This window comes from Streptomyces sp. SKN60, from assembly GCF_026236535.1.
Classification (GTDB): domain Bacteria; phylum Actinomycetota; class Actinomycetes; order Streptomycetales; family Streptomycetaceae; genus Streptomyces.
In genome coordinates, this window is sequence record NZ_JAHTMW010000018.1 from 56,185 (window position 1) to 155,110 (window position 98,926).

The following is a 98,926-nucleotide window of genomic DNA, read 5'->3' on the forward strand; positions in this document are numbered from 1 at the left end:
GTCGGTGCCGATGTTGCCCGAGCCGATGACGGCGACCTTGGTCCTGCTGGTGCTGCTCATCGTCGTTCCTTACGCGGAGAAGGTGACCGACACCGTGCCGAGGCCGGTGACGGTGGCGCGGACGGCGGCGCCCGGCGGGACGGGACGCATCGGGCCGAGGGCGCCGGAGAGGACGACCTGCCCGGCGCACAGGGGTTCGCCCAGGTCGCGGGCCTGGCGGGCGAGCCAGACGACGGCGTCGACCGGGTCCCCGAGGCAGGCGGCGCCGTTGCCGGTGGAGACGGTCTCACCGTCGATCGTCAGGGTCATCTCGGCGGCGACCGGGTCGAAGGCGGTCAGCGGGACGCGCCGCGTGCCGAGGACGTAGGCGCCGGCTGACGCGTTGTCGGCGACCGTGTCGCCGAAGCTGATGTCCCAGTCGGCCACCCGGCTGCCGCAGATCTCGAGGGCGGCGACGGCGTGGTCGACGGCCGCGCGCACCTGGGCGGCGTCGAGCGGTCCCTCGGCGAGGTCGGCGCCGAGGACGAAGGCGATCTCGGCCTCGACCCGGGGCTGGAGGACGGCGTCGGACGGCACGACCGCGCCGTCGGCGTGCGCCATGTCGTCGAAGAGGAAGCCGAAGTCGGGCTGGTCGACGCCGAGCTGCTGCTGCACGGCGGCGGAGGTCAGGCCGATCTTGCGGCCGGTGACGGTGGCGCCGGACGCGATCCGTTCGGCGGTGAGCAGCCGCTGCACGGCGTAGGCGGCGCGGACGTCGTCGCGGCCGATGAGGTCGCGTACGGGGGCGGCGGGGGTGCCGGTGGCGGCGGCCGCGCGGAGCCGGGCAGCGGCGGCGGCGATGCTGTCGGTGCCGACAGTGGGGTGGTTCTGGGGCATGGCGTCCAATCTGCGGTACGGGGAGGGGCGAGCTCCATGAAGGCGTTCCACTCAGCGGTACGCTCTTCTCATGGAGGACAGCGACACCGTCCTGGGCAAGGCACTGGCGATCCTGCGGGCGTTCGGCCCGGCCGACTCCGTGCTGCCGCTCGCCGAGCTGGTGCGGCGTACGGGTCTGGCCAAGGGCAGCGTCCATCGCGTCGCCGGGGATCTGGTCCACCACCGGCTGCTCGACAAGACCGAGCACGGCTACCGGCTCTCCGGCGGTCTCTTCGAGCTCGGCATGCGCGCCGCCGCCGAACGGACCCTGCTCGAAATGGCGATGCCGTTCCTCCAGGACCTCTACGAGCGGACCCACGAGACGGTGCACCTCGGCGTGCGCGAGGGGCACGAGGTCGTCTACGTCGCCAAGATCGGCGGCCACCGGCAGGCCAGGACGCCGTCCCGCACCGGCGGGCGGATGCCGCTGCACTGCACGGCCATCGGCAAGGTGCTGCTCGCCCATGCCGGGGAGGAGGAGCGGACCGCCGTCCTGACCGGCCCGCTCGAACGGCGTACGCCGCACACCGTGGTCGCCCCGGGGCTGCTGCGCCGGCAGCTCGACAAGGCGGTCGAGACCGGGGTCGCCTACGAGCGTGAGGAGTCGACGCCCGGTCTGCTCTGCGTCGCCGCGCCGGTCCTGGCCCCCGACGGGCAGGCGGCGGTCGCCGCCGTCAGCGTGACCGGCCCGGTCGGGCGCTTCCGCCCCGAGTCGCACGCCAACGCCGTCCGCGCCGCGGCCACGGCACTGGGGTCCACGCTCGCTCGCCGGCGGCCCTGAGACGCCCGGTGGCCGGGTGCGGCGCACAGCGCGTCGCACCCGGCCACCGTCCGGGCGTGGGGTGGTCAGGCCACCGGCTCCTCGACGGCCGCCGAGGAGAGCGGGATCGGCGTGAACATCTGCGGCTCCTCGTCCGGCGTCAGCGCGGTCGGACCGTACACCCAGTCGGTGAAGGAGTAGTCGTACGCGTCCCGCGCCCGCATGATCGCGTTGCGCTGCTCCCGGGCCACCCCGTCGACGTGCCACAGCTCGCCCCAGGCGCGGGCCGTGGTCTGCACCCGGCGGCAGTGCTCCACCCGGACCGCCTCGTACGCGGCGAGGGCGCCGTCCCAGTCCGGCGCGGCGCCCGCCGGGGCGGCCCCGGCCAGCCGCGCGTAGTGCTGTGCGAGCACCCAGCCGTCCTCGATCGCCATGATCGCGCCCTGCGCCATGTACTGCAGCGGCGGGTGCGCGGCGTCGCCGAGGAGGGCGATCCGGCCGTGCACCCAGGTCTCGATCGGGTCGCGGTCGAACATGCGCCACCAGCGGTCCCGCCACATCAGCGGGATGCCCTTGAGGACGGTGTCGCAGCTGCCTTCGAAGGCCGCGTCCAGCTCGTCGGGGGTGCCCCAGTCGTCCTGGCCGGCCATCGCCCTGGGCGACTCGAACACGGCGACCTGGTTGAACATCTCGCCGCCGCGCAGCGCGTACTGCACGAAGTGGCGCCGCGGGCCGACGTACACGGTGACGTCGTTCTCCGCGACGCCGTTGTCCTTGACCTGCTCGAACGGGACGGCGGCGCGGTAGGCCACGTACGAGGAGCTGACCGGCTCGTCGCCGATCAGGTCGCGGCGGGCCACCGAGTGCAGGCCGTCGGCGGCGACGACCAGCGGCGCGGACTCGACGCGGCCGTCCTTGAGGCGGACCAGGGCACCGCCCTCGGTGTTCTCGTAGGCGACGACGGTCTGGTTGTTGAGCAGCTCGACGCCGGCCCGCTCGCAGGCGCGCAGGAAGATGCCGTGCAGGTCGCTGCGGTGGATGACCATGTACGGGAAGCCGTAGCGGCGTTCGAGGTCGCGCAGGTCGAGCCGGGTCAGTTCCCGGGAGTCGAGCGCGTCCCGCATGACCATGTTCTCCGGGACGACGCCCAGCGACTTGGCCTCGTCGAGCAGGCCGTACTCGGCGAGGATGCGGGTGCAGTTGGGGGCGATCTGCAGGCCGGCGCCGACCTCGCCGTATTCCGGGGCCTGTTCGAGGACGCGGACCCGCAGTCCCCGGCGGGACAGGGCGTAGGCGGTGCTGAGGCCGCCGATGCCGCCGCCGACCACCAGGACGTCGGGCCGGCTGGCGGAGGTGGTTTCCGTGGTCATGTTCCGTTCCTTGCGTGTGCGGGGCGCTCCGCGGGTGGTGCGGCGCGGGCCCCTGGAGGTCAGAGCCAGGCGCCGAGCGCGGGGGCGGGTGAGCCGTCGGCGGCGCGCAGGCCGGCGGCCCGTCCGGTGAGGTAGGCGGTGATGTCGTGGAGTTCGCCGGTGACCAGGACGGGTTCGCCCTCGCCGGGCAGCTCCCAGCCGGCGCCGATGGCCCCGGCCCGCAGGGTCACGGCCGGCCCGGGGGCGGCGGCGCGCTTGGCGGCGACGTCGTCGCACAGGGCGACGAGGAAGTCGCCCGGCAGATCGGCGAAGGTGACGCCGGTCGCCAGGTCGACGGCGTGGACGCAGACCTCGCGGGAGCGCATCCAGGGCAGTTCGGTGGCGGGGACGGTACGGCCCTGGGCGGTGACGACCTCGTGCCGCCACTGTCCGTCGGTGAGCTCGTCCATCGACGCCTCCAGGGCGTCCGCCGAGTGGCGCAGCCAGGCGGTCAGCCGGGCGGCCGGCAGGGCGCGGCCGCGTTCGATGCCGGCGGCGCGTTCCTCGGGCGAGGCGTACATCGGGGTGGGTTCGCCGGTGGCGGCCCAGTGGACCAGGTGGGACAGGGCCTCGGCGTTGGCGGCGACGTGCGCGGCGACGTGGGCGCGGCTCCAGCCGGGCAGGGCGCTGGGCGCCGCGTAGCCGGCGTCGTCGAGTCCGGCGACGGCCTCGAAGGTCAGCTCGGCGCCGATGACGGCCCAGCGGCGCGCGTCGGCGAAGGTGCGGACGCCGGCGCCGGTGCTCGTACGGCTGCTGCTCGTCATCCCGCGACCACCTGGTTGGTGCAGGCGCCGAGGCCGTCGATCTCGGTGACCACGGTCTGCCCGGGGAGCAGGAAGACCTTGGGGTCGCGGGCGTTGCCGACGCCGGCCGGGGTGCCGGTGGCGATGATGTCGCCGGGGCGCAGGGTGATGACGGTGGAGATGTACTTCACGAGGAAGACCGGGTCGAAGAGCAGGGTGCCGGTGTCGTCCTGCTGCATGACCTGACCGTCGACGGCCGTGCGGACCTTGAGGGCGGGGCGGACGCCGCCGACCTCGTCGGGGGTGACGACGTACGGGCCGACCGGGGTGGACGCCTCCCAGATCTTGCCCTGGGTCCACTCGATGGTGCGGAACTGCCAGTCGCGGACCGAGATGTCGTTCATGACGGTGAAGCCGGCGATGGCCGCGGCGGCCTGCCGGTCGTCGGCGCGGCGCACCTGCTCGCCGATGACGACGGCCAGTTCGACCTCCCAGTCGAGGGCGTCGGTCTCGGCCGGCTTGACGATGACGTCGCCCGCGCCGATCAGGGTCTCGGCGAACTTCGGGAAGAGGGTCGGGTAGCCGGGGAGCTCCCGGCCCATCTCCTTGATGTGGTTGGTGTAGTTGTGGCCGACGCAGACGACCTTGGAGGGGTGGGGGACGACCGGGGCGAAGTCGGCGCCGGCGACGGGGTACGCGGGGCCGGTCGCGGTGGCGGCCTTCGCCCGCCAGTCGGGCTGGGCGAACAGCTCGCCCAGGTCGGCGTGGCCGAGGTCGACGTGGACGTCGCCGTCGAGGCGGACCGCCCGGGTGCCGTCGGGGGTGCGGAGGGTGGCGAGCTTCATGGTCAGGCGTCCTTCTGGGTGCGGTGGAGCTTGAGCGCCTCGAAGACGGGCGCGTCGGAGAAGCGGAAGAGGTCGAGGGCGCCGGAGTCGGAGTCGCTCCGGGCGGCCTCGGACCGGGCGGAGAACGGCGCCCAGGACGGGACGACGAACAGGTCGCCGCGGCCGACCGTCCAGGACTTCTCGGCGACGGTGACCGTGCCGGAGCCGTCGAAGACCTGGTAGACGGAGGAGCCGGTCTCGCGCACGGGAGCGGTCTCGGCGCCGCGGGCGATGCGGTGGAACTCGGCGCGGAGGGTGGGCAGCACGTCGGAGCCGTCGTGCGGGTTGGCGTAGCGCACCGCGGCGTGGCCCGGCTCGACGGTGCCGCCGTACCCCTCCTTCTCCAGGAGGAGCTGGTCGCGCAGGGCGGCGTCGGTGTACTCCCACTTGTAGGAGAGCAGTGGGCTGCCCGGAGCGGTCGGGGTGGCCGACAGCGGGCGCAGGCCCGGGTGGCCCCACAGGCGCTCGGAGCGGGACCGCTCGGGGGTGATCCGCTCGGCGTCCGTGATCTCGTCGCGGCCGAACTCGAAGAACTGGGTCTCGGTGACGTACTGGAAGGGGATGTCCAGGCCGTCGATCCAGGCCATCGGCTCGGCGGTGGCGTTGTGGTGGGCGTGCCAGTTCCAGCCGGCCTGCGGGAGGAAGTCGCCGCGGTTCATCGGCACCGGGTCGCCGCCGACGACCGTCCAGACGCCCGAGCCCTCGACGACGAAGCGGAAGGCGTGCTGGGTGTGGCGGTGCTCGGGGGCGTCCTCGCCGGGCATGAGGTACTGGATGGCCGCCCACAGCGTCGGGGTGGCGAACGGCCGGCCGCCGAGGGCGGGGTTGGCCAGGGCGATGGCCCGGCGCTCGCCGCCGCGGCCGACCGGTACGAGCTGTCCGGCCTGGTCGGCCAGCTCCCGCAGCCGCTGCCACCGCCAGAGGTGCGGTACGGCGCGGGAGCGCGGGTGGGCCGGCATCAGGTCGCCGATCTCGGTCCACAGCGGGACCAGCAGCTCGTTCTCGAAGCCGCGGTACAGCTCTTCGAGGGCCGGGGTGACCTCGGGCTGCCCCTCCGCGGCGACGGTCTGCAGCCGTACCGGGGAGCCCGAGGCGATGTCATGGGCTAGGGAGGAGTGCGTCACAAGGCTCAGCGTGCGCCGTTCTTCTCTGAAGAACGGAAAGATTCTGCACAACAGAACGGTCCTATGATGGCGGGCAGATCCTGATCCGTGCCGGGAGAACACCGGAGCAAGCCCATGGACGACAAGCCGCTCAAGACCCCGCCGCCCTACCCCATCGCCAGCGTGGACCACGCGCTGCGGGCGGCGACCATCCTGCAGCTGGAGGGCGGCGCGAGCGTGTCGCAGATCGCCGAACGCCTGGGCGTGGCACGGTCGACCGCCCACCGGATCCTGGCGATGCTGGTCTACCGGGACTTCGCCGTGCAGGGCGACGACCGCGAGTACCGCGCGGGCCCGGTCCTGGAGCTGGCCTCGCATTCCCAGTCCCTGGTCTCCCGGCTGCGGACCGCGGCCCTGCCCCATCTGCACCGGGTCGTCGACCTCCTAGACGAGACCGCGAACCTGATCGTGCGGACCGGGGACACGGTGCGGTTCATCGCCAGCGTCGAGTGCGGGCAGGCCCTGCGGGTCGGCTCCCGCGAGGGCATGGTGTTCCCGGCCCACCGCACCACGGCGGGCCTGCTGCTGCTCGCCGACCTCTCCGACGAGGAGCTCGACGAGGTGTACGCCGCCGAGCGGTACCGGGAGCGCCCGGCCGACCGGCCGGACCCCGACCGGCTGCGGGCGGAGCTGCGGCGGCTGCGGCGCAACGGCTTCGCCGTCAACCGGGGGCGTTCCGAGCGCGGCCTGGTCGCCGTCGGCGTACCGGTGCGCGACCGGGAGGGCACCGCGCTGGCGGGTCTGTCGGTGTCACTGCCCAGCGTGCGCTACGACCCGCACCGGCTGCGGTCCCTGGTCGCCACCATGGAGGCGGCGGCGCACGCCCTGGAGCGGGATCTCGGCGACGAGGGGCCCTGACAGACGAGAGGGCCTGTACGGCACCGCCGCCCTCACGTCGGCGGTGTCGTACAGGCCCTGCTCGGGCTCGGGCGAGTCAGTTGTTGATGACGAAGTCCGTGACCAGCCGGTTGAACTCGTCGGCGTGCTCCAACTGGGCCCAGTGGCCGCAGCGGTTGATGATGTGGGCGCGGGAGTCGGGTATCGCGGCGTTGAGCATCATCGAGCCCTCCATGGTGGCGACGCGGTCGTCGCGCCCGTGGATGAGCAGGGTCGGTGCGGTGATGTCGCCGAGCCGGGACTGGTCGACCCAGATCGGGATGGGCGCGAAGGGGATCTTCTTCGCGACGTTCTCGAGGTGCTCGGGATGCTTCAGGGCGTTGGCGGAGCGCTCACGCATCAGCTCGGGGCTGGCGAACCTCTCCTTGTCGAAGACCATGATCTCGACGAGCCGCTCGAACATCTCCGGGCTGGGGTCCTGGTAGGTCCCGTACATGATCTTGATGCCCTCGCTGGGGCCGCCCGCGCCGAACAGGAACGGCTTGGGCTGGATCGGCGGGCCCATGGTGATCAGGTGCGAGATCCGCTCGGGGTGTTCGAGGGTGAAGCGGATGGAGTTGTGGCCGCCCATCGAGTTGCCGACGATGGCCGCCTTGTCGATGCCGAGCGCGTCGAAGAGCTCGACGAGGACCTCGACGTGGTCGATGGTGCCGAAGTCGACCGCGTCGGAGTCGCCCCAGCCGGGCATGTCGGGCGCGATGACGCGGAAGTGCCGGGCGAGCGCCTCGATGTTGGGCTGGTAGTTGCTCCAGCCGGTCGCGCCCGGGCCGCCGCCGTGCAGCAGCACGACGGGGTGGCCCTCGCCGGCCTCGTAGTAGTGGATCTTCCAGCGCGGCGTCTGGACGTCCTTGCCGATGACGTTCGGGTCGAGTGCCACGTCAGTGTCCGATCTTCGAGTTGGCGGCGCCGGCGGCGAGCATCTCCGCCACCGGACCCGCGGGCATGTGACCCCAGCTGTTCAGCTTGTCGAGGGTCTTGACCTCCCAGGTCGCGTCGTCGATGAGGATGCCTCCCCATCCGTACTCGACGTTGAAGCCCGAGGGCGTCTCGACGTAGAAGCTGAACATCTGGTCGTTGGGGTGCATGCCCAGGGTCATGTGGAAGGGCTGGTGGGCGGCCAGGCAGCGGTCCCAGGCCAGGCCGACGTCGCGGATGTCGTCGACCTCGACCATGAAGTGGTGGGTGCTCTTGGGGAAGGGCATGTCGCCGAGCGCGACGCTGTGGTGGCGGGGGTTGCAGTGCAGGAAGATCAGGTCGGCGAAGACGCCCGGAGCGAGTTCCTCGACGATGATGTCGCTGACCTTGAACCCGAGCAGGTCGACGTAGAAGCCCAGGTACGTCTCACGGGAGACGCCGGGCGTCAGCAGGACCTGGTGGCCCGCGCCGCCGGCGCCGGTCACGAAGCCGCCGAGCAGCGACGCGGACTCGAAGGGGGTGGCGGCGTCGGCGAGGCCGTCGACCAGCTCGATGCGGTTGCCCATCGGGTCGGCGGTGAGGAAGATCCGGTCGACCCTGCGGGCCGCGGCGAGTGCCGCGTCGCCCTCGGTGACCTCGACGCCGACCGCGCGCAGCCGCTCGACCAGGGCGTCGAGAGCGTCGGCGCCCTCGACCTCGTAACCGGTGGCGACCAGGTCGTCGGCCGGTCCTTCGGTGATGATCCAGCGGTGGGCCTTCTCGTCGGTACGGAGGGTGAAGCCGTCGCCGGTCCTCTCGCCGAGCTGCATGCCGAGCAGGTCGACGCCGAAGCGCTCCCAGTCGGCGAGGCCGCTCACCTCGTAGACGACGTATCCGAGTTCCTTGACACCGGACAAGACTTTTCTCCTTGCTCTCAGAGGGCGGGTACGGCGAGGCCGTGGGTGTCGGCGGCGGCGACGAACCGGTCGGGGCGGACGGCGACGACCCGCGCCCCGTAGCGGCGCATCCAGGGCAGGACGACCTCGTCCAGGTCGACCAGCTCGTCCGGGCCCTCGGTGTGCGAGGTCTTCGGGCGCACCGCGCGGTAGTGGGCGCCGAGGGCGTCCCAGCCGGCCTTCTCCTCGGCCGTCAGCAGGGCCGCCGGGTCGAGGTCGTCGCCGAGCAGGACGAAGTGGTGGCCGAGGTGCTCGTCCAGGCGGGCCATCCGGCCGGCGGTGTCGCCGGTGATCGGCTGCGGGATCATGCGGCCGATGACGCTGGCGTCGCCGGTCTCGCCGCGGATCCAGCCGCCTTCGAGTACGGGCGGGCGGGTGAGCGGCGGCTCGAACGGGGTGACCGTGTTCTCGGGCACCGCGTTCATGGCGGCCTGTTCCTCCGCGGAGACCTCCTGCTTGATCACCCGGCCGAGGCCGACGGCGAGGCCGGTGTAGAAGGCGGCGCTGGGGCGCCGTTCCGCCTCGTAGGTGTCGAGCCAGGCCTCGGGAAGTTCGCCCTTGAGGACGCGGGCGAGTTTCCAGCCCAGGTTGTGGGCGTCGCGCATGCCGGTCTGCATGCCGGCGCCGGCCCACGGCGGCATCAGGTGCGCCGCGTCGCCGGCCAGGAACACGCGGCCCTGACGGAAGGTGTCGGCCATGCGGACGTGGTGCTGGTAGAAAGCGTGCTGGTGGATCTCGACGTCGTCCTCGGAGACGCCGAGGGCCCTGAGCAGCGGCCAGATCTCGGCGCTGGTCGGGTAGTCGGCCGGGGTCTCGTCGGGCTTGAGCGGGATCTCCCAGCGGTGGTTGCCCGCGGACAGGGCGATGTCGACGACCGGGCGCTCCTTGTCGGACCAGAAGGTGAGGAAGTCCCGGTCGGGCCACCAGCGTTTGACGTGGCAGTCGACGACCACCCAGGTGACGTCGTCGGTGTCGCCGAGCAGCGTGCAGCCGATCCGGGACCGGGTGGCGCTGCTGCCGCCGTCGGAGCCGATGGCGTACCGGGCGCGGGTCGTGCGGGTCGTCCCGTCGGCGGTCGAGGTGACGGTGACGCCGTCGGCGTCCTGCTCGATGCCGGTGACCTCGTCGCCGTAGTGCACGGTGACCAGGTCGTCGTACCGCTCCCGGACGGCCGCGCGCAGTTCGGCCTCCATGGTGGGCTGGTAGATGTTGTAGAAGCGCGGGGTGCGGCCGAGGGTGGACGGCGGGTGCTCGATCCGCATGATCTCGGTCCGGTCGTACGTCATCCAGCGCAGGGCCCGCTGCGGGTCGATCACCTTGTCGATCCGCTCGTCGATGCCGAGGTCCTGGAAGATCCGCATCGTCCAGTCGTTGACCGTCACGGCCCGGGCCCGGGGGTAGATGGCCCGGTCCCGTTCGAGGGCGACGGCGGAGATGCCGTATCGGGCGAGGGTGAGTGCGGCGATCACGCCGGTCGGGCCGTAGCCGACGATGGCGACGTCCGCGTCGTACTGCTGGGTCATGCGCTGGCTCCGTGGGTCAGGCTCGAACGCGTAAGGCGAGGGAGAAAGAAGCGCGTGGGGGAAGCGTGGGGAGAGGCGTGGGAGAAGCATGAGCTAAGTTTTGGACCGATCGGTCGGTACATTTCGAAAGGTAGCAGCGCCCCTCCGAGAGCCGTCAAGAGTTTCCGGACGCGGATTTTCCGCATCCGGTACCGCCGAGGGGCCGCTTCCCGGCGTCGCCTAGACTCCGGAGCGTGGAGATGATCGAGCCGCCCGCGCCGGAGACACGAACCAACCGCCGCGGCCGCCGGTCACGGCAGGAGATCCTGGACGCGGCCGCCCGCGTGATGTCCGTACGCGGTTACGCCGGGACGTCGATGTCGGCGCTCAGCAAGGAGACCGGGCTGCCGAAGAGCGCGTTCTACCACCACTTCGAGTCCAAGGCCGGACTGCTCTCGGCCGTCATGGAGCAGGGTGCGCACGCCTTCTTCGCCGCCATGCGCGAGGCCCACCGCAACCCTCCCGAGGACGGCACGCCGCACGAGCGGCTCCGCTGGTACCTGCGGCGGACCGGCGACGTCATGGAGAACGGCGAGGAGTTCCTGCGCCTGCTGCTCGTGCTCGTGATGAGCCGGGAGGCGGCGGAGGCGCCCGAGGCGCTGCAGACCGTGATCTCGGTCCGTGAGGAAGGCCGCGCCTACATGGCGCACATGATCCGCTCGTCCTTCGCGGGCGCGGGTGAGGAGACCGCCGACCGGGTCGCGAACGCGCTCGCGGCCTTCGGGATGGCCGGTTACGACGGCGCGTTCGTGGCCCTGCAGTCCGAGGGCGGCGGCAGGCCCGTCTCGGAGTGGATGGACCAGCTGGCCGACGCGCTCGCGGCGCTCGGGGAGGCGATCGTGGCCGGCGGCGCGCCGGGGGCCACGGGGCAGCGGGACTAGCTCGGCGGGGCCTGTGGAGTCCGCCCGGGCCGCCCGGGCCGCCGGGCGCGGCCGAGGGCGTTTCGGAGGGTGAGCCTGCGGCGGCGTTCGCGGCTCTCGCGGGTGTGCCGGTCGAGCTCCTCCATCAGCCGCCGTCCCCGGTGTTCCGGGTCGAGTTCGTCGAGTACGCGGTCGAGTTCGGCGAGCATCGCCCCGTACAGCTGCCAGCGGCCCGGCTCGCGCAGCGCGAGGGCGAGGAGCAGGCCGGCGGCGCGGCCCCGGCAGGCGCGGGCGGCCCGCAGTTCGCCCGCGAGCCGGGACTCCGCCGCCTCGGCCTCGTCGCTGCCGGAGGCCGTGACGAGGACGGCGAAGCTGACGAAGGCGTCGGCGGTGTGCTGCGCCGCCTCCCGGAGGGCGAGGGCGGTCGGGGCGGGCAGCAGTTCCCGTCCCTCCCGTTCCTTGGCCAGGTCGGTGAGGGTACGGGCGAGGACCCGCAGGACCACGGCGCAGATCTCCAGGGTGTCGAGGCCCGTGCGCAGCACGATGCGGTGGAGCAGCCCCTCCTTGACCCGCGGGTTGAAGCGCAGGCTGTCCTCGGCCGTGCGCAGCGCGCCGTCCACGTCGGCCACGTCGTTGTCGAGCCGCCGCGCCTCGTGGAGGCGGGCCGCGGCCCGCTCGACCGGGGGCGCGCCGCCGAACTCCTCCGCCACGTCGATCAGCAGGCGGCGCATCCGGCGGGCCAGGTCCTCGATGGAGTCGCCGGCCGTGTCCACCCAGACGGGCGGGGCGAGGACGAGGTTGAACAGCAGTCCGACGGCCGCGCCGATCAGGGTCTCCAGGACCCGGTCCCAGGCGGTGGCGGCGACCTGGGTGACGCCGAGCACGAGCATCGCGCTGATCGCGACCTCGGGCACGAACTCCTCGACCCGCACGAGACGGCCCACGACGAGGGAGGCCAGGATGATCAGGGCGAGGCTCCACCAGGAGAGCCCGACGAGCGCGCTGAAGGCGATGGCGATGAGCACGCCGACGACCACGGAGTTCACCCGGCGCAGGCTCGTGGTGAGCGTGGAGTAGACGGTGACCTGCACGACGAGCAGCGCCGTCAGGGGTGCGGTGAGCGGCGCGGGCTCGCTGCTGAGCCAGAGCGCGACGACGTACGAGAGGGTCGCCGCCGCCGTGGACCGCACGCTCTGCACGGTGAACGGGTCCCGGCGCAGTTGCGCCAGCCGTGCCGCGGCCTCGCGGCGCCAGGTGCCCCACCTGCCGTGTCGCGTCACGTCTTCCCTCGTCACGCGCTGCCTCGCCTCGCTCATGCTCCCGCTCCGCGGCCCGGTCCCCCGGCCTTCCCGCCCGACCGTGCCATCCCCCGCGCGCTCGGGCGGGCGCGGCACGCCGGGCGCGCGCGGGGGATGGCACGGCACGTAGCGTGGAGGGGTCGGATGTGCCAGGCGGCCGGCCGGCCGCCGGAGACGTTCGGGTGGTCGATGCCCATGTCCCGGTCAACTCGCTCCCGCAAGGTCGTCGCGGTTCTCGCGGCGGTCGTCGCGGCCGTCGTCGCGGCGGTCCTTGCCCTGCTGACGGGCGGGTCCCCGACAGAAGCCGGCGACTCCTCGAAGGCGCCCGCGACCCGTTCGCCCGCCCCCGCTCCCCCACCGGCGCCGCCCGCGCCGACGCCGACACCTACGCCCACGCCCACTCCGACGCCGCCCACGCCGGTGCCCGCCGCCCGGCCGCGGGTCGCCGAGCTGCACATCCCGTCGATCGGGGTCGCCGGCCTGCGGGTCGTGCCGTACGAGGGGACGACCGACGACCGGGCCGGCACCCGGATCCAGGACCGCGGCATGGCGGCGAGCCCATACGGGAAGCGGGGCGGCGCGGGGCCGGGCGACATCGGCAACTATCTGGTGACGGCACACCGCCTCTCGGCCGGCGGGCCGCTGCGCGAGCTCCCGTCCGTCAAGCAGGGCGACCGGGTGCTCGTGGAGGCCGACGGCCGTATCTACGAGTACCGGATCACCGGGACCCGGTCGACCTCCTTCCGCTCCGCCCGCTCCCTCGCGGAGCAGCGTGCCGCCGTACCGGGCTCGCCCGGCGAGCGCCCCACCGAGGCGATGATCACGCTCTCCACGTGCGCGACGCCGGAGGACAACGCGGCGGGCAACTTCTGGCGGGACGCCCAGGGCAACCCGGAGCACCGCATCGACAAGGTCGGCGTCCTCGTCTCGGTCCGCCCGGCGACGGCCCGTGACGCGTAGCCTGCCGTCGCCCGGTGTCCTCGTCCGGCGTCACTCCGTGCGCAGCGCCCGCGCCGTGTTCGTACGGGCCGCCCAGCCGGCCGGGAGCAGGGCGCCGGCCGTCGCGATCAGCACCCCGGCGAGGGCGAGGCCGGTGAGCAGCGGCGCGTCGTAGACGTCGAGGTCGACGGGCGGGATCGTGCTGCCGACCGCGCGGCCCATCGCGGGCATGACGGCACGGTGCAGGGCGACGCCGAGCGGTACGCCCACGGCGCCCGCGAGCAGGCCGACGGCGCCGACCGAGGTGAGCACCCGGGCGACGGTCTGCGCCGGTGTCATCCCGAGGGACTTGAGAATGCCCAGGTCACGCACCCGGTCACGAGTGTCGAGGACCACGGTGTCGAGCACGCCGAGGGCGGCGACGGTGGTCAGCATGATCGTGAGCAGGGCGATCAGGGCCTGCATGGCCAGGATCACGCTGGAGTGGGCCTGCTCTGCCGGTGCCGCCTGCGCGCCGAGCGGCCGGAGCCGGGCGTCGAGCCGCTCGGCGTAGCTCCGGGCGTCGCTGCCCGGGGGCAGCAGCACATGGAACTCGGAGGGCAGGAAGCGGACCCGGAGGTCGGCGACGGAGGCGGCCTGCGCGCGGATGGTCAGGCCCTTGCCGCCCAGGTCGAAGACCTCGCCGACGAGTGTCAGGCGCACTCTGCGGCCCTGTTCGGAGAGGGTGACGGTCTCCCCGAGGGACAGCCCGGTGGCCTGCAGGAAGCGGGTGGGGACGACCGCCTCGCCCGGTGCGGAGAACCAGCGGCCGGCGACCATGGTGTGCCCCCCGTCGGAGGAGTCCCCCTCGTAGCCCATGAGCAGCGCCCCGCCCTTGAGACCGGCGACGCCGACGTGGGCGGGGGCCGTCCGGTAGAAGGCGTCGCTGCCCGGCAGGGAGCGGATCGCCTCGGCGACCGCGGCCGGGTCCGCGGGTTCGGCGTCGGTCGGCGTGGGTCCCGTCTCGCTGCTGATGAGGCTGAGCACGGTCACATCGGCCGCCGCGTCCGGGTCGCCGTCCGTCGTGACCGCGACCAGCGTCGAGCCGAGTCCCACGGCGAAGGTCACGGCGAGCGCGCCGAGGGCGACCGCCGCACCCGTCGCCACGGAGCGGCCGGGGCGGGCGGCGATCCCCGCCAGGCCGAGGGACACGGCGCGCGGCAGCGGCAGGCCGCCGAGCCATCGGCCGAGCGGCCTGTCGAGCCGCCGCCCCGCCCGGCGGGCGAGTCCGTCGCTGCCGCCGGGCCGGCCGGGCCCGCCCGCACGGAGGGCGTCGGCCGTCCGCAGCCGCGCGGCCCGGAGGGCGGGCCCGTACGCGGTGGCGGCGACGACCAGCAGGACACCGGCCGGCACCGCGAGGTCGACCCACACCGGGATCAGGACCTGCGCCGTCCCGTACGTCGTCGCCAGCTCGGCCATCACCGGTACGGCCGCCGCGTTGGCCACCGCCACGCCGAGCACGGCACCGGCGGTCGCCGGGAGCAGGGCCTGGGCGACGTATGCCCGGCCGATCTGGAGCGGGGTGAAGCCGACCGCCTTGAGGATGCCGCTCCGCCGGGTCGCGGCGCCGACCACGCCGCTGACGACGATCCCGATGACCAGGACGGACAGGGCGAGGCCGAGCACGGCGAAGGCGGTGACGAAGGGGATGAACGCGGCCGTGTTCTCCTGTGCCGCCTGGCGCACGTCGAGATACGACTGGGCGCCGGCCACGCCCGCCGGACCGGCCGTGCCACGCCGGCCGAGGGCGGCGACGACGGCGGTCCGGCCGGCCTCGATGTCCGCGGCGGTCACCGACCGGTCGAGCCGGTAGAGCATCTGGAGGTCCGGCCGTGCGGCGCGGTCCTCGACGAGGGCGGTGACCTGGGCGGGCACCACCCAGGCGTCGGCGCTCTCGCCGACGGACTCGGCGATGCCGACCACGGTGAGGGGGATTCCGGCCGAGTCGGTGGCATCAAGGCCGGAGTTCGTGGCACGGCCCGCCGTCAGGATCGTTCCCGGGCGCATGTACGGAAGAAGGGAGCCCTGCTCCAGGACGATCTCGCCCGGCACCATGGCCCAGCGGCCCTCGATGAGACTCAACCGGTCCACCGGGGCATCGGCCGTGGAGCGTCCGGCCACGGTGAGCGGCGGCGGCTCGAAGCCGGGCGGCGTGCCTTCCCCGTACAGCCGTGCTGAGGCGACGGCGAAGGGGCCGGCGGCCCGTGTGACGCCCTTCGCGCGCGCGGTCGCCGCGGCCTGCTCGGCCGTCACGGCCGTGCCGTCGAACTGCACGGTGAGGTGGGCGCCGTTCTGGTGGGTGAAGGCACGGTCGAAGGGCTGGCGCGAGACGACCAGGAGGCCGACCGCGAGGACCGCGGCGGCCACCGACAGCAGGGTGGTGAGCACCGTCACCGCGGTCTGCACCCTTCGTCGCGCGACCCCGGCGCGCACCACCCGCCCCAGCGCCGTCGCGTCGCGCCCACCGGTGTGACGGTTCATCGGGCCACCGCCGGGTCGTCGCGGACGATCCGCCCGTCCACCAGCTCGACGGTGCGGGTGGCGCAGGCCTCGGCGAGGGCCAGGTCGTGGGTGACCAGGACGATGGTCTGCCCGTCGGCGTTCAGCTCGCGCAGCAGGGCGCGGACGTCCGCGCCGGAGGCGGAGTCCAGGGCGCCGGTCGGTTCGTCGGCGAGGAGCAGCGGCGGCCGGTTCATCAGGGCCCGGGCGACGGCGACGCGCTGCCGCTCGCCGCCGGACAGGGTGCCCGGGTGGTCCGAGGCGCGCCGGGCGACGCCCAGGTACCGGAGGAGCTCGGCGGCGCGGGCGGCGGCCTCGGCGCGCGGCGCGCCGGCCAGTCGGGCGGGCAGCAGCACGTTGTCGCGGACAGTGAGGTCGTCGAGGAGGTGGAAGAACTGGTGCACCATGCCGATGCGGGAGCGGCGGTAACGGGCGGAGGCGGTCTCGCTCATCGCGTCCACACGCAGGCCGTCGACGGCCACCGTGCCGGTGTTGGGCCGGTCGAGCCCGGCGATCAGGTTGAGCAAGCTCGACTTGCCGCTGCCCGAGGGGCCGAGCACGGCGACCGCGTCGCCCTTCCCGACCTGGAGCGTGAGCTCGCTCAGAACGGCTCGGTCGGCGTCGTACGTCCTGCTCACGTCGTGCACGTCGACCAGGGCTGGTGCGGGCGGCTCGGGCCGTACAGGGGGCTCGGGCATCGCCGCGTTGTCGGTCACGCCGGTCATGCGTCGTCCTCCGGGATGTCGGGATGTCTGGATGTCGGGATGTCGGGATGTCGGGATGTCGGGATGTCGGGATGTCGGGGTGGGGGTCGTACCTGGTCCCGGAGGCGCGTCGGGTTCCCCTCGCGGCCGTCTCCGGACGCTCCGGAACGCTAGGCGCGGGCCCCGCGGGAGCGCGTCGGCCGTGGTGACGAAGATCCGTACCGTGCAGGGCGGATGCGAGCGGACGTCATCCCCGGGATGTACGCGCGGGGATGACGCCCCTGCGCCTCGGGGCCGATCCGAAGGCGCCGAGGCGCTTGGCAGACTGGGCGGATGCGCTGGAGAGAGGCAGTCGCGGGTCTGTCCCGCTGGTCGTGGGCGGCGGACGCGCTGCTCACCGTGGGTCTGTCCGTCGCCACGGTGGCCGGGGACCTGAACCGCTCGTACGTGGAGCTCCGCCCCGACGGGGGCGACGGCGGCGCGGCCCTGGTGCCGGTGCCGGTCCCTCCCCCGCTGCCGGAGCCGCCCGCGCCGCCGGGGGCGGGGACCATGCCCCTGCCGCGGCCGGTGCCCGCCGTCGAGCACGTACTGCCGGCCGCCGAGCCCTGGGAGCTGGCGGTGGCGGTGCTGACCGCGCTGCCGCTGGTGCTGCGGCGGCGTTTCCCCCTCACGGTGTACTGGGCGGTGACGGCGGCCACCGTGGTGCTGCACCGGTGGGGGGACGCGGCGCCGGACGCGACCCAGTTCGCCTTCGCGTCGGGTCTCGTCGCGGCGTACAGCGCGGTCGTACACAGTCCGCACCGGAAGGCAGCGGCCCTGTCCGTGCTCGCCGGCACGGTGCTCTATCCGATGCTGCACATGGTCCCCGAGGTGTCCCCGGGCTTCGTCCCGCTCCTCGTGCTGCTGCCGGTCGGGCTCGCCTCGCAGGCCGTACACAGCTGGCGGCGGCGGGCCCGGACGCTGCACGAGCGGCAGGAGGAGGCGCTGCGGCGGGCGGTGGCCGAGGAGCGGGCGCGGATCGCGCGGGAGCTGCACGACGTGGTGACCCACAACGTCAGCATGATGACGATCCAGGCCGGAGCGGCGCGGAAGGTCCTCGACCGGGCTCCCGACCAGGCGCGGGAGGCGATGCTCGCGGTGGAGACGGCGGGGCGGACGGCGATGTCCGAACTGCGGCACGTGATGGGGCTGCTGACCATGGCCGAGGCCGACGGGTCGTCAGCCACCGTGCCCGGCGAGGGACTCGGCGATCTGGACCTGGCGCCGCAGCCGGGCCTCGACCGGGTCGGCGAGCTGGTCGAGGGGGTGCGGGCCACCGGGGTCCCGGTGGAGCTGACGGTGCGGGGCGCCGCCGTGGAGCTGCCGGGCGGGGTGGGGCTCGCGGCGTACCGGGTGGTGCAGGAGGCGCTGACGAACGCGGTGCGGCACGCGGAGGGCGTGCGGGTCGCGGTCCTCGTGGCGTACGCGCCGGACGAACTGCGGGTCGAGGTCACCGACTCCGGCGGCCCGGCGCGTACGGGGTCGGGCGCGGGTGCGAGCGAGGGCGGCGGCCGGGGGCTGATCGGTCTGCGGGAACGGCTCGCGGTGTACGGGGGTACGCTGCGGGCGGGCCGGCGCCCCGGTGGCGGCTACCGGGTCCGGGCGGTGATCCCGCTCTCGCCGGTTCGCGGGGCGGACGGCGGCCGGGAGTTCGTGAGGGAGGACGTGTGAGCGAGGCACCCCGGGTGGTGATCGTCGACGATCAGGCGCTGGTGCGCACGGGGTTCCGGATGATCCTGACGGCCGACGGCATCGACGTGGTCGCGGAGGCGTCCGACGGCGACGAGGCCGTGGCCGCGGTCCGCCGCACCCGCCCGGACGTGGTCCTGATGGACATCCGGATGCCGGGCACGGACGGTCTGGAGGCCACCCGCCGCATCCTGGCGGACTCGGGCTCGGGCTCGGACGGCGGCTCGGCGCCCCGGATCCTCGTCCTCACCACGTACGACCTCGACCGCTATGTGTACGCGGCGCTGCGCGCGGGCGCGAGCGGCTTCCTCCTGAAGGACGTCACGCCGGAGCACCTGGCGGCGGCCGTGCGGCTGGTCCGCGAGGGCGACGCGATGCTCGCCCCGGCCATCACGCGCCGTCTCGTGGAGCGCTTCGCCGCACCGGCCGGGGACCCGGCGACGGCCCCGGGCTACCGGGACCTGGCCGTGCTGACCCCGCGCGAGCTGGAGGTCCTGGAGGCACTGGCTCGCGGCCGCAGCAACGCCGAACTCGCGGCCCGTTTCCAGCTGAGCGAGGCGACGGTGAAGACGCATGTCGCCCGCATCCTCTCCAAACTGCGACTCCGGGACCGCGCCCAGGCGGTGATCGTCGCGTACGAGACGGGGTTGATCGCGCCGGGCTCGGCGCGCTAGGCCGCGGACCCGGCCAAGATCCGAAAGACACGGCCTAGGGCACGGTGCGCCGGGGTGCGGCTCGGCGTGAGCGCCGCTGTTGTTCGAGGGTCGTCCTCGCGGTGGCGCGGATCCGTTGGGTGCGCCCGCGATCGGCGAGGACTTCCAGGGCGCCGGTGTTCGACCCGGTGGCCGCTCGGTGCTGGAGCCAGTCGGACGAGTCGAGCAGGGCGTCCTGGTGCCATCGCTGTCCCAGCGTGAGGGCGCGCAGCAGGGACCATTCCCGGAGCCGGCGGGTCAGGAACGGGTGGTGGAGGGTGGCCCGGGTCATCGACGCGGCCCACGGTTCGTAGGCGGGTTCGTGGTGGAGGTCGGCGGCCCGGCGGTCCAGGTGGCGCAGGACGGCGGACTGCGCCATCGTCCGGTCCGGATCGGCGAGGACCTCGCCGACCAGGTCGGCCTCGTCGGCGTCGCTCACCCGCTCCAGCGCGCGCAGATGGGCCGCGAAGCGAAGGTGTTCGGCCGGCTCCTCCCGCGGAGTGTCGTGGTGCTGCACGCGGCCCGGCCCTACTTCCCCGCCGGGGCGGCCGGGCGGTGGCCGCCGAGGGAGGCGGCCAGCGCGTCCGCCACGAGCGCCGCGTCCGCGTCCGCGACGTCGGCCGGGTACTCCGGCAGCAGGTCGTCCCAGACGGGCAGCCATGAGCCGTACAGCTGGGCCTGGCCCTCGGGGCGGGCGAAGAACCAGACATGGAGGTGGGCGCCGCCGTCGCCGATGCGGTAGACGTGGGCGCGCGAGATGTGCGGCAGGGCCTGGACGTGGCGGACGATGTGGGTGGACAGGACGCCGAGTTCGGCCGCCAGGTCGTCGGGCAGGTCGGCCATGTCGTAGTGTTCGCGCGGGTGCAGCATGAGCACCAGCGGCACGCCGACGCCCTTGATCCGGGTCAGCCGCCACCGGTCGTTCCGCCAGATCCCCTCGTCCCGGGCGCGGCACGACCCGCAGTCCGACGGGTCCTCTCCGTGCCGCGCCGGCTCGGGCAGGACCGGAGGGCGCAGCGGCGCGACGCGCAGCCCGTCCTGCTCGAACGGGCTGATGTCCCATCCCGTCATGCGCGCGAGCGGGAGCCGGCGTTCGTCGTCCGTGGCGGCGAGGGCGTGGTCGTAGAACTCGTCAGGTCGCAGGGCCATGCCCCGAAGACTAGTTCGACACCGGCCTCCGGTGAGACCAGGTCCCGGCGAAGGCGGAGAGACCCACCGTGTGGATCTTGTGCGGATGAGCGGCGGGTCTTGCGCCGAGCGGCCGCCCCGCCCCCCGTGCGCACACCCTCCCCCAGCGGCGCGAATCACCCATATCGCCATCAACTCCCCTGTCCATAGGTGGTTTTGATGGCACATCACCCCTCCTTGCGTTTCGCTCGGGCGTTCTGGAACCCTCCGTTCGACTTGTCTGACACAGCATCGACGGAGGCAACCTCCCATGCCCTCACGGCGAATACGCCGCGCCTGGCTCACAGCAGCCGCCGCGGCCTCGCTCCTGTTCACCGGCCTCGTGGCGCCGGCCGCCCACGCCGAGAACGCACCGCTGGACGTCTCGGACCCCACGGTCCAGGAGCCCCTCGCGAACGAGGGCGCTCCCTCGGCGTTCGGGGCCACCGCCTGGACCTCGCCCGGCGGCGCGGCCTCGCCCGGCGACTTCACCCTGTCGCCCGGCGCGCTGAACGCCGAGACCACCTCGCGGGTCAGCCGGCTCGACTCGGTGCTCCCCAAGTCGGGTGTGCAGAACCTGCTGGCCGGGGCGAACCGCACCGTGACGCCGTGGTGTTCGCGCGACCCGTTCGGGACCGCCGCCGACCCGGACATCAAGTACTGCCTGCAGAACGACGATTCCGTCTCGCAGGAGTGGGTGCCCCAGGGATTCACCGGCGTGTCCGACGCCCAGGACGACGAACTGTGGGGCACGGCCGGGAACATCCAGCTGTTCGCCTCGTACGACGGCTGGGACCCGGGCCGGGAGACCGACCCGGACCCGACGACCGGTGACTGCACCACCGCCGAGCTGGAGGCGAACGACGCCTGCAACCAGAAGGGCGTCCGGATCACCTTCGTCCAGAGCCGGATCAACCCGGCCACCGGCAGCCCGGAGGTCAAGTACCGGCACGTCCTCCTGGGCTGGACGTACATCAACTCGGCCGACCACGTCTCCTTCGACGGGCTGCACGCCTCCGAGTACCCGATCCAGAAGGGCGTCCACGCCGGCGGGATCGTCTGGTACGGCAACTACCTCTACGTCGCCGACACCCGCAACGGCCTGCGCGTCTTCGACATGCGCTACATCATGGACCTCGACCCGGACGGCGACGCGAGCACGCACGACGCGATGGGTGCCGACACCGACGGCGTGCAGACCACCGCCAACGTCGAGGACAAGACGAAGGTCGGCCGGCACGACAACGTCTGGTACAGCTTCGGCTACCGCTATGTGATGCCGCAGGTCGCCGCGTGGAAGTTCAAGGCGACGCAGAGCAATCCGGCGGGTTCCTACGCCTGTGTCTCGACCGGCGCGCCGAAGGCCTCGTACATCTCACTGGACCGCAGCACCACCCCGGACCGCCTGCTCATGGGCGAGTACTGCCGCCCGGAGAGCGGCTACCCGTCCACCGGCCGCATCGCCTCGTATCCCGTCGCCGAGCTCGAGGGCCGTTCCGCCGACGTGGCCGCGGAGGGCTGGGCCAACTACCTGCCGTTGACGAACGGCGGCGCGCAGGGCGCGGCGGCGCAGGGCGGCACGCTGTACGTGAACGAGTCGAAGGGCACGGACGAGCCGGGCAACCTCTGGCGCTACGTCTGGAGCAACGGCCAGTTGGTCCAGAACGGGCAGGCCGTCAAGACCGCCCGCGGCGCCGAGGACCTCTACGTCGAGCGCGGCACGGGCCGACTGTGGTCCCTCTCCGAGCACCGTCCGGGGTCGGCGGCCGACTGCACCGCGAACCGGGACGCCGCCGATCCGGTGGGCACGGACTACTGCCAGCGGGTGCTGTACGGGCACAAGCTGAGCTGGCTCGACGGCCAGCCGTAGCGCGCCGGACGTCGCGCCGCTGCTCGGCGGAGGGCCCGGTCAGACGGCCGGGCCTCCGCCGAGCACGCGAACCGCGTCCACGATCAGGTCCCAGAACCCGTCGGCGTCGACGTCCATCGCGACCTCGACGTCGGCGGGCCGGCCCGTCACCCCGTGCAGGTCCACCACCGTCGCGCCCCGGGTGTGCGTGCCGGTCAGCTCCACGGCCACCGCCGCCCGGGCCAGGCCGACCAGCGTCGGGTCGATCAGATGGGCGACGGTGAGCGGGTCGTGCAGCGGGGGCGCGTCGAAGCCGAACACCTCGCGGTAGGTGGACGCGAAGTAGGTGAGCAGGTCGACGCAGAGGCCGCTCAGCGGGGTGCCGAGCGCGGCGATCCGGGCGACCACCTCCGGGGTGGCCTGCGCCTGGTGGGTCGCGTTGAGTCCGAACATCGTCACCGGCAGCCCGCTGCGGAAGACGATGTCCGCCGCCTCCGGGTCGCACAGGATGTTGAACTCGGCGGCGGGCGTGGTGTTTCCGCGCTCCGTCGAACCGCCCATCAGCACGATCCGCTCGATCCGCCCGGCAAGCTCCGGGTGGGCGAGGAGCAGGACCGCGATGTTGGTGAGCGGCCCGGTCGGTACGAGCGTCACCGGCGCCGGGTGGGCGAGCAGGGTGTCCCGCACGAGGGTGAGGGCGTCGCGCGGATCCAGCGGCACGTCCGGCTCCCCCGCCGCGAAGCCGGGCCCGTCCAGGCCGGACGCACCGTGGATGTCCTCGGCGATCCGGCGCGGCCCGTGCAGCGGGCGGTCCCGCCCGGCGGCGATCGGCACGCCCCGGATCCCGGCCACCGAACAGACCCGGCGGGCGTTGAGCGTGGTCTTCTCCAGCGTCTGGTTGCCCGCGACGGTGGTGATCGCGAGCAGCTCGATCGCGGGATTCGCGGCGGCGAGGAGGATGTTGAAGGCGTCGTCGTGACCGGGATCGCAGTCGAGAATCACGGGAACCGGCATGGCTTCACCGTGCCACATCCGGGGCGGCGGGCGAAGGACGCCGGGCCCGGGAGCCCAGAGCCCAGCGCGGGCGGGGTGCTGCGCGCCCGGCGGTGTGGGCGGCGGCGGACTTCGCGGCGCGGGAGCGCTACAGGGTCCGGCTCGGCGCCGAACGGGTGCTCCCGCTCCGGTAGTCGGCGAGCGTGCGCTCCGCCCGCCAGCCCTGGGCCTGTGCCCGGGACACGTCAAGGACGACGGAGTGCGCCAGCTGGTCGACGGCGTAGCGGGTGAGCGCCGGCTCGGCGTGCGGGCGCAGCCGGGCGAGGGTCTGGGCGGCGGTCGCCGCGGTCTGGGCGAGGGGCAGCGGCAGGTGGCCGATGCGGCCGCGGATGTCGTGGGCGCGCAGCACCGTGCGGATCGCGTCGTCGCGCTCGTACGGGACGGGGTCGGCGATGTTGTACGCGCCGGGCGGCCAGCCGGCGGCCGTCAGACAGGCGTCGGCGAGGTTCTCGACGGCCGTCAGGCTGAGCCGGACGCTGGGTCCCGGCAGCATCAGCAGCCCGCGGCGGACGCGGGACAGCAACCGGGGCACCAGGTGCGGGTCGCCGGGCCCGTACACCGCCCGCGGCCGCAGCACCACGGCGCCCGCGGCGAGCGCCAGCGCCTCGCCGGCCGCTTTGGTGCGGCCGTACGCGTTCAGGTGCCCGCGCACCGGATGGTCCTCGGTGATCCGGGTGCGTCCCGGGCCGGGGGCGTAGACGCTGGCGCTGCTCACCCACACCACCGGCCGGCCGCCGGCGGCCCGGAGCAGCCGCGCCGTGCCGTCGACGTTGACGGCGTGCAGCGTGGCCTCGGCCGGGGAGCCGGGCACCGGGTCGCCGACGGCCGCCGCGCAGTGCACGACGAGGTCGGCCCCGGACAGGTCGGGGTCCTCGCGCGTGGCGTCCCAGGGGAGGTGCCGGCCGACGGGGCCGGGGCGCCGGCCGACGCACAGGACGTCAGCGCCGCGAGCGGCGGCGGTGGCGGCGACGTGGGAACCGCAGAAGCCGCTGGCGCCGGTGACGGCGATCGTGGTCATCGGGGCTCCGGGGATCGGTGACGGTCGTCGGTCGCCCGCACCGTGAGGGAGCGCCAGCCCGGCAGGGCCGCGGTCCGGTCGACGCGGGCGCCGGTGACGACGGGGCGGTAGGGGGCCAGTGCGGCGAGGGTGTCGTCGAGTTGGGCGCGGGCCAGGCGGGCGCCGGGGCAGGCGTGGCTGCCGGCGCCGAAGACGAGGTGGGCCACGGCGGGCGGTGCCGGGTGGTGGGCGTCGGGTGGTGCGGCGTGGGCCCGGGCGGCGTGGCGGGCCACCAGGATGAGGCGGTCTCCGGCTCGTACGGGACAGCCGTCGAGGTCGGCGTCGGCCGCCGCCACGCGCGGCAGCAGCGGGGAGGGGGCGACCACGCGCAGGAGTTCGTCCACCAGGTCCGGGCGCAGCCGGTCGTCCGCCGCCTGGTCCCACAGGCCTGCGTCGGCGCACCAGGCGGCGGCGCGGGGCAGGGCGGCGACGGTGGTGTTGACGGCGGCGACGGTGAGCATGGCCCGCAGGGCCGTGTCGCCCGCCTCGTCCGGCCCGCCGGGCGGTTCGAGCAGGGCCTGCAGCCGTGCCGTCGCCGCGGCGGCCGCCCGTGCGGTGCCGGGCCGTCGGGGCCCGGGGAGGTGGTCGCGTACGGCGGCGGACGCGGCCCGGGCGGCCGCCTCGGCGAGCGCTTCCGGGTCGGCGGTCGTGCCCAGGAGCGCGCGGACGGTGGCCCCGGCCAGTTCGCGCGCCAGCGGTACGAGGTCGGTTTCGCGGCCCTCGGCGAGCGGGGCGAGCCGGCGGGCCAGGACGTCCTGCCACACCGGGCGCAGCCGTTCCACCCCGGCGGCGCCGAGGCCGTCGGCGACCGCCCGCCGGGTGGCGCGGTGCCCGGTGCCCTCCTGGTCGAACAGCGTGCCGCCGGTGGAGAGTTCGCGGGCCGCGCCGCCGGTGGTGCCGGCGGCGGTGCGGTCCAGCGGGATACGGGTGAGGGCCTGGCGGTACGCGTCGGGGCCGTGCACCAGGACCGCGCCGCCGATCCGGGTGACCGCGCGGCGGCGGGTGGCGGCGAGCAGGGCGAAGAGCACGGGGTGGGAGCGGGTGTAGACGCGGCGGTCGCGGCGGCGGGCGGTCCGGAGGGCGGCGGTCACGGCGGCCGGTGGCGGCGGCGTACCGACGGGCACGGTCATCCTCGGCTCCGTTCAAGCAGGCGCCTCGCGGCGAGGCGCGCCGTCGCGGCGCGGTCCGGCTTCAGGGAGCGGCCGGAGAGCGGGATGTCGGCGAGGAGCACCGCGTCCGGCCGGGCGGTGCCCATGCGCTCCAGCGGCCCGGCCAGGGCCGCCCGCAGCGCCTCGCGTTCCGCGCCGGCGCTCGGCTGGACGACGGCGACCAGGCGTTCGTCGCCGTCGCCGGCGGGTACGCCCACGAGGAGGGCCAGTTCGACGCCGGGGACGTGGAGCCCGGGCTCGTACAGACCGGGATAGATGTTCTCGGCGTGGCGCAGGATCATGTCCTTGCGGCGGCCTTCGAGGACGATCCGGCCGTGGTCGAGGCGTGCGCGGTCGCCGGTGGGGACCCAGGGGTCGGGGTCCTCGCCGAGGTAGCGGTCGCGGGCGGCGGGGCCGGACAGGAGCAGTTCGCCGGAGGCGTCGGTCTTGGCCGTCACGCCCGGCAGGGGCGTGCCGACGAGGTCTCCGTCGCCGGTGAAGGCGGCCTTGTCGGCCTGTTCGACGGCCGCGGCCGGGAACAGTTCGGTCAGCGCGTAGACGCCCCAGGCCTCGTCCGCGCCGGCGCGCTTGACGCGGGTGAGGAGGTCGGTGCTCGCCGGGGCCGATCCGGTCCACACGCGGCCGGTGAACCGGCCGCCGCCGGCGAGGAGCCGCCGGATCTGCGGCGGCGTCAGATAGGTGGCCTGCGGGGCGAGCCGATGCAGCTGGCGGCGCAGGACGGGTACGGAGCGGGCGGGCAGCGCGACCGGTGCGCCGCTCGCGAGGGACGGCAGCAGGACGAAGAAGGTGCCGCCGAGGACGGGCCGCCCGGCTCGGGGCCGTACCAGCTCGGCCACCGTCGTCATGCCGGCGGCCAGCGAGGAGCGGGTGTGGACGACGGCGCGGGGCCGTGCGGTGGTGCCCGAGGTGAAGACGATGACGGCGTCGCCGTCCTCGTCGACCGGGGGCGGCAGCGGCCCGGTCCGCGGGCCGGTCTCCAGGGCGGGGGCGCAGCCGGGCAGTCGGGGCCCGAGCGTGGCCACCGGCCCGAGCTCCGCGAGGTCCGGCAGGGCCAGGCGGGCGCGGCGGGCGAGCGGGCGGGCCCAGCCGGCGACGGCCTGGGCGGTGGCGTCGGCGAGGACGAGGTCGGGGCGGGCCAGGGCGAGCCGGGCGCGCAGCAGGTCGGGTCCGGCGCCGGGGTCGAGCACCGCGGCCCGGGCGCCGAGCCGGTGCAGGGCGAGCATCACGGCGAGGGCGCGGGGCCCGGGGCGCACGGCGACGCCGACGGTGCTGCCGCGTCCGATGCCCCGCCCGTGCAGGGCGGTGGTGCAGTGGTCGGCGAGGTCGGCCAGATCGCCGAAGGTGGCCTTGGTGCGTACGGCGCCGGTGCGGGTGGTGCCGAGGACGGCGGGCCGCTCGGGGTGGCGGCGCAGGGTGCGCGCGAGGGTGTCGAGCATCAGCGCGGGTCCTCTCCGTGGTGGCCGGGGCCCCGGTCGAGGTACCAGCGGGCGGTGCCGACGAGGCCGTAGGCGCGCAGTCGGCGGGTGGAGTTCTCCACGACCATGTCGCGGGCGTGGACGATGGCGGTGGTGTGGCGGCGGACCCGGTTGAGGAAGAGCCGGTCGGTGGGGGAGGGGCGGCGCGGCATGCCGCCGACGGCTTCGTACAGGGCGGCGGTGACCGCCATGTTGTTGCCGGCGTGCATCCGGTACGGGGCGAGGTAGCCGTGGCGGCGGTGGTGGGCGGGGCGTATGCGGCCGAAGAACGCGGCGACGCGGACCAGTGCGCGGAAGGCGGCCCGGCCGAGCGGCCCGTGCTCGTCGCGGCGGGCGTCGATGCGGCCGCAGACGAGTCCGGCGCCGTGCCGCAGGGCGGCGCGGGCGCCGGCGGTCCAGCCGGGGTGCGGCAGGCAGTCGGCGTCGGTGCGGGCGAGGTGGGTCGCGCCGTGCTCGATCGCGTAGCGGAAGCCGGTGTCGACGGCGCAGCCGACGCCCTTCTCCGGTTCGCGCAGCACGTGGACGGGGAAGGGCGCCCAGCGCGCGAACTCGTGGGCGACGTCGGCGGTGTTGTCGCTGGAGGCGTTGTCCACGACGACGAGGGTGAAGTCACGGTCGTGCTGGTCCGCGAGGGCCTCCAGGGTGCCGCCGATGCGCGCGGCTTCCTGGTGCGCGGGCACCACCACCCACAGGGCGTTCATGCCTTCTCCCAGACCATCGTCATGATGCTCACGCCGCCGCCGAGTCCGACGAACAGGACCCGGTCGCCTGGGCGCAACCGCTCGTGGACGCGGTCGAGTTGGACGCCGAGTGTGGCGCTGGCCATGGCCGAGCTCGGGGACCGTGACGACGAGCCGGTCCCGGGGGACGCCGGTGAGCTCCACGAACCGGTCCAGGTACGGCACGGTGACCTGGTGCACGAGCACGTACCGGAAGTCGTCCCAGGCGAGGCCGGTGCGCTGGCGCATCCGGTCGAGCACCGAGGTGCCGACCTTCTCGAACACCTCGCGCAGTTCGCCGCCGTCGCCGTGGAAGTACGTGTGCTCGTCGCCGCGGGGGTGACGGGAGCCGCCGCCGAAGATGCCGCCGACCGACCAGTGCTCGGAGTGCGTCTCGGTGTCCACGTCGAGGATGCCGCCGTGGTCCACCACCTCCAGGACCACCGCGGCCCCGGCGTCGCCGAAGGTGTAGCCGGCGAACCCGTCGCGGAGCTGGCCGGCGCCGGACGGGGCGTACCGCACGGCACGGCTCGGGGTCTCCCCCGTGACGACCAGGGCGCGTCGGGCGCGGCCTGCGAGGATCAACGCGCGGGCAGTGTCGATGCCGTTGACGAAGCTGTTGCACGCGTTCGTGACGTCCAACGCGTGAGCCCGGGAGCCGAGTTCGGCCTGGACGATGTGCGCGGTCGCCGGCTCGACGACGTCCCGCGTGGCCGAGGCGAACACCAGCAGATCCACGTCGTACGGCACGAGCCCGGCCCGCTCAAGCGCCGCACGCCCGGCCCGCACCGCGAGCGTCGAGGCGTACTCCCCCTCCCCGACCGCCCGGCGGGTCTCGATCCCGGTGACCCTTTCGAGCATCCGCGCGGGCAGCGAAAGGCCGGAGGCGGCGGTGATCCGGTCCTGAAGCCGACACGACGTCACTTCCCGCTCGGGAAGGGCGGATGCCACCGCGGTGATACCCACCCGGCGCGTTGTCGGGGCGGGAGCAGCATGGTCTGTGTCCATGCGCAGGACGCTACGAGCGGGGCGGGACGGGCCGCCTGAGCGCTGCTACTCAACCGTGCGTAGGTAGGCGCGCAGGTGTTCGGGGCGAGTCGTGCCGGGCGCGCACGGTGGGCAGCACGGCGCAGTCCTCGGTCGCGGCCAGGCCTGCGCCGAGCGCCAGGAGCGACAGCAGCCGCACCGGGCGTCCGGTGACGGCAGCGGCCTCCGTCTTGTGATGGCCGTCGAGGAGGAAGTGGGTGAGGCCCCAGTGCCGGTAGTGGTCGGCCGCCGAGCCGGAGGCGGGTTCGCACACGTCGAGCGTGGACACCGCGACTGCCGTCGGGACCGCTCCCCCGCCCATGAGCTCCGCGTACTCCGCTACGCGCTGCCGCTCGTTCCACGTCGGCGGCACCAGGGGGACGACGAACTCGTAGAGGTGGGCGAACGCGTCGACCGCGGTCTCGAAGGTCCGGTAGTACGGCGTGTGCGGATATTCCGGCAGCCCCCAGAACTGGTCGAGCCCCCAGGTGTCCACCTGCTCGCCGCTGAAGTAGTCGCCGTCCCGCCCGGGGACGGTGAGCCGGGGTTCGACCTGGAGCAGCATCGGAAGGTAGTCACCCTCCGGCAGCAGGGCGGCGAACGCGTCGATCACACCGTCGGCGACCAATGCGTCCAGACCGGGCGGTGTGCCGGTGAGCCGATCCCGCGCGGTCTCCAGTGAGAGCGTCTGGCAGGCGGTCTCCAGCCTCCGGAACAGGAACGGGCATGTCCCGCACCAGTTGCTCAGCTCGAAGGCCGGGTCCCCGTCGACCACGAGCAACCTGCGCCCCGGCCCGCCGCCGGCCCCCCGCTGCTCCTCCTCGAACCGCAGTCGCGCCTGCGGGGCGGGAACACCGAGCCGGCGGGGAGCACTGCTGTGGATCATCACGCGCCGACGGTACGGGAGCGCACGGACGGACACCAGCCTGATCGCTCCGGTCGAGCGGAATCCTCGGCCCTCGACTGAGCTGCGGGAACGCCACGGGGGTACGGGGGTACGGGTCCATGGGCATGCGGGCCTGCGCGGGTGGTGCGGGGGACGGCGAGTGCGGACCCGACACGTTGGTGCCGCTCGGTGAGGCGGTCGACTTCGGTTCGCCCGGGCTGGTCGAGGCGCTTCTGGACCACCGGCTCCTGGGCCGGTACTCCACGGCCCGGCTCCGCGAGGCGCGGGAGTTCGCGCGCGGCCGGCACGAGGCGGGGGTCGAGGCCGAACTCCGGCGGCGTGCGGGCTCGGGGGAAGCCCCTGTCCGCGCCCGGGTCCGGGACGACGAGTACTGCACCGTCGGGGAACTCGCGCCCGCAGGCATGACCGTACGGGACGGGCACGGGGCGATCCTCACGCGCCTGGAGGAGCTGCTCGGGATCCGTGCCTCGTTCGACGAGCTCATGGCACGGGCGTTGGAGCAGGACCAGGACCACAGCGCCTGGTGGGCGTCCACCATCCTCCTGGGGAACCGGCGCGACGAGGAGACCTGGGCCGCCGCTCTGGCCCTGCGCACGCCTCCCGACCCGGCACACCGGCTGTTCGGGGGCGGGGGTGTTGAGGCTGGTCCATCTCTTCGACGACAGCGAGGCGGACGCGTTCGCCGTCCCCGCCCTGGAGCTCTTCGTCCCGTGGGCGGCGGAGGAAGCGGACCTCGCCGTCCCCATCGAGGTGCTGCTCGCGCTGGGAGAGCACGCCGACGCGCGGGCGGCCACGGCGCTCCTCCCCCATGCCGGCCATCCAGACCCCCGTGTACGGCATGCGGTGGCCAACGGACTCGGCACCTCGCCGGAGCCGACCGCCCTCGCCGAGGAGGTCCGCGAGGCGTTGCTGGTGCTGATGAAGGAGACCTGCCTCGGCGCGGCGTGGCGCTACGAGTGGCGCCGCGACGGCCGCTGAGCCCCGCGCGGGCGACCGCGTCTCGCCGAACGGGACCCGGCGCCGTCGGCCTACCGTGAACGCGTGTCGAGCCGTGTCACACCGCCCTCGACGGGCCTTGCCGCGTGAGCAGCGCGTCGCGTGATCACGCAGGCGTGGCGGTACTACGCCTCCGCCCGCCAGGCCTGGGGCGCGCAGCGGTCTGGCTGCCGCCGCTGGTCTCGGTGCTGCTCCTCGACGGCATCCTGCTGGTGCCGGTCAGCTCCGGATGATGGACGCGGAGGGCGGGCCCCGGCCGGAGCCGCTCGCTCCGTGACCCGAACGGCCCCGGCACGGCGCGTTCCGCCCGCACGGCCCGGAGCATGGAAGGAAGCGGCGGCACCGCTTCCGTACCACCGCCCTCACCGCCGCCCGCCCCCGTCCCGCCCCCGCCTCCCACGGAAGGGTCCGGCCATGACGTCGCGGAATCCGTTCGACGACCCCGACTTCCCGCCCCGCGCGCCGGACGGGGGCCGATACGGCGAGGACGCGTTCCGGCCCGAGCAGCCCGGCGAGGCCGAGCGGATCGACCTCGGTGCGCTCGCGTACGACGACCTCAGCCTGAGCCGGCTGCGCGCCCTCGGCGCCGGGCCGGGGTGGCGCTGTCTGGACATCGGCGCCGGTACGGGCACGGTCTCGCGACGCCTGTTGCGCGAGGCGGGGGTGGCGGGCGTGCTGGCCGTCGACCGTGACGTGCGGTTCCTCGCCGAGCGGCCCTTCCCCGGGCTCGACGTGCTCCAGGCCGACATCACCGCCCCCGACTTCGCGCCGGGCCGGTTCGATCTGGTCCACGCGCGGTTCGTGCTCATGCATCTGCCAGAGCCCGAGCGGATGGTGTCGACGCTGGCCGGGCTGGTCGCGCCGGGCGGGGTCCTCGTCCTCAGCGACGCGGTCGACCTGACCAGCGACCGTACGAGCGCGGCGGCCGACACGCCGTTCGCCGCGGCGATGCGCGCGATGTGGCAGGGGCTGCGCGCCTCCATCGGCACGGACGTCTCCTGGGTGCCGTCGTATCCGCAGCTGCTGCGCGGCGCCGGGCTCCGCGCGGTCGGCGCGGAACTGTACGTACCGCCACTGCTGCGGGGAAGTCCGATCAGCCGCTTCTGGGCGGACACCTGGGAGCGGAGCCGGGCGTCGATGGTGGCCACCGGGCTGATCGACGGCGCCGGCATCGACGCGGCGATCCGCTACCTGGACTCGGACGCGTGCGCGGCGCTGTCCGCCGGGATGCTCACGGTCTGGGGCCGCAAGCCGGGGGCCGCGGGGGCGGCGCCCGCGAGGCCGTGACCGGCCACACCCCACACATGCTTGCAGTCGCGCGCTATGCGCTCTCGCCGATTTTTGCCCTGGTGGCGTATCCTGGGTTCCACGAGCCATCTCACGAACCACCGGAAGGAGACCGGACCCCATGACCGCCACGGACCCCGCACTCACCGCACTCGCCAGCGGCTGGGGTGCGCTCTCCCTGCTGCACGGCCGGATCGAGTCGCACATCGAGCGCGCCCTGCAGTCGGGGCACGACCTGAGCGTGCGGGAGTACTCGCTGCTCGACGTGCTCAGCCGGCAGCACGACGGCGAGGGCGGGCATCTGCAGATGAAGCAGGTCGCCGACGCGGTCGTGCTGAGCCAGAGCGCAACGACGCGCCTGGTCACCCGCCTGGAGGACCGCGGGCTCCTTTCGCGGTACCTGTGCCCGACCGACCGGCGCGGCATCTACACCGACGTCACCCCGGCCGGCCGGAAGCTGCTCGACGAGGCCCGGCCGACCAATGACGCCGCCCTGCGGCAGGCGCTGGACGAGGCCGCCGGGAACCCGGAGCTGGCCTCGCTGGTCGCGGCGGTCGAGGCCGTCGACGTACCGGCACAGCGCGCGTAACCGACCCCCGCACCACATCCGCCCGCGCATCCACCCCCGTTCGAGCCCCCGGACGGGGGTTCGTCATGGTGTGACTCATGCCGCTCGCGCCGGTAACGGCAGCCCCGCCTTCCCGATCACGACCGACGTACTGCTTCCCGCACGGCGAGATCAGCCGCGCGCGCCGCGGTGTCATGCAGGCCCAGGCGCAGGTGCTCTACATGGTAGAGGGCTTGGTCGAGGAGTTCGGCGACATGGTTGTCGTAGAGCGAGTAGACGATGGAGCGGCCCTGCCGCTCGCCGGTGACCAGGCCGAGGTTGCGCAGGAGGCGGAGCTGGTGGGAGCAGGCGGAGGCTTCCATGCCGACGGCCTCGGCGAGCTCACCCACCGAACAGGGCCCTTCCTGGAGGTGGGCCAGGATGTAGAGCCGGGAGGGTGTGGCCAGGGCCTGGAGGGTGGCGGCGACGTCGGCGCTGCCGACCGTGTCGAGACGTTCGCGGGCGCTGGCGCTGCTGGTGGTGGTGTCGCGTCCGTGGCCCATGACCCCATCATAGCGATGACACCTGAAGAGCTGTTCATATGTTCCTGTACGGTGGAGGTGTGGCCCCGTCCCGCCCGTGAAGGGTTGTTTTGTCATGTCTTCAGTCCTGGACCAGCAGCGGTCCGCGCCGCCCGCCGGCGCCCCGCGTCCGGCCCCGCAGCGGCGCCGCACCCGTCTGCTCGCAGTGCCGCAAGCCCGCTGGGCGCTCGCGGCGCTTGTGCTGTTCCTGCTCGCCCTGCCGGTCCACCTGCTGGACGGCCCGGCGTGGCTGTGGGGCACCCTGTTCGCCGCCACGTATGTCACCGGCGGCTGGGAGCCGGGCTGGGAGGGCCTCAAAGCCCTGAAGGACAAGACGCTGGACGTGGACCTGCTGATGGTCGTCGCCGCCCTGGGGGCCGCCGCGATCGGGCAGGTCCTCGACGGCGCGCTGTTGATCGTCATCTTCGCCACCTCCGGCGCCCTGGAAGCCGTCGCCACCGCCCGCACGGCCGACTCCGTGCGCGGGCTGCTGGACCTCGCCCCCACCACCGCCACCCGACTCCTGCCCGACGGCACCGAGGAGACGGTCGACACCGGGCAACTGGCGGTCGGGGACACCATCCTGGTCCGGCCCGGCGAGCGGGTCGGCGCGGACGGTCAGGTTCTGGACGGGGCCGGCGACGTCGACCAGTCCACCATCACCGGCGAGCCGCTCCCCGTCGCCAAGCAGGCCGGGGACGAGGTGTTCGCGGGCGCCGTCAACGGTACCGGCGCTCTGCGGGTGCGGGTCGAGCGCGACCCGTCGGACTCGGTGCTCGCCCGGATCGTGAAGATGGTCGAGGAAGCCTCCGAGACCAAGGCCCCCACCCAGCTGTTCGTCGAGAAGATCGAGCAGCGGTACTCGATCGGCATGGTGATCGCGACCCTCGCGGTCCTCGCGGTCCCGCTCGCCTTCGGTGGGACCTTCTCCTCGGCGCTGCTCCGGGCGATGACGTTCATGATCGTCGCCTCGCCGTGCGCGGTGGTGCTGTCCACCATGCCGCCGCTGCTGTCGGCCATCGCGAACGCCGGCCGGCGCGGTGTGCTCGCCAAGTCGGCCGTCGTCATGGAATGCCTCGGCCAGATCGACACCGTCGCCCTGGACAAGACCGGCACCCTCACCGAAGGCACTCCCCGCGTCACCGACCTGCGTCCGCTGCCCGGCAGCGGCCTGGACGAGGACACGCTTCTCACCCTGGCGGCGTCGGCCGAGCACCCCAGCGAGCACCCGCTCGCCCGCGCCGTCGTCGCCGCGGCCGGCGAACGCGGCCTGCCCCTGAGCGACACCGAAGACTTCACCTCCGCCCCCGGCCGGGGCGTCACCGCCACTGTCGACGGCCACACCCTCACGGTCGGCGCCCCCGCCCGACTCCTGGACACCGCCGGCCACCAGCCGCACCGGGCGGTGGCGGCCGAACTGGAAGAGGCCGGACGCACCGCGGTCGTCGTCCTGCGCGGCCAGGAGCCGGTGGGCGTGCTCGGGCTCGCGGACCGGTTGCGGCCGGACGCGGCGGCCACGGTCGCCGCGCTCACCCGCTTGACCGGCCGCACCCCCGTCCTGCTGACCGGCGACAACGAACGCGCCGCCCGGCGCCTGGCCGCCGAGGTCGGCATCACCGAAGTCCGCGCCCACCTGTTGCCCCAGGACAAGGTGACGGCCGTCAAGGAGTGGGAAGCCCAGGGACGCAAGGTCCTGGTCGTCGGCGACGGCGTCAACGACGCCCCCGCCCTGGCCGCCGCGCACGCCGGCATCGCGATGGGCAAGGCCGGCTCCGCGCTCGCCGTGGAGACCGCCGACGCCGTCGTCGTCCGCGACGAACTCGCCACCATCCCCTCGATCGTGCAGCTCTCCCGCACCGCACGCCGCCTCGTCATCCAGAACCTGGCCATCGCCGGCACGTTCATCACCGTCCTGGTCGCCTGGGATCTGATCGGCACCCTGCCCCTGCCCCTCGGCGTCGCCGGCCACGAAGGCTCCACCGTCATCGTGGGCCTCAACGGCCTGCGCCTGCTGCGCGAAGCCGCCTGGCCCCGCCTCACCGAGGACACCGCGTGAGCAGACGCACCCGCCGGCTTCACCCTGACCAGCGTCGACCGCTCCCCCGGGAGCCGGACCGTCTCCGGCGCGCTCGCGGGCCGGGCCTGTGCGTACGGGGCCGCAGAACCGGCCGCGCTGCCTCGTAGGCGGCCTTCACCTGGGTGCCTTCACCCGGGTGCGTCGGCGTCGTTCTTCTCCGACACCGGGTCGGCGAGAGCGCGGAGCGTCTTCTCTGCCTCGGTGATCAGCCGGTGGACGAGTTCGGCGGCCGGGGCGATGTCGCGGACGAGGCCGGCGGTCTGGCCCGTCAGCGGGATGAGTTCGTGCGCGGTGCCCTCGCGCATCGACGTCATCACCCGGGTGCGCAGCGCCTCGGCCCGGGCGGCGGCCGCTTCGGGGCGGGCGTTCCCCTCCTCGACGAACCGGGTGCGCAGTGACCGCGGGACGGTCGTGAAACCGTGCTCGGTCGGCGGGGGCAGAATCTGGTCGGCGAACACCACTTTGACGGCGTCCTGGCTTGCGGCGGAGACGATGGCCGCCTTCCAGTCGTCGCTGACCTCGCATTCGGTCGAGGCCAGGAACCGGGTGCCGATGTTCACGCCCTGTGCGCCCAGGGCCAGTGCCGCGGCGATGCCCCGGCCGTCGGCGATGCCGCCGGAGGCGAGTACCGGCAGCGGCCGGACCGCGTCGACGACCTGCGGCACGAGCGCCATCGTGCTGACGTCGCCGCAGAACCCGCCGGATTCGGTGCCCTGCGCGCTGATCACGTCGACGCCGGCCGCGGCCGCGCGCTCCGCCTGCTCGACCGTCGTCACCTGCTGCAGGAAGATCGCGCCGGCGTCGTGGACGCGGGCCACAAGGTCGTCCGGTTCGCCGAGCGCGAAGGAGAACACCGGTGGGGCCTCGGCGATCACCGCGTCGAAGACCTCGGGGTCGTACGGGCGCCTGGTCATGTTCAGCGCGAACGGCCGGTCGGTGAGGTCGCGCAGCCGGCGCACGTCCTCACGGACCTGTGCCGGAGTGCGCAGGGTGGTGGGGACGCTGCCCAGCGCACCGGCGTCACTGACGGCCGCGGCGAGCCGCATGCCCTGCTGCCAGGGCCCGCCGAGCGGCCCCTGCACGATCGGCACCTCGATGCCCAGTACTCCGCACACCGGTGTCCGTAGCATCGCGCCCTCCATCCCGAGGGAGCCCCGAGACAGGGATGTTCCTGCTGTCCAGCCTAGGTGCGGGGGTTCCTGGCTGCCTGCCGAACCGTTCGGGCAGACACCGGCGCGCGTGCTTCCGTGTGCGGGTGCGCGTCCTGGGCCGTCCTCTTACGCTGCGGACATGCCTGACATGGCACTGACATCGCGGCGGCTCGGCAGCGGGCCACCCCTGCTGGTCGTCCTCCAGCTCGACCGGGACGGCTGGGGGCCTGTCCTGGAACGCCTCGCCCGCGAGCACGAGGTGGTGGCCGTCGACCTCCCGGGCTTCGGCGACAGCCCCGCGCTGCCGGAAGGGACCACGCCGACCGTCGAGGCGCTGGCCGCCGCCGTCGCGGAGTGGCTCCCCGGCGCCGGCCTCACCCGCCCGCCCGTCGTGGGGAACTCCCTGGGTGGGGCCGTCGCGCTCGAACTGGCCCGCGGCGGCATGGTCGGCAGCGCCGTCGCGCTGTCCCCGATCGGCCTGTGGACGCGCCCCGAGGCCGCCTACGCGCTGGGTTCGCTCCGCGTCGCCCACGCCATGGCCCGAGCCTGCGCCGAACGCCCCCATCGGATCGCCGGCCACCCGATCGGGCGCACCGTGGCCTTCTGGCAGCTCGTCGCCCGGCCGTGGCGCATCCCCGAGGCGGCAGCCGCAGGCGCGCTGCGCAACCTGGCCCACTCGCCCGGCTTCGAGCCGACGCGGCGCGCGGCGCACGCCTACCGGCTCCGGGCCTTCACCCCGGAGGTCCCGGTCCCGGTCACGGTCGGCTGGGGCACACGGGACCTGATGACCCCACCCCACCAGGCCCTCAGGGCGGCACGACTGCTGCCGGGCGCCAGTCACGTCTCGCTCCGGGGCTGCGGGCATTCACCGATGTCCGACGACCCCGAGCAGGTCACCCAGATGGTGCTCGATGCCATCGACGGCTGAGTTCCGCGTGAGGCGGTGGAACGGCCCTACTGCGGCCGTCCGTGCGTCATCGCGCCGTGGCTCCCCTGTCTCCCGCCGAGCCTGCGCTCAGCTGCCGAGCACGGCGCTCGCTGAGGGCTGATCGAACCGGGACGCCGGGCGGTCAGGGGCTGTTGGGCCGGGTCAGGCCGAGGTCGTAGGCGAGGATCACGGCCTGGATCCGGTCCCTGGCGCCGGCCTTGGCGAGGACCCGTCCGACGTGCTTCTTGACCGTGGACTCGGACAGCACGAGACGTTCGGCGATCTCGGCGTTGGTCCAGCCCTTGCCGATGGCGATGAGGATCTCGCGCTCGCGGTCGGTGAGGGAGCGGAGCCGGGGGTCGTCGTCGGCTGTCCGGTCGTGCGGGCGTACCGGCAGCTGTCGGGCGTAGGTGTCGAGGAGGCGGCGGGTGAGGCTGGGGGCGATGACGGCGTCCCCGGCGGCGACCGCGCGGATACCGGCGAGGAGTTCCTCGGGGAGGGCGTCCTTGAGCAGGAAGCCGCTGGCGCCTGCACGCAGGGCGGCGTGGGCGTACTCGTCCAGGTCGAAGGTGGTGAGGACCAGGACGCGGGAGCGGCCGCCGCCGGCGACGATGCGGCGGGTGGCCTCGATGCCGTCCATGCCGGGCATGCGTACGTCCATGAGCACCACGTCCGGGCGGAGTTCGGCGGCCTGGCGGACCGCTTCGGCGCCGTGGGCGGCCTCGCCGACGACTTCGGTGTCGGGGTTGCTGGCCAGGAGCATGCGGAAGCCGAACCGTTGCAGCGGCTGGTCGTCGACGATGAGGACGGTCGTCATGACGCCTCCGCCGTTCGCGACAGGCGGGAGGCGGGGACCGTGGCGGTGTGGAGAACGGCGTCCACGCTCCAGCCGCCGCCGGGGCGGGGGCCGGCGGTGACGGTTCCGCCGTACAGGGCGGCCCGTTCCCTCATGCCCGCGATGCCGTGTCCTTCCCCACCGGGCTGTGGGAGGCCGCCCGCGGGTCCGGTGTCCTCCAGGCGGATGTGGAGCTCCGCGTCGTCGGCCGCCGTGATCGTGAGCTGGGCCCGGGTGTCGGTGCCGGCGTGTTTGAGGGTGTTGGTGAGTGCTTCCTGCGCGATCCGGTAGACGGTCAGCTGCACACCCGGGTCCAGGGCGTCCGGCCGGCCGGCGGTGCGGTATGTGACCTGCGGGCCGGCCGCGCGGACGCGTTCGCAGAGCGCGTCGAGGTCGGCGATACCGGGCTGGGGGCTGAGGTCGGCGGCCTCCTCCTCGTCGGCGGCGCCGTCGGCGTACTCGGTCTCCTCGCGCAGTACGGCGAGGGTGCGGCGCAGCTCGCCGAGGGCCTGGCGGCTGGTTCCGGCGATCAGCTGCAGGGCCTGCCTGCTCCACTCGGGGGCGGTGGTGGCCGCGTGGGCACCGCCGTCGGCGAGGGTGATGACGACGGAGAGGTTGTGGCCGACGATGTCGTGCATCTCCCGGGCGATGCGGGTGCGCTCGGCGGCGGTGGCGAGCCTGCTGCGCTGGTCGCGTTCGACCTCCAGGCGGGCCGCGCGGTCCTTGAGTCCCAGGAGGTAGGCCCAGCAGAGCCGGATGCCCAGACCGGAGGCGACGGCGGCGGTCGCGGCGCTGCAGAGGAAGAACAGCGCGACGAGCGGGGACAGCGGGATGGTCACGCGTACGGCCGCCAGCACGATGGCGGCGAGCACGGCCGCGCAGGCGAAGCCCAGGTGCTTCAGCCTGCCGTGCCGGGCCAGGCTGTAGAGGGCGATGAGCAGGGCGACGTTGCTGTGCAGCGAGACGTCCAGGGCCGTCTCCACCAGGTAGACGCCGAAGACGGCGGCGAAGACCGCGGAGGGGGCGCTGCGGCGCCACAGCAGGGGCAGCAGCAGCCCCAGCTGCAGGGCGACGATCCCGTACAGGGGGATGGCGGCGGTCCGGATCACCGACCCGTGGCTCGCGCCGACGAGCAGGTCGGGCAGGCCGAAGGTCAGCAGGGCGGCCAGCACCAGCGCGGTGTCGAGGAGCCATGGGCGCTGCCGGTCGGCGCGCCGCAGGCGGCGCCCGGCGTCGACGAGCCGGGCGATCGGCGGGTGGCCCCACAGCGGGTCCTCGGGCGTCAGGGGTCTCACGGGTGTCACCTGTCCAGTGTCGACGACGGTCGGGCGGGTGACGTCCCCGGTCTGCCCGGTCGCGTCACCCGCTTTCGCACGGGGTTCGTCAGGCGTCGCCGCGCTTCAGCCGCCAGGCCGCGCCGGCCAGGGCGAGGAGGGTCCAGCTGGTGAGGACGGCGAGGCCGGCTCCGGGGGTGAGCGTGTCCGCGGCCTGCTTCAGGGCGAACATCGACTCGCCCGCGTTGCTCGGCAGGTACCGGCTGACGTCGCTCTCCCAGGAGCTGGGCAGCAGCGAGACGAGCCCGGGCACCAGCAGCAGGGCCGCGACCAGCACGGCGACGGCGCCGGCCGTCGACCGCAGCAGCGCGCCGAGCGCCACGCCGATGACGCCGATCATGCCCAGGTAGAGCCCGGCGGCGAGCAGGCTGCGCAGCACCCCGGTGTCGGACAGCGCGAGCTCTGCGGGGGTGCCGACGATCATGTGGCCGCCGGCCTTGAAGGCCGCGAACACACCCGCCGTGCCGACGAGCAGGGCGACCACGCCGTGGACCGCGGCCTTGGACCACAGCACCGGCAGGCGGCGCGGGACGGCCGCGAGCGTCGAGCGGATCGTGCCGGTGCTGTACTCCCCCGCGGTGACCAGGACGCCCAGAATTCCCAGGGCCAGCTGGGCGAAGCCGACTCCGAACAGTGCGAGGTCGACCGCGTTCGCCCTGCTGAGGTCCATGTGCCCGCCGGGCGGCCCCATGGTGCCGGCCGTGGCGGGCTCGTAACGGGCTGCGGCGATCAGGCCGAAGCCCAGCAGGAACAGCAGCGCCACCCCGAAGGTGATCCAGGTGGAGCGCAGCGACCAGAGCTTGGCCCACTCGGCGCGCAGCACCCGCGCCCCGGTCACCTTGCAGGTGGGACGCACCGCGTCCGATCGCCCGGGGGTCCGGGTCTCGCTGATGACGCTCATGCCGCCCTCCCGGGGGTGTCGTCGAAGGTGGTGGAGCCGTGGAAGTCGACGGCGTCACGGGTCAGGTCCATGAACGCGTCCTCCAGGGAGACCTCCCGGGGAGTGAGTTCGAACAGGGCGATGCCGGCCTCGGCGGCCTTCGTCCCGATCGCCCGCGCCGGCACGCCCGTCACCTGCAACTCCTCGGATCCGGCACGTCCGGTGATCTCGACTCCCGGCGCGGCCAGTACCTCCCGCAGCCGCGCCGGATCCGCGCTGACCACCTTCACCCGGTCGCCGCCGGCCCGTCGGACCAGGTCCGCGACGGTGGTGTCGGCAAGGAGCCGGCCCCGCCCGATGACGATCAGGTGGTCGGCGACCAGCGCCATCTCGCTCATCAGGTGCGAGGAGACGAAGACGGTACGGCCCTCGGCGGCCAGAGAGGTGAGGAGATTGCGGATCCACAGCACGCCCTCGGGGTCGAGGCCGTTGACCGGCTCGTCGAGCATCACCGTCGCCGGGTCGCCGAGGAGCGCCGCGGCGATCCCCAGACGCTGGCCCATGCCGAGGGAGAAGGCGCCCGCGCGTTTCCTGGCCACGGCCTGGAGGCCGGTCAGCTCGATGACCTCGTCCACCCGGCGGCGCGGAATGCCGTGGGTGTGCGCCAGCGCCATCAGGTGATCGACGGCGGTACGGCCCGGGTGGACCGACTTCGCCTCAAGAAGCGCACCGATCTCCCGCAACGGCGCGGTGTGCTGCGCGTAACGGCGGCCGTTGACCCGCACTGTGCCGCCGGTGGGCGCGTCCAGGCCGATGATCAGGCGCATGGTCGTGGACTTGCCCGCGCCGTTGGGGCCCAGGAAGCCGGTCACGGTGCCGGGCCTGACGGTGAAGTCGAGCCGGTCGACCGCCGTCTTCTCCCCGTACCGTTTCGTCAGCTGATGCGCTTCGATCATCGAGTCCTCCCTCGCGTCCGCCGGCCCGACCCTCGCCGGCCCGCGTCACCGCTCACGCTAGGAGGACGCGCCGCGCCGCCCGTGGTACCCGGGTGCCATCCTGAGCGGGCGCTGGTACCGCGGTACACCTCTCCGCCCAGCCGCCCACCGCGTCGGCCGCACGTTCGCCCGGCGCGGCTCTCCTCACCCGGACAACCGACCCGTACGGTGCCGGTCGCGGCGGACGTCGAGGGTGGCGCAGTGGAAGGAACCGCCGAGGGCCTGGACATGGCGGAAGGGACACGGCAGCGGGGTGAACCCCAGGGAGGCCAGCAGCTCTTGGACCTTCACGTCCTCGGCCTCGACGACCACGTGCCGGTCGTCGACCACGAGCAGGTTCATGTTCAGCCAGGCGCTGGTCATGTACAGCGGCGGACCGGGCGCGGGATCGGGCCAGGGAGCGGGCACGAGTTCCCAGTCGGCCAGCGGGGTCCGCGCAAGATCGCCCGGATCGATCCGCTCCGGGTTGTACAGGGCGAGGCGCTCACGCAACGGGCACAGCGTCGCGTCGATGTGCATCGCGTGCCGGTCTCGCGGGCGCAGGAGGTGGACCGCGACGTCGGGCCCGAGGCGCTGGCGCAGGTGCTCGACGCCGGAGCGGTTGGTGACGTGGCTGAGCTGCCCGACGACGGTCCGCGGCCCCAGGCGTAGGAAATCGGCGGCATCCCAGGCCGGTCGTGCCTCCCCGATCACCCAGCTGTCCTCGATCACCGGGCCCTCCCGTACGGGATTCACGTCGAGGTCCACCCCGGACGGCATCCAGCGCGCACCGGTGCGACGCCACTCCTGAACGAGAGGCCAGTAGGCGAGCAGCTCGTGGCGGCGACTGCGCCACGCCATCGGCGCCTCGATCACCCGGTCACCCATCACCAGCAGCGCGTCCCTCGGCATCGCCGCGCAGTATCCGGCCAGCCCCGCCCACGGCACGCGCCGCGGCCGGCGCACGAGACACCCCATCCGCTCCAGCAGCTCGGCGAGCCCCTGAAGCTCCCGATCCGCCTCCAGGACCACATCGGGTGGAAACGCGTGCCCCGGTCGGAACGCGTCCCAGTGCTCGGCGGGCATCGTCGCCTCCACCATGCGCCGGTCCTCCGCCGGGAACACCGCCCCGTATGCCGTACCGACCACGACCTCACGGAGGGGGCTCCACTCGTCGCACGCATCCACCACGGACCATCGCCTCCTCGACCGAGCGGCGGGCCCCCTGCGGCACCCGTCCGCCCAAGGATGCGGGCCGCTCCGGCCTGCCGCTCATGCGACGCGACCGGGCCACCCGTGTGGGGTACGTGACCGGTGCGTTCGATCCGGCCGACTGCACGGACGCCGATGTGTGCCGCGGCCGGCTGCGCCCGACGGCAGTCCACACCGCCCGCGGAAGCAATCAACCCGCGCTTGCAATCATGGCGCGTCTGCAATTATTGTTTTGGCACGTAAGGAGCTCCATCAAGCAAGTACGGAAGGACGGAGCCATGCCGCTCGCGCTCCTCGCCCTGGCACTCGGGGCATTCGCGGTGGGAACGACCGAGTTCGTCGTCATGGGCCTGTTGCCCGAGATCGCCGGCGACTACGGCGTCTCCATCCCCACCGCGGGACTGCTGGTCACCGGTTACGCGCTCGGCGTCGTCCTCGGTGCGCCACTGCTCACCGTGCTCGGCAACAAGGTGAGCCGGAAGCGGATGCTCATGGTGCTGATGGGCCTGTTCGTCCTCGGCAATGTGCTCTCCGCCGTCGCACCGACCTTCGGTCTGATGCTGACCGGCCGCGTGGTCGCCTCGCTCGCCCACGGCTCGTTCTTCGGCATCGGCTCCGTCGTCGCGGCCGGCCTCGTCGCCCCCGAGAAGAAGGCCGGCGCCATCGCCACCATGTTCACCGGACTGACCGTCGCCAACATCGTCGGCGTTCCCCTTGGCACGTTCATCGGGCAGGCGGTCGGCTGGCGCACCACCTTCGCGATCGTCGCCGCGCTCGGCGTGCTCGGACTGCTCGGCATCGCCCGGCTGGTGCCCGCCATGCCGCGGCCCGAAGGCGCGCGCCTCGGCCGGGAGCTGACCGCCTTCCGCAATCCGCAGGTGCTGCTCGCGATGGCGATGACCGTGCTCGGCTTCGGCGGCGTCTTCGCCGCGATCACCTACATCGCGCCGATGATGACGCACGCTGCCGGCTACTCGGACGGCGCCGTGACCTGGCTGCTCGTGCTGTTCGGCATCGGCATGTTCCTGGGCAACCTGCTCGGCGGGCGCTTCGCCGACCGGGCGCTGATGCCGCTGCTGTACGTCACGCTCGGCGGCCTCGCGGTCGTGCTGGCCCTGTTCACGGTGACCGCGCACCACAAGGTCCTGGCCGCGCTCACCATCCTGCTCGTCGGGGCACTCGGCTTCGCGACCGTGCCGCCGCTGCAGAAGCGGGTCCTGGACCAGGCGCACGGCGCGCCGACGCTGGCCTCGGCCGTGAACATCGGCGCCTTCAACCTCGGCAACGCGCTCGCCGCGTGGCTCGGCGGGCTCGTCATCTCCGCCGGTCTCGGCTACACGGCCCCGAACTGGGTCGGCGCCGTCCTGGCCGCCGCCGCGCTGCTCCTCGCCTTCTGGTCGGCGGCCCTTGAGCGCCGGGCCCCGGCGAAGGACACCGGTGCGGACCGGGCCGGCGCCCTCGCGGCACCCGCGCCCGCCCCCGTACCCGTACACCACTGATCCCCCCCGATACCCACGGCAGGAGCCGCGCCATGAGCACCCTCCCCACCCGCACCCCGCAAGAGGTCTTCGCCGACCACGGCCGGCGCCTCGGCACCGGCGACCTGGACCTCGTCAGCGAGAACTACACGGAGGACGCCGTCTTCCTCACCCCCGAGGGCGTCCTCACCGGACGCGCGGGAGTCCGCGAGGGCATCGGCCGGCTGCTCGCCGATCTGCCCGACGCCGAGTGGCGGCTGACCCCGCAGTTCGCCGGGGACGTGCTGTTCCTGCAGTGGACCGCCGCCGGCGGCGCCCACGAGGTCTCCGACGGCGTCGACACCTTCGTCTTCCGCGACGGGCTCATCAGCGCCCAGACCGTCCGCTACACCCTGACCGACCGCACCGCGTAAGGAAACACACCACCATGAGCATCCCCACCGTGAAGCTGAACAACGGCGTCGAGATCCCGCAGCTCGGCTTCGGCGTCTTCCAGGTCGCCGACGAGGCGACCACCGCCGCCGTCACCTCCGCCCTCGAGGCCGGTTACCGCAGCATCGACACCGCCGCCATCTACGGCAACGAGGCCGGCGTCGGCCGCGCCCTCGGCGCCTCCGGGCTGGCCCGCGAGGAGCTGTTCGTCACCACCAAGCTGTGGAACGCCGACCAGGGCTACGACGCCACCCTGCGCGCCTTCGACGCCAGCCTGGCCAAGCTCGGCCTGGACTACGTCGACCTGTACCTGATCCACTGGCCGGCCCCGGCCCGTGACCTGTACCGCGACTCCTGGCGCGCCCTGGAGCGGCTCGCCGAGGAGGGCCGGATCCGGGCCGCCGGTGTCTCCAACTTCCAGCCCGCGCACCTGCGCCGGCTGACGGAGGGCTCCGCGCTGACCCCGGCCGTCAACCAGATCGAGCTGCACCCCGCGCTGCAGCAGTCCGAGCTGCGCGCCTTCCACGGCGAGCACGGAATCGCCACCGAGGCGTGGAGCCCGCTCGCGCAGGGCGCGGTCCTCGACGACCCGGCGATCACCGCGATCGCCGCCGCCCACGGCAAGTCGCCGGCGCAGGTCGTCATCCGCTGGCACCTGCAGCTCGGCAACGTGGTCATCCCCAAGTCGGTGACCCCGGCCCGGATCCGCGCCAACTTCGACGTGTTCGACTTCGTCCTGTCGGACGAGGAGATGGCGTCGATCGCCGGTCTCGACCGCGGCCTGCGCACCGGCCCGCACCCCGACGAGCTGAACTGACCCGTGCGCCCCACCGGGCGCATCCCTCGTCCCCGCCCCTCCCCCGTTCCCTCCCCTGCTGGCTCGCGCTCGCGTGCCGCGGCCCCGTTCCGGGCCGACCGTCCGGAACGGGGCCGGGGCCCGGGCGCGGGCGCGGGCGTCCGGAAGGCCCCCTCGTGTCCACCCCGCACTCCTCCCTCGCCCGGCTGGCTCCCGCCGCCGGGCGCCTCACTCTCGGTCTCGAACTGCCCCTCGACAACGACTGGGGCGTCGAGCGCGGCCGCGCCGACCGTGCGGCCGGCCGGCCCTTCGGCGTTCCCGACCTGACCGCGCAGACCCGGCTCGCCCGGCTCGCCGACCGGCTCGGCTTCGCCGCGCTGTGGCTGCGCGACGTCCCCCTCTACGACCCCGTCGCCTTCGGCGACGCGGGCAGCGTCTTCGAGACCTTCACCCACCTCGGGCACCTCGCCGCCGTGACCGAGAACGTGGTCCTCGCGACCGGGGCGATCGTGCTGCCGCTGCGCGAGCCCCTCCTCGTCGCCAAGGCGGCCGCCACCGTCGACGTGCTGTCCGGCGGGCGGATGCTGCTCGGTCTCGCGAGCGGCGACCGGCCGGTGGAGTACCCGCTGTTCGGACGGGACTTCGACGGGCGCGGCACCGCGTTCCGCGAGGGCGTCGAGACGCTGCGGGCGGCCTGGCGACCCGGCCCGCTGCAGCTGCCCGGCCGCGGCCTCGACGCGGACCGGCGGCTGGAGGTGCTGCCCCGGCCCGTCGCCCCGGCGGGGATCCCGATCGCCGTCGCCGGCGGTGCGCAGCAGACTCCCGCCTGGATCGCGGAGCACGCCGACGCCTCGCTCAACTATCCGCGCGACCTGGGCGCGCTGCGGCTGCGCCTGCGCGAGTGGCGCGAGCTGACCGGCGGAGCGGCCGGCGGGACCGATGGCGGTACCGGTGGCGAAAAGCCGTATCTGACGCCGATGGTGCTCGGTCTCCAGGAGGACCCGGCCGCGCCGGCGCGGCCGATCCGGCTCGGTCTGAGCACCGGCCGCGAGGCCCTGATCGGGCACCTGGGGCGGATGGCCGAGCTCGGCGTCTCGCACGTCTCCTTCAATCTGCGGCCCAATGACCGGCCGGTGGAAGAGCTGCTGCACGAGCTCGCCGAGTACGTGCTGCCGCATTTCCCCACCCCGACGGCGGCCGCGGCCACCTCCTTGCATTAACCGGCGTGTGCAAATATTCTGTATGCATGTAAGACGCGCCTACATCTAGATGCCTGCCATCCTTTCCCCCACCCCTCACCCCTCACCCCCAGAGAACTGAGAAGGCAATCGCCATGTCGCTCTCCGAAATCCTCCCCGGCCGCCTCGGCTTCGGCACCGCCCCGCTCGGCAACATGTTCCGCGCCATCCCCGACGCCGAGGCCCTCGCCACCGTCGAGGCGGCCTGGGACCGGGGAATCCGCTTCTACGACACCGCCCCGTTCTACGGCGCGGGCCTGGCCGAGGAGCGGCTCGGCCAGGTGCTCGCCGGCAAGCCGCGCGACGCGTTCGTCCTGTCCACCAAGGTCGGCCGGGTCATCCTCGACGAGCACGAGACCGCCGCCCGCGAGCTCGGCGAGAAGGGCGGCCTGTTCGAGCACGGCAACCCGAACAGGATCGTCCACGAGTGGACCGCCGAGGCCACCGAGCGCTCCATCGAGGACAGCCTCAAGCGCCTCGGCACCGACCGCCTGGACATCGTCTGGGTCCACGACATCGCCCAGGACTTCCACGGCGATCTGTGGCTGAGCAAGTTCGAGGAGGCCCGCACCGGTGCCTTCCGCGTGCTGTCCCGGCTGCGCGACGAGGGCGTCATCAAGGCCTGGGGCCTCGGCGTCAACAAGACCGAGCCCATCGAGCTGACCCTCGCCCTCGACGAGCCGCAGCCCGACGGCTTCCTGCTCGCCGGCCGCTACACCCTGCTCGACCACGAGCACGCCCTGGAGCGCCTGCTGCCCATGGCCCAGGAGCAGGGCGTCGACATGGTCGTCGGCGGCCCGTACAGCTCCGGCATCCTCGCCGGCGGCACCCACTTCGAGTACCAGCAGGCCCCGGCCGAGATCGTCGAGCGGGTCGGGAAGCTGAAGGCGCTCACCGAGCGCCACGGCGTCTCCATCAAGGCCGCCGCCCTGCAGTTCTCCCTCGCCCACCCGGTCGCGGCCGCCGTCATCCCCGGCGCCACCCGCCCCAGCCGGATCGCCGAGGACACCGCCGCCCTGAACGAGACCGTCCCGGCCGCGTTCTGGACCGACCTCCGCGCCGCCGGCCTGGTCAGCCCCGCCGCGCCGCTCCCCCACGGCGCCTGACCGTCACCCTCTACCGCGACGGGCTCGACGCCCTGCACCGGTCTCTCGCCGGCTGACCCGCCCTCCCCTGGGCCGCGCCCCGGTCCGCCCCTTTCGCAGGGCGGACCGGGGCGCCGGTGTGTCAGGAGACCAGCGGGGCGTCCACCTCGGTGAGCTTCACCGTGCACAGTCCGCCGCGCTCGGTGGTCACGTCCGTGACCTCCAGCTGGGTGCCCGGGGCGAGGATGTACTCCTCCTCCCCGGTGAACGCGGAGAAGCTGCGGATGCCGACCGCACGCGCGGGGGTCACCTCGAACAGGGTGCGCTTGCCGCGGCTGCCCAGGAAGGCCCGCGCGACGCTCAGCTCGGAGGTGCACGAGGAGACGCCCCACCAGGTGACCGTGGACCCCAGCGGGTACTGGCGGCGCAGGTCGAGACCGACACCGCGCCACAGCGGCTCGGTGCGGGCCGGGAGTCCGGAGACCGCGGAGAACAGCAGCCGCAGATAGGGCAGATACGGCTGGAGGCGGCTGCGGTCCGGGGAGCGCAGCACGGCGTTGATGGTGCGGTAGAAGCCCGACTCGCAGGTGTAGAGGAAGAGCGCGGCGATGGCGTCGGCGGACAGTCCGCCGCCGGCCGGTTCGTCGGCCCGCCGCTTGCCGAACTCGCGCGAGCGGTCGATGTGCCGGGCGAGCCCGGCGAGCACGCCGGTGACCGGGGCGACGGCGTCCTCGAAGGACATCAGCGGAGTGTCGAACACTCCGGTGACCGGCGGCAGGACCTGGCCCTCGTCCCGAACGCTGGTGAGCCGCTCCAGATACAGCTGGTGCAGTTCCATCGTGGAGGTGATGAAGGCGCCCATGCGCGCGGCGACGTCGGCGTCCGGGGCCGCCGAGCCCGTACCCGTACCCGTACCGGCGCTGTCGCCGTCGCCGTCGCCGACGGTCGGCTTGTTCCAGCCCTTGCTGGGCAGCCAGTCGACGGGGTCGGCGCCCAGCGACAGCAGGGCGTCGTTGACGGTGGCGAGGTGGTCGCCCTCGCAGAAGATGTCGCCCTGCGCCGCCGGGTTGGCGTGGTCGATGTGCCGCACCTCCACGCCCGGGTACTTCTTCTCCAGGCGCAGCACGGTGCGCTTCAGGCTGCGGGCGTGGGCGCCCCACCAGGCGAAGACGACGCCGCGGTCCTCCGGGTCCTCGGCCTCCTGCTTGGCCCGGAGGATCTCCTCGACGATCCGCTCGGCGACCGGCCGCCAGAAGGTGGTGTGCTGGTCGGTGCCCATGGCGCCGTCGGCGCTGGCGGTCAGCGAGGCGTTGAGCAGCAGCACGCCCTGGGTGAGCATGGCCTGGAACCACTCGGGCGGCTGGACCGTGTCGCGTTCCTTGAGGAGGGCGCGGACGTCGGCGATGGGGGTCTTCTTGACGATGCCGTACTTCCACATCGCGGCCGCCTTGATGAGGCAGCGGATGCTGACGACCCGCCCGAACTGGCTGTCCTTCCAGTCGTTGAAGGTGTTGTCGAACATCGCGATGCCGGTGGCGCTCTCCGGCCGCGGGTAGGGGTTCTGGCCGAAGACGACGACCTTCCACTTGTGCGGCGGGTGGGGCTTGAGCGCCTGGAAGGTCAGTTCGCGGACGGGTACGACCTGGGGGCTGCGGCCGGGGCCGATGAAGTGGGCGGCGTCGTGGCGGGCCTCGATGACAGGCTTCAGGACGGGCAGCCAGGCCTCGCCGCCGCCGGTGAAGAGCTCGGCGAGGGCCAGCGGGTCGTTCGGGTCGGGCTGGGGCGCGGGCGTGGCGGTCGCGTCGCTCAAGGAGGAACTCCCGGTCGTGGTGCCTGAGGAATGGGGGTGGCCGCCGGCCGTCATGGCGGCGCCGGAGGCGGCCGACGTGGTGTTCGAAGTGGTGGTCGGAGTGGCCTCAGCGGCGAAAGGAATGCCCTTTCGGCGGCGTGATCCGCACCCTCGTGGTCTCCGGGGCCTGGTCGATGCCGGCGAGCTGGGTGGTGATGGTGGCGCGCAGCTCGTCGTCGTCCTCGAACCAGTGGTCGTGGAAGAGGGTGTAGCCGGTCCACATCAGGTTGGCGCAGATCCGGGCCGGCACACGGCCGGTCGCGGCGCCCATCCCGACCAGGGCGACCGAGCGGATGCTGCCGGGCGCCTTCCGGTTGTGCCGGTGCACGGCCTGGAACGCGGCCGCGCAGGCCATGGCGACGTTGAGGGTCTCGCTCACGTTCTGCGAGGAACCCACCATGGTCGGCGTGGAGATCACGAAACGCGGGACGGTCGCCCCGGACGGCACGCACACGGCGCTGCCGACCGGCATGCGGCCGGCGAACCGGTCGCGGATCGCCCGCTGCACCCGCAGCTGGATACCGGCCCCGAGGTGCCGCTTGATCACGGCGTCGACGCCGCCGTCCATCCGCCCCGCCGCGTTCGTCGGCGTGACCCACGCGTCCACGTCCTCGTCGAGGATCGAGCCCCGCCGGATCTCGATCCCGGGAGTGTCGGCGAACGCCGCCCGCCAGGCCTCCACCACACCCGCGTTGACGTCTGTCAGAACCACCCGCAGCGTGGTGTCCGCACAGCCCATGGTCATCGATGCCCCCTGTCAGGAACGCTCTCTTCCAACACCCCCGACGCTATCGGCCGCCACTGACAACGCCCCCGGGCCGCAGGGACGCTGACCTGCCGTCACCCGGTCTGCACGGCGGGGCAGCGGACAAAGGGGTGGTTGAGGTGCGGCGTGGCCAGGAGGGTGCCCGGGCGGGCGGTGTCGGCGAGGAGGTCCTCACGGGTGCGGCGCGCGCGGGCCGGGTCCGCTTCGTACGCGTAGCAGACGGTGGGGTCGGCGAGCTGGACGGCGTGGACGAGGACGTCGCCGGTGACCAGGAGCCGCTGCCCGGCGTCCTCGACCAACAGGGACTGGTGGCCCGGGGTGTGGCCGGGGGTGGCGAGGAGCGTGAGGCCGCCGGCGGGGGCGTACGGCAGCGGGGTGCGTCCTTCGACCTCGTGCAGCTGTCCGGCACGCCGCAGGGGTTCGACGACATGGCGCCGGGCGATGTGATCGGGGGCGAGCGCGGCGGTCTCGGCGCGCTGGACGACGTAGTGGGCGTCGGGGAAGACGGGGACGCCGTCGAGGGTCACGGACCAGCCGTAGTGGTCGTCGTGGAGGTGCGTGAGGACGACGGTGTCCACGTCGCCCGGGCGGATGCCGGCGGCGGCCAGCACGCGCGGGAGGCTGCCCGGGACGGGAGTCCAGTCGGAGGCCGGGCTGCCGGCCGGGCCGATGCCGGTGTCGACGAGGGTGATCCGGTCGCCGGGGCCCTGGATCAGGTAGCAGCGGAAGTCCAGCTCCCAGCCGTCGTCGGCTCCGAACGCGGCCGGGTCGAGCCGCCGGGCCCGCTCCCAGGCCTCCGGCGTGGCGTCCGGGAAGGCGGTGGAGGCCTTGTCGGGGAAGGTGCCGTGGGCGTCGAGGAGGGCGAGCACGCGGTAGCGGCCGAGTCGGCGCTCCGCTGCCCGACCGCCTTGGGCGGCGGAGGCGTCGGAGTGCGCGGGCGTGGGGCCGGACGTCATCGGTGGTCCTTCCTGAGGAATGGCCGGGCGGCGGCACAGCGTACGGCAGGGCTGCCGGGGGCCTACGGGACTCGGTCGTCCGTCCGCCGCACATGATCTTCAGTAGGGTGTGGGGCCGGAGACACGGGGGCATCAGTGAGCGACATGTCGGAGGCAGGGACCGAGTTCCGTACGTCGAAGGGCCGGGTGCGCGGCCGGCGGGCGGACGACGGGGGCGTGGCCGTGCTCGGGATCCCGTACGGCGCCCCGCCCTTCGGCCCGGACCGGTTCCGGCCGCCGCGTCCGGCGGCCGGGTGGAGCGGGACGCGGGACTGCGCGGCCTTCGGGCCGATCGCCCCGCAGTCGGCGCGGCTGCCGGGTGCGCCGGTGTGGGAGCCGGGGGACGAGGACGTCCTCACGGTCAACGTATGGACGCCGCCGCGCCCCAGGGCCGGGGCGCCGCTGCCGGTGCTCGTGTGGATCCACGGCGGCGCGTACACCTTCGGTTCGCCCGCCCAGCCCGACTTCGACGGTGCCGCGCTGGCCCGTGCCGGGGCGGTCGTGGTGAGCGTGGGTCACCGGATCGGTTTCGAGGGCTTCGGCCATGTGCCCGGTTTTCCGGACAACCGGGGGCTGCTCGACGTGGTGGCGGCGCTGCGCTGGATTCGGGACGAGATCGCCGCGTTCGGCGGCGACCCGGGGCGGGTCACGGTCGCCGGGCAGTCCTCGGGCGCCGGGTCGGCGGTGTGCCTGATGGCGATGGAGGAGGCGCGCGGGCTGTTCCACCGGGTGATCGCCCACAGCGTGCCCAGCGCCTTCTTCACGCCCGGGGTGGCCGCCGCCGTGACCGCCGCCGTCGCGGCGGAGGCCGGGGTCGCCGCGACGGCCGACGGGCTGCGGTCCGCGGTGCCGGAGCGGCTCGTGGCGGCCGCCGACCGGGTCGCCGCGCGCTGCCGGGAGGGCGACCCGGTGGCGGCGGTGCAGGCGTACAACCCGGTGGTGTTCCAGCCCGTGATCGACGGCACGGTGCTGGCGGCGGCTCCGCTGGACGCATTGGCGGCCGGGGCGGCGCGGGACGTGGACCTGCTGGTGTGCCACACCGTGGAGGAGTGCTGGTTCCTGCACCGGGTCGGGGCGATCAGGGACGTCACGACCGAGGACGAACTCGACGCCTTCGTACGGGCCTTCCCGCTGCCCGCCGCGCCCGCCGCCGGGTACCGGGAGCTGATGCCGCAGGCTCCGGTACGGGACCGCTATCTGGCGCTGTTCGGCGACGCGCAGTTCGGCGAGTACAGTAGCCGGCTCGCCGAGCGGCACGCCCGTGCCGGCGGCCGGGCCCACCTCTCCCGCTTCGCCCGTACGCGCCCCGTCCCGGGCGGCCGGGCCCGGCCCTGGCACACCGCCGACGTGCCCTTCGCCTTCGGCAACCTCGACGCGGAGGGCGCCGACTTCCTCCTCGGCGACGCCCCGGACGCGGACGACCGCGCCCTGTCCGCGCGCATGGTGCGCGCCTGGGTGGACTTCGCCGGCACCGGCGACCCCGGCTGGCCCGCGCTCACTCCGGACGCCACGCCGGTCCGTCACTGGGCCGTGCCCGGAGATCACCTGACGGACGACGTCACGGCGCCGGGCCGCCGGGCGCTCTGGAGGGAGGTCGGCTTCGGCCCGATCCGGCTCCCGGAGGGGAGTGACGGGTGACGGAGGAGAACCCTCACCCTTGACCCGAGGGTGAGGGTTCACTCGATGAGAGGTGACGAGCTGTCATCGACGCCTGTCCGCCGTGAGGGGCGGGTCCGGTCGTACCTCGCCGTGTTCCGGCCGTATTCCTGCTGTCCGGCACCTCCCGCCGGGGGCCGGGCCGGCAGTACCGTGGGAGGCGTACGAGACGAGGAGGCACGCTCATGAGTCCTCTGCCCCGCCACACCCTTTACGCCAGCCCGTACCGGCTCGAGGACCACGAGGGTCCGCAGACGCTCGCCGAGTTGCGCGCCGCGCTCGCCGACATCGATCCCGCCGAACTGACCGCCTTCGACGCGCGCCTCGAGGCGGCCCGGTTCGGGGACGGGTATCGCTCGGTCATCACGCAGGCCCGGCAGCTGGTGGCGATCCGGACGCGCCCGGAGGTGCGGGAGGCGATACGCGCGTCGCTCGCCGGTGAGACGGAACTGATGACGGTGGAGGATCTGTTCGCCGAGCTCGACAAGGGCGGCGCCGCCTCGTGACCCACTGGATGGTCGAGATCCCCCGCCGGCTCTACAACGAGATCGCCCACCTCTCCCCCGGCGGCCGCCGCGCCCTCCACGACGCCCTGGCCGCGCTGGCCGAGGACCCCCGCCCGGCCGAGTCCCGGCCCCAGCCGGTGCGGGGCGCGGAGCTGCGCCGGGTCGCCACCCTGCCGGCCGGCGACAACGGTCTCACCATCACGCTCCTGTACCGCGTCCACGACCCCGTCGGCGACGAGCCGGGCCGCGTCGAGATCATCTTCCTCGTCGCCGGGCCATAGCGTCCGGGCCGATCAGAACTTGCCCATGTGCTGGGCCGTGCGGTGGCCGAGGCGGGCGGTGAGGTCGGCGACGAAGGCGTCCGAGAGCGGGGGCCAGCCCCAGAACTCGAAGCAGACCGTGCCCAGGGCGTAGGGGTCGCCCCACCGCCAGTCGGTGACCGGGGAGGGGGTGGCGCAGGCGGGGCAGGTGGCCTCGCCCGTACCGCCGGCCTCCCAGGCTTCGACGGCGGACCGGAAGGGGGCCCAGGTCCGCTCGTCCGCCTCGAAGGAGTTCGGGTAGTCGATGAAGGTGGTACGGGCGGCGCAGCGCGGGCAGACGGCGTATTCGGCGTCGTCCTCGCCCTGGCCGCCGACGAAGTGGTGGCGGCCGGTGATAACGGCGACCGGGCCCGGGCCCCAGCCGGGTTCGGTCTGGAGGGCGCGGGCCCACTCGGGGCCGGCGGCGAAGCCCTCGTCCGCGTACCGGCTGTACATCCCTTCGCGGTCCGGTTCGCGGGTCAGGATGCCCTCGGCGACGAGCCAGTCCAGGACGCGGGCCGCGAGCGGGCCGGCCTCCTCCGCCGTGGCTTCGATGTCGACGACCCGCTCGAAGTAGTCCCCCACAGCCGCTGTTCCCTCCCGTGTCCGGCCGCGGTCCGGCCTCGTGCGTCCACTCTCGCACCCGGCACCGACAGTGCCGCCGCCCGCCGGTCGGTCAGTCCACCGGCCAGGTGTGCGCGGGGGCGTTGAGGTGCATGTAGTCGATGTACTGACGGGTCATCCGGCGCAGCGCCTCGGGGCGGGGCAGATGGGTGACGTCGTGGAGGTGGTGGAAGGTCTCGGACTGCCACACGGCGCCGTTGCGGGCGCTGACGCAGCGCTGTTCGACGATGCCGAGGAGGGGTTCGCGCCACGCGGTGTCGAGGCCGAGGCGTTCCAGGCCGCGGTGGGCGAGCGGGAGCAGGCGGCGCAGGACGAGTTCGGTGACGGGGATCTGGCCCATGCCCGGCCAGAAGAGTTCGGCGTCGATGCCGCGGCGGGCGGCGGTGTGCAGGTTGTCCTCGGCGGCGGAGAAGGACATCCGGGTCCAGACGGGGCGGTCCTCGTCGACGAGGGCGCGCAGGAGCCCGTAGTAGAAGGCGCCGTTGGCCATGACGTCGGCGACGGTGGGTCCGGCGGGCAGGACGCGGTTCTCGACGCGGAGGTGCGGGACGCCGTCGACGACGGCGTAGACGGGCCGGTTCCAGCGGTAGACGGTGCCGTTGTGGAGGGTGAGTTCGGCGAGGTGCGGGATCTCGCCGCGGTCGAGGGTGGCTTCGGGGTCCTCGTCGTCGACCAGCGGGAGCAGGGCGGGGAAGTAGCGGGTGTTCTCCTCGAAGAGGTCGAAGACGCTGGTGATCCAGCGTTCGCCGAACCAGACGCGGGGGCGCACGCCCTGGATCCTGATCTCGTCGGGGCGGGTGTCGGTGGCCTGTTCGAAGAGGGGGATGCGGGTCTCGCTCCACAGTTCGCGGCCGAAGAGGAAGGGCGAGTTGGCGGCGAGGGCGATCTGGACGCCGGCGATGGCCTGGGCGGCGTTCCAGTGGTCGGCGAACTCCTCCGGGGCGACCTGGAGATGGAACTGGGTGCTGGTGCAGGCGGCCTCGGGGGTGATGGTGTCGGCGTAGGTGACGAGCCGTTCGACGCCGTCGATCTCGATGAGGAGGTCTTCGCCCCGCGCGGCGAAGATCTGCTCGTTGAGGAGGTGGTAGCGGGGGTTCTCGGAGAGGGCGTGGTGGTCGACGTCGGCGCGTTCCAGCGTGGGCAGGACGCCGATCATGACGAGGTGGGCGCCGACCGCGGAGGCGCGTTCCTCGGCGTGGTCGAGGGCCGCGCGGATCTCGCTCTCCCAGGCCTCGGGGCCGCCGCCGGCGGCGAAGCGGCGGGGCGCGAGGTTGATCTCCAGGTTGAAGCGGCCGAGCTCGCTGGACCAGGCGGGGTCCGCGATGGCTTCGAGGGCCTCTGAGCTCCGCATGGCGGGGCGGGCGGTCTCGTCGACGAGGTTGAGTTCGATCTCCAGGCCGACCTGTGGCCGCTCGACGTCGAAGCGTGACTCGCGCAGCAGACGGGCGAGCACGTCGAGGCAGATGTGCGTCCGGTCGCGGAACCGGCGGCGGTCGTCACGGGTGAACGTCTGCGCCGGGACGTCTCGTCCCATCGGGTCCTCCCGCGTGTCGTCCGGTGCGGAGCCCTTCTGTCCTCCTCTCAGCGTGCCACCGGGAGGCGTACGGCTGCCAGCGCGGGCCCGCAGGCTGGAAGAATGGCACCGACCACGCAAGATCCCGGAGCGCCGGGAGAACCGGGAGAACCGGGAAACAATGGGGGGAACGCGCATGATCCTGCTCGTCCTGAGCGGTGTCCTCGTGCTGGCCGTCGCGGGCTGCGGCTGTGTCGTCTGGGCGGCGCGCGGCGGACCGCGCTGGGTGCGGGGTGTGGCGGCGGTGACGCTCGCCGCCGGTGAGCTGGTCCGTGGCGCGCAGCGGTCGAGCCGCCGGCGGCAGTCGCAGGAGCAGCGGTTCCTCGGGAACGGCGGGGGCGACGGTGGCGGCAGCGACTGAGGCGGCCGAGGGCGCGCCGGCGACGGACCGCGGCCGCCGCCACCGCTTCCTCGGCATCCCCGAGTTGGCCGGCCGGCCGCCCCGTACCGCCGTCGTCGTCGACGTCATGCGCGCCTTCACCGTCGCCGCGTGGGCCTTCGCGCGCGGGGCGGACCGGATCGTCCTGGCCGCCGCGGAGGACGAGGCCCTCGCGCTCAAGGCCGCCCACCCGGGGTGGCTGGCGCTGAAGGACGGGGCGCCGGCGGAAGGGTTCGACGCCGTGAACTCGCCCGGTCTGGTCCGGGCCGCCGAGCTGACGGGCCGTACGGTCGTGCAGAAGACCACGGCGGGGACGGTGGGCGCGCTGGCCGTCGGCGGCGCCGATCTCGTGCTCTGCGCCGGCTTCGTGGTGGCGGGGGCGACGGCCGCGTACCTGCGGGACCGGAACGCCGACGGCCGGGTGACCTTCGTCGTCACCGGCGAGGACGGGCGGGCGGCGGAGGACCTGGCCTGCGCCGAGTACATCGCGCGGCTGCTCGACGACAGCGACGCCGGCGCCGGCGCCAGGGGCGGGGCCGATGTGGCTCCGTACGTACGGCGGGCGCGGGACTCGCGCGCGGCGGCCGACCTCGCGGAGGGGCTGCGCCGGGGCTATCGCGGGGTGCACGCGGAGGATGTCGCGCTCTGTCTGGAGGCGGACCGGTTCGGGTTCGCGATGGTGGCGCGCCGCGAGGGGGCTCTGACGGTGCTCCGTCCGGTCGAGGTGCCCGGGCGGCCCTGACGGGCGCGCCCCGGCCTCCCGTCACTCCGGCGGTGTCGGCGGCCAGGGGTAGCCCAACCGCTCCGCGTCCCACGAGCCGCCCCACACCTCGGCGACGACGCGCGGGTCACCGGCGGTCAGCCGGGCCTCCAGGCGCGCGGCCTGCCGGGCGGGGTCGTGGTCGTCGACGGGGAGGGTCAGGCCGAACTGGAGCCAGGGGCGGCCGGGTTCGGGGGCGATGCCGGGGTGCATCAGGACGACGTGGATGCGGTCGGGTTCGTGGCGGGCGGCCTGAACCGCCTCCAGTTCACACTCCCAGCGGGCGAGCCAGTCCGCGCGCCGCCGCAGCGCGGCCTCCAGGAGCCGTGCGACCGCGCAGGCCGGCCACTCCCAGGCGCGGTCCGCGGTCGCGCGCCGCACCTCCGTCGCGTACTGCTCGGCGTCGAAGCGCAGGTCGGGCAGCCGCAGTCCGGGGTCGGCCGGGTCGCGCCAACCCGCCCAGACCACGTCGTAGCCGTCCTGCTGCACGGTTACGTAGAGGGCGCCGCAGCAGCTCTCCTCGCCGCATCCGCCGCCTGCGAGCCGTACCTCGTGCGGCACGGCACCGGCGTGCAGCGGCATCTCGTCCGGGTCCAGCAGGTGGCGGGGGCTCACACCGCGAAAGCGGGAGGTGGTGTCCGCCAGCAGGTCCCGGCCGTCGACGACGGGGCGGACCTCGACGACTCCGGGCCTGGACTCGCGGGGCTCGGAGTCGCCGGGCGGGCGGACGATCCGCAGGTGGAGAAGCCGGCGAAGGGTGCGTTCCGTGGGCATCGGTCGATGATCACGGAGGCCGGGGCCGCCTGTCACGCGGAATTCCCGCGCCAGGGCTTCGAGCGCCGGCCGCCCTCCGTCACCGCCTCGCCTCCGCCCGCACCGGCCTGCGCAGCAGGTAGCCGGCCGCGAGGACGATCAGCACCAGCATGCAGGCGATGAAGACGAGGCCCGCGCCTTCGAGGCCGAGGGGGTCGGCGAGCAGGCCCACGCCGATGACGGGGACGGAGATGCCGGCGTAGGCGACGACGAAGAGGGTGGAGATGACGGCCGCGCGGCGGTCGGCGGGGGCTGCCTGGGCGACGGCGGCGATCGCGGCGCGGAAGGCGAGGCCCTGGCCGGTGCCCCCGACCACGGCGGACAGGACGATGAGGGCGAGGGTGTCGGTGTAGAGGGCGCCGGCGAGGAGGAGCAGGCCGGCGAGGAGGACGGCGCAGCCGAGCGGCAGGGAGCGGGCGACGCCGACGCGGCTGACGGCGAGCTGTCCCGCGGTGGAGGCGAAGAAGGCGAGGGCGACGACGAGGCCGCTGACGGCGTGGTTGTCGACGTGGAGGTAGCGGGCGAGGAAGGCGGGGCTGACCGAGGTGAAGACGCCGAAGAGCGCGAATCCGACGAAGGCGGCGACGGCGGACGGCACGAACACCGCCCGGACCTGTGGCGGCAGCGCGGGCCGCTGGGGGCGTACGGCGGACAGCGGGCGCCGGTCGGTGACGGTCTCGGGCAGGCGGAGCAGGACGAGCAGGGAGGCGGCCACCAGGGCGAGGTGGACGACGAAGGGGAGAGTCAGCGGGTCGGGGGCGTACTCGGCGAGGAGGCCCGCGAGCAGGGGGCCGCAGCCGAGGCCGCCCATGTTGGCGGCGGTGGCCACGAAGGTGGCACGGGAGGCGCCGCCGGGCGGGGCGAGCTCCAGGACGTAGGCGGTGGCCGCGCCGGTGAAGAGGCCGGCCGACAGGCCGGAGAACAGCCGGCCCGCGTACAGCCAGGGCAGTCCGTCGGCGGCGAGGAAGCAGCCGGCGCTGGCCGCCGCGAAGCCGAGGCCCCACAGCAGGGCGGGGCGCCGGCCGACGGTGTCGGAGGCGTTGCCGGCGAGCAGCAGTACGCCGATGACGCCGAACGCGTACACCGCGTAGACGACGGTCACGGTCAGCTCGGAGAAGCCGAACTCCTGCTGGTAGAGCGGGTAGAGCGGGGTCGGCAGGGTGGTGCCGGCCATGCAGACGACGAACACCGCCCCGGCGAGCAGGCACCGCAGCCAGCCACGCTGTGCCGCCGGATCCGCACCTCCGTCTTCGCGCATGGCGCCGACCGTAACCCGGGGATCCCGCCGGGCCCGGCGGGACGCACCGGGGCGGCCCCGTCTCCCCCAATTCCGCCCGCTCCGGGCGACAGTCCCGGCGCGCTGCCGTACGCGGCGACGGTCACCGCGCCGTAGTGGGGCACCCGGGCGGAGCTCATCGAGGGGCTCGACCCGGCCCGGGCCGGTGCCGTGGACGTCAAGGGGCGACCCGCACCGGACCGGCCGGGCGGTCGTCGTAGGAGGCGTCGTCGCCGCGGGTGACCGTGCCGTTGGTGATCTGGCCCGCGAGGCCGAGGATCAGGAACACCCAGACCAGGACCTTGGCGGGGGTGCCGAGGACCAGGGGGCGGGTGGCCGACACGGGCTGCTGGGCTGCGGGCGCGGGCTCGTCGCCGAAGACGCCCTTGGGGTACACGGGGGTGAGCATCATCGCGTACGCGCTGAACCGCATGCGGTAGCGGACGACAGCCGCCGTCGCGGCGAACACGGGCTCGGGCAGCCGGCCCAGGATGACGGTGATGATCCAGAACACCCAGCCGATGGCGAACCAGCCGGACTGGGCCAGGCCGCTGACGATGGCCGCCGGGATCATCAGGATGATGCGGAAGAGCACGGCGAGCCGGTTGAGCGGGGTGCTGCGCAGTTCGATGCGTACGGGGTGGTCGCGCGCGTCGAAGGCGAACGGCGGGTAGCGGTCGACGAGCAGCGTCGAACTGGCCGTCACCCGGGTCTGATAGGCGAGGACGTCGCCGAGGAAGGAGGCGATCGGGTCGGGCAGCCGGCCGAGTACGAGCGCGGCGAACCAGCCGACGATCGTCACGAAGAACGCGGCGATCGACAGCACCATCACCACGATGAACTGCGGGATGAGCAGCAGCCAGCGCAGGAACACCGTCCAGCGGCGCTGCTGCCCGGGCGCGGGCACGTCGAGCGGCGGGCGGAACTCGCCCGCGTCGGTGTCCTGCGGGGGCCGGGGATCCCAACCTGCGCTCATCGCCGCCTCCGTGTCCCTGGGTGCCGGGTGTGGTGCCGGATCCTCTCGATCCTGGCGCGGCGGCGCGGGCCGCGCACGGCCGCATGGGCCACGCGGGGCAAGGCGGGGGGCCTAGACGGGCGACGGGACCAGGCCGGGGGCAGGGGCAGGGGCGCGGTGGGCGGCGCGGTAGGCCAGCGGGGAGAGGCCGAGGTGGCTGTGGAAGTGCTTGCGCAGGGTGACCGGGTCGCCGAAGCCGCAGGCGGTGGCGATGCCGGCGACGGTGAGGTCGGTGGTCTCCAGGAGGTGCCGGGCGTGGCCCAGACGGCACTGGATCAGCCATTTCAGCGGGCTGGTGCCGACCTCGGCGCGGAAGCGGCGGGTGAAGGTCCGTTCGCTCATGTGCGCGTGGCGGGCCAGGTCCTTGAGGGTGAGCGGTTCGGCGAGGCGGTCGAGGACCCATTGGCGGGTGGCCGAGGTGGAGCGGTCGGCGTCGGCGGGGACGGGGTGCTCGATGAACTGGGCCTGTCCGCCCTCGCGCCACGGGGCGACGACGCAGCGGCGGGCGGCGGCGCCCGCCACGGCGGCCCCGTGGTCGCGGCGGACGAGGTGGAGGCACAGGTCGATGCCGGCCGCGCCGCCGGCCGAGGTGAGCACGCGCCCGCTGTCGACGAAGAGCACGTCGGGATCGACGTCGACCTCGGGGAAGAGGCGGGCGAAGGCGTCGCAGAGGGCCCAGTGCGTGGTGGCGCGGTGGCCGTCCAGAAGGCCGGCGGCGGCGAGCAGGAAGGCGGAGGTGCACAGGCTGACGACCCGGGTCTCGGGGCGGATCAGGGCGAGGGCCGCGGCGAGTTCGTCGGGCAGCCGGCCGGTGGCGAGCAGTTCCTCGCTGGGTTCCTGGGTGGCGATGACCACGGTGTCGGCGGTGGCGAGGGCCGACTCGTCGTGGTCGAGGACGAGCCGGAAGTCCTCGGCGGTGCGGACCGGGCGGCCGCCGAGGGAGCAGGTGACCAGGGTGTAGAGGCGCTCGCCCCGTTCGTCGCGGGCCTCGTTGAAGACGCGGGCCGGGACGCCGAGGTCGAGGGGCACGACGCCGTCGAGGGCGAGGACGGCGACGCGGTGCGGTTCCGGGATGGCCATGGCTGGAATGGTACGACAGCTGTCCTTCCGGCCACTCACGCGCGCGGGCCGGGCCGGGAAACCCTGGGGTCTGCCGGGGCCTCCGCCCCGGTCCGACCACGTGAGACGAAGGACGAAGGATGACCATGAGCGTGAGCGAGACGACCATGCGGGCCGTGACCCTGGCGGAGTTCGGCGGCCCCGAGCGGCTGGCCGTGACGGAGGTCCGGCGGCCCGAGCCGCTACCCACCGAGATCCTGGTGCGCGTGCACGCGGCCGGGATCAATCCGGTGGACTGGAAGGTGCGCGACGGGAAGGTCGGCCTCGCCGGGCTCTACACGCTGCCGCTGGTGCTCGGCTGGGACGTGTCGGGGGTGGTGGAGGCGGTCGGGCCCGGCGTCACCACGTTCCGGCCGGGCGACGAGGTGTACGGGATGCCGTGGTTCCCGCGGGCGGCCGGGGGTTACGCGGAGTACGTGACGGCGCCGTCCCGGCAGTTCGCCCGCAAGCCCGCCTCGGTCGGGCACGTGGAGGCGGCGGCGCTGCCGCTCGCGGCGCTCACCGCCTGGCAGGGTCTGGTGGACACGGCGCGGGTGACGGCCGGGCAGCGGGTGCTCGTGCACGCGGCGGCCGGCGGTGTCGGGCATCTGGCCGTGCAGTTCGCCCGGCACCTGGGCGCCGAGGTGGTCGCCACCGCCCGGGAGCCGCGGCACGCGTGGCTGAAGGAGCTGGGCGCGGCGCAGACGATCGACTACACGCGCGAGCGTTTCGAGGAGGTCGTGGAGCCGGTGGACGTGGTGCTCGATCTGATGGGCCGGGTGGACGACACCGATGTGCGCTCGGTCGCGGTGACCCGGCCGGGCGGCCTGGTCATCTCGTTCCCCGAGGGCGTGTCGGAGGCCCTTGCCGCGGCCGGTGCGGCGGCGGGGGTGCGGACCGCCTCGATGATCGTCGAGCCGGACGCCCCGGCCCTGGCGGCGATCGCCGAGCTCGTCGACGCGGGCGCCGTACGGGTCGAGGTGGAGCGGACCTTCCCGCTCGGCGAGGCGGCGGAGGCGCACCGGCTCGGCGCGGCCAACCGGACGCGCGGCAAGCTGGTGCTCGACGCCACGCGCTAGGCGCCGCCGAAGGGCCGTCGGGGGGGGGCGGGGCGGGGCTCCGGGGGCCGGGCGGGGGCCCGTGAGCCGGGCACCATATCAGCACAGAGGCCGCGCCAGACGTTCTTTCGACTACTCTCCACACCTGCGCGCATGCGTACGGTAGTCATGGGGCCAGGGAGGGAACACCTTGGTCTTCAGTCTGAGTCGCCGCCGCAAGTCCGCCCCCGTCGCCCCCGTCGCCCCCGTCGGCCCCGTCGCCCCCGCGTGTCCGTACCCGCACGGCGCCGCCGTACCCGGGGCCGTACGTCAGCCGCCGCCGACGGCCTCGCCGCTCCGGCAGGAGGCCGAGCGGTTCGTCCGCCAGTTCCACGAGGAGCAGCCGCACGCCGGTGACGCGGAGGCGCGCGTACGGGAGGTGCTCGCCGACATCGACCGGACCGGGACCTATGTCCACTCCCCCGCCGAGCTGGCCTTCGGCGCGAAGGTCGCCTGGCGGAACGCGGCGCGCTGCATCGGGCGTCTGTACTGGCGCAGCCTGGTGGTGCGCGACCTGCGGCGGGTGACGGCCCCCGACGAGATCGCCGAGGAGTGCTTCGAGCATCTGCGGGTGGCCGCGAACGGCGGCCGGATCCGTCCGGTGATCTCCGTCTTCGCGCCGGACCGGCCGGGGCGGCCGGCGCCGCGGATCGTCAACGACCAGCTGGTCCGCTACGCGGGGCACCGCACGGCGGGCGGGTCCTGGGTCGGCGACCCGCGCGGCGCCGGGCTCACGGCGGAGGCGCGGGCCCTGGGCTGGAAGCGGGACCAGGAGGAGTTCCAGGTGCTGCCGTTGATGGTGCGGGAGCGGCCCGGCTCGCGGCCGGAGTGGTTCGAGCTGCCGGACGGCACGGTGACGGAGGTGCCGCTGCGGCATCCGGACCATCCGTTCTTCGCCGACCTGGGGCTGCGCTGGTACACGGTGCCGGCGATCAGCGACATGGTCCTGGAGATCGGCGGGATCCGGTATCCGGCGGCACCGTTCAACGGCTGGTACATGGGCACGGAGATAGGCGCCCGGAACCTCGCGGACGGCGAGCGGTACGACCTGCTGCCGCGGGTGGCGGACGGGCTCGGCCTCGACCGGTCGAGCGAGCGCACGCTGTGGCGGGACCGGGCGCTGGTCGAGCTGAACGTGGCGGTGCTGCACTCCTTCGAGGAGGCGGGTGTGACGATGGCGGACCACCACACCGAGTCCGAGCGGTTCCTGCGGCACATCGCGCAGGAGACCCGGCACGGCCGGCCGACCCCGGCCGACTGGAGCTGGATCGTTCCTCCTGTCTCCGGCTCGGCCACCCCGGTCTTCCACCGCTACTACGACCCGGTGGACCCGTCACTGCGCCCCGCCTTCCTCCCCCGGGCTGATCACCCGCCCACCACCTAGGCTCGGAAACATGACTGTGGCTCTCTTCGCCGGAATCGCCGTCAGCGACTACGCGGCGGCGCTCGCCTGGTACGAGCGGCTGCTCGGCGCGCCGCCCACGTTCCTGCCGAACGACATCGAGGCGGTGTGGGAGCTGGCGGAGCACCGTTCGCTCTACATCGAGCACCGTCCGGGGCACGCCGGTCACGCGATGCACACCCTGTTCGTCGACGACTTCGACACGGTGGTCGGCGACATCGCCGAGCGCGGGCTGCTGCCGGTCCAGCGCGAGACGTACGGGAACGGGGTGCGCAAGGCCACGTTCCGTGACCCGGACGGGAACGAGATCGGGTTCGGCGGCGCTCCGGTGGCGGGGCACGAGGGCTGACGGCGGGCCAGTGAGCCGGGCCGGGGGCCCGGCGCAGGTGCGCGCCGGGCCCCGGCCTTCGTCCGCTCAGGCCGCTCGGTCCGCTCAGCCCGCCGGGGCGTAACCCGCCGGGCGGGTGGTGAAGCCGGCCCGCCCCTGGGTGCGGCTGCGCAGATGGGTCGCGTAGCCGAAGAGCGCGGCGAGCGGGACGGTCGCGGTGAGGACCGCCGTGTCCGCGTGGGTCGTGGAGTCGGTGATCCGGCCGCGCCGGGCGGTCAGATCGCCGAGCACCGTGCCGACGGCGCTGTCGGGTGCGGTGACGGTGACCTCGACGACCGGTTCGAGCAGGGTCGTGCCGCCCGTGCGCAGGGCCTCGCGCAGCGCGAGCCGTCCGGCGGTGCGGAAGGCGAGCTCGGAGGAGTCCTTCACATGGGTGGCCCCGTCGGTGAGGGTGACCCGGACGCCGGTGACCGGATGGCCGCCGAGCGGGCCGTCGGCCAGCGCGTCCCGGCAGCCGGCCTCGACCGCGCGGACGAACTCCTGCGGGACGCGCCCGCCCGTCACCGCGGACCGGAACACCAGCTCCTGCCCGGAGGGGTCCTCGCCCTCGCCCAGCGGGGCGACGTCGAGGACCACGACGGCGAACTGGCCCGCCCCGCCGTCCTGTTTGACGTGCCGGTAGGTGAGACCGGTGACGGCGCCGGCCGGGGTCTCGCGGTACGCCACCTTGGGGCGGCCCACCGTGACGTCGAGACCGTGGGCGCGGCGCAGCTTCTCCACGGCGACCTCCAGATGGAGTTCGCCCAGGCCGGAAAGGACCGTCTGGCCGGACTCGGGGTCGGTCCGCACGGCGAGCGAGGGGTCCTCCTCGGCGAGCCGGGCGAGGGCGACCGCGAGCCGTTCGGTGTCGCGGCTCTGCCGGGCCTCGACGGCGACGGACACCACCGGGTCGGCGGAGACCGGCGGTTCGAGCCGGACGGCGGGCGCGTCGGTGGCGCACAGGGTGGCACCGGTGCGGGCCGCCTTGGGTCCGACGACGGCGACGATGTCGCCGGCCGTGGCCCGGTCGGTCTCGGTGGTGCGGTCGGCCTGGACGCGCAGGATGCGGGCGATGCGTTCGGTGCGGCCGGTGGTGCTGTCGAGCACGGTGTCCCCCTTTCGCAGGGTGCCCGCGTAGACGCGGAGGTAGGTCATGCGGCCGATGGGTGTGGTGGTGACCTTGAAGACGAGGCCGGTGAGCGGCGCCGTGGGGTCGGCGGGCTGCTCGCCCCGTACCGGCGGGAGATCGGCGGGGGCGGGCAGATAGGCGACGACGGCGTCGAGCAGCGGTTCGACTCCCCGGTTGCGGTAGGCGGAGCCGCACAGCACCACCACAGCCTCCCCGGCGAGGGTGAGGTCGCGCAGCGCGGCGGTCAGGGTGTCGGGGCTCAGGGTGCCGTGGGCGCAGTACTCCTCCAGGGCGCCGGGGTGCAGTTCGGCGACGGTCTCGGCGAGCCGGTGCCGGCGCCGTACCGCTTCGTCCGCGAGTGCTTCGGGCACGGGTCCGGTCTCGTACGTGTCGGTGCCCGCCCGCCACAGGTGGGCGCGCAGGTGCACGAGGTCGACGACGCCGGTGAAGGCGTCCTCGCGGCCGATGGGCAGCTGGACCGTGAGCGGTACGGTGCCGAGCCGGTCGCGGATGGAGGCGACGGCCGTGTCGAGGTCGGCGCCCGCGCGGTCGAGCTTGTTGACGAAGGCGAGGCGCGGGACGCCGTGCCGGTCGGCCTGGCGCCACACGGACTCGCTCTGCGGCTCGACGCCCGCGACGGCGTCGAAGACGGCGACGGCGCCGTCCAGGACGCGCAGCGCGCGTTCGACCTCGTCGGCGAAGTCGACGTGCCCGGGGGTGTCGATCAGGTTGAGGCGGTGGCCGGCCCAGTCGCAGCTGACGGCCGCGGCGAAGATGGTGATGCCGCGGTCGCGTTCCTGCGGGTCGAAGTCGGTGACGGTGGTGCCGTCGTGGACCTCGCCGCGCTTGTGGGTGGCGCCGGTGAGGTAGAGGAACCGCTCGGTGAGGGTGGTCTTGCCGGCGTCGACGTGGGCCAGGATGCCGAGGTTGCGGATGCGGGTACGCATGGTGATGTGGTCCTTCGCGTGCGATGCGGTGGAGATGCAGGGCAGCGCGATTCCCGGGACGGGGTGTGCGGAAGCACGGGGGCAGGAGGCGGCCGGGTGCTGAGAAGCTGAAGGGGCCTGTGGTCCTGCCGTGTTGCGTCGCGGGTCAGCGGTGGCGGCCGCGCAGCCGGCACCGGGGCGACGAAGAGGCCAGGATCACGTCGTACCGGGTACGGGAGACACCACGGACGCGGGCGGCGGCATGGGTGGTGGCCGTGGCGCGCATGGGTGTCTCCCTTCGTTCCGTGACAGATGTGGTGTGTCGGTACGCGGTGGAGTCTAGGCAGCCGAAGTCCGGTCGCGACAGCGGTTTTTCGCGGCGACGGGGAAGGGGAAGGCGCGGGGACGGCGACGGGACCGGGGCCGGGGCGGGCGGGGCTCAGTTCCTGGGGGCGCGGCGCTGCAGGCGGGCCCTGCTCACCCAGTACGTGATGATCGCGCCCCAGAACAGCGGGAAGGCCAGCGAGCCGAACGCGGAGACCCGCCACAGCACCAGGCTGAGAGCCGAGTGAAGGGCCATCAGGCCCACCGCCACGGCCATGGCGATCACGGGCTTGCAGCCGCGCGAGACCAGCAGCAGCGGGCGGCGCAGCCGGGGCGGCACCCGGCGGGTCAGCCACAGGAACCAGCCGCCCCAGCCGCCGGCCATCACGGCGGCGGCGAGCAGCACACCGGTGAGGGCCGAGCCGCCCTCGGCGCCGGAGCGCAGGTGGACGGAGGCCATGGAGGCGGCGACGAAGCCGGCGAGGGCCACCCAGCGGGCGCCGGCGACGGTGCCCCAGGCCATGGTCTCCAGGTTGTAGCGGGCCTGCCGGTCGTTGAGGTCGAGGGCGGCGGACTGTACGAAGCCCTCGGCGGCCTTCGTCCAGGAGCCGGGGCGCCACCAGCGGCGGCGCAGATGGAGCAGCGAGAGGTTGTTGTGGGCCTCGCTGCTCTCCGGGTCGAGCCGCAGCGCCGTCTCGTACGCCCGCTCGGCGACCTCGTGGTTGCCGAGGCGCTGCGCGGTGAGGCCGACGAGGAAGTGGGCGTCGCTCTCCTCGGGGGCGAGGGAGACGGCGGTGCGGGCGCACTCGTAGGCGGCCCGCTTGCGTTCGAGCCGCACCGAGCGGTCGAGGACGGTGCCGAGGGTGTAGTGGGTGGCCCAGTAGTGCGGGGCGAGGGCCACGGCGCGGCGGGCGGACTCCTCGGCCCGCTCGTACTGCTCGGTGGTGAGCAGGACATGGGTGCGCATCAGCCAGCCGCCGATGGAGTCGGGTTCGGCGCGCAGGGCCCGCTCGACGAGGTCGAGCGCCTGCGCCTCGTCGCCGAGGCGGTGCCGGCAGCGGGCCAGCAGGACGAGCGCGGTCGCGTCGTCGGGGTGCGCGGCGAGGTGCCGGGCGGCGGCCTCGGCGGCCTGCTCGTAGCGCCCGAGGTCGTAGAGCGCGTCGGCCTGGAGCAGGTCCCGGCCGGTCGGGTCAGTGGCCGTCACAGCTTGCGCTTCTTCTTCAGGTGGGTGAGCAGGTCGTCGTACATGCCGCCGTCGTTGGCGAACATGGCCACGTTGCGGGCGGAGGCGAACCAGGACTCGCTGGACGGCTTGATCTGCCGGGCCGCCTGCAGCAGGTCCCTGGTGGTGATCATGCGGATGGTGCCGGTACGGGCGGAGTCGAGGAGCGCGGCCTCGGCGGCGGACTCGCAGACATGGGCGAGGTCGGCGCCGGAGAAGTCCTCGGTCGCCTTGGCGATCTTTCCGAGGTCGACGGACTCGATGGGCCGCTCGCGCAGGTGGTAGCGGAGGATCGCCTCGCGGGCCGGGGCGTCCGGGGGCAGGACGAGCAGGGTGCGGTCGAGGCGGCCGGGCCGGCGGAGGGCGAGGTCCACGTCCCAGGGGACGTTGGTGGCGGCGAGCACGAACACGCCCTCGTTGCGGTCGCCGTCGACGCCGTCGAGCTCGGTGAGCAGCTGGTTGACGACATTGCGCAGTCCGCTGTGGTGCATGCGGGAGCGCTTGGCGCCCAGCGCGTCCAGCTCGTCGAGGAAGACGACGCAGGGGGCCTGGCGGCGGGCGGTCTCGAAGATGTCGTGGACGTTGCGCTCGGAGGTCCCGATGTACATGTCGAGGATGTCCGCGAGCGACACCGACAGGAAGGACGCGCCGAGTTCGCCCGCGACGGCCCGCGCGATGAACGTCTTGCCGCAGCCGGGCGGGCCGTACAGGAGCAGTCCGCCGCGCAGCGACTTGCCGTAGAGGCGGCGCAGTTCGGGGTTGCGCATGGGCGCGAGGAAGGCCGCCTCCAGGCGCTCCTTGACCTCCCGCATGCCGCCGACGTCAGCGAGTCGTACGGCTCCGGGCGCGTCGACCTCCCAGGCGGTGGCGTCGCCGGGGTCGCCGAAGCCCTCGGAGGTCAGCGGCACCTCCAGGCCGGTGCCGGCGCCTGCGCCGGTGCCCGTGTCGTCGCCGTGGCCGCCGTCGGTGAACCGGGGGCCGACGAGGTCCGCGACCTCCTGCTCGGCGGCGGCCCAGTCGAAGGCGGGCGGATCGGCGGGGGTGCTCAACGCCGGCGCGTCGGCGGGCGCGGCCGGGGTGGCGGGCACCGGCGGGGTGGCGGGCGGCGGGGGCTGGGCCGGTAGGCCCATCGCACGGGCCATCAGGTCGCGGGCGGCCGGGTCGCCGGGGGCGTGCTGGAGGGCGGCCGCCGCCTGGCCGACGGCCTCGTCGTGGTGTCCCTCCGCGAGGAGCAGCTCGGCGAAGTGCAGCCGCAGCGGGACGTCTTCGGGGGCGGCGGCCACGGCGGCGCGCAGGCTGCGGAGCAGCGGGGACTCGTCGGACATGGGCCCCAGCCTAGAAAGCGGCGGTGGCCGCCCGTGCACCGGGTGTCGGCACCCGGTGTCAGGAGGAGGTGCGGTCCGCGCGGCCGGCGAGCACGGTCCGCAGCAGACCGGCGACGGCCGTCGCGCCGCCGAGGACCATCAGCACCACGCCGACCTTGGTGAGGGTGAACACGGGTATCTCGACATCGGCCGTGAACAGCTTGAGGCCCAGGCCGACCAGGAAGGTGATGCCTCCTTCGAGGAGGTTCTTGGTTCCGCGGTGCATCGTGATCGTGACAGCCTCTCGTGGGACGGGGACGGCGGTGTCCTCAGCGTAGGCAGCCGACAGCCCCGGCCTCCTCGCCCTCGTGGACGAGACCGGCCTCCGTCGTTCGACGGAGGCCGGGTGGTGCGAGAGGCGGTACGAGAGGCGGTACGAGGGCGTCAGGAGCGGCCTCGGGTGCGGCGGTTCCCGCCCGAGCCGCCCTGGCCGCCGCGTCCTCCCTGGCCACCGCCACCGCCACCACGTCCGCCGCCACCACCGCCGCCGCGGGAGCGCCTGCGGTGCGGGGAGGGCACGGGGGCGCCGGCACCGCCGGCGGCCTCCGGGGAGGAGAACATCATCGGCACGGCGGGCGGGACCGGGGCGCCGGGCGCGGCCGGAGCGGGCGAGACCGCCGGTGCCGGGCCCGCGGAGGCCGCCGCCGCGGACGCCGACGCGGCGGCGGCGCGGGCGGCGAGCGAGTCACGGCCGGTGGAGGCGCCGCCGGCGCCGGCCAGGACGGACGCGTGGGAGATCAGCGGCGCGCAGGCCTGGCAGATCTCGGCGAGGGTCCAGACCTCGGCGATCACCGGGTTGTGGATGAGGACGAGCAGCGTCCGGCCCGTGCAGGTGGTGCGGGCACTGTGGTGCCGGCAGTCGCTCGCCCCGCAGGCGCAGGCGGCGTTCGGGCGGACGGTTGCCAGGCGGGCGTGGGCGCGGACGTGCTCGGCGGCGAAGGTCCGCAGGGACGCGAGGTCCTTCGATCGGGCCGGCATGCGGCAGCCCGGCGTGGTGCAGGTGACCGTCGCCGAGTGGTCGGGGTGACCCGTGAGGCGGATCGTCCAGGTCCGGCCTGGCACACGTGATCCAGGGAGCATGCTCAACGCGCACGTTTCCGTTCAGGTGAGAGGGGTGTTGGCCATGGTTTTACCCCGTGCGCGCCACAGGTTCACATCCGGACCCCCTCGGACCGCGCGTGGCGGCCGGATCCGGCCCCCGGACGGGCGCATTTCCGCCGCCCGGGCGGTGTGCGGTGGCGGGCCGGGGACGGGACACGGAGCATGGAAATCAACTCGTGGAGATCGACGAGTGGCGGGAGTGTCCGCATGAGCGAGAACGCGGCCGAGAACGAGGCCGGGAACGAGGCCTGGGGCGATCAGGTGTATCAGCCCGACGGCAGCGAGGTGCAGGACGACGCGGGGCTGCTCGATGCCTCCGACACGCTGGACGGCCCCCTCGACAGCCCCCTCGACGAGGGGTACGCGCCGCCGGACCGCCCGTGGGCCGTGGAGCACACGGGAGTCACGGCGGCCGAGCGGCTGCGCGGCGAGTCCCTGGACCAGCGGCTCGCCGAGGAGCAGCCGGACGACGCGCCGGACCTCGACTGGGACGGCGTCGGGGACACCATGGACACCGACGGCGAGCCGCTGGACGGCGAGGTCGGCAACCGCCGCTCGGGCCGGCTGGTCGCCCTGGACGACGGGCGCGCCCTCTCGCCCCTCGAGGGCTACGCCCGTGACGTCGGCATCGACGGCGGCGCGGCCTCCGCCGAGGAGGCGGCGATGCACCTGGTCGACGAGGAGTGACGGCGAGGACGCGGAGGGTGGCGGGCGGCCCGGCGCGGCCGGGGACCGACCTCCGATACGGGTGGATGCGCAGGCCGCGGCGCGGGCGGCGGCACCCGGTGCCGCGGGCCCGGTGAACCCGTACTTCTGACCCCGTCGCGCCGCTTCAAACGCGAAGCGGGGTAGGTTCTCACGGAAGTCTGAGGTCCGCGTCAAGACCCCGCCAGCCGTTACCCAGTCGTGACAATCGGGCATTTCGCCCCGGGATCGCCCGGTTCGCCTGGCACGAAGTGACAGACTTCCCCGGCGGTATCCGCCCGCGCACCTATCGCACTTCCCGCCGCCCCGCAAGGCTGCCGCGCCAGGAAGTTCGCCCTGCCGCTCGGTAGCTTCGGCGCACATGACCGCAGCACACATGACGTCCCCGAAGACCGCCGTCGACATCGGACCCGCCCGCCCGGCGGACGGTGCGGACCTCTGGCGGATCGCCCGGGGGGCCGAGGGCCTGGACCTCAACTCGCCCTACAGCTATCTGCTGTGGTGCCGCGACTTCGCGGCCACGTCGGCGGTCGCCCGGGACGCCTCGGGACGGCCCGTGGGCTTCGTGACCGGATATCTGCGGCCCGAGGCGCCGGAGACGCTCTTCGTCTGGCAGGTCGCCGTCGACGATTCGCATCGCGGAACCGGGGTAGCCGGAGCACTGCTCGACGCCCTGGCCGAGCGGCTGACGGCCGAGGGGCGCGGGCCGAGCCGGCTGGAGGCCACGGTCACTCCGGGGAACGTGGCCTCGGACCGGCTGTTCCGATCGTTCGCACGCCGCCGCGGGGCGGCCCTGACCCGGGAGGTCCTGTTCCCCGCCGACGCCTTCCCGGACGCCGGCGACCCGACCGACCCCGGCACCCCGACCGACCCCGGCACCCCGCACGACCAGGCCGACCAGGCCACCACGGCCGCACCGGCTCACGAGCCGGAGCTGCTGTACCGCATCGGGCCGCTGGCGCGCTGACCCCGCGCCACCGGCCCGACCACCCCCGAAACACCGAGAACCGAGATACGGGAGAACCGTGACCCTCACCGACATCGCCCCGTCCGTCTTCGAGACCGTCGAATCCGAGGTGCGCAGCTACTGCCGCGCCTGGCCGGTGGTCTTCGAGCAGGCCCGCGGGAGCCGGCTGTACGACGAGCACGGGCGGCCCTACCTCGACTTCTTCGCCGGCGCCGGCTCCCTCAACTACGGGCACAACAACCCGGTGCTCAAGCGGGCGCTACTCGACTACCTGGCCGGCGACGGCGTCACCCACGGCCTCGACATGTCGACCACCGCCAAACGCGACTTCCTGGAGACCTTCCGCTCGGTGGTCCTGGAGCCCCGTGCGCTGCCCTACAAGGTGATGTTCCCGGGCCCGACCGGCACCAACGCCGTGGAGGCCGCGCTGAAGCTGGCCCGCAAGGTCACCGGCCGGGAGACGGTGGTCTCCTTCACCAACGCGTTCCACGGCATGTCGCTCGGCTCGCTCGCCGCGACCGGCAACGCCGCCAAGCGGGCCGGCGCGGGCGTCCCGCTGCCGCATGTGACGCGGATGCCGTACGACCACTACCTGGACGGCCGGATGCCGGACTTCCTGTGGTTCGAGCGGCTGCTCGCCGATCCCGGCTCCGGCCTCGACCGCCCGGCGGCCGTCATCGTCGAGACGGTGCAGGGCGAGGGCGGCATCAACGTCGCCCGCGCCGAGTGGCTGCGCGGCCTCGCGGACCTGTGCCGGCGGCACGACATGCTGCTGATCGTCGACGACGTGCAGATGGGCTGCGGCCGGACCGGCGACTTCTTCTCCTTCGAGGAGGCCGGCATCACCCCGGACATCGTGGCGCTGTCCAAGTCCATCAGCGGCTACGGCCTGCCGATGGCGCTGTGCCTGTTTCGGCCGGAGCTCGACCAGTGGCAGCCGGGCGAGCACAACGGCACCTTCCGCGGCAACAACCCCGCCTTCGTCACCGCCACCGCCACACTCGACACCTACTGGCGCGACGACACCCTGCGCGACCGGACCCTGGCCCGGGCCGCGCGCGTCGAGGGCGCGCTCGGCGACCTGCTCGGCGAGGACGGGCGCTCGGCCGTCTCGTTCCGCGGCCGCGGCCTCGTCTGGGGCCTGGAGTTCGCCGACGGGAAGCAGGCCGCGGCCGTGTGCCGCCGGGCCTTCGAGCTCGGGCTGCTCCTGGAGACCTCCGGGCCGTACGACGAGGTGGTCAAGCTGCTGCCGCCGCTGACCGCGACGGACGACGAGCTCGACGAGGGCCTCGGCATCCTGGCCCGTTCCGTGCGGCACGCCGCCGACGGCCTCGCCGCCTGACCGGCACGCCCAGACCGGCGCCGCACGCCGCGCTCCAGGGGCCCCGCGCCGGGGGCCGCCGCCCCGCCCCGCCCCGCCCCGTACCACCCGCACCGCATCCCTATCGCCCGCCCCGCCCCGTACGCCCGAAAGGCCCACCGCATGATCGTCCGCAGTTTCGCCGAGATCGAGAACACCGAGCGGCACGTCCGCGCCGCCTCCGGCACGTGGGAGAGCAAGCGGATCGTGCTCGCCCGTGAGCGGGTCGGCTTCTCCCTGCACGAGACGGTGCTGTACGCCGGGACCGAGACGTCGATGTGGTACGCGAACCACATCGAGGCCGTCGTGTGCACCGCCGGCGAGGCAGAGCTCACCGACCACGAGACCGGCCGGACGTACACCATCGTGCCCGGGACGATGTATCTGCTCGACGGGCACGAGCGGCACACCCTCAAGGTCAAGCAGGACTTCCGCTGTCTGTGCGTCTTCAACCCGCCGGTCACCGGCCGCGAGGACCACGACGAGAACGGGGTCTACCCGCTCCTCACCGAGCCGGACGCGGACCCGGACCCGGACCTGGTCTGATCCCCTCCCCCTGCCCCGCACACACCCTCCGTACGAGATTGGAAGGCGCCACCCGTCATGACCTCCGCACCCACCCGTCCCGTCGACCTCTATCCCACCCGCGGCCCCGAGGAGCAGCTGATCGGCCGCAAGGACCCCGTGGTGTGGTCCGAGCCCGGCACGCCCGGCCCGTTCTGGGCCCGTGAACTGGAGGAGTTCGAGCGCGACGGCTTCGTCACGGTCGACGAGCTGGTCACCGCGGACGAGGTCACCGGACTGCGGGCCGAGCTGGACCGGCTGGTCTCCGATCCGGCCGTGCGCGCGGACGAGCGCTCGATCGTCGAGCCGCGCTCGCAGGAGATCCGCTCGGTGTTCGAGGTGCACCGGATCAGCGAGGTCTTCGCCCGGCTCGCCGCCGACCCGCGGATCGTCGGGCGGGCCCGGCAGATCCTCGGTTCCGAGGTGTACGTCCACCAGTCGCGCGTCAACGTCAAGCCGGGCTTCGGCGCCAGCGGCTTCTACTGGCACTCGGACTTCGAGACCTGGCACGCCGAGGACGGGCTGCCGCAGATGCGGACCGTGTCGGTGTCGATCGCGCTCACCGCGAACCACACCACCAACGGCAGCCTGATGATCATGCCCGGCTCGCACCGCACCTTCCTGGGGTGCGCGGGCGAGACACCGAAGGACAACTACAAGAAGTCGCTGCAGATGCAGGACGCCGGCACGCCGTCCGACGAGGCGCTCACGACCTTCGCGGACGCCTGCGGGATCCGTCACTTCACGGGTGCGCCGGGCTCGGCGACCTGGTTCGACTGCAACGCGATGCACGGCTCGGGCGACAACATCACGCCGTACCCGCGCAGCAATGTCTTCCTGGTGTTCAACAGCGTGGAGAACGCGCCCGAGCTGCCGTTCGCGGCGCCGGTCCGCCGGCCCTCCTTCATCGCCTCGCGCGACATCACGCCGCTCGGCTGACCCTCCTGTCCCTTCCTGCCCCTTCCTGCCTCTTCCTGTCCCTTCGTCTCCCTTCCTGTCCCCTCGCTCATTCCCCCGTCGCCCTACCGGAAGGACCGTCATGTCCCGTCCCGCACACCTCGACCGGCGCGGATTCCTCGCTCTGGCCCCCGCCGTCGGGGTCGCCGGCCTGCTCGCCGGGTGCAGCCGCACGGAGGTGGGCACGGGCGCGCCGAAGGCGGACGCGGAGCTGCTGGCGAAGCTGCGCGACCAGGGCTTCGTACGGGTCGGCTTCGCCGGTGAGGCGCCGTACGGCTTCCAGGACGGCGACCGGCTCGCGGGCGAGGCTCCGGCGCTCCACCAGGAGGTGTTCTCGGCGCTCGGGGTTCGCGAACTGCGGCCCACGCTCACGGAGTTCGGCTCGCTCATCCCCGGGCTGCTTGCCGGCCGGTTCGACGTGGTGAGCGCCGGCATGTCGATCACGCCCGAGCGCTGCGCCAAGGTGATCTTCTCCGAGCCCGAGTTCATCTCCCCCACCGCGCTGATGGTGCGCAAGGGCAATCCGAAGCGGCTCGGCGATCTGGCGTCCGTGGCGCGGGCCGGTGCGACCGTGGGCGTCCTGTCGGCCGCGGTGGAGGCCTCGTACGCCAAGGCGGCGGGGGTGCCGGACGGTGCGGTGAAGACGCTGGCCAAGCAGCAGGACGGGCTCGACGCGCTGCTGGCCGGCCGGATCGACGCGTTCGCGCTGACCGGCATCTCGCTGCGCTGGCTGGCGCGGACCAACGCGGGTGCGGCGGTGGAGGTGACGGCCCCGTTCGTGCCCGAGGTGAACGGGGTCAAGCAGTGGAGCGCGGGCGGCGCCGTGTTCCGGCCGGGCGCCACGAGTCTGCGGGACGCCTTCAACCGGGAGCTGGCGCGGATCACCGGTGATCCGGGGCGCTATGTCCAACTGATCGGGCGCTATGGCTTCACCGAGCGCGAGGCTCCGCCGCGCACCCTGCGCACCGCGGATCTGTGCGCGGGCCGGGGAGCGGCGTGAGCGGGTTCCTGGCGGAGAACCCAGCTCCGGCGGAGAGCTCGTTCGGGGCTGAGCTGGAGAAGGCGCTGCCGCGGCTCGGCGAGGGGCTGCTCGTCACGATCGAGGCGACGCTGCTCGGCGCGGCGCTCGCCCTGGTGCTCGCGTACGCGCTCGGGCTGCTGTCGCGCTCGCGGCGGCTGCTCCTGCGGGGCGCGGCGCGCACGGTGGTCGAGTTCTTCCGCGGCACGTCGCTGTACGTGCAGCTGTTCTGGCTGTTCTTCGCGCTGCCGATGCTCGGGTTCCGGCTCGAACCGCTGGCCTGCGGTGTGCTGGCGTTCGGCCTCAACTACGGCGCCTACGGGGCCGAGGTGGTGCGCGGCGCGATCGCGGCGGTGCCGCGGGCGCAGTGGGAGGCGGCCGTCGCCCTGGGCATGAGCCCGGGGCAGCGGCTGCGCCGGGTGATCCTGCCGCAGGCCCACCCGCTGATGGTGGCGCCGTTCAAGAACCTGCTCGTGCAGCTGCTGAAGGCGACGCCACTGCTGTCGCTGGTGACGGTGCCCGATCTCACCTTCGAGATCGACCAGTTGCGGTCGGCGACCGGGAACACGGCGGCGGCGTATCTGCTGCTGCTCGCGGTGTACGGGGTCCTGGCCGGGGTGCTGAGTCTGCTGATGAACGCGCTTGAGCGGGCCGCCCGGGCGCGGCTCGGTGCGGGAGGTGCGGCGTGATCTGGGACGGACAGGCCGCCGTGGACGCGCTGCCCGTGGTCCTGAAGGGCTTCGGGATCACGCTGCTCGCGACGGTCCTCGGGTTCGCGGTGGCGGCGGTGCTCGGTCTGGTGCTCGCGCTCGTGGGACGCACGGCTCCGCGCTGGGTCGCGGCGCCGGTGAACGGCGCCGCCGCCTTCGTACGGTCGACGCCGCTGCTCGTGCAGCTCTTCGCGGCGTGGGTGGTGATCTCGTCGCTCGACGCGCTGGCGCTCGGTGTGCTCGTCCTGGGCGTGCACTACGCCGCGTACCTCTCCGAGGTGTACCGCACGGGCATCGACTCGGTGCCGAAGGGCCAGTGGGAGGCGTGCACGGCGCTCTCGCTGCCCCGCCGGCGGGTGTGGCGGGCGGTGGTGCTGCCACAGGCGGTGCGCAACGTGCTGCCGCCGCTGGGGAACTACGCGGTCGCGATGTTCAAGGAGACACCGCTGCTCTCGGTGATCACGGTGCACGAGATGGTGCACGAGGCGAACACCTTCGGCTCCACCCATTTCGCCTATCTGGAGAGCTTCACGCTGGCCGCCGCGGTGTTCCTGCTGGCGAGCTGGCCGACGTCCGTGCTCGTACGACGACTGGAGGCACGCCTTGCAGAAGGAGCATGACCGGGACGCGGTCGCGGAGGGGGTCGCCGAGGCGGTGCGCTTCGACCGGGTCACCAAGCGGTTCGGGGACCACACGGTGCTCGACGGGCTGGATCTGGCGGTGGGGCGGGGCGAGCGGGTCACCCTGATCGGGCCGAGCGGCTCGGGCAAGACCACGATCCTGCGGCTGCTGATGACGCTGGAGCGGGTGACGGAGGGCGTCATCCATGTGGGGGGCGAGCCGTTCTCCCATATGCCAGGTGCCGGGGCCGGGGCGGCCGGCGGGCTCGTACCGGCGAGCGAGCGGTATCTCGCGGACCGGCGGCGCGGCATCGGCATGGTGTTCCAGCACTTCAATCTGTTCCCGCACATGAGCGTGCTGGAGAACGTCGTCGAGGCGCCCGTGCACGTGCTCAAGGAGAACCGGGAGGAGGCGGCGGAGCGGGCCCGCGCGCTGCTCGGCATGGTCGGCCTCGCCGACAAGGTCGACGCCCGCCCGACCCGCCTCTCCGGCGGGCAGCAGCAGCGCGTGGCGATCGCCCGCGCGCTCGCGATGCGCCCGGAGATCCTGCTCCTGGACGAGGTGACCTCGGCGCTCGACCCGGAGCTGGTGGCGGAGGTCCTGGACGTGCTGCGGGACGTCGCCCGGGACACCGACATCACGCTGCTGTGCGTGACCCATGAGATGGGCTTCGCGCGGGACGTGTCCGACCGGATCCTGATGTTCGACCAGGGCCGGATCGTGGAGTCGGGGCGGGCCGGCGAACTGCTCGACGCGCCCCGGCACGAGCGGACGCGGGCGTTCCTCAGCGCGGTCCGCTGAGGAACGCCGGCCCGGGGGCCGGTCAGGTGTGTTCGGCGGGGGCCTCGGCCAGCAGGCCTTCCCGGAGTCGGGCAAGGGAGCGGGCGAGCAGCCGGGAGACGTGCATCTGGGACACTCCGAGCCGTTCGCCGATCTCGGACTGGGTCAGCTCCTCCACGAACCGCAGGTGGAGGAGGAGCCGGTCGCGCTCGTCGAGGAGTCCGACGAGCGGGGCGAGGGTGTGGAAGTTCTCGAAGAGGGCGAGCGCCGGGTCCTCCTCGCCGATGAAGTCGGCGAGCGAGGCGTCGGCGTCGTCCTCGTCGCCGCCACCGCAGGCGGCGTCGAGCGAGGCGGTGTGGTAGCCGTTCGAGGCGATCTGCGCCTCGACGACCTCGTCCTCGGAGAGCTCCATCCGCTCGGCGAGCTCGGCGACCCGCGGCGCGCGGCCCAGCCGGGAGCTGAGCTCGTCATGGGCCCTGGCGAGCTCCACCCGGGCCTCCTGGAGGCGGCGCGGGACGTGCACGGCCCAGGTGGTGTCGCGGAAGAAGCGCTTGATCTCGCCGACGATGTACGGCACGGCGAAGGTCGCGAACTCCACCTCCCGGGCCAGGTCGAAGCGGTCGATGGCCTTGATGAGTCCGATGACGCCGACCTGGACGATGTCCTCCATCTCGTCGCCCCGGGCGCGGAAGCGCTGCGCCGCGTACCGGACGAGCGAGGTGTTCATCTCGATCAGGGTGTTGCGGACGTACTGGTGCTCCTCGGTGCCCTCCTCGCGCACCGCCAGTTCGCGGAGGAAGACCTTCGTCAGGGCGCGTGCGTCCTGGGGCGCGATCTCGCGCGGTGCCTCCAGCAAGGGCAGGTCCTCATACGTGCCGGCCGTCGTCGTCGCCTTGACCCTCTCGGTCCGCACGGGGACAACCTCCTGTTTCTCGCGGATCGTTCGTCTGTGGCGCTTCGCCTACCCCCGCTGCGCGGGGGCACGCATGGCGAGTTCGGGCGCGACGAGAACGGCGGTGACCCGCTTGCCGCACGGCGCGGGCTCGGTCACCACGTACCGGCACAGCGCGGTCACGATCTCCATGCCGTGGCCGCCGACCCGCTCGGGGTCGGGCGGCCGGAGCACCGGTCCGGCGGTGGATCCGTCGAGCACCGATATCACCAGCGTGGCGTCACTCCGTGCGAGTTCCAGGCGGAGCGGGCCGGGGGCGTGCCTCACGGCGTTGGTGACCAGTTCGCTGACGACGAGCAGCGCCGTGTCGGTGTCCACGTCCAGTTCGGTGCCGGCACTCCCGCGGAGGAAGCGAGCAGTGGCGTCCCGGGCCACGGTGACCGTACCGACGCCCCCGTCGTACCACCACCCGGCCTCGGCGGCCTGCTCGGTCATGGCCCTTCCCGCTCCTCTCGTCCCTCGTCTCCGTCGGCGGATGCGTCGCTCCTGCCCCGCCTTTCCGTTCCCACACCTCACGCCCCGTCGGGCGGGGGAAGCCGGAGCAGCTCTGGCGGCGGTGCGCCGAGGTACGGGCCGGGCTCGCGGTGGGGCTCGTACGGACGGAGGCGAGGTGCTGCTCGTGCTCGCCGAGGACGCTGCCGCCGGCGGCGGTCGCCGGGCAGGTCCCGGATCCCTACCTGTCGGGGGTCCACGGGCCTGACCCGCTGCATCTCGCCGAGGTCTTCGGGCTCGACGAGAAGACCGCGATGCGCTCCGCCGACTCCGCACGAGCCCTGCTGGAGCAGGCCGCTGAACAGCACCTTCGATGAAATCTGGTCGACCCGGAGGCGCCGTGAAGGGAATCATGGACGAGTGACGTCGACTGAAGCAGCAGCAATCGCTCTACAGGACCATGCCGCTCTCTGGAGCATGGGGGAAATCCGCGCGAGCGACGTGGTGGATGCTGCCTGTGCTGCGCTCGTCGCCGGACTCGACACCCCCGGCCTTCGCATGCTCGCCGCCTGCACGCGCGCCGAGGCGGACTACGACGTCCACGACCTGCTTCCCGCAGCACTCGACGAGCTCGGCCTCGCCTTCTATCCGGTCGGCAGCGTGGTCGGTCAGGAAGCCGCCGCCCGAACCCTCGCCCGCCGCATGCTCGCCGGAGAGCTCACGCCTCGGGAGTTCACCTTCCGGATTCATCAGCGCTACGGACATGAGCTGCCCCTGACCGAGCGCCTCGCTGAGCTCGACGACGAGTACGACATCCTCGAATACGGCGACAGAACCGTGGACTAGGTCGATGCCGAGGTCACGGCCGAAGCCCGCCGCCTCGCAGCCCACCCCACGGTTGCCGCCGAACCCACGGATTCGCCCGGCTGATGCACACGGACCGACCCGCGAGTTCCCGCGATGGGCAGCAGCTCTCCGGTGCGCGGGTGGCGGGCGGCGAGGTCCATCGCGGCGTCCGGGTGATGCAGCCGGGACAGACGGCTGTCTGCCATCGGTGAACGCCACCCCGAGCGGGCGCAACGGTCATTACCGTCCAGCCGCATGACAACGATCACAACCCGTACGGTCGAATACCCGGCCGACAACCTGACGATGATCGGACACCTCGCGCTCCCGGCCGGTGCCGAGCGCCGGCCCGCAGTCCTGATCGGACCCGAGGGGATGGGGCTCAGCGATGTCGAGCGCCGGCGGGCCGAGGCGCTGGCCGAGCTGGGGTACGTGGCGCTGGCCTTCGACCTCCATGGCGGACGCTATTTGGGTGACCCCGAGGAGATGTTGGCCCGGTGCATGCCGCTGCTCGCCGATCCCGACCGCATGCGAGGCATCGGTCACGCCGCGCTCAACGTGTTGCGTGCCGAACCACGGGCCGACCCTGACCGGACCGCCGCCGTCGGTTACGGCACCGGGGGCGCGGTCGCACTGGAACTCGGTCGCGATGGCGTCGGCCTGCGCGCGATCGGGACGGTCAACGCGCTGACCACGGGCCGACCGGGCGAGGCGGCACGCATTCGCTGCCCGGTATGGGCCGGGGTCGGGTCGGAAGACCCGATCATGCCGCCCGCGCAACGGGAGGCGTTCACCGCAGAGATGCAGGCCGCGGGCGTCGACTGGCGCCTCGTGGTCTACGGCGGCGCCCTTCACGCCTTCCACCACCCGCCGGTCGACCACCCCACAGTCCCCGGTGTCGGCCACCACCCGCAGCATGCGCAGCGAGCCTGGCGTGACATCGTCGCCCTGCTCGCCGAGTGCCTGCCCGTCACGGATTGATCCGATCGGCTCCTGGTACTCACTCCTGAGTCCTGCACGGTGAGCCTCCGGTTCATCTCCTGGTGATGCCGGTCGGTCCGGGCGGGGCGTCCGAGGCCGGGCGGGAGGTGGCGCGGATGGCGAGTTCACGACACGGAGGCGGGGGTTCCGCATTTCTGCGGCCTCCTCGGGCAGCACACACACGAACGAACCCGCGGCCGGAACCAGGGCCGCCGACACGAGGAGCGCCCATGCCGAGCCGTCAACCGGCCGACGAGCCGGTCTTCATCGCCGACTTCTCCGCACCGGACCAGTGGGTGGCGGGCCGTTCGTGGGCCTATCCCGACGGCGGACCGGTCAACCCCGGGGACAACAAGCTGGACCACCTGGTCGAGGACCCCGCGTACAGCCGGTCCGGGGTCTTCCGGGCGACCCGGCGCCGGGACGGGCTGTGGGACGCGGGGCTGCTGACCACCGAGGGGAGCCGGGAGGGCTTCGAGGTGCGGACGGGCGACGTCCTGGAGGCGCGGGTGCGGCTGCCGGAGGAGATGGGCGCCTGGCCGGCGATCTGGACCTGGCGGGACGGCGGCCAGGAGGTCGACGTCTTCGAGTACCACCCGGACAACCCGGATCTCCTCGAACTGTCCAACCATGTCCGCGGCACCCACCTCTACCACCGCTCGCCGGCGGTGCGGCCGGGCGGAACGATCCGGCTGCGCACCGAGTTCGGCGCCCGGTCGGTGGTGTGGTGGGTCGACGACGAGGAGGTCTTCGCGGACCGGCGGGGCGTCGGGCGGTCCTGGCACGCCTGTCTGATCGTCAATCTGTCGGTGTGCGCGGGCCGCTACCACCCGGCGCCCGACCCGGACGTCGACGAGATGTCGTACGAGGTGAGCGACCTGCGGGTGTTCCGGCCGGGCGGCGCCGGTCACCACCAGTAGGCCGGGTACCTCGGCGCGCCGCGGCGGAGCCGGGAGACGGCCAACTCCATGAGGACGAGCACGATCGACGCGCCCAGCAGCAGCGGCACGAAACCGGCCGGCGCCGGTTCCTGAAGGACGACCACGACGGCGGTCGCGCAGGCGGGCGCGTGCGGGGTGCGGGCGAGGAAGGTGAGGGCAAGGGTCACGCCGGTGGCGATCGCGGCGGCCCAGGCGGTCGGGCCGGCCAGGGCCAGGATCGCGTAGCCCACCCCGGCGGCGAGCAGATGGCCGACGACGACGCTGCGCGGCTGCGAGAGCGGGAGGGTGGGAGCGCTGTGCACGAGCGCGGCGCTCGCGGCGAGCGGCGGTATCAGCACAGGCTCGTGGATGACCGCACCGATCGCGACGAGCCCGAGCAGGACGACTGTCACGGCGCCGATGCTGTGGAACGCCGCCGCCGGCCCCGGGCGGGCCGGGGCCCGGACGATGATCCGGGGCCTGGGCCTGGGCCTGGGCCGGGACTCGGTCTCGGACTCGGTCGTGGGTGCGGCAGTGTCGGTGCTCATGGTGACGTGTGTGGTTTCCGGGCAGGCGGCCTCGAGCCGGCGGGGCGGGCAGGGATCGGCGGGCAGGCGTACGAGACCCTGTGGTGGACAGTCGGCCCGCCCTTGCGCCCACGCCCGCATCGCCCCGATACGGGCGACACGACCACCCCGATGGTATACAAAATGGTGAAGCGCCGACGAGCCGGATCCCACAAACCAAGACGGATGCGTCGCAGGTCACAGCTCTGCGTCCACTAGCATCCCCTCCATCCGCGCCCACCCGAGCCCAGGATGGGCGGCCGCCGCCTCGACCACCTTGGGATCCTGGTCAGCCAAAAGTACGTCGAGCAGCGTGTCCGGGAGACGAGGGTGCCGGGCGGCCTCGGCACGTACGAAGGCCTCGGGATCGGCGGCGAGCCGGCGGAGGTGATCGAGCGGCAGCTCGGGGTCCCTCAGCGCGACGAACCGCGCCCCCGCGTCTGGCGCGTCCACCAGGGTGCGCAGCCGGTGCCGTGGGAAACGGGGATGGTCGACGATCAGCTGCCGCGTGTGAAACGCCTCGCCGTGCTCCCGGAGCAGCGCCTCCAGGATCTCCGGCGGCGCGTCGGGCCGATGCGCGGCGATCCGCCGGACGCCGACGTCCGGGTCGGCGTCGAGGCGTCGACATGACGGCTGAGGGCGAGGCTGATCCGTACGCTCGGGTCGGTCGAGTCGAGGAGCCGGGCGACCATGCCGGCTGTCAGGTACGGGTTCCCGGCCACCGTCCGTACGAGCCGCTCGTCCCCGCTGTCCACGAGCGTGGTGAAGGCTTCCCTGGTCAGCGGCACGCGGCCCGCCAGGTGGCCGCGCACCGCCGGGTCGGCGAGAAACCGGTCCACGGATTCCGGCGGGACGCCCGGCTTCGCCTGCTCGGTCGCGGCGGCCCGGACCTCCGGGGCGGGGTCGGCGAGGAAGCGCTCCTGTACGTCGAGGGGGCGATCGTGCCAGCAACGCGCGACCACCGCGCGCACGGCCGGGTCCGGGTCGAGCATGAGTGCCGTCCGCGGCCGACCGTAGGCCTCCTCCAGATGATCGAAGCCGATCCGACTGCCGCCGGCCACGATGGCGCGGACCGCCGGATCGGGGTGGGCGGCGCTGAGGCGACGCGTCGCCCGGGAGATGCGGTTGCCGTACATCAGGGTCGCGGCATCCGCTCCCCCGTACGTCAGCAGCGCCTCCGCGACCGCGTCCGGCAGCCGTGCGCGGCCAGGCGGACCAGCAGGTCCTCGGGGGCGGCCGGGTTCCGGACCAGGCCGGAGAGTTCGGGGTGGCGGAGGCTCGTCATGGGCCCAGACAAGCAGAGGCCCGTCGGCGGCGGGGCGAATCCGCGGAAGGGCGGAAGGAGGCTTCCGGATGGGGCATGCGCCACTGACATAATCCGCACATGCGTACGGGTGAGTCGATCAGTCACCGACCGGAACTGGGCCTGGTGGTGATTCCGCCGGGCGACCCCAAGGTGTCCGTCTCGTTCGCCGTGTTCGACGACTCCGTTCCCGCGTTGCGCGCCTTCGTGCTGTCGCGCCTCGGCGGGGCCGGCGCCGTGGAGCGGGCGCCGAGCGGGGCGCGGTGCACGCGGCTCGTGCCGGTGGTCGTGGGGCTCGTGCCGCGACCCGACAACACGTACAACCCGCGCGCGGTGTCGGTCACCGCGCCGCCGGTGGACGGCGGTTCGGCGCACGAGCGGCACCTGGGGTACGCGTACGACAGCTTTCTGCACTTCCAGGGTGCGGACATCCACCGGCTGGCCGAGGCCTCGCCCGTGCCGATCGGCTGTCACGGGTGGATCGAGCTGGAGCCGGTCGATCCGGAAGAGGCTGCGGACCGGCAGGAGTTCGACCCGGACGGGGACGGGGCGCCGGGCCGGGACCGGCCGTTCACGCTCGCCGAGCAGATCGCGGCGGGGCACTGGATCGGAGCCGTACGGCTCAACCTGCCCGACCGGGACGGACTGCGCGCGCTGGTCGACGCCTTCGACCCCGCCGGGTTGCCGGACGCCCGGCCCGAGCCCGAGTCCGCCGACGCCCCACCGGAACCCGCCCCCGCCCCGCTCCCCCACGACCCGGAGGCCGAGCGGCGGGTCGCGGCCTGGGCCCGCTATCGGGCGCTGCCGCACGACTTCGCCGAGCTGCGCGCGGTCAGCCGGACCGTGCACGGGCGGGAGTCGGTGCTCGTCGTGGACCGGGCGGGGCTCACGGCCGGTGAGTTCCATCTGCCGGACGGGCCGCTCACGCTGCTCGACGAGCGGGTGCGGCCCGAGGCGGTGGCGGCGCTGCGCCGGCACGGGGTGCGGGCGCCCGAGGCGCCGGACGCCGGCGGGTTCCCGGACGCCACCGTCGCCGTCGCCGTCGGCAGCGGCGGACCCGGCGGCCGGGTGTGGTCGCTGCGGGTGGTCATGGACGCGGTCGCGCGCCGCGATCTGCCGGAGGCGGGCACGTACGACCCGGGTTCGGGCACGCTGACCGTGTACGCCGACGCGTACGCCGAGCCGATGGCGGCGCTCGTCCGCCGGCACGGCGCGGAGCCCCGGAGCGTGGTCCGCCGGGCGCCCGACGCCGACACCCGGGAGCACAACCGGCGCGCCGGGTCCCCGGCCACCCAGGCGGGTCCGCTGCGCAGCCCGGCCCGGCTGACGGCGGGCACGCTCGCGCTGGTCCCGGCCCGGCACCGACCGTGGCTGAACGCGCGGACCGTGTCCCCCGGTGAGCGCCCACCTGCGACGGCGGGCGCCGACGACCCGTACTACGTGCGCGAACTGACCGCGATGTTCGGGGCGCTCGCCGCTCCGCGCCGTACCGCGCCCTGCCGGCTGTGCGCCGCCCCGGCCCTGGAGACGGCGACCGGCCTCGCGTACTGCTTCGGCTGCTGCCGGCTGGCGCAGCGCGGGGTGATCAGGGACAACGGCACGGACGGGCCATGGACGGACGCGGTGATCCACGCGGTGCGCCGGCTGGCGGAGTTGGAGTTCTCCGGGCCGCCGTCGCTCGCCCAGCTGGACCGGGTCACGGTCACCGAGCCGCGGCTCGCCGACGAGGCGATGCTGTGCCGGTTCCTGGTGCCGCGGCCGTTCGCGCGTCTGACGACCGCGCGCCCGGCGCGGCCGGTCCGCGGCTGGAGCGACTGGCTCCGCCTGGCGGGCGTGCTGGACGGCGGGGTGCGGCAGGGGCGGGGCACGGTGAGTGTGGCGAGCGACGGGCATCTGTGCCGGTCGCTGTTCGAGCGGCACGTCGACGACTTCTTCCATCATCACCGGGTGCCGCACGAGCCCGAGCCCCACTACCCGCGGCACGAGGAGCTCAACACGACGGGCCTGCGCGCGGACTGGCTGCTCACGGACGGCACATACGTCGAGGCGCTGGGTCTGCTGGGGCAGGAGACGTATGCCGAGAAGGCGCGGCGGAAGGCGGAGTTGGCGCGGGTGTCAGGAATCCGGCTGGTGACCGTGACCGACCGGGACCTGGAGCGGCTCCCGGAGATCTTCGCCGAGTGGATTCCGAGTGGATTCCGTCGGCCGGCCGGCCGACGGCCTGTGGGAGGGTGAGGGCGTGACCTCGACCGAGACGAACGACGAGCGGCGAGCCAAGGACGTGGACGTGGCCAGGGACGCGGACGGCGGCCGGGTGCTGCTCGGCTGCATGGGCCTGGGCGGCGACTGGGACGGCGAGGCGTACTCCCCCGCCGACGTCGACGCGGCCGAGGCCGTGATCCGGGCGGCCCTGGAGAGCGGCATCACCGCCTTCGACCACGCCGACATCTACCGCCGCGGCAAGGCGGAGGCGGTGTTCGGCGAGGTGCTCGCCCGTACGCCGGGGCTGCGCGAGCGGATCACGCTCCAGTCCAAGTGCGGCATCCGGCTCGCGGACGGCGACCGGCCAGGCCTGTACGACCTGCGCGGGCCGAGCATCGTCCGCCGGGTCGAGGAGTCCCTGGCCCGGCTGCGCACCGACGCCCTCGACCTGCTCCTGCTCCACCGGCCGGACCCGCTCGCCGAGCCCGCCGAGATCGCCGCGGCCCTGGAGTCCCTGCACCGGCAGGGCCTGGTGCGCCGGTTCGGCGTGTCCAACATGAACGCGGCGCAGATCGCCCGGATCCAGGACGCCCTGGACGAGCTCGGCTCGGGCCTTCGACTGGTGGCGAACCAGCTGGAGATGAGTCTGCTGCGGCGCGACTGGCTGGAGGACGGCGTGCTCGTGAACACGCCCGCCGCGGCCGGCGTCGGCTTCCCGGCCGGCACGGTCGAGCACTGTCTGCGCCACGGGATCGCGCTGCAGGCCTGGGCACCGCTGGCGCAGGGCCGTTTCACGGGGCGTCAGGAGACGCCGGAGGAGCACGCCACCGCCAAGCTCGTCGCCGAGCTCGCCGCGGCCAAGGACACCACACCGGAGACGGTCGTGCTGTGGTGGCTGCGGCGCCACCCGGCCCGGATCCTCCCGGTGATCGGCACCACCAGCCCCGGCCGGATCCGCGCCTGCCGCGACGCCGCCGTCGCCGAACCCGGTCTGGACCACGAGGAGTGGTACCGGCTGTGGATCACGGCCCGCGGCGCCGCGCTGCCGTAGGGCCTACAGGTTCGGCCCCTGCCACGCACACGATCCACGTCCCACGTCCCACGTCCCACGTCCCACGTCCCACGTCCCACGCCCCACGCCCCACGACGACCCACCACCGAGGAGTCCGTCCCGATGACCGCCGACACCACTCCCGACGGCCCCGACGGCCCGGCCCATGTGCTGCTCGCCGGTGCGCCGGACTCCCCGGTGCTGCTGCACGTGCCGCACTCCTCGCGCGTGGTGCCGCCGGAGGTACGGGACGGGATCGTGCTCGGCGACGCCGAGTTGGAGCGCGAGCTCGACCACATCACGGACTCCCACACCGAGGAGATCGCGGCCGTGGCCGCCGCGTCGGCGGGCACGGCGCCCTGGCGGTTCGTCAACCGGCTGTCGCGGCTCGTCGTCGACCCCGAGCGGTTCCCCGACGAGCGCGAGGAGATGCTGGCCGCCGGGATGGGAGCGGTGTACACGCGCACCACGCACCGCGCCGAGCTGCGCCCGGCCGGCTTCGACCCGGCGCCGCTGCTCGGGCGGTACTTCGAGCCGTACGCGGACGCCGTGACCCGGGCCGTGGACGCGCGGCTCGCGGCGACCGGGCGCGCGGTGATCGTGGACGTGCACTCGTACCCGACGGCCGCGCTCCCGTACGAACTGCACGGGGACGGGCCCCGGCCGCCGGTGTGTCTCGGCACGGACGCCTTCCACACCCCGCCGGCGCTGCTGTCGGCGGCGCGGCGGGCGTTCGCCGGGTTCGGCGGGGTGGGGACGGACAGCCCGTTCGCCGGGACGTACGTGCCGCTCGCGCACTACGGGCGGGATCCGCGGGTCTCGGCGCTGATGGTGGAGATCCGCCGCGACGGCTACATGACCGAGCCGGGCGGTCCGGCCGGGCCCGGCGTACGGGCCCTCGGCGTGGCCCTGGCGGCGCTGGTGGACGCGGTGACGGACGAGGTGCTGAGCGCGGGCCCCGGCGTTTCCTGAACCCCCTCCGGCCGCCCCGGCCCCCGCGCAGGCCGGGGCGGCCGGAGGGGGCGGGATCCGGCGGGATCGGGCGGGATCGGGGCTGAGCCGTAAAATGGGGCGGGTGAGCGCACGCAGGTACGAGCTGGTGTTCTCCGACGGCGCGGGCGAGGCCCGTGACGTCGTGGTCGTCGAGCGGACCCCGGCGGCGGGCCCCGGTGGCCATCCGGTCTACACGGACCCGACCGGCATCATCCGGGCCGAGATCAGTGACCGCGACGAGGTGCGGATGCTCGCCTCGGGCGGGCATCAGGAGACGCCGCAGGCCGTCGTCGCGCGGCCGCTGCCGGAGGCCCCGGACACCGCGCCTCCGAATGTCGCCTAAGCTGCCGTGATGACCACTTTCGACCCCTCTTCCGCTTCCTCCTCCGCTTCCTCTCGCCACGTGCGCGTCACCATCGAGCTCATCGCCGAGATCACCGACGAGGAGGCCCTCAAGGCCGCCGCGCTCGACCAGGTCCGGGACGACGCCTACCTGGAGGACGCGGAGCGCGCCGAGGCCATCGAGGCCATCGGCATCGACCCGTCCGGCTCCCTCGCCCACTTCATCGACCCGGTCGCCCTCCTCGGCTCCGTGCCGGGCGTCGAGCTGGCCGCCGCCACCTGGGAGTCCGCGCGTACGGACTACGACCCGGACGAGGAGACCTGGGAGGAGCACGACCTGGCCTGAGGCCCGTTCCGGGGCCGGGAACCGTGGAGGGCGCTCCGCCGTCCCCCACGACCGGGCGGCGCGGACTCGACCTGAGCACCGCGCTCCTGGTAGGAGAACCCTGCACGGTTCGTACGGCGAGGGGGCACCATGAGACCGCTGGAGGCGGGGGATCCGGAATCGGTCGGGGACGGCCGGTACCGGTTGGTCGGGCGGCTCGGACAGGGCGGCATGGGGGTGGTCTATCTCGGCCGCTCCCGGTCCGGCCGGGCCGTGGCCGTGAAGGTCGTACGCCCGGAGCTGGGCACCGACCCCGAGTTTCTGCGCAGGTTCGCCCACGAGGTCGCGGCGGCGCGCCGGGTCGGCGGCTTCCACACCGCGCCGGTGGTCGACGCGGACCCCGAGGGGCGGCCGGCCTGGCTGGTGACCGCGTACGTGCCGGGGCCCACCCTGCGCACGGTCATCGACCACGTCGGGGCGCTGCCCGAGGACACCCTGAGCGTGCTCGCCGCCGGGCTCGCGGAGGCCCTGGAGGCGATCCACCGGGCCGGGGTGGTGCACCGGGACCTCAAGCCGGCGAACATCGTGGTCGCCGAGGACGGACCCCGGGTCATCGACTTCGGCATCGCGCGGGCCCTGGACGGCTCGACCGCTCTCACCCGGACCGGGCTCCAGGTCGGCACGCCCGGCTATCTCGCGCCCGAGCAGCTGACGGGCGGGGCGATCACCCCGGCCGTGGACATGTTCGCGCTGGGAGTGGTGCTGTGCCAGGCGGCGGGCGGCTCCCCGTTCGGCGAGGCCGCCTCCTCGGCGGCCTGGCTCTACCGCGTGGTGCACGAGGAACCCGATCTGTCCGCCGTCCCCGCCGCGCTGCGCGGCCCGGTCGGCGCCTGCCTGGCGAAGGACCCGGCGCGGCGGCCGACGCCCACCGCCTTCATCGACTCCCTGACGGTCCACCACCCCGCCGACGAGGGCTGGCTCCCGGACGCGGCAACGCTGCTCCTGGCGACGGTGCCGCAGGTTCCTCAGGTGCCGGCCACGGTGGCCGCAGCCACCACGGAGGTCACGGCGCAGCCGGAGCCGGAACCGGTGCTGGTGCCGGAACCGGAGACGGCTCCCACGCCCGTGCCCGAGCCGGAACCTGCATGGGCGCCGGAACCGGAACCGGCCCCCCGGCCGGAGCACCCGACACGGCCTTCGGACACGGATACGGATACGACCGGGGACACGCATTCGGGTACCGGTACGGGGCGGAGGCGCGGGGTCGCGCTTGCCGCCGCGCTCGTCGTGTGCGCGGCGGTCGTCGCGGGCGTGGTGGTGTGGTGGCCGTGGGATGGCGACCGGGCCGCCGGCAACAACGGCGGGGGCGGCAAGGCGTCCGCCCGCTCCTCCACTCCCTCCCCCGCCGCGCTGCCGACGGCCCCGCTGCTGGTGCGGCAGGACACCGCGCCGGGCTGGCCCGGGAAGTGCCACGGGGTGATCGCCGTACGACCTGCGGCGACGGACACGCCCCGGCGGCTGCGCGCCGACTCGTCCGGTTCCGGGGACTGCGACATGCTGCCCCAGTGGGCGCCGGACCGGGCCTCGTTCGCCTTCACGCGCCGCAACTCCGAGGGCACCGCGGTGTGGACGGCGAAGGCCGACGGCTCCGGCGCGCGCCGGATCACCTCGATCGCCGGCGGTCGGGTGTCGTGGTCGCCGGACGGCACCCGGCTCGCGGTGCTGCGCGTGTCGGACGGCGTGCAGCAGCTCTACGAGGTGACGGTCGCGGACCGCTCGGTCCGCCGGCTCACCCACAGCGCCACCCGTGTCGAGGACCCGGCCTGGTCCCCCGACGGCCGCTCCATCGCGATCTGTCTGGAGGCGGGCCCCGGCAACATGCAGATCCATCTCGTCGACCCGTCCGCCCCGGAGAGCGAGCCGCGCCAGGTGACCCGGCTGCCGCACACCGCCCTGGACCCGGTCTGGTCGCCGGACGGCAAGACCTTCGCGTACACCGCGGGCACGGAGCAGAGCCCGGCGAAGGGCGACATCCGGCTGGTCTCCGTCGACGGCACCGGCGACCGCCCGCTGGTGACGACGTCCGCGCACGAGATGGACCCGGCCTGGTCGGCCGACGGCCGCTGGGTGGCCTTCGTCCGCGGCCCGTACGCGACGCCCGCGATCTACGCCGTGCGAGCCGACGGCACCGGCGAGCGCCGCCTCACGACCGGCACCCTGCCGGAGGGCCACCCGGCCTGGCGCTGAGGGCGCGACCATGGGCCGGGGCCATGCCCTAGCCTCGGGCGCATGGGTGCGGTGCTTCCTCTCGTGGCGATCTTCGGCGGCCTGCTCGCGGTGCTCGGCGGCTGCGTCTGGCTGGCCGTCCGGGTGCGGCGGCGCGGCACGGCGGGCGGCGGTGCCCGCGCGGCGCTGGCCGCCTGGGAGGAGGCGTACCGGATCACCTCCTACGAGGCGTACCAGGAGATCACGGCCGGGGCCCGCCGCAAGACCCCGCTGCCCTCGCCGGACGGTCCGGGCGGCCCGGGCGGCCGGTGGCGCGCCCGCCTCCGGCTGACCCGGCGCGAGCGTTGAGCGAGCTCGCGCGGGGACGGCGCCCGGACCGGGACCGGCTCAGCTGGTGATGGAGAACGGGTCTCCGTAGACGCTCCAGTACAGCGGGGTGTTGAGGTCGAAGTTGTTCTCGTTGAGGAAGCGGCGCTGGGCGGTGCTCACGCGCGTGGTGTCGCTGTGCGCCTCCTCCTTGCGCATCTCCTCCTCGCGGGCGTCGAGGAAGGCGTTCAGGTACGTCTTCTCGTTGCCGCCGCGCGAGGGCGGCGTCGCCCGGGACATCGCGACAGCGCGGATCGAGCGGAAGCCGTCCTCGCCGTGCATGACGGCGGCGTCGTAGTAGGCGAACTGGCCCAGCGCGCGCAGGCCGTCGGACTTCGCCTGGGAGACGGCGGGGTTGAAGTAGACCCGGTCGCGCTCCTCCTCCTGGGTCTGGGTGAAGACGGAGTCCTGGGCGGCCTGGCGCCAGGCGGAGGTGAAGCCGGGGTCGAGGCCCTCGTGGGAGTCGGTGCCGTTGACCTTGCGGAGCGCGGGCAGGTAGGGGGCGAGCGGGTTGCTCGGCTTCTTGGCGGTGTAGCGCTCGACCAGGTCGAGCATGTCGCCGGTGCCGGAGCAGAAGCCGATGATGCCGGCGGTGTAGCCGCGGCCGTCGTCGATGTCCTCGATGTAGGCGAACTGGGCGCGCCAGTCGAGGGAGGAGTTCTCGAAGGAGGAGACCAGCTTCATGGCGATCTCCTTCTTCCGAGGGTCGTCGAGGTTGGTGCCGGTCGACGGGGGCGGGGTGGTCGAGCCGGTGCCGTAGGCCTCGACCTCCCAGAGGGAGTAGCCGTACGGGGTGGCGCGCTGGGTGCCGAAGACGCGGAGGTAGCGTCCGGTGCCGTCGACGGTGAGGTCGTCGGTGCCGCCGTCGCCGGTGGTGGTGGCGTACACCTGGCGCCAGGTGGAACCGTCGTCGGAGAGCTCGACGCGGTACGCCTTGGCGTAGGCGGCCTCCCACTTGAGGACGACCCGCTTGACGGCGGTGCCGGCGCCGAGGTCGATCCGTATCCACTGGTTGTCCACGCCCTCGGCGCTGGCCCAGCGGGTGGTGGTGGAGCCGTCGACCGCCTTGGTGCCGGTGAGCGTACTGGTCTCGTTCGACGAGGTGGTGACCGACTTGCCCTGCGCGAGGTTCCCGGTCGCGGCGTTGGCGGACGGCATGAGCCCGGACAGGGCGGGCAGCAGGAGGCCGGTCGCCGCGGCGGCGACGAGGGCGGCGGTGCGGTGGCGTCGGAGGGCGTTGATGGTGGGGGGCATGTGGCTCCACTTTCTCGGGGTGGTCCCGTGTTCAGGTGGACGGATTCCTGACCAAGAACAGTTAGGAAAGCTTCCTAACTTGAGGCTGGAGCGTATGGGGCGCCGTGGCGCGCCGCAAGAGGAAGAACGGCAAAGGGAGTTGAAACCCCGTCACCGCACCGCCTCCGGGACCTGCGCGGCACTCCCGGAACCCGCTTGACCTGCGCTTTCGTCCACCGCACACTGGGCCGACCCCGGAGACGGCCCCAGGAGACGCCCCGGGGACGGCAAAGGAGGGGGAATCCAGGGAGGGGAATCTCATGAGCACGCTCGACGACTGGCAGGACCGCTGCGAGCAGTTGTTCGTCGCCGGAGGCCACGCGGCCGTCCGGCGCGCCGCCCGGGAGGGGATCGAGGAGCTCGGACCCCACCCCGATCTGTACTGCTGGCTGGCGCTCGGGCATGTCGCCGAGGACGACGACGACCACGACGACGAGGCCGAGCGGACGTTTCGGGCCGGGCTCGCGCTCGATCCGGACCACCTCGGCCTGCTGGCCGGTTACGCCGAACTCTGTCTGCGCGCCGACGGCTTCGACCGGCCCGGGCGGGCCGGCCGCGCCGCCGGGCTGACCCGGCGGCTGAAGGAGCTCGCGCCCGACTCGGCCCAGGCCGGCCGGGTCGAGGCCGCCGAACGCTGGACCCGGCGCGGCTACTGGGACGACATCAGGATGCGTACGGCGGTGCGCGCGGCGGAGAGCGACGACCGGCGGCGCGCCACCGAGGCGCAGGCCCGTACGCTCGGCGAGGACCTGTCCCGGGGCGGTGCGACGGCGCCCGTCGACCCCACCGACCGGGAGGCCAGGGCCTGTGCGGCGGATCAGGGTCGGATAGGCCGCGGCGTCTGGTGCGGTGCATCGCAAGGCGCCGGAGCGTCTCGATAGCGGAGCTATCGGGGCGCTTCGGCAACGCGGCGAGGTGCCGTGCCAGGCGTCGCGGACCCGGCCATGATCCGCCGCACAGGCCCTGGTGCGGGCGGCGACCGTCGAGGCGCTCGCCGGGCCGCGGAACGCGCCGGTGCGCTTCCTCGGACGTCACCGTTCGGCGGCGTGGGTGGCCTCGGTGGCGCTCTGCCTGGTCACCAACACCGTGCTCCGGCAGACGGGTGTGGTGGACTCCTTCAGCTTCTGGGGCTATCTCTGGCTGCTCCCGGTCCTGCTCGTCGACCGCCGGTTCAGGGCCGTCCGCAAGGAGGCCGAGGCCCGTCATCTCGCCGCGCTCGAGGCCTCGTTCGCCGAGCGGACCTGATCAGGGGCCCGTCCGCGCGGGCGGGTAGGGTCGCGGCGGGGGCGCCGGGCCAGGCGGTGCCGTGAGCATCAGGGGGTTGTGTGAAGCGGGCCGTGGTCATGGGCGGCAGTTACGCGGGGCTGTTCGCGGCGCGCGTGCTGAGCGAGTGGGCCGACGAGGTGGTCGTCCTGGAGGCCGACGGGATCGGCGCGGACGGGACGGGCTGGCGCGCGCCGCACCGACGGCAGTTGCACGCGCTGCTCGCCATGGGGCACGCGCAGCTGGAGCGCTGGTTCCCGGGGCTGACGGCCGAGCTGGTCGCGGCCGGGGCGTGCCTCGGCGAGGGCGACGACGTGCGGTTCTACGTGGACGGCAGGCTGAAGGCGCCGGCCGACGGGCGGCGGATGCTCGGGGTCACCCGTCCGTTCCTGGAGGCGGCGGTGCGCCGGCGGGTCGGCGCGCTCCCCCGCGTACGCCTGGTGCACGGGCAGGCCGCCGGCCTGGTCCTGGCGGGCGGGCGGGTGCGCGGGGTGCGCACGGCCGAGGGGGACGTCCTGGACGCGGACTTCGCGGTCGACGCGATGGGGCGGTCGAGCCGGCTCGGGCACTGGCTGGCGGAGTCCGGCTGGGCGCAGGCGCCGGTCGAGCGGATGCGGGTGGACCTGGGGTACGCGACCGCCGCGTTCCGGCGCGGGGACGAGCTGGGCACGACGGTCGTCGCCCACAACACGCCCGGTCCGGCGAGCGACTACCAGCCCACGCTCTGCGAACCCGGCGCGCTCGCCGCGGTGGAGGGCGACCGCTGGTCGGTGGTGCTCGCGGGGTACGCCGGGTACCGGCCGGGGTCCGACCCGAAGGAGTTCCTCGCCCGGATGCGGCGCGGCATCGAGCCGCTGCGGACCGTCGCCGACACCTGCGAGATGACCAGTGAGGTGGCGACCTTCCACTTCCGGGAGAGCGTCCGGCGCGACTACGGGCGTCTGGACCGCTTCCCCGGCGGTCTGGTCGTGGTCGGCGACGCGCTCGCGAGCGTCAACCCGGTGTACGGGCAGGGCCTGACGCTGGCCGCCCTGCAGGCCAACTCCCTGGCGGCGCACCTGCGTTCGGGGGCGGGGGCGGACCCCGGCGCGCCCGCGTGGGGGTACTTCCGGCGCGCGGGGGTCGTGGTCGACGCGGCCTGGCAGCTGTCGACCACCGCCGACCTCGCCCAGCCGCATGTCACCGGCCCCTACCCGCCCGGCTACCGGCTGCTGCGCTGGGCGGGCGACCGGCTCACGGAGGCGTCGGTCCTCGACTCCGAGGTCAACACCACCTACCTCAAGGTGGTCAACATGCTCGAGCATCCGCGCACCCTCACCCGCCCCGCCGTCCTGCTGCGCGCGGCCCGGGTGCTGCTCGCCGCGGACGGGCGCCGCTGACGCCGAACCCGTAGCAGACTGAGGCGGGCCGCACCGGAAGGTGGTGCGGCCCGCCCGTGCGGCGCGTCCGCCGCGTCTCAGAGGCGCTGCCAGAGCGCCGGGACGTTGGGCGGTTCCCAGCCCGTCTGGGCCTGGTGGCCCTGGAGGCAGCGGTAGGTCGCGCCGCCGTACGTGACGGTGTCACCGGCCGCGTAGACGGTGCCCGCCTGCCAGCTGCCGCCCGGCTCGGGGTCGCCGGGGCCGGGGTCGCCGGGCCCGGGGTCGGAGCCGGTGGTCTTCAGGGTCAGGCCGTAGTTCTGCAGGATCGGGTTGAGCGGCTGGAAGTACGTGGTGCCGCCGCTGGAGCAGTTGCCCGAGCCGCCGGAGGTGACGCCCTGGCCCTGGCTGCCGGAGATGTACGAGCCGCCGGAGTCGCCGGGCTCGGCGCAGACCGTGGTCCGGGTGACGCCGGAGACGGTGCCCTCCTGGTAGGTGACGCTGGTGTTGTGCTGCTGGATGGTGCCGCAGTGCCAGCCGGTGGTGGAGCCGGAGCGGCACACGGAGGCGCCGACGGGCTGCAGCACGGAGCCGGTGACCTGGACGTTGGCGCCGCCGGCGCCCTTGACGTACGGGGTAGCGGTCCAACTGGAGTTGGCGGCGACCCAGGCCATGTCGTTGCCGGGGAAGATCGAGGCCTGGAAGGAGCCCTGGGCGACCTGGTTGAAGCCGGTCGTGGTGGTGCCGGCGCGGCCGCAGTGCCCGGCGGTCGCGAAGCCCTGGGTGGTGCCGCGGGTGACCGGGAAGCCGACCGAACAGCGTCCGCCGCCCATGTGGTACGCGTCGCCGCCGCGCAGGTCGTAGAGGGGGCGGGGCGCCTCGGCGGCGCGGACCACGGTGACCAGGTCGCGGGCCACGCCGGTGGCCGCGAGCAGCCGGTCGGCGGCGCCGGCCCGCGCCTCCTCGACGACGAGCCGGTTGGCGCGGACGTCGACGTAACGGACCGGCGCGTCGGCGGTCGCGGCCCGGTCGAGCGCGGCCTGGGCGCGCTCCAGATCGGTCAGACTGTGCGCCACCAGACGGGCCTTCGCCCCGGTCGCGCGTATCGCGGGCAGGTCGGCGGCGCGGGTCGTGGCCACGGTGAGGGCGGCGGACTCGGCCCCGTCCACCCAGGCACCGGCGAACGCGCCGCCGATGTCCTGCCGGACCCGGGCGGCGGTGGCCCCGGCCGCCGCCTCATGGGCCAGTCTGCTGAGCGCCTGCGGCCGGCTCAGGCCCAGGTCGCGCTGCATGGCCTGCAGGACTTCGGGCTGGGCGGCGGAGGCGCCGAGGGTGTCGGCGGCGGTCTTCGCGGTGGGAGCGGATGGGGTCAGGGCCGTGGCGGGGGCGGCCTGGAGTGCGGCCAGCGCCAGTCCGGCGGCGGCCAGCACGGTGCCGGCCGCGCGGACGGAGCGTCGGAGCATGCGGATCTCCTCGGTTTCGTGGGGGAACTCCCGAAACCGTAGAAATCCCGTGGCCTGCACGGGAGTTGTCAGTCGGCCCCTGCCATCGCGTTATGGCCCGGACGGGCCGCGGGCCGCGCTGCGCGCCAGGGCGTCGGCGTGGGCGGCGCGGGCGTGGGCGAGGACGTCGGGGGCGCGGCGGGCGGCGCCGGATTCGGGGTGCCAGCCGAGGAGGTGGCGCCAGATCAGCGGGGTGCCGGTCAGGGGGCGGGTGACCAGGCCGGGGGTGGCCGGGAAGGTCGCCCGGCACAGGCCGACGGCGCGGCCCACCTGGACCAGGTGGACGCAGGAGGCGGTGTCCGTCTCGTACACGCAGCCCGGGGTGAACCCGGCCCGTACGCAGGCGGCGGCGAAGCAGTCGCCGAAGCAGCCGTCGCCGGGCACGTCGGTCCAGGCCTCGTCGGCGAGCTCGGCCAGGTCGATCTCGGCGCGGTGGGCGAGGGGGTGGCCGGCGGCGAGCATGACGTGCACGGGGTCGCGGGCGACCTCCGTCCAGGCCAGCCGTCCGGCCTCGGGCGGGCTGCTCTCGCCGCAGACCCCGACGAGGGCGAAGTCGAGCCGTCCGGCGGCCACTCCGCCGGCGATCTCCCGCTCGGACCAGGAGGTGTACGTGGTGACGGGCGCGCCCGGTCCGCCGCGGGCCAACCGGTCGACGAGGCCGCCGAGCAGCGGCCCGTGGGTGCCGCCGAGCCGGTGTCCGGCGGCGCCCTCCCGGGCGAACCTCACCGCCTCCTCCTGCAGTTCGCACACGGCGGGCAGGACGACCCGGGCGCGTTCGAGCACCAGGTCCCCGAGCGCGGTGGCCCGGACCCCGGCCCGCCCGCGCTCGAACAGCGCGCCGCCGAGCGCCCGCTCGATCCGCTTCAGCTGCGCGCTGAGCGCGGGCTGTGCGAGCCCGAGCACGGTGGCCGCCCGGGTGAGGCTGCCGGCGTCGGCGATGGCCCGGATCGTCTTGAGGTGCCTCAACTCCAAGTCCATGAGCCGAGCTTGACGGCAGCAGACAGTAAAGGTCCAGACCAGTGCGGGGAGTCGCTGCTCAGGACCCGGGCCCTGCCGGGCCACGGCTCAGGCGTCAGCGCTCCTCACGGAAGTCCACGTGGGCGCCGAGGACGGGGTCGTACTTGCGCAGGATCAGGCGGTCGGGGTCGTTCTGACGGTTCTTGCGGGTCACGTAGGTGACGCCGGTGCCGGCCGTGGACCGGAGGGTGACCACGGGGCGCTGGGTGGTGCGTGCCATGCGTGCTGCTCCTTACCGGCTGCCGCCGTCGAGCTCGGTCGACTCGGGCGGGCCAGCCTCGTGGGGGTGTAACCACACCCCCGTCCCCCGCATTCCCGTGCTTCTCCGCCCCTGTCCCCTCCCTCCACCGGGGTCGTCTCCGAGAGGGTACGCTGCGGCCGAAAGTCGCCCCCTCGTCCGCCCCGGAGCCCTTCCAGGCCCTCGCCTCCCCCGGCCGTCACCCTCCGGGGTCACAGGAACGCGCCACAACGGATAAGGTGCCGAGCGATAAACCGGGATCCGCAGTTCCGCACGGGGAGAAAGATACTGATGAGTGGTCAGCAGCCGGGCAGCGCCGGCGACGCCGCGGGGGTCTTCCAGCCGCTCGACGCCGACGACCCGACGACCGTCGCCGGTTACCGTCTGGCCGCCCGCCTCGGCGCCGGCGGCATGGGCAAGGTGTATCTGTCGTACACGCCCGGGGGCCGCCCCGTCGCCATCAAGGTGATCCGGCCGGAGTTCGGCGAGGACGCCGAGTTCCGCCGCCGGTTCGCGCAGGAGGTGCGCTCCGCGCAGCGCGTGCAGGGGCTGTTCACCGCGCCCGTCATCGACGCCGACGCCGAGGGCACCAAGCCGTGGCTGGCGACGGCGTACGTGCCGGGGCCGTCGCTCGCCGACGCCGTCGTCGCGCACGGGGCGATGCCGGACGAGACGGTGCTGCTGCTCGTCGCGGGCATGGCCGAGGCGCTGCAGGTGATCCACGGCGCCGGGCTCGTGCACCGCGACCTGAAGCCGTCGAACGTGCTGCTCGCCTCCGACGGCCCCCGCGTCATCGACTTCGGCATCGCGCACGCCGCCGACGCGACCTCGCTCACCGGCAGCGGCGTCACCATCGGTACGCCGTCCTTCATGGCCCCCGAGCAGGCGGCCGGCCGCCGGGTCACCCCGGCCACCGATGTCTTCGCGCTCGGCCAGGTCGCCGTGTACGCGGCGACGGGCGTGCCCGCGTTCGGCGAGGGCACCGGGCACGGGGTGCTGTACCGGATCGTGCACGAGCAGCCCGATCTCAGCGCGGTCCCGGAGCGGCTGAGCCAGCTGGTCACCCGCTGCCTCGCCAAGGACCCGGAGGAGCGGCCGTCGATCGCCGAGGTGATCCGGCTGTGCCAGGAGGCCAACGCGGGGACCGTGCTGCGCCGCCCCGAGGACTGGCTGCCGGTCGCGGTCTCCGCCGACATCACGGCGCGCGCCGCGACCCCGGCGCCCGTGCAGGCGCCCCCGCAGCCCCCGCAGCCCGCGCAGGCGCCCCAGACCCCCCAGGCGCCGCCGCAGGCGCCGGCGGCCGCCCCGGCGGTTCCCGCGGCCGGGTACACGCCC

The 98,926-nt window shown here is 74.0% G+C and carries 97 protein-coding genes and 2 pseudogenes (1 of these 99 cut by a window edge); 48 read left to right on the top strand and 51 right to left on the bottom strand.

The window, feature by feature from the left end; genetic code table 11:
* Together KV205_RS26945 and KV205_RS26950 are read right to left on the bottom strand one after the other, a co-directional pair.
* Nucleotides 1–60, bottom strand: partial view of an acetaldehyde dehydrogenase (acetylating) gene (locus tag KV205_RS26945; protein ID WP_265867216.1) — the 5' end (the start) only. The gene continues 906 nt to the left of window position 1, outside the view; 60 of the gene's 966 nt are visible here — the first part of the coding sequence; its start codon is at nt 58–60; the stop codon falls past the left edge of the window.
* A 9-nt stretch (nt 61–69) separates the two neighbouring features.
* On the bottom strand, nt 70–876 hold the full coding sequence (locus KV205_RS26950) for a 2-keto-4-pentenoate hydratase (RefSeq protein ID WP_265867217.1): 807 nt from the start codon (nt 874–876) through the stop codon (nt 70–72).
* A 70-nt stretch (nt 877–946) separates the two neighbouring features.
* On the opposite strand from KV205_RS26950, the gene KV205_RS26955 reads away from it, so the two are divergent.
* Entirely contained in the window at nt 947–1,696 is a 750-nt protein-coding gene (locus tag KV205_RS26955; protein ID WP_265867218.1) for an IclR family transcriptional regulator, read from the top strand.
* 65 nt (nt 1,697–1,761) lie between these two features.
* Here KV205_RS26955 and KV205_RS26960 read toward each other — a convergent pair whose 3' ends face one another.
* From KV205_RS26960 to KV205_RS26975, 4 genes are read right to left on the bottom strand one after another with little or no spacing between them, the layout of a single operon-like run.
* Nucleotides 1,762–3,045, bottom strand: coding sequence for an FAD-dependent oxidoreductase (locus KV205_RS26960; RefSeq protein ID WP_265867219.1), 1,284 nt, complete (start codon nt 3,043–3,045; stop codon nt 1,762–1,764).
* A gap of 59 nt (nt 3,046–3,104) precedes the next feature.
* A complete protein-coding gene (locus tag KV205_RS26965) occupies nt 3,105–3,848 on the bottom strand; it encodes a maleylpyruvate isomerase family mycothiol-dependent enzyme (protein WP_265867220.1) in 744 nt (247 codons plus the stop codon).
* Nucleotides 3,845–4,672, bottom strand: coding sequence for a fumarylacetoacetate hydrolase family protein (locus tag KV205_RS26970; RefSeq protein ID WP_265867221.1), 828 nt, complete (start codon nt 4,670–4,672; stop codon nt 3,845–3,847). The genes KV205_RS26965 and KV205_RS26970 overlap by 4 nt, the downstream gene beginning before the upstream one ends.
* A gap of 2 nt (nt 4,673–4,674) precedes the next feature.
* Complete coding sequence (locus KV205_RS26975; protein WP_265867222.1) at nt 4,675–5,835, bottom strand: cupin domain-containing protein; 1,161 nt, start codon at nt 5,833–5,835, stop codon at nt 4,675–4,677.
* A gap of 114 nt (nt 5,836–5,949) precedes the next feature.
* On the opposite strand from KV205_RS26975, the gene KV205_RS26980 reads away from it, so the two are divergent.
* A complete protein-coding gene (locus tag KV205_RS26980) occupies nt 5,950–6,732 on the top strand; it encodes an IclR family transcriptional regulator (protein ID WP_265867223.1) in 783 nt (260 codons plus the stop codon).
* Between the two features lie 76 nt (nt 6,733–6,808).
* Here KV205_RS26980 and KV205_RS26985 read toward each other — a convergent pair whose 3' ends face one another.
* From KV205_RS26985 to KV205_RS26995, 3 genes are read right to left on the bottom strand one after another with little or no spacing between them, the layout of a single operon-like run.
* Nucleotides 6,809–7,648 carry an alpha/beta fold hydrolase gene (locus tag KV205_RS26985; protein ID WP_265867224.1) on the bottom strand — a complete coding sequence of 280 codons (840 nt, stop codon included), beginning with the start codon at nt 7,646–7,648 and terminating at the stop codon, nt 6,809–6,811.
* A gap of 1 nt (nt 7,649) precedes the next feature.
* On the bottom strand, nt 7,650–8,582 hold the full coding sequence (locus tag KV205_RS26990; RefSeq protein WP_265867225.1) for a VOC family protein: 933 nt from the start codon (nt 8,580–8,582) through the stop codon (nt 7,650–7,652).
* A gap of 17 nt (nt 8,583–8,599) precedes the next feature.
* Nucleotides 8,600–10,144: an FAD-dependent monooxygenase gene (locus KV205_RS26995; RefSeq protein WP_265867226.1), complete on the bottom strand. Its 1,545-nt coding sequence runs from the start codon at nt 10,142–10,144 to the stop codon at nt 8,600–8,602.
* Between the two features lie 239 nt (nt 10,145–10,383).
* On the opposite strand from KV205_RS26995, the gene KV205_RS27000 reads away from it, so the two are divergent.
* A complete protein-coding gene (locus KV205_RS27000) occupies nt 10,384–11,064 on the top strand; it encodes a TetR/AcrR family transcriptional regulator (protein ID WP_265867308.1) in 681 nt (226 codons plus the stop codon).
* Here KV205_RS27000 and KV205_RS27005 read toward each other — a convergent pair.
* Entirely contained in the window at nt 11,061–12,359 is a 1,299-nt protein-coding gene (locus tag KV205_RS27005; protein WP_374214730.1) for an aromatic acid exporter family protein, read from the bottom strand. The two genes, KV205_RS27000 and KV205_RS27005, sit on opposite strands and share 4 nt — an antisense overlap.
* 177 nt (nt 12,360–12,536) lie before the next feature.
* On the opposite strand from KV205_RS27005, the gene KV205_RS27010 reads away from it, so the two are divergent.
* Entirely contained in the window at nt 12,537–13,301 is a 765-nt protein-coding gene (locus KV205_RS27010) for a class E sortase (RefSeq protein WP_265867227.1), read from the top strand.
* Nucleotides 13,302–13,331: 30 nt separating this feature from the next.
* Here KV205_RS27010 and KV205_RS27015 read toward each other — a convergent pair whose 3' ends face one another.
* Nucleotides 13,332–15,800, bottom strand: coding sequence for an ABC transporter permease (locus tag KV205_RS27015; RefSeq protein ID WP_265867228.1), 2,469 nt, complete (start codon nt 15,798–15,800; stop codon nt 13,332–13,334).
* Entirely contained in the window at nt 15,797–16,516 is a 720-nt protein-coding gene (locus KV205_RS27020; RefSeq protein WP_265867310.1) for an ABC transporter ATP-binding protein, read from the bottom strand. Before KV205_RS27020 ends, KV205_RS27015 begins: the two co-directional genes overlap by 4 nt.
* A gap of 339 nt (nt 16,517–16,855) precedes the next feature.
* Between KV205_RS27020 and KV205_RS27025 the strand changes: the two genes are divergently transcribed.
* Nucleotides 16,856–18,232, top strand: coding sequence for a histidine kinase (locus tag KV205_RS27025; protein WP_265867229.1), 1,377 nt, complete (start codon nt 16,856–16,858; stop codon nt 18,230–18,232).
* The gene (locus KV205_RS27030; RefSeq protein ID WP_265867230.1) at nt 18,229–18,924 is read left to right on the top strand and encodes a response regulator transcription factor; all 696 of its coding nucleotides are present in this window, start codon (nt 18,229–18,231) and stop codon (nt 18,922–18,924) included. The genes KV205_RS27025 and KV205_RS27030 overlap by 4 nt, the downstream gene beginning before the upstream one ends.
* Nucleotides 18,925–18,958: 34 nt before the next feature.
* On the opposite strand, the gene KV205_RS27035 is transcribed toward KV205_RS27030, so the two are convergent.
* Together KV205_RS27035 and KV205_RS27040 are read right to left on the bottom strand one after the other, a co-directional pair.
* On the bottom strand, nt 18,959–19,459 hold the full coding sequence (locus tag KV205_RS27035) for a hypothetical protein (RefSeq protein ID WP_265867231.1): 501 nt from the start codon (nt 19,457–19,459) through the stop codon (nt 18,959–18,961).
* 11 nt (nt 19,460–19,470) lie between these two features.
* Nucleotides 19,471–20,091 (bottom strand): hypothetical protein, encoded by a 621-nt coding sequence (locus KV205_RS27040; protein WP_265867232.1) that lies wholly within the window; start codon nt 20,089–20,091, stop codon nt 19,471–19,473.
* Between the two features lie 289 nt (nt 20,092–20,380).
* Here KV205_RS27040 and KV205_RS27045 point away from each other — a divergent pair, with 289 nt between their 5' ends.
* Entirely contained in the window at nt 20,381–21,979 is a 1,599-nt protein-coding gene (locus KV205_RS27045) for a hypothetical protein (RefSeq protein ID WP_265867233.1), read from the top strand.
* A gap of 39 nt (nt 21,980–22,018) precedes the next feature.
* On the opposite strand, the gene KV205_RS27050 is transcribed toward KV205_RS27045, so the two are convergent.
* From KV205_RS27050 to KV205_RS27075, 6 genes are all read right to left on the bottom strand, one after another.
* Nucleotides 22,019–22,972 carry a nucleoside hydrolase gene (locus tag KV205_RS27050; RefSeq protein ID WP_265867234.1) on the bottom strand — a complete coding sequence of 318 codons (954 nt, stop codon included), beginning with the start codon at nt 22,970–22,972 and terminating at the stop codon, nt 22,019–22,021.
* A 127-nt stretch (nt 22,973–23,099) separates the two neighbouring features.
* Nucleotides 23,100–24,029, bottom strand: a complete 930-nt coding sequence (locus KV205_RS27055; protein ID WP_265867235.1) for an NAD(P)-dependent oxidoreductase — start codon at nt 24,027–24,029, stop codon at nt 23,100–23,102.
* Nucleotides 24,026–25,198 (bottom strand): cytochrome P450, encoded by a 1,173-nt coding sequence (locus KV205_RS27060; RefSeq protein ID WP_265867236.1) that lies wholly within the window; start codon nt 25,196–25,198, stop codon nt 24,026–24,028. Before KV205_RS27060 ends, KV205_RS27055 begins: the two co-directional genes overlap by 4 nt.
* A complete protein-coding gene (locus KV205_RS27065; RefSeq protein ID WP_265867237.1) occupies nt 25,195–26,673 on the bottom strand; it encodes a class I adenylate-forming enzyme family protein in 1,479 nt (492 codons plus the stop codon). The genes KV205_RS27060 and KV205_RS27065 overlap by 4 nt, the downstream gene beginning before the upstream one ends.
* Nucleotides 26,673–28,439 (bottom strand): glycosyltransferase, encoded by a 1,767-nt coding sequence (locus tag KV205_RS27070; protein ID WP_265867238.1) that lies wholly within the window; start codon nt 28,437–28,439, stop codon nt 26,673–26,675. Before KV205_RS27070 ends, KV205_RS27065 begins: the two co-directional genes overlap by 1 nt.
* 49 nt (nt 28,440–28,488) lie before the next feature.
* On the bottom strand, nt 28,489–29,343 hold the full coding sequence (locus tag KV205_RS27075) for a hypothetical protein (RefSeq protein ID WP_265867239.1): 855 nt from the start codon (nt 29,341–29,343) through the stop codon (nt 28,489–28,491).
* 654 nt (nt 29,344–29,997) lie between these two features.
* Here KV205_RS27075 and KV205_RS27080 point away from each other — a divergent pair.
* From KV205_RS27080 to KV205_RS27090, 3 genes are all read left to right on the top strand, one after another.
* A complete protein-coding gene (locus KV205_RS27080; RefSeq protein WP_265867240.1) occupies nt 29,998–30,342 on the top strand; it encodes a HEAT repeat domain-containing protein in 345 nt (114 codons plus the stop codon).
* A gap of 432 nt (nt 30,343–30,774) precedes the next feature.
* Nucleotides 30,775–31,647 (top strand): bifunctional 2-polyprenyl-6-hydroxyphenol methylase/3-demethylubiquinol 3-O-methyltransferase UbiG, encoded by an 873-nt coding sequence (locus KV205_RS27085; protein WP_265867241.1) that lies wholly within the window; start codon nt 30,775–30,777, stop codon nt 31,645–31,647.
* 121 nt (nt 31,648–31,768) lie between these two features.
* On the top strand, nt 31,769–32,236 hold the full coding sequence (locus KV205_RS27090) for a MarR family winged helix-turn-helix transcriptional regulator (RefSeq protein ID WP_265867242.1): 468 nt from the start codon (nt 31,769–31,771) through the stop codon (nt 32,234–32,236).
* Nucleotides 32,237–32,352: 116 nt separating this feature from the next.
* On the opposite strand, the gene KV205_RS27095 is transcribed toward KV205_RS27090, so the two are convergent.
* Nucleotides 32,353–32,757, bottom strand: coding sequence for a metalloregulator ArsR/SmtB family transcription factor (locus tag KV205_RS27095; RefSeq protein ID WP_265867243.1), 405 nt, complete (start codon nt 32,755–32,757; stop codon nt 32,353–32,355).
* A 94-nt stretch (nt 32,758–32,851) separates the two neighbouring features.
* Here KV205_RS27095 and KV205_RS27100 point away from each other — a divergent pair, with 94 nt between their 5' ends.
* The gene (locus tag KV205_RS27100) at nt 32,852–34,831 is read left to right on the top strand and encodes a heavy metal translocating P-type ATPase (RefSeq protein ID WP_265867244.1); all 1,980 of its coding nucleotides are present in this window, start codon (nt 32,852–32,854) and stop codon (nt 34,829–34,831) included.
* Nucleotides 34,832–34,980: 149 nt separating this feature from the next.
* On the opposite strand, the gene KV205_RS27105 is transcribed toward KV205_RS27100, so the two are convergent.
* Nucleotides 34,981–35,982, bottom strand: coding sequence for a nitronate monooxygenase family protein (locus tag KV205_RS27105; protein WP_265867245.1), 1,002 nt, complete (start codon nt 35,980–35,982; stop codon nt 34,981–34,983).
* Between the two features lie 160 nt (nt 35,983–36,142).
* Between KV205_RS27105 and KV205_RS27110 the strand changes: the two genes are divergently transcribed.
* The gene (locus KV205_RS27110) at nt 36,143–36,931 is read left to right on the top strand and encodes an alpha/beta fold hydrolase (RefSeq protein ID WP_265867246.1); all 789 of its coding nucleotides are present in this window, start codon (nt 36,143–36,145) and stop codon (nt 36,929–36,931) included.
* Nucleotides 36,932–37,073: 142 nt separating this feature from the next.
* Here the strand turns inward: KV205_RS27110 and KV205_RS27115 are convergent, their stop codons facing one another.
* The 5 genes from KV205_RS27115 to KV205_RS27135 all read right to left on the bottom strand — a co-directional run bounded on the left by KV205_RS27115 (nt 37,074) and on the right by KV205_RS27135 (nt 42,145).
* Nucleotides 37,074–37,748: a response regulator transcription factor gene (locus KV205_RS27115; RefSeq protein WP_265867247.1), complete on the bottom strand. Its 675-nt coding sequence runs from the start codon at nt 37,746–37,748 to the stop codon at nt 37,074–37,076.
* Complete coding sequence (locus KV205_RS27120) at nt 37,745–39,061, bottom strand: sensor histidine kinase (RefSeq protein WP_374214731.1); 1,317 nt, start codon at nt 39,059–39,061, stop codon at nt 37,745–37,747. The genes KV205_RS27115 and KV205_RS27120 overlap by 4 nt, the downstream gene beginning before the upstream one ends.
* An 88-nt stretch (nt 39,062–39,149) precedes the next feature.
* Complete coding sequence (locus tag KV205_RS27125; RefSeq protein WP_265867248.1) at nt 39,150–40,001, bottom strand: ABC transporter permease; 852 nt, start codon at nt 39,999–40,001, stop codon at nt 39,150–39,152.
* Nucleotides 39,998–40,936 (bottom strand): ATP-binding cassette domain-containing protein, encoded by a 939-nt coding sequence (locus KV205_RS27130; protein ID WP_265867249.1) that lies wholly within the window; start codon nt 40,934–40,936, stop codon nt 39,998–40,000. Before KV205_RS27130 ends, KV205_RS27125 begins: the two co-directional genes overlap by 4 nt.
* A gap of 183 nt (nt 40,937–41,119) precedes the next feature.
* A complete protein-coding gene (locus KV205_RS27135) occupies nt 41,120–42,145 on the bottom strand; it encodes an amidinotransferase (RefSeq protein ID WP_265867250.1) in 1,026 nt (341 codons plus the stop codon).
* A gap of 299 nt (nt 42,146–42,444) precedes the next feature.
* On the opposite strand from KV205_RS27135, the gene KV205_RS27140 reads away from it, so the two are divergent.
* The 5 genes from KV205_RS27140 to KV205_RS27160 all read left to right on the top strand — a co-directional run bounded on the left by KV205_RS27140 (nt 42,445) and on the right by KV205_RS27160 (nt 47,216).
* Nucleotides 42,445–43,665 (top strand): MFS transporter, encoded by a 1,221-nt coding sequence (locus KV205_RS27140; RefSeq protein ID WP_265867251.1) that lies wholly within the window; start codon nt 42,445–42,447, stop codon nt 43,663–43,665.
* A gap of 32 nt (nt 43,666–43,697) precedes the next feature.
* Nucleotides 43,698–44,057 (top strand): nuclear transport factor 2 family protein, encoded by a 360-nt coding sequence (locus KV205_RS27145; RefSeq protein ID WP_265867252.1) that lies wholly within the window; start codon nt 43,698–43,700, stop codon nt 44,055–44,057.
* 14 nt (nt 44,058–44,071) lie between these two features.
* Complete coding sequence (locus KV205_RS27150; protein WP_265867253.1) at nt 44,072–44,893, top strand: aldo/keto reductase; 822 nt, start codon at nt 44,072–44,074, stop codon at nt 44,891–44,893.
* Nucleotides 44,894–45,048: 155 nt separating this feature from the next.
* Nucleotides 45,049–46,092 (top strand): TIGR03571 family LLM class oxidoreductase, encoded by a 1,044-nt coding sequence (locus KV205_RS27155; RefSeq protein WP_265867254.1) that lies wholly within the window; start codon nt 45,049–45,051, stop codon nt 46,090–46,092.
* A gap of 113 nt (nt 46,093–46,205) precedes the next feature.
* On the top strand, nt 46,206–47,216 hold the full coding sequence (locus tag KV205_RS27160) for an aldo/keto reductase (protein ID WP_265867255.1): 1,011 nt from the start codon (nt 46,206–46,208) through the stop codon (nt 47,214–47,216).
* A 121-nt stretch (nt 47,217–47,337) separates the two neighbouring features.
* Here the strand turns inward: KV205_RS27160 and KV205_RS27165 are convergent, their stop codons facing one another.
* The 3 genes from KV205_RS27165 to KV205_RS27175 form a co-directional block, all read right to left on the bottom strand.
* Nucleotides 47,338–49,005, bottom strand: coding sequence for an ADP-ribosyltransferase domain-containing protein (locus KV205_RS27165; RefSeq protein ID WP_265867256.1), 1,668 nt, complete (start codon nt 49,003–49,005; stop codon nt 47,338–47,340).
* Nucleotides 49,006–49,111: 106 nt separating this feature from the next.
* Nucleotides 49,112–49,789: a macro domain-containing protein gene (locus KV205_RS27170; RefSeq protein WP_265867257.1), complete on the bottom strand. Its 678-nt coding sequence runs from the start codon at nt 49,787–49,789 to the stop codon at nt 49,112–49,114.
* 95 nt (nt 49,790–49,884) lie between these two features.
* Complete coding sequence (locus KV205_RS27175; RefSeq protein ID WP_265867258.1) at nt 49,885–50,766, bottom strand: MBL fold metallo-hydrolase; 882 nt, start codon at nt 50,764–50,766, stop codon at nt 49,885–49,887.
* Between the two features lie 144 nt (nt 50,767–50,910).
* Between KV205_RS27175 and KV205_RS27180 the strand changes: the two genes are divergently transcribed.
* From KV205_RS27180 to KV205_RS27190, 3 genes are all read left to right on the top strand, one after another.
* Nucleotides 50,911–52,443 carry a carboxylesterase/lipase family protein gene (locus KV205_RS27180; protein WP_265867259.1) on the top strand — a complete coding sequence of 511 codons (1,533 nt, stop codon included), beginning with the start codon at nt 50,911–50,913 and terminating at the stop codon, nt 52,441–52,443.
* A gap of 203 nt (nt 52,444–52,646) precedes the next feature.
* A complete protein-coding gene (locus KV205_RS27185) occupies nt 52,647–52,967 on the top strand; it encodes a hypothetical protein (RefSeq protein WP_265867260.1) in 321 nt (106 codons plus the stop codon).
* Nucleotides 52,964–53,248 carry a hypothetical protein gene (locus KV205_RS27190; RefSeq protein ID WP_265867261.1) on the top strand — a complete coding sequence of 95 codons (285 nt, stop codon included), beginning with the start codon at nt 52,964–52,966 and terminating at the stop codon, nt 53,246–53,248. The genes KV205_RS27185 and KV205_RS27190 overlap by 4 nt, the downstream gene beginning before the upstream one ends.
* A 12-nt stretch (nt 53,249–53,260) precedes the next feature.
* On the opposite strand, the gene KV205_RS27195 is transcribed toward KV205_RS27190, so the two are convergent.
* Together KV205_RS27195 and KV205_RS27200 are read right to left on the bottom strand one after the other, a co-directional pair.
* Nucleotides 53,261–53,851: a hypothetical protein gene (locus KV205_RS27195; protein ID WP_265867262.1), complete on the bottom strand. Its 591-nt coding sequence runs from the start codon at nt 53,849–53,851 to the stop codon at nt 53,261–53,263.
* 91 nt (nt 53,852–53,942) lie between these two features.
* Nucleotides 53,943–55,424 carry a glutamate-cysteine ligase family protein gene (locus KV205_RS27200; protein ID WP_265867263.1) on the bottom strand — a complete coding sequence of 494 codons (1,482 nt, stop codon included), beginning with the start codon at nt 55,422–55,424 and terminating at the stop codon, nt 53,943–53,945.
* Between the two features lie 175 nt (nt 55,425–55,599).
* On the opposite strand from KV205_RS27200, the gene KV205_RS27205 reads away from it, so the two are divergent.
* Both KV205_RS27205 and KV205_RS27210 read left to right on the top strand, forming a co-directional pair.
* A complete protein-coding gene (locus KV205_RS27205) occupies nt 55,600–55,824 on the top strand; it encodes a hypothetical protein (protein ID WP_265867264.1) in 225 nt (74 codons plus the stop codon).
* Complete coding sequence (locus KV205_RS27210; protein WP_265867265.1) at nt 55,808–56,584, top strand: 2-phosphosulfolactate phosphatase; 777 nt, start codon at nt 55,808–55,810, stop codon at nt 56,582–56,584. The genes KV205_RS27205 and KV205_RS27210 overlap by 17 nt, the downstream gene beginning before the upstream one ends.
* Before the next feature lie 21 nt (nt 56,585–56,605).
* Here the strand turns inward: KV205_RS27210 and KV205_RS27215 are convergent, their stop codons facing one another.
* The 4 genes from KV205_RS27215 to KV205_RS27230 form a co-directional block, all read right to left on the bottom strand.
* On the bottom strand, nt 56,606–57,376 hold the full coding sequence (locus tag KV205_RS27215; RefSeq protein ID WP_265867266.1) for a hypothetical protein: 771 nt from the start codon (nt 57,374–57,376) through the stop codon (nt 56,606–56,608).
* Nucleotides 57,377–57,455: 79 nt separating this feature from the next.
* Entirely contained in the window at nt 57,456–58,673 is a 1,218-nt protein-coding gene (locus tag KV205_RS27220; protein WP_265867267.1) for an MFS transporter, read from the bottom strand.
* A 196-nt stretch (nt 58,674–58,869) separates the two neighbouring features.
* Nucleotides 58,870–59,667: a DUF4389 domain-containing protein gene (locus KV205_RS27225; protein ID WP_265867268.1), complete on the bottom strand. Its 798-nt coding sequence runs from the start codon at nt 59,665–59,667 to the stop codon at nt 58,870–58,872.
* A 111-nt stretch (nt 59,668–59,778) separates the two neighbouring features.
* On the bottom strand, nt 59,779–60,786 hold the full coding sequence (locus KV205_RS27230; protein WP_265867269.1) for a GlxA family transcriptional regulator: 1,008 nt from the start codon (nt 60,784–60,786) through the stop codon (nt 59,779–59,781).
* A 131-nt stretch (nt 60,787–60,917) separates the two neighbouring features.
* Here KV205_RS27230 and KV205_RS27235 point away from each other — a divergent pair, with 131 nt between their 5' ends.
* The 3 genes from KV205_RS27235 (at nt 60,918) to KV205_RS27245 (ending at nt 63,652) form a co-directional block, all read left to right on the top strand.
* Nucleotides 60,918–61,883 (top strand): NADP-dependent oxidoreductase, encoded by a 966-nt coding sequence (locus KV205_RS27235; RefSeq protein ID WP_374214732.1) that lies wholly within the window; start codon nt 60,918–60,920, stop codon nt 61,881–61,883.
* A gap of 169 nt (nt 61,884–62,052) precedes the next feature.
* Entirely contained in the window at nt 62,053–63,285 is a 1,233-nt protein-coding gene (locus KV205_RS27240; protein ID WP_265867270.1) for a nitric oxide synthase oxygenase, read from the top strand.
* A gap of 10 nt (nt 63,286–63,295) precedes the next feature.
* Nucleotides 63,296–63,652 (top strand): VOC family protein, encoded by a 357-nt coding sequence (locus KV205_RS27245; protein ID WP_265867271.1) that lies wholly within the window; start codon nt 63,296–63,298, stop codon nt 63,650–63,652.
* Between the two features lie 84 nt (nt 63,653–63,736).
* On the opposite strand, the gene fusA is transcribed toward KV205_RS27245, so the two are convergent.
* From fusA to KV205_RS27270, 5 genes are all read right to left on the bottom strand, one after another.
* A complete protein-coding gene (gene fusA / locus KV205_RS27250) occupies nt 63,737–65,746 on the bottom strand; it encodes an elongation factor G (RefSeq protein WP_265867272.1) in 2,010 nt (669 codons plus the stop codon).
* Nucleotides 65,747–66,164: 418 nt separating this feature from the next.
* Nucleotides 66,165–67,253 (bottom strand): tetratricopeptide repeat protein, encoded by a 1,089-nt coding sequence (locus KV205_RS27255; protein WP_265867273.1) that lies wholly within the window; start codon nt 67,251–67,253, stop codon nt 66,165–66,167.
* On the bottom strand, nt 67,250–68,596 hold the full coding sequence (locus KV205_RS27260; RefSeq protein ID WP_265867274.1) for a 26S protease regulatory subunit: 1,347 nt from the start codon (nt 68,594–68,596) through the stop codon (nt 67,250–67,252). The genes KV205_RS27255 and KV205_RS27260 overlap by 4 nt, the downstream gene beginning before the upstream one ends.
* Before the next feature lie 58 nt (nt 68,597–68,654).
* Complete coding sequence (locus tag KV205_RS27265; protein ID WP_265867275.1) at nt 68,655–68,861, bottom strand: DUF5708 family protein; 207 nt, start codon at nt 68,859–68,861, stop codon at nt 68,655–68,657.
* Nucleotides 68,862–69,019: 158 nt separating this feature from the next.
* Entirely contained in the window at nt 69,020–69,697 is a 678-nt protein-coding gene (locus KV205_RS27270; protein ID WP_265867276.1) for a hypothetical protein, read from the bottom strand.
* A gap of 246 nt (nt 69,698–69,943) precedes the next feature.
* Here KV205_RS27270 and KV205_RS27275 point away from each other — a divergent pair, with 246 nt between their 5' ends.
* From KV205_RS27275 to ehuA, 9 genes are all read left to right on the top strand, one after another.
* Nucleotides 69,944–70,423, top strand: coding sequence for a DUF5709 domain-containing protein (locus tag KV205_RS27275; RefSeq protein WP_265867277.1), 480 nt, complete (start codon nt 69,944–69,946; stop codon nt 70,421–70,423).
* A 394-nt stretch (nt 70,424–70,817) separates the two neighbouring features.
* Entirely contained in the window at nt 70,818–71,408 is a 591-nt protein-coding gene (ectA, locus tag KV205_RS27280) for a diaminobutyrate acetyltransferase (protein WP_265867313.1), read from the top strand.
* A 58-nt stretch (nt 71,409–71,466) separates the two neighbouring features.
* Nucleotides 71,467–72,750 (top strand): diaminobutyrate--2-oxoglutarate transaminase, encoded by a 1,284-nt coding sequence (gene ectB / locus KV205_RS27285; protein ID WP_265867278.1) that lies wholly within the window; start codon nt 71,467–71,469, stop codon nt 72,748–72,750.
* Nucleotides 72,751–72,891: 141 nt separating this feature from the next.
* A complete protein-coding gene (locus KV205_RS27290) occupies nt 72,892–73,314 on the top strand; it encodes an ectoine synthase (protein ID WP_265867279.1) in 423 nt (140 codons plus the stop codon).
* A gap of 57 nt (nt 73,315–73,371) precedes the next feature.
* Entirely contained in the window at nt 73,372–74,271 is a 900-nt protein-coding gene (gene thpD / locus KV205_RS27295) for an ectoine hydroxylase (protein WP_265867280.1), read from the top strand.
* A 100-nt stretch (nt 74,272–74,371) separates the two neighbouring features.
* The gene (gene ehuB, locus KV205_RS27300; RefSeq protein ID WP_265867281.1) at nt 74,372–75,289 is read left to right on the top strand and encodes an ectoine/hydroxyectoine ABC transporter substrate-binding protein EhuB; all 918 of its coding nucleotides are present in this window, start codon (nt 74,372–74,374) and stop codon (nt 75,287–75,289) included.
* An 8-nt stretch (nt 75,290–75,297) separates the two neighbouring features.
* Nucleotides 75,298–75,996, top strand: coding sequence for an ectoine/hydroxyectoine ABC transporter permease subunit EhuC (gene ehuC, locus KV205_RS27305; protein ID WP_374214733.1), 699 nt, complete (start codon nt 75,298–75,300; stop codon nt 75,994–75,996).
* Nucleotides 75,996–76,637, top strand: a complete 642-nt coding sequence (ehuD, locus tag KV205_RS27310) for an ectoine/hydroxyectoine ABC transporter permease subunit EhuD (RefSeq protein WP_265867315.1) — start codon at nt 75,996–75,998, stop codon at nt 76,635–76,637. The genes ehuC and ehuD overlap by 1 nt, the downstream gene beginning before the upstream one ends.
* Nucleotides 76,621–77,439, top strand: coding sequence for an ectoine/hydroxyectoine ABC transporter ATP-binding protein EhuA (gene ehuA / locus KV205_RS27315; RefSeq protein ID WP_274710908.1), 819 nt, complete (start codon nt 76,621–76,623; stop codon nt 77,437–77,439). The genes ehuD and ehuA overlap by 17 nt, the downstream gene beginning before the upstream one ends.
* A 22-nt stretch (nt 77,440–77,461) precedes the next feature.
* Here the strand turns inward: ehuA and KV205_RS27320 are convergent, their stop codons facing one another.
* Together KV205_RS27320 and KV205_RS27325 are read right to left on the bottom strand one after the other, a co-directional pair.
* A complete protein-coding gene (locus KV205_RS27320; RefSeq protein WP_265867282.1) occupies nt 77,462–78,331 on the bottom strand; it encodes a SigB/SigF/SigG family RNA polymerase sigma factor in 870 nt (289 codons plus the stop codon).
* 48 nt (nt 78,332–78,379) lie between these two features.
* A complete protein-coding gene (locus KV205_RS27325) occupies nt 78,380–78,805 on the bottom strand; it encodes an ATP-binding protein (RefSeq protein ID WP_265867283.1) in 426 nt (141 codons plus the stop codon).
* 417 nt (nt 78,806–79,222) lie between these two features.
* Here KV205_RS27325 and KV205_RS27330 point away from each other — a divergent pair, with 417 nt between their 5' ends.
* From KV205_RS27330 to KV205_RS27340, 3 genes are all read left to right on the top strand, one after another.
* Nucleotides 79,223–79,648 carry a hypothetical protein gene (locus KV205_RS27330; protein ID WP_265867284.1) on the top strand — a complete coding sequence of 142 codons (426 nt, stop codon included), beginning with the start codon at nt 79,223–79,225 and terminating at the stop codon, nt 79,646–79,648.
* A gap of 255 nt (nt 79,649–79,903) precedes the next feature.
* The gene (locus KV205_RS27335; RefSeq protein WP_265867285.1) at nt 79,904–80,629 is read left to right on the top strand and encodes a dienelactone hydrolase family protein; all 726 of its coding nucleotides are present in this window, start codon (nt 79,904–79,906) and stop codon (nt 80,627–80,629) included.
* Nucleotides 80,630–80,859: 230 nt separating this feature from the next.
* Nucleotides 80,860–81,549: a beta-glucanase gene (locus KV205_RS27340; protein WP_265867286.1), complete on the top strand. Its 690-nt coding sequence runs from the start codon at nt 80,860–80,862 to the stop codon at nt 81,547–81,549.
* Here the strand turns inward: KV205_RS27340 and KV205_RS27345 are convergent.
* The 3 genes from KV205_RS27345 to KV205_RS27355 all read right to left on the bottom strand — a co-directional run bounded on the left by KV205_RS27345 (nt 81,537) and on the right by KV205_RS27355 (nt 83,251).
* Complete coding sequence (locus KV205_RS27345; protein WP_265867287.1) at nt 81,537–82,097, bottom strand: HPP family protein; 561 nt, start codon at nt 82,095–82,097, stop codon at nt 81,537–81,539. The two genes, KV205_RS27340 and KV205_RS27345, sit on opposite strands and share 13 nt — an antisense overlap.
* Before the next feature lie 216 nt (nt 82,098–82,313).
* A complete protein-coding gene (locus tag KV205_RS27350; protein WP_374214734.1) occupies nt 82,314–82,700 on the bottom strand; it encodes a hypothetical protein in 387 nt (128 codons plus the stop codon).
* A complete protein-coding gene (locus KV205_RS27355; RefSeq protein ID WP_265867289.1) occupies nt 82,613–83,251 on the bottom strand; it encodes a hypothetical protein in 639 nt (212 codons plus the stop codon). Before KV205_RS27355 ends, KV205_RS27350 begins: the two co-directional genes overlap by 88 nt.
* A gap of 248 nt (nt 83,252–83,499) precedes the next feature.
* On the opposite strand from KV205_RS27355, the gene KV205_RS27360 reads away from it, so the two are divergent.
* From KV205_RS27360 to KV205_RS27390, 7 genes are all read left to right on the top strand, one after another.
* Complete coding sequence (locus KV205_RS27360) at nt 83,500–85,653, top strand: hypothetical protein (protein WP_265867290.1); 2,154 nt, start codon at nt 83,500–83,502, stop codon at nt 85,651–85,653.
* Nucleotides 85,654–85,699: 46 nt separating this feature from the next.
* A complete protein-coding gene (locus tag KV205_RS27365; protein ID WP_374214735.1) occupies nt 85,700–86,671 on the top strand; it encodes an aldo/keto reductase family oxidoreductase in 972 nt (323 codons plus the stop codon).
* A 123-nt stretch (nt 86,672–86,794) separates the two neighbouring features.
* On the top strand, nt 86,795–87,643 hold the full coding sequence (locus tag KV205_RS27370; RefSeq protein ID WP_265867292.1) for an N-formylglutamate amidohydrolase: 849 nt from the start codon (nt 86,795–86,797) through the stop codon (nt 87,641–87,643).
* Nucleotides 87,644–87,737: 94 nt separating this feature from the next.
* The gene (locus tag KV205_RS27375) at nt 87,738–88,007 is read left to right on the top strand and encodes a DUF6296 family protein (RefSeq protein ID WP_265867293.1); all 270 of its coding nucleotides are present in this window, start codon (nt 87,738–87,740) and stop codon (nt 88,005–88,007) included.
* A 60-nt stretch (nt 88,008–88,067) separates the two neighbouring features.
* On the top strand, nt 88,068–88,352 hold the full coding sequence (locus KV205_RS27380) for a hypothetical protein (protein ID WP_265867294.1): 285 nt from the start codon (nt 88,068–88,070) through the stop codon (nt 88,350–88,352).
* Nucleotides 88,353–88,481: 129 nt separating this feature from the next.
* On the top strand, nt 88,482–90,578 hold the full coding sequence (locus KV205_RS27385; protein ID WP_265867295.1) for a protein kinase: 2,097 nt from the start codon (nt 88,482–88,484) through the stop codon (nt 90,576–90,578).
* Nucleotides 90,579–90,620: 42 nt separating this feature from the next.
* A complete protein-coding gene (locus tag KV205_RS27390; protein WP_265867296.1) occupies nt 90,621–90,905 on the top strand; it encodes a hypothetical protein in 285 nt (94 codons plus the stop codon).
* 39 nt (nt 90,906–90,944) lie between these two features.
* Here KV205_RS27390 and KV205_RS27395 read toward each other — a convergent pair.
* Together KV205_RS27395 and KV205_RS27400 are read right to left on the bottom strand one after the other, a co-directional pair.
* A pseudogene (locus tag KV205_RS27395) lies at nt 90,945–91,640 on the bottom strand (chitosanase); the annotation flags it as partial.
* Between the two features lie 111 nt (nt 91,641–91,751).
* Nucleotides 91,752–92,177: pseudogene (locus tag KV205_RS27400) on the bottom strand (discoidin domain-containing protein); the annotation flags it as partial.
* Between the two features lie 299 nt (nt 92,178–92,476).
* Here KV205_RS27400 and KV205_RS27405 point away from each other — a divergent pair.
* The 3 genes from KV205_RS27405 to KV205_RS27415 all read left to right on the top strand — a co-directional run bounded on the left by KV205_RS27405 (nt 92,477) and on the right by KV205_RS27415 (nt 94,858).
* Nucleotides 92,477–93,097 (top strand): hypothetical protein, encoded by a 621-nt coding sequence (locus KV205_RS27405; protein WP_265867297.1) that lies wholly within the window; start codon nt 92,477–92,479, stop codon nt 93,095–93,097.
* A gap of 85 nt (nt 93,098–93,182) precedes the next feature.
* Nucleotides 93,183–93,461 (top strand): hypothetical protein, encoded by a 279-nt coding sequence (locus KV205_RS27410; RefSeq protein WP_265867298.1) that lies wholly within the window; start codon nt 93,183–93,185, stop codon nt 93,459–93,461.
* 80 nt (nt 93,462–93,541) lie between these two features.
* A complete protein-coding gene (locus tag KV205_RS27415; protein WP_265867299.1) occupies nt 93,542–94,858 on the top strand; it encodes an NAD(P)/FAD-dependent oxidoreductase in 1,317 nt (438 codons plus the stop codon).
* Nucleotides 94,859–94,935: 77 nt separating this feature from the next.
* Here KV205_RS27415 and KV205_RS27420 read toward each other — a convergent pair whose 3' ends face one another.
* The 3 genes from KV205_RS27420 to rpmG all read right to left on the bottom strand — a co-directional run bounded on the left by KV205_RS27420 (nt 94,936) and on the right by rpmG (nt 97,573).
* The gene (locus tag KV205_RS27420; protein WP_265867300.1) at nt 94,936–96,297 is read right to left on the bottom strand and encodes a carbohydrate-binding protein; all 1,362 of its coding nucleotides are present in this window, start codon (nt 96,295–96,297) and stop codon (nt 94,936–94,938) included.
* A 90-nt stretch (nt 96,298–96,387) separates the two neighbouring features.
* Nucleotides 96,388–97,314 (bottom strand): LysR family transcriptional regulator, encoded by a 927-nt coding sequence (locus KV205_RS27425; protein WP_265867301.1) that lies wholly within the window; start codon nt 97,312–97,314, stop codon nt 96,388–96,390.
* Nucleotides 97,315–97,408: 94 nt separating this feature from the next.
* Complete coding sequence (rpmG, locus tag KV205_RS27430) at nt 97,409–97,573, bottom strand: 50S ribosomal protein L33 (RefSeq protein ID WP_265867302.1); 165 nt, start codon at nt 97,571–97,573, stop codon at nt 97,409–97,411.
* 309 nt (nt 97,574–97,882) lie between these two features.
* On the opposite strand from rpmG, the gene KV205_RS27435 reads away from it, so the two are divergent.
* Nucleotides 97,883–98,926 (top strand): serine/threonine-protein kinase (locus KV205_RS27435; RefSeq protein ID WP_265867303.1); only part of this gene is annotated, 1,044 nt, incomplete at its 3' end.

Bases quoted from the DNA above. Each gene is read 5' to 3' on its own strand.
- fusA (WP_265867272.1), bottom strand. From the start codon at position 65,746: ATGCGTACCCGCATCCGCAACCTCGGCATCCTGGCCCACGTCGACGCC.
- KV205_RS27360 (WP_265867290.1), top strand. From the start codon at position 83,500: ATGCGTACGGGTGAGTCGATCAGTCACCGACCGGAACTGGGCCTGGTG.
- thpD (WP_265867280.1), top strand. From the start codon at position 73,372: ATGACCTCCGCACCCACCCGTCCCGTCGACCTCTATCCCACCCGCGGC.
- KV205_RS27425 (WP_265867301.1), bottom strand. From the start codon at position 97,314: ATGGACTTGGAGTTGAGGCACCTCAAGACGATCCGGGCCATCGCCGAC.
- KV205_RS27025 (WP_265867229.1), top strand. From the start codon at position 16,856: ATGCGCTGGAGAGAGGCAGTCGCGGGTCTGTCCCGCTGGTCGTGGGCG.
- KV205_RS27110 (WP_265867246.1), top strand. From the start codon at position 36,143: ATGCCTGACATGGCACTGACATCGCGGCGGCTCGGCAGCGGGCCACCC.
- KV205_RS27095 (WP_265867243.1), bottom strand. From the start codon at position 32,757: ATGGGCCACGGACGCGACACCACCACCAGCAGCGCCAGCGCCCGCGAA.
- KV205_RS27420 (WP_265867300.1), bottom strand. From the start codon at position 96,297: ATGCTCCGACGCTCCGTCCGCGCGGCCGGCACCGTGCTGGCCGCCGCC.
- KV205_RS27055 (WP_265867235.1), bottom strand. From the start codon at position 24,029: ATGACCACGATCGCCGTCACCGGCGCCAGCGGCTTCTGCGGTTCCCAC.
- KV205_RS27115 (WP_265867247.1), bottom strand. From the start codon at position 37,748: ATGACGACCGTCCTCATCGTCGACGACCAGCCGCTGCAACGGTTCGGC.
- KV205_RS27355 (WP_265867289.1), bottom strand. From the start codon at position 83,251: ATGTACGGCAACCGCATCTCCCGGGCGACGCGTCGCCTCAGCGCCGCC.
- KV205_RS27060 (WP_265867236.1), bottom strand. From the start codon at position 25,198: ATGACCGTGCCCGTCGGTACGCCGCCGCCACCGGCCGCCGTGACCGCC.
- KV205_RS27225 (WP_265867268.1), bottom strand. From the start codon at position 59,667: ATGAGCGCAGGTTGGGATCCCCGGCCCCCGCAGGACACCGACGCGGGC.
- KV205_RS27045 (WP_265867233.1), top strand. From the start codon at position 20,381: ATGCCCTCACGGCGAATACGCCGCGCCTGGCTCACAGCAGCCGCCGCG.
- KV205_RS27105 (WP_265867245.1), bottom strand. From the start codon at position 35,982: ATGCTACGGACACCGGTGTGCGGAGTACTGGGCATCGAGGTGCCGATC.
- KV205_RS26980 (WP_265867223.1), top strand. From the start codon at position 5,950: ATGGACGACAAGCCGCTCAAGACCCCGCCGCCCTACCCCATCGCCAGC.
- KV205_RS27370 (WP_265867292.1), top strand. From the start codon at position 86,795: ATGACCGCCGACACCACTCCCGACGGCCCCGACGGCCCGGCCCATGTG.
- KV205_RS27075 (WP_265867239.1), bottom strand. From the start codon at position 29,343: ATGATCCACAGCAGTGCTCCCCGCCGGCTCGGTGTTCCCGCCCCGCAG.
- KV205_RS26965 (WP_265867220.1), bottom strand. From the start codon at position 3,848: ATGACGAGCAGCAGCCGTACGAGCACCGGCGCCGGCGTCCGCACCTTC.
- KV205_RS27020 (WP_265867310.1), bottom strand. From the start codon at position 16,516: ATGCCCGAGCCCCCTGTACGGCCCGAGCCGCCCGCACCAGCCCTGGTC.
- KV205_RS27015 (WP_265867228.1), bottom strand. From the start codon at position 15,800: ATGAACCGTCACACCGGTGGGCGCGACGCGACGGCGCTGGGGCGGGTG.
- KV205_RS27050 (WP_265867234.1), bottom strand. From the start codon at position 22,972: ATGCCGGTTCCCGTGATTCTCGACTGCGATCCCGGTCACGACGACGCC.
- KV205_RS27200 (WP_265867263.1), bottom strand. From the start codon at position 55,424: ATGGGACGAGACGTCCCGGCGCAGACGTTCACCCGTGACGACCGCCGC.
- KV205_RS27125 (WP_265867248.1), bottom strand. From the start codon at position 40,001: ATGAGCGTCATCAGCGAGACCCGGACCCCCGGGCGATCGGACGCGGTG.
- ectA (WP_265867313.1), top strand. From the start codon at position 70,818: ATGACGTCCCCGAAGACCGCCGTCGACATCGGACCCGCCCGCCCGGCG.
- KV205_RS27325 (WP_265867283.1), bottom strand. From the start codon at position 78,805: ATGACCGAGCAGGCCGCCGAGGCCGGGTGGTGGTACGACGGGGGCGTC.
- KV205_RS27170 (WP_265867257.1), bottom strand. From the start codon at position 49,789: ATGACCATGGGCTGTGCGGACACCACGCTGCGGGTGGTTCTGACAGAC.
- KV205_RS27175 (WP_265867258.1), bottom strand. From the start codon at position 50,766: ATGACGTCCGGCCCCACGCCCGCGCACTCCGACGCCTCCGCCGCCCAA.
- KV205_RS27215 (WP_265867266.1), bottom strand. From the start codon at position 57,376: ATGCCCACGGAACGCACCCTTCGCCGGCTTCTCCACCTGCGGATCGTC.
- KV205_RS26970 (WP_265867221.1), bottom strand. From the start codon at position 4,672: ATGAAGCTCGCCACCCTCCGCACCCCCGACGGCACCCGGGCGGTCCGC.
- KV205_RS27140 (WP_265867251.1), top strand. From the start codon at position 42,445: ATGCCGCTCGCGCTCCTCGCCCTGGCACTCGGGGCATTCGCGGTGGGA.
- KV205_RS27185 (WP_265867260.1), top strand. From the start codon at position 52,647: ATGAGTCCTCTGCCCCGCCACACCCTTTACGCCAGCCCGTACCGGCTC.
- KV205_RS27070 (WP_265867238.1), bottom strand. From the start codon at position 28,439: ATGGACACAGACCATGCTGCTCCCGCCCCGACAACGCGCCGGGTGGGT.
- KV205_RS27160 (WP_265867255.1), top strand. From the start codon at position 46,206: ATGTCGCTCTCCGAAATCCTCCCCGGCCGCCTCGGCTTCGGCACCGCC.
- KV205_RS27090 (WP_265867242.1), top strand. From the start codon at position 31,769: ATGACCGCCACGGACCCCGCACTCACCGCACTCGCCAGCGGCTGGGGT.
- KV205_RS27085 (WP_265867241.1), top strand. From the start codon at position 30,775: ATGACGTCGCGGAATCCGTTCGACGACCCCGACTTCCCGCCCCGCGCG.
- KV205_RS27290 (WP_265867279.1), top strand. From the start codon at position 72,892: ATGATCGTCCGCAGTTTCGCCGAGATCGAGAACACCGAGCGGCACGTC.
- KV205_RS27220 (WP_265867267.1), bottom strand. From the start codon at position 58,673: ATGCGCGAAGACGGAGGTGCGGATCCGGCGGCACAGCGTGGCTGGCTG.
- KV205_RS26960 (WP_265867219.1), bottom strand. From the start codon at position 3,045: ATGACCACGGAAACCACCTCCGCCAGCCGGCCCGACGTCCTGGTGGTC.
- rpmG (WP_265867302.1), bottom strand. From the start codon at position 97,573: ATGGCACGCACCACCCAGCGCCCCGTGGTCACCCTCCGGTCCACGGCC.
- KV205_RS26955 (WP_265867218.1), top strand. From the start codon at position 947: ATGGAGGACAGCGACACCGTCCTGGGCAAGGCACTGGCGATCCTGCGG.
- KV205_RS27205 (WP_265867264.1), top strand. From the start codon at position 55,600: ATGATCCTGCTCGTCCTGAGCGGTGTCCTCGTGCTGGCCGTCGCGGGC.
- KV205_RS27180 (WP_265867259.1), top strand. From the start codon at position 50,911: ATGTCGGAGGCAGGGACCGAGTTCCGTACGTCGAAGGGCCGGGTGCGC.
- KV205_RS27335 (WP_265867285.1), top strand. From the start codon at position 79,904: ATGACAACGATCACAACCCGTACGGTCGAATACCCGGCCGACAACCTG.
- KV205_RS27005 (WP_374214730.1), bottom strand. From the start codon at position 12,359: ATGAGCGAGGCGAGGCAGCGCGTGACGAGGGAAGACGTGACGCGACAC.
- KV205_RS27010 (WP_265867227.1), top strand. From the start codon at position 12,537: ATGTCCCGGTCAACTCGCTCCCGCAAGGTCGTCGCGGTTCTCGCGGCG.
- KV205_RS27145 (WP_265867252.1), top strand. From the start codon at position 43,698: ATGAGCACCCTCCCCACCCGCACCCCGCAAGAGGTCTTCGCCGACCAC.
- KV205_RS26950 (WP_265867217.1), bottom strand. From the start codon at position 876: ATGCCCCAGAACCACCCCACTGTCGGCACCGACAGCATCGCCGCCGCC.
- KV205_RS27065 (WP_265867237.1), bottom strand. From the start codon at position 26,673: ATGCTCGACACCCTCGCGCGCACCCTGCGCCGCCACCCCGAGCGGCCC.
- ehuB (WP_265867281.1), top strand. From the start codon at position 74,372: ATGTCCCGTCCCGCACACCTCGACCGGCGCGGATTCCTCGCTCTGGCC.
- KV205_RS27385 (WP_265867295.1), top strand. From the start codon at position 88,482: ATGAGACCGCTGGAGGCGGGGGATCCGGAATCGGTCGGGGACGGCCGG.
- KV205_RS27100 (WP_265867244.1), top strand. From the start codon at position 32,852: ATGTCTTCAGTCCTGGACCAGCAGCGGTCCGCGCCGCCCGCCGGCGCC.
- KV205_RS27260 (WP_265867274.1), bottom strand. From the start codon at position 68,596: ATGTCCGACGAGTCCCCGCTGCTCCGCAGCCTGCGCGCCGCCGTGGCC.
- KV205_RS27375 (WP_265867293.1), top strand. From the start codon at position 87,738: ATGGGGCGGGTGAGCGCACGCAGGTACGAGCTGGTGTTCTCCGACGGC.
- KV205_RS27345 (WP_265867287.1), bottom strand. From the start codon at position 82,097: ATGAGCACCGACACTGCCGCACCCACGACCGAGTCCGAGACCGAGTCC.
- KV205_RS27390 (WP_265867296.1), top strand. From the start codon at position 90,621: ATGGGTGCGGTGCTTCCTCTCGTGGCGATCTTCGGCGGCCTGCTCGCG.
- KV205_RS27405 (WP_265867297.1), top strand. From the start codon at position 92,477: ATGAGCACGCTCGACGACTGGCAGGACCGCTGCGAGCAGTTGTTCGTC.
- KV205_RS27040 (WP_265867232.1), bottom strand. From the start codon at position 20,091: ATGGCCCTGCGACCTGACGAGTTCTACGACCACGCCCTCGCCGCCACG.
- KV205_RS26995 (WP_265867226.1), bottom strand. From the start codon at position 10,144: ATGACCCAGCAGTACGACGCGGACGTCGCCATCGTCGGCTACGGCCCG.
- KV205_RS27275 (WP_265867277.1), top strand. From the start codon at position 69,944: ATGAGCGAGAACGCGGCCGAGAACGAGGCCGGGAACGAGGCCTGGGGC.
- KV205_RS27265 (WP_265867275.1), bottom strand. From the start codon at position 68,861: ATGCACCGCGGAACCAAGAACCTCCTCGAAGGAGGCATCACCTTCCTG.
- KV205_RS27150 (WP_265867253.1), top strand. From the start codon at position 44,072: ATGAGCATCCCCACCGTGAAGCTGAACAACGGCGTCGAGATCCCGCAG.
- KV205_RS27130 (WP_265867249.1), bottom strand. From the start codon at position 40,936: ATGATCGAAGCGCATCAGCTGACGAAACGGTACGGGGAGAAGACGGCG.
- KV205_RS27230 (WP_265867269.1), bottom strand. From the start codon at position 60,786: ATGGCCATCCCGGAACCGCACCGCGTCGCCGTCCTCGCCCTCGACGGC.
- KV205_RS27000 (WP_265867308.1), top strand. From the start codon at position 10,384: ATGATCGAGCCGCCCGCGCCGGAGACACGAACCAACCGCCGCGGCCGC.
- KV205_RS27245 (WP_265867271.1), top strand. From the start codon at position 63,296: ATGACTGTGGCTCTCTTCGCCGGAATCGCCGTCAGCGACTACGCGGCG.
- KV205_RS27340 (WP_265867286.1), top strand. From the start codon at position 80,860: ATGCCGAGCCGTCAACCGGCCGACGAGCCGGTCTTCATCGCCGACTTC.